Origin of the sequence: Streptomyces rhizosphaerihabitans (assembly GCF_025399795.1) — a bacterium.
In the GTDB taxonomy this organism is placed as follows: domain Bacteria; phylum Actinomycetota; class Actinomycetes; order Streptomycetales; family Streptomycetaceae; genus Streptomyces; species Streptomyces rhizosphaerihabitans.
In genome coordinates, this window is sequence record NZ_JAODTZ010000005.1 from 57392 (window position 1) to 170522 (window position 113131).

The following is a 113131-nucleotide window of genomic DNA, read 5'->3' on the forward strand; positions in this document are numbered from 1 at the left end:
TAGACCGTCTTCCAAGGCCCGAACCGTTCCGGCAGATCACGCCATTGAACACCGGTCCGCACCCGGTGCAGAATCCCGTCGATCACCTGCCGGTGATCCCGCCACCGGCCACAACGCCTGTTGCTGACCGGCAGGAACGGACGCAGACGTTCCCACTCGGCATCACTCAGATCACCCCGCCCCATGCCCGGAACAACGAGCAGCCCAGATGGGGAGTAGCGGCGTCTACGCTCGGGGAATGGACCGCTACGAGAAGACGGCGCATCTGGAGTGGTGGGCCAACCCATCCACCTGCCTGGCTCGAATCCCGATCAGAGCGACGGCCATCGCCAACACGGGTGAGTGGGACGCAGTGTTCTCGCCCCCTCTCGACCACGGCGTCCGCGAGAACCTGAAACAGCTCATCGACGCGGACCCTTGCTTCACCCTTCGCTTCGACACCTCAGCCGTCGAAGTCCAGGCAGAGGACTTCGACGGCGTCGATCACCTTCGGCTGACCGTCATCCCCGAGCCGTAAAGCCGAGTAGCCCGACATGATCGGCCGGACAAGTCCTAAGGCCGCAGCCCTCAGGATCTCGTTGGCCCGCTTCAGCTCGGCGGTCTCCTTCTTCAGCGTCTTCATCGCCGCGGACTCTTCCGTGGTCGTCCCCGGTCGCTGCCCGGAATCGATCTCGTCCCGCCTGAACCAGTTGCGCAGCGTCTCGGCGGAGCCGATGCCGAACTTCTGAGTCACCGCCCGCAACGCGGTAGCGGTGATCGGTGGCTTGTACGGCAGACGAACCTGCCTGCGTCTCTGCAGGTTGGCGTGGTCAGCGCTCTCGACTCCTACCGGAATGATAGGTGGCTGGTATCATTGAGTCATGCTGTATAAGACTCCCGCGCTCGACGCCGCGGACCTCAAGGTTCTGCACGAGGTGGACGGCCTGCGCGAGCGCCTGCGTGACGCGGTGCAGCAGGCGCCGATGAAGTGGGCTCAGGATCTGCGTAAGGCGCTGACCGCGAGCGCGATCGCGGCATCGAACACGATCGAGGGCTATCAGGTTGACGCGAAGGACGTCGCCGACCTGATGGACGGGGAGCGTGAGGTCGACGCCAGCGAGGAGAACAAGGCGGAGACCCTTGCCTACCAGCAGGCGATGACGTACATCCAGTCCCTCCACGACGTCGCCGACTTCCGGTACAGCAAGGAACTCCTCAACGCGTTGCACTGGATGCTCCAGGGCCACCACCACCCGCTGCGCACCGCCGGGCAATGGCGTAAGACCCCGATCCGGATCACCGCGCCCGGTGACGAGCTCGCCACCGACTACGACGGACCCGACCAGGATCTCGTGCCCGGCCTGATGGCCGAGCTGGTGGACTGGCTTAATGACGGCGATACCGAAGCGCACGTCCTGATCCGGGCGGCGATGGCGCACCTGAACCTGGTGAAGATCCATCCGTGGTCCGACGGGAACGGCCGTATGTCCCGTTCCCTGCAGACCCTGCTGATTGCCCGCGGCGGCGTTCTCGCACCTGAGTTCTCCTCGATCGAGGAATGGCTCGGGATGCCCGGCAACACCTGGGAGTACTACAAGGTGCTCCGCGAGGTCGGCGGCCCTGTGTACTCGCCCGAACGCGACACCCTGCCCTGGATCAAGTTCAACCTGCGCGCCTACCACGAGCAGGCGCAGCGGGTGCAGCACCGGGTCGACCGCTCGAACCAGGTCTGGATCGAGCTGATGGAGCACGCCGACACCAACGGGATCAGCGAGCGGCAAGTGACCGCCCTCCACGAGGTCGCGATGGTGGGCCGGGTACGCCGCTCGCGCTACGAGCGGCAGGAAGCGATCAACACCCAGCAGGCAACCCGGGACCTGCAGGCCCTCACGAAGGCCGACGTCCTCACCGCGATCGGGCAGACGAAGGGCCGCCACTACGTCGCCGGCCCCCGCTTCCCGCAGAACGTCATGGCGACCTCACGCCGACCGCACCGCATCATCAACCCCTACGCCACCGCATAACACCAAGGCAGCTGGACTCGGGCTGATCGAACTGCGGCGATGACGTCCACAAGACGGCCCTGACCGCCGTGGTCTCCTTCGATATCGTCCAGCAGCGGCCCGCCCGGATCAGCGAAGACCAACGCGACTGCCTGAACCCGCTCCTGGGTGCGTGCCCCCGTTATGTTTTCCGTGGTCCTGCAAGAGGGCCGCTGGCCTCCGGGCCCGGCATGACTGTGTCCCCCTGTCGAACGGATGACCTGGGGGGTGGTGTCACCGGGCCCGAGAGACGCCGTTGGAGACGCTGATGAGAGGTCTGACCACCGCCTGGTCTGGCGCAATGCCCGGCATCCCGCGGGCGGCAGGTCTGCATAACGTGGATGCGCGCATACGACGCCAACGCCCTGGCCAGCACCGCACGAACCCGGTTCAGGAGGATGGGTTGTACGACATCGACGACGTGGGCGTCTTCCTCGGCCTGGACGTCGGCAAGAGTGCCCACCACGGCCATGGGCTGACCCCGGCCGGCAAGAAGGTCTTCGACAAGCAGTTGCCCAACAGTGAGCCGAAGCTGCGGACCGTCTTCGACAAGCTGGCCGCGAAGTTCGGTACCGTGCTGGTGATCGTGGACCAGCCCGCCTCGATCGGAGCCCTGCCCCTGACGGTCGCCCGGGACGCTGGCTGCAAGGTCGCCTACCTGCCCGGACTCGCAATGCGGCGAATCGCCGACCTGTATCCCGGCGAGGCGAAGACCGACGCGAAGGACGCCGCAGTGATCGCGGACGCCGCCCGGACGATGCCGCACATCCTGCGCTCGCTGGAACTGACCGACGAGATCACCGCCGAGCTGACCGTGCTGGTGGGCTTCGATCAGGACCTGGCAGCCGAGGCCACCCGGACCTCCAACCGGATACGCGGCCTCCTCACTCAGTTCCACCCCTCGCTGGAACGCGTCCTTGGCCCACGCCTGGACCACTCCGCGGTGACCTGGCTGCTGGAACGCTACGGCTCCCCGGCCGCGCTTCGGAAAGCCGGACGCCGCAAGCTCGTCGAGGTCATCAGACCCAAAGCTCCACGCATGGCCGAGCGGCTGATCGACGAGGTCTTCGATGCCCTGGACGAACAGACCGTCATCGTTCCAGGCACGGGCACCCTCGACATCGTCATCCCATCCCTTGCTCGTTCGCTTGCCGCCGTCCATGAACAGCGACGAGCCCTTGAAGCACAGATCCGGCAGTTGCTGGAGGCTCACCCTCTTTCCCCGGTCCTGACCTCGATTCCGGGGGTCGCGGTCAGAACCGCCGCCACCTTGCTGGTCACCGTCGGCGACGGAACCAGCTTTCCCACCGCCGCTCATCTGGCCTCCTACGCCGGGCTCGCCCCGACGACGAAGTCCTCGGGAACCTCGATCCACGGCGAACACGCGCCCAGAGGCGGAAACCGGCAGCTCAAACGGGCGATGTTCCTGTCAGCGTTCGCCGCCCTGCATGATCCCGCCTCCCGCACCTACTACGACAAGTGCCGGGCCCGCGGAAAGACCCACACGCAGGCTCTTCTCCGTCTCGCCCGCCACCGCATCAGCGTCCTGTTCGCCATGCTCCGCGACGGCGCCATCTACGAATCCCGGCCTGCAGCGGCGGTCAGTTGAACTCCGAGGGGATCTGCCAGCAGCACCACGCGATCGGCCCTGGGGTCGAACCCGAGCACCGGCTTCCCCCGGTCGCCTTCTCCGGTCATCAGCACGGGCCTGCCCAGCCGGCGCCCGATCGTGCTGAGGAGGCCGCACAGGACGTCCACTCCTTCCTGGCCTTGCAACTCCCGGAGGTCGACATCAAAGTCGATCTCACCGGCCGACATCGGCCAGAAGTTCACCTGCACATCCGCGACAGGCCATACCTTCAGCAGGGCCATGTCCGCGTCCGTGGGCCGTGACAGCACCTCCTGCGCCGAGGGCAAAGGCATGCGAACGCAGCCTTCCGAGTACTCCCACGTCCACCCGCTCGACCCGACCAGGTCGAACACCGCCTGCCAGTCATCGACCGAGGTGTCGGTCACGGACACATCAGGCAGAGCACCCATCAGGTCAGGGTCGAAGAAGTTCCTGACGTCATCCCACAGCAGATCCGGCATGCCGCCATGCTGCCCGTCAGCCCGGCCAAACGCAGCTCGATTCCTTGACGAACCCCATAGAGGCACCCCCCTGACGGATGATCCGCACCCATACGGCGCGTTCCACGCCAGGGAGCGGGGCACGGTTCGCGAGCATCGGCGATCGACCGGAGCTGGCGGTCGCCCCTCTGGATGAGGCATGGGGCACGACGGTCCGGCTACAGCGGCCCGCCGGAGACAGGACCCGCTCGGCGAGCTGTCCGTGCAGCCTGCCGCCGGCTGTGTCGGCTTCGGTGAGCCAGTCGGCGGCAACCAGCAGCGCGGCGTGTTCGGCGACTTCCTCGGGTGTCAGGACGCAGAACATCGAGAGGGACTTGGACGCGCACTGATACGCGGTGGAAGGCATCCGCGATGCGCCCGACCGCCCGGGAAGAGAGCTCGTCTTCCTGGCGCGACGCCCATGACCTCCGGTGATCCATACGACTCAGCCTCTGAGGGCGCAGGACACCAGCCAGCCGACGACGGCCAGGACTGTCCACCGACCGCAGGCAGCTTCGCAAAAGACCCATTCGGCCGGCTTGCCATCGCATCCTCCAGGGCACCCGGCGTGCGACTGGGCGGCCTCGGCCACACCCTGGGGACATGATGGATCACAGCCCCCGACGGGCCCGCCGCAGGGACCTCAGCTGGGGCAAACCGCCCCGCGTCCTGCGAGTGGACGCCGCCGCCCCGTGCTAACTCACTCCTTCGCAGCCTTCGGTGGTTTCGTGGTGGGGGTGCTCATCGGCATCGTGGGTGCCGGCGGCAACGCCGACGGTTCCCCGTCAGCCGCCTCTCGGACGGCATCCACCGCGGAGGTTCCGTCCCAGACCCACACGCCGTCGAAGGCGACCGGGACGGCGCAAACGACCTTGTCACAGATTCCCGGTGACGGCACCTTCCTGGTCGGCCGGGAAGCCCGGCCGGGAACCTACCGAAGCGCTGGACCAGCCGAAGCCCTGACAGACTGCTACTGGGCCCGCCTCAAAGGCACCACAGGCGACCTCACCGAGATCATCGCCAACAGATCCGGCAAAGGCCCGGCCACCATCACCATTCTCGCCACCGACAAGGCGTTCCAGACATCCGGCTGCCAGACCTGGAAACGACTCGACTGAGCACACAACGAGGGCCAAGCCCTCGTGTTCCGAGGAGCCCGGCAGCACCCTTCCCGCCGGAGCGAGTGAACTCATCGTCCAAGGCCAGGACTGGGCATGTGGATCACCGGGCAGCGGGCCGGGTGGGACAAGCTCATGCCCGCACAGCAGTGGCTCCTGGAGAGCATCGGCATCGAGCACCAGGCCGAGGGCGGACCGGTGCCGGGCGCGGCCCGGTCGCAGGACGCCCGGTGGACCGCCAACCTCGCCGCCGCCCGCCAGTTCCACGCCCGCGAAGGACACCTGACCGTGCCCCGCAAAGCGGTGGAGACCGTCGACGGCATCGAGCACAAACTCGGAGCCTGGCTCGACAACACCCGCCGCCGGGCCGCCAAACTCAGCCCGCAATGCCGCGCCGAACTCGACCAGCTCGGCATGCGCTGGTAGGCCTAGAGAAGGGCAGCGTGCGGGCTCGCTCTGGTTGGTGGATCTGCTCAGTCAGCTGGATGCCACGTTGCTGGTGGGTCGGTCTCCGAGCGCGAACTGCTCTTGCGGGCCGCACCATCGGCAGTCGGGTTTGGTGCTGGAGTTCATGAGGTCCCGCGTGCGGGTGCGGGGGCGGTGCAGGATGTTGGCGTGGTCGAGGTCGTCGTCGTGGAGGCAGCTCACTGCATGCATGAAGTGGCTGACGGCTTCGGCGGCGGTCAGGGCGTTGAGGGGGAGAACGCTGGCGGCTGGCATGCCGGGGACGTATTGTGCGGCGGCTCGGTCAGCGGGGGTGTGCATGTCGATGGCGAGGTCGGTGGGGTTGATCAGTCCGTCACACCACAGGCAGCCGGTCCCGGGCAGAAGGAGACGGGTGACGGCGTGGATTTGTCCGACGGTTCCGTCTCGTACGGGGATCTTCACGCCCGCTTGAGTGGCGGGAACGAGGTGCTGGTGCACGGCGGCGTTGGTGAAATGACGGGCAGCCGCGCCGTCGGCTGCGAGGAAAAGCCAGTCGCACTGGCGCAGTTCGGTTTGGACGTGGGGCTGCTCGACGCGTTCGGTGAGAACAGTGAGGGCGATGTTTGGCTGTGCTTGCCGGGCCAGTCGGCTGGCCAGAGCGGTCTTGGGATGGCCGACGTCATCTGCGGTCGCACCGGAGAGGCGGGGCAGATTGGTCTCGTCGACGAGATCATCATCGATGAGGACCAGGTGGCCAACGCCGAGGCGTGCGAGGTACTCGGTGATCAGGTTGCCCACCCCGCCCAGACCGATGACGGCGACCTTCATCGCTTGGAAGGTCCGCTGCCCAAGGTCGCCGAAAATGCGCACCTGGCGGTCGTAGGAGGCGTGGCTTGTATCTGGGGTGCACGCTGTGGCCGGCTGGGGGCGTAGGCGCAGGAGGTTGTTGGCGGGGATGACGACTTCGGCGAGGTCGGTGCGGGTGCCATCAGGGTTCCAGAGATCGCCGGCTGCGGCCTGGGGGGTGAGGACGAGTCCGCAGACAGGGGTGTTGCTGATCTGAGTCAAGGCCGGGTAGCCGCGTTCGTGACTGGCCAGGTCGGTGGGCGAGAACTCCACGCGAGTGGAGCCGCCGTGGTTGTGAACCGCGATGTAGGCGAGGTGTTCGTCGCGGGCGCGCAGGATGTTGTCGCGGACAAAGGCTGCAGAGAGAGCGTGGTGTCCGAAGGTGCCGCGCCCGTAGTCGATGTGGTCGCGGGCAAGGATGAGTTCGCGGGCCAGGAGACGCAGACCGCGGGGGCCGTCGGTCCATCCGGCGAGGAGGACGGCGCTGTGGGCCGCCCGGTCGCCGGGGAACAGGTGAGCGGTCAGCTGTCGCCAGAGGCGGGCGGGGATGGTCAGGCTTGCTCCGGCGGCGGGTGGATTCACTGCGTGGTCAGCCATGCCAGGATCCTCACTGCCTTGTTGACAGGGGTGTCGACCGCGGGGTCGCGGTGGTTGGAGCGTCGGGAGATCTGCAGTGCCGACTCGGTGGGGCGTCCTTGCCAGGTGACGTGCTGGATGGCCGGGCCGTGGGGCTGGCCGTCGGTGCGGGTGAGCGTGCCGGTGTAGTGGGGGTAGACGTCGGCATCGGGGTGGGCTGCGGAGATCTGGAAGCCGAGCCAGGTCCGGGCCGGGGTGTAGGCGGGGCCGACGGGCTGGTCGCTGATGACGACGTAGACGCCGCCGGATCCGTCCGGGGTGATGGTGAGGGCGTCCGCCCCGAAGTGTCCACGGAGCTCTGTGAGAGCCGTGTCGATCGGGGCGGTCACCGCCGAGTACGTCGTCACGAGTTGTCGTCCGGAGCAACGGCGAGGAAGTCGAGATTGCGGTGGATGTGGACCGTGTCGGTGTCCCCGACGATGTCGTAGCGGTTTCCGCGCTTGACGGAGAGCTGGAAGCCGGGGTCGATCGGCAGGCCCTGCGCGGCAGCAGCCTGCTTGATCTCCAGACCGGTCATCTCCCGCTCCGGCAACTGCACGGTCTTGTTGTTGATGGTCACCGGGATCGTGCTCGGAGGACGGCGATCCTGATCGACGAGGCTGGCCTGGTCGGGCGTTGCACTCATGAGGTGCTCCTTTCTGCCCCGCCGTGCGGCAGGGCAATGCTGCAGTGAACGGCTGAGGACACGGCCTACTTCTTCTTGGTCTTCTTCGAGGCCGTCTCGTTGACGGTCGTCGCCGGGCTGCGGCGCACCGTCGACTGCTTCACGAACCGGCCCGTGATCGCACTGCGACCACGCTTGCCGCTGGATGCGCTGCTCTTGCCTGCCATGAGCCTCCCTTCGCAAGTCCGTGCGTGGTTCTGCACAGACCAGACCGCTTCAAAGTTTCATACACCCAATAGGTGCATAGAACTTATTGACCTTGCTCCGGAGGATAGCATGGAAGCGTCAGGTATACGGAAGAGGATTCTGAGGTTGCTGGTGGAGATCGCCTTTGAGGACGCCGGACTCGCGCATGCCTGCAACAACGGCTCCGCCAGAAGGGCCCGCTTCGGCGACGGAGGCTCAACCGCCCTCCTCAGGCGCCTCGGTCAGATGTCGGCCGCCTACCACCTGGCTGACCTGCGGCACGTTGCAGCAGCGCGGCTTCGCCCCGCATCCAACGGAGACTGCTTCACTCTGCTCGTGTCGCTGGGCCCTCACGGCGACCTCGTCCTCCGCCCTCGGGATGACCCGCCCCCCACTCACGACGACGGCACCTTGAACGAGCACGCCGTACGCGCAGTAATCGTCACCGCGATCTACCGCCCCTGAACCCGCCACAGGCCCGCCCCGCAGCCTCGCCGACCGAGAGGCACTCACGTGACCCCGCCCGCCGCCCCTCACCAGTTCTTCAGCCCAGATGACGTCCTGCCCCCGGGTGACACCCTCAAGGAACAACTCGAAGCCCTCGGCATCCCCCAGGCCGACCTCGCACGCCGCACGGGGCTGTCAACCAAGCACATCAACCAGATCGTCCAGGGCAGCGCCGTACTCACCCCGGAGACCGCCCTGCTCCTGGAACGCGCCGTCGGCATTCCGGCCTCTCTATGGAACCAAATGGAAGCCGCCTGGCGCACCCATGTCAGCCGCACGGAGAGCCGCGAGGCGCTCAGCAACCACCTCGACTGGCTCAAGCGCTTCTCACTGGGGGAACTCGTCAGGCGGGGCATCCTGCCGACCAAGGAATGCACCGTAGACAACCTCGAGCAGCTGCTGGCGTTCTTCGGCGTCGCAGACCCCGAAGTCGCGGAGAAGGTGTGGCGCAGCTACCGGACCGCCTTTAGGCGCTCCACCGTTCTCAAGCCGGACGACTATGCCACCGCAGTATGGATGCGCCAGGCCGAGCTCAAGGCACGCACCCTGGACTGCGCTCCGTACGACCGCACAGCGCTGCTCGAACTCCTCCCCCGCCTTCGCGCCCTAACCATCCAGGAACCAGCGCTCTGGCTCACCGAAGTTCCACGCCTGTGCGCCCAAGTTGGCGTCGCCGTCGTCTTCGTTCCCGCGCCCCCCAACAGCCGCGTCTCCGGCGTCACCCGCTGGCTCACCCCCGAAAAGGTCGGCGTAGCACTCAGCGACCGCTTCAAAAAGGACGACCACTTCTGGTTCACCCTCTTCCACGAACTCGGCCACGTCCTCCTGCACGGCAAACGCCTTACCTTCATCGATGACACTCACCGCGCCGACGACACGACACCCGAGGGGGACCGCAGTGAAGCCGAAGCAGACGCCTTCGCCGCCGACACCCTCATCCCACCCGAGCACACGGCCGCCTACCGGTGCCTCGCCCAACGCCCCATGCCGTTCAGCAACATCGAGTCCTTCGCACAGCAGGCAGGAATCGCACCCGGCATCGTCGTCGGACGCCTCCAATACGACCGCGCCCTGGAGTGGACCCACGGAAACAAACTCAAACGCACCATCGAGATCACTCTCTCCGGTGACCTAAAAACTACATAGCCACCCGAAACGGATCACGCTCGCCTGCATAGAAAAGAAGGAAGAGGAATCCGCTGTGTGTCGTCTGGACCCGGTGCTGTCTCGGCAGCGATCGGCTGCATGGTCAGGCGCCGGGCAAAGTGCGCAGAAGCCGGCGGACCGCGCGAGGGACAGCCAGGCGGCGGGCGATACCGGGTGCGGCGTAGGCGGTGACGACCAGGACAGCCACGGCGGCGAACATGGAAAGGGGCCGCTCCAGCAGGACAGCATCAGCACGCTGCCACTCAGGAGCAGAACGGCGAGAGCGAGCGTGAGCGCCTGGTCCTGGTCCTGCGCCTGGTCCCGCCGCGTCTGGCGCGTCTGGCCGGTCATGCGCGGCGCAGGCATCCAGAGGGCACCTGCCCTTCGGGCACGACGCGCCACAGGCTCCCGCCACCTCACTCGCGGTACTCCGAGCAAGAGCCGCGGCCGACCGCGACGATGCACGATGTCACCCGCTCGCCCCGGTGCAGATAGCGCACGATCGGCGAACGCGTCGTCGCCACCCACCCCTCGTTCCACGCCGGCATACGCACCGCCACCTTCTGCACGGCCCGCCACGTCGACGCGCACGATACGGAAGCGACGGCAGCGGCGGGGGGCGGCGAAGCAGCGGACAAGGCGGTCGCAAGGACGGCGACGGCGGCGGCCGCCGTGGTGGGCAGACGTCGGGTCAGGTCCATACACCGGTCAACCCCGCTCCCCACCCGCCCGGTCACGGCTCCTCCCAAGATCGCCCATCAGGGGCAGCCGGGCTTCCCGACTCGCGGTGCTGGCTGTCAGCGAACCAGCCTGGACAAGCGTCATCTCTGTCCGTCACAGACCAGCACGCCAATTCACTACGCACCGCAACCCGGAGTCTTTAGAGGTCCTACCGGTAGTTCGTTAAATCCGGCGGTAGAGGTCAATGCCGCGCCCGGTGGTGACGGCGCCGATCAGGGCCTGGAGTTCGGAGGGCGGGTCCGTGTCCGTCCAGGCCTGCCGCCATCGACTGAGGGTGATGGCGGGGGTGAGCCAGGAACGGATGGCTCGTAAGGTCCTGGGGCAGCAGGGTGGTTGGGGCTGGTTTGACGGGTTTGGTCCCCCTCTCTGACCCCTGGTTGGGGCAGGGGTCCGGCGCGGTGGCATCCAGCGGTCCAGGGGGAGCGAACCACTGGTCCCAGCAGAAGGAGAAAGCGCAGTTGACCAGGGTTTGGTGGCGGTGGATGGCGCGGGCGGAGCGGACCTGGAAGTCGGCCCGGCCGAGTTCGTCCTTGATCTGCTTGTAGCTCTGCTCGATCCACGACCACAGTCCGTAGAGACGAACGATCTCGACGAGGTCGGCCGACGGGTGCGGGCCTGTGCCGTTGTCCGTCTTGCCCAAGCGGCCCGGCCACTGCCGACCCACGTGTGCGGTCGCCGTGCCGTCCTTGCGGTCCCCGGAATCATCGATCACGATCACCCCGCCGTCATGCGGAGCGTCGCCGGCTCCTCGCACAGCAGCTCAAGCCGCCGGTCGTTGACCTGCTCGGCTTCCCACGGCGACTCCGGCAGGAAGAACTGCAGCCGCTGCACCTCCGGCATCCCCGCACCTGTCGCCGGTTCCGCCCCGGCCAGGCAGGTGATCGTCTTGTTCCGGTCCCACGGTGCCGGCAGACCGGTCAGGTACTCGCGAAACCCCCGCCGCTGGGCCAGGCTGAAGAACAGGTCGTCGAACCGGGCCGCGTACTCCTCCGATGGCCCCGGCGCAGGCGGACACGGACGACGTGGAGTCATACGCGGCCTCCAACAGGGAAGTTGCCTCCTACCACCGGCCTACGGCCCACTTGGCCTGCCGTCAACCCACACCACCGCCGGATTTAACGAACTACCGGTAGTAAGCGCCGTAGGGGCTCCAGTCTCGGAGGAACGGCTTCAGATCGTCAGCGCGGGGGGCGGGGATCTCGGGGAGCTGAAGCTGCTGAAACATCGGATGGACCCGCGCCACGTGATCGGTGGCCCACAGCATCCACTCTTCAGCCGCCGTTCGTTCCGGTCCAGGCGGAAGCGTCGCCACGTGCGCCTGGGCGGCTTCCAGGTAGGCGCCCAGGCGTGTCGCGCGGCGCCAAGCGGCCTCTTGCGAGTCCAACTGTCGGACGCGGTAGTCCTCGGCGTACTGGTCACAGGCCTCGGCCATCGCCGCTTCCCAGCGCAAGTGCTTCTGTTGTGCCTGCTCAAGGTCGGCTAGGCGCTTGCGCTCGGCCGCCTCACCGCGCAGTCCGATCTCGTGGACGATTTCTGAGAGCTGCTCCTCCAGGAGACGCTCCGAGTTGTCCGCCCATTCGGACCCATGATGGGGATGGCCGCCTCGAAGATCGAACCGCAGCCGATCGGAGGGTGTGTAGTCGTATCGGGGGATCCTGACCCAGGAGTACCTCTTGGCTTCTTCGAGTTCCCTGTCCATCGGAACGTGCTCGCTTCGGTCCTTCTCCTGAACCACTCGGAACTCGATCCTGTCCCCTTGGGCTTTGATCGTGAAGTGCGGATCATGCGGAAGGCGGCGGTTATGCCGCGGTCCCGCGCCCACGGTGCCGGCAGCACAGGTATGACCGTTGCGTTCGACGGCGGTAAGAAGCGCGTGCACGATGCGCAGAGCGCGTTGCTGGACTGGCCGTGTCAGCCCGAGCGGTTGCTTCGCCTTCTGCATCGCCTGGACGACGGCATGCGGACGGGTCAGCCGTGCTGGCACCACCACCGGTTCCAGAACGGCCAGGCGCCACGCGGGAATGTCCACGAGCTTGATCTCGACGCCCTCACGGCGCTTCCAGTACTGCAGCTCTTTAGTCTTCGGGATTCGTCCGGATCGGCTCGCCGAGGCGGCACGGCTCAACCAGGCGTCAGCGTCGGGGCCCGACTTCAGGATCCTGCCGCTGGCTGCTTCCAGCTCCTCCAGGAGCTGGTCGGTGTACGTCTTACGCGGCTGCTGCGGAACACCAGGCAACGAACCTGGGGCAGCGGTTTTGGGCAACCGGGGGATGGGAAGCGCTCGCAACGGGGCCTTCGGCACCGGGTAGGTGCCGTGGGCCAGGTAATGGCGCCCTGCGTCGGTCAGCACCGCATTCCACACGCCACCTCGTCTGGCCACCTTGACCAGCCCACGGTTTTGCAGAGCCTGGCAGCTGGTCTTGTAGGCGGCGGAAGCTCCCTCGGGGCATCCCTTTCCCACCCACTCCAGCACCGTCAGCTGCCGTTCGTTGAGTGTCTGCTTCATGCCGCGCGCCCTCTACCGATCGACAAGTTCGGCCTGGATGCTGCCAGGGATGGAACCAGTCAGTGTGCATTACCGGAGCTGATTAGCCCGAAAGGATGTGCTCGTGGGTGATCGGGCGGGACTCAGCTGACCTCATCAGAACTCACCCTGCAGCGTCCCTCAGGGCCTCGTCGAAGCGTGTCGACGGTCAAACAATCCGGCTCTGTCGAGGATCTTGTTTGCGCCGTGAGGCGCTGTTGGTTCGAGTGGAGGTGAAAGACCTGCACCAACGCCCTGTCGCAGCAGGGTCGTTGAAGCTGAGGGCAGTCTGATCCGGGTGGTGCCGGGGAGGGCGAGAGCGGCCCTGACAAAGCCGGGACGTGCCAGTACTGCCAGATGGTGCGGGTCCGGCGAGCATGATGGAGAGGAGTACGCAAGGAACCGGCGTGTTACGTCTCTTAAAGCGACACCGGCTCGAATCTGGTGGATCTGGGCCGGATGTGGCGCGTATCCGGGTCATTCCTTCGGGTGATCTGGAGAACTCCTGGGGCGGTATACAAGAGCTGCTCGGGAGGCCGTGGGGAAGGTCTGCGGCGTACTCGCGGCGATGCCACAGGGACACAGTCGGGCTCCTACTTCATCGAGCGAACCACAGTGAACACGGGAACCGTCCCGGTCCTTGCCCTTCGCGCCGCGTCCGGCGGCGGTGGCGGGGCTGAGTCCACCGACGACTGATCGGTCCGGGAGGGGGCGGAGCCGCCGTAGTACTCCGAGGCCGGGAAAGCCGGTCACACGGGGAAGGGCGGCAGCGGTATCGAGAAGGGAAGGATGCTGCAATGCCGGAAGATGCGCCGCCGAACGGCGACGCTCCGCCAACGGGCCCCGAAATGGGGCCCCGTCAGCGGGTATCGGAGATGCAGGCCAAGCTTCACCGTTGGGTGGCGGCCGACCCCGGCCGCGGGTTCGACGACCTGTTCAACTTCGTGCACGATCCGGCCACGCTGCGAATCGCGTGGGACCGGGTTGCGGGCAATCAGGGGGCGCGGACTCCCGGCGTGGACGGCCGCACGGTCGGCTGGATCGAGTCCGAGATCGGCGTCCCGGCCTTCCTGGCCGAGGTGCGTGAGCGGCTCAAGGCACGGGCCTGGAGCCCGATGCCGGCACGCGAACGCGCGATTCCCAAGCCCGGTGGCTCGGGGAAGGTCCGCAAGCTCGGGATTCCCCGGGTGGAGGACCGCTTGGTCCAGGCGGCACTGAAACTGGTGCTGGAGCCCATTTTCGAGGCCGACTTCGAGCCGGTTTCCTACGGGTTCCGGCCCGCGCGGCGGGCCCAGGACGCGATCGCCGAGATCCATTACTTCGGTACCCGAGGCTATCGGTGGGTGCTGGATGCGGATATCGAGGCAGCTTTCGACAACGTCTCGCACCGCGCCGCTATGGACGCGGTGCGGGTCAGAGTCAAGGACAAGCGCGTACTGGAGCTGGTCAAGGCGTTCTTGAAGGCTGGTGTCCTCACTGAGGACGGTCAGTACCAGGACACTCACACCGGCACCCCGCAAGGCGGGATCCTTTCACCGCTGATCTTCAACATCGTCCTGTCGGCGCTCGACGAGCACCTGCACGGGCCGTGGAAGAACGGCGGGGAGATGAGCACCGGCTCCCGGCGGGACCGACGTCGTTACCTGGGCCTGCCCAGGTGGCGGGTCGTCCGTTACGCGGACGACTTCGTCGTCCTCGTGCACGGCACTCGCGACGACGTCGAAACGCTGCATGAAGACATCGCTCATGTGCTGGAGCCTCTGGGTCTTCGTCTGTCACCGACCAAGACCCGAATCGTGCACATGACCGACGGTTTCGACTTCTTGGGGTTCCGCATCCAGTGGCGCCGCAAGCAGGGAACCAACGACAAGTGGTACGTCTACACCTTCATCGCCGACCGGCCCCTCCGGTCGTTGAAGGCGAAGATCCGTGCCCTGACCCACAGGACGTCGCAACACCCTCCCAGGGACGTGCTGATCCGTCTCAATCAGATCATGCGCGGCTGGGCCAACTACTTCAAGCACGCAGTGGCGAAACACACCTTCAGCATGTTGGAACACTTCGTCTGGTGGCGGGTGGTCCGGTGGCTGAGGGCTCTGCATCGCTGGAGGTGGAAGGACGTCCGCCGGTGGCTCGCCAACCCCCACGGGGGCTGGCGCCGCCCGCACGCGGATGGGATCGAACTGTTCGACCTCCAGACGGTAACGGTCACGCGTTACCGCTACCGGGCGTCGAGGATCCCCAATCCCTGGGCCGGTATCAACCACGCCTGACGGCAGAGACCGTGGAGAGCCCGTTGCGCTGAGAGGCGCACGGCGGGTTCGGCGAGAGGTCCGGAGAAACGGACCGGGAGTGATCCCGGCACCGCGCTCCGGGCCTACTCAGCGACGTCGCCTGCCTGGTGTGCGGTTCAGGGGGTTTGGGGCGGTTGCTGCCGCATTTGGCCGGTGTGGTGATCGAGTCGATCGAGCGTGAGGCCGGAACGGTCACGCTCTGTGCTCACTCCGCGGTACCGACGGCGAGGTGTCCAGGATGTGGGGTGGTGTCGGGGCGTGTGCACGGTCGGTACATGCGCCGGCTCGCTGATGCACCTGTCGGCGGAGCTGTTGCGGTGATCGAATTCCGTCTGCTGCAGTGGCCCAGGACAGCAGCCGTGACGGAGCATGATTCATCGGACCGTTTACGGCCAACCCGTTGAGCGTCAGCGTCACGGACGGACGATCGAAGCCGGAAGGCCAACGGCCCGCACCGTGTGGATGCTGTTGGTAAATCGGGTGTGGGTGTGACGACGGCCTGCATGACTCCGTTGGGGTTGTGTGGGCCGTCGTTGTGTTGAGGGGTGGGTTCGGTGTCGTTGCGTGGGGTGGATCTGGGGGAGATCCCGGAGGGGACCGCTCGGCTGGCACGTGCGGTGTTCCCGAAGGGCTGCCTGGTGATGCGGGTGCGGGATGCACTCGGGCCGGTTTTCTCGGATGCCGATTTCGAGGAGCTTTTCCCGATCAGGGGGCGGCCGACGGTGTCTCCGGCCCGGCTCGCGCTGGTGTCGGTGTTGCAGTTCGCCGAGGGGCTGACCGACCGGCAGGCCGCGCACGCGGTCCGCTCGCGTCTGGACTGGAAGTACGCCCTTTCGCTGGAGTTGGCCGACACCGGATTCGACTTCTCTGTGCTCAGCGAGTTCCGTGCCCGGCTGGTCGATGGCGAGGCCGGCCAGATGGTGTTCGATGCAGTACTCCGGGCGGCCGGCGAGGCAGGGCTGGTCAAGGCGGGCAAGCGGCAGCGCACGGATGCGACCCACGTGCTGGCCGCAACGAGAGACCTGAACCGGCTGGAGTTCGTGGCCGAGACACTGCGGGCGGCACTGAACCAGGTAGCGGAGGAGGCCGGGGACTGGTTGGTGACGGTGTCGCCGCCGGAGTGGTTCGACCGCTACTCGGCCAGGCCGGAGGACAGCCGCTTCGCGTCCCGGTGGGCGGCCCGCGTCGAACACGCCGACCAGTGCGGGACCGACGGCATGATGTTGCTGAAGGCCCTCTGGTCGGCCGTGTCACCGCCCACGTTGCGAAGCCTGCCCGCGGTGGAGTTCCTGCGGCAGACCTGGGTGCAGCAGTTCCACCACGTTGAGGGCACCGTGCACTGGCGCGGGACGAAGGACCTCCCACCGGGCCTGATCCGCTTACGGACCCCCTACGAGCCCGAGGCCCGCACTGGTTCGAAACGGGATCTGGGCTGGTCCGGATACAAGGTCCACCTCAGCGAGACCTGCGAGCCCGACGCCCCGCATCTGATCACCCACATGCGCACCACGCCGGCGCCCGTCAACGACGTCCTCGTCCTGGAGGACATCCACACCGCCCTGGCCGAACGCGGTCTCCTGCCGGACGAGCACCTGGTGGACGCCGGATACATCGACGCCGAACAGATCCACCACGCCCGCCGCGATCACGGCATCGAACTGGTCGGCCCGGTCAAGTCCACCACCGTGAAGGGACAGGCGACCGGAGACATCTTCGACAACACCCGCTTCACCATCGACTGGGACCAGCGCCGGGCCGTCTGCCCCGGCGGACAGACCAACGTCGTCTGGCGGGAAGACCAGAGCGAGTGGGGCGCTCCAGTCACCCGGGTCCGGTTCGCCGCCCGGCACTGCGACCCCTGCGAACTGCGGACCTCGTGCACCAACTCCAGGACCGGCCGCAATCTGACCCTGAGACCGAAGACCGAACACGACATCCTTCAACAGGCCCGTATCGAGCAGAACACAGACCACTGGCGCCGCCGCTACGGACACCGAGCCGGCGTCGAGGGCACCATCTCGCAGGGCGTCCACGCCTTCGGCCTACGCAGATCCCGCTACCGCGGCCTCGCCAAAACCCGGTTGCAGCACCACTTCACCGGCGCCTGTCGCCGTACGTGTGAACGCGGCCAGTCACGTACGAGTGAAAAGGGCCGCTTGTTGATGCGGTGAGTCCCGTTGCTCGGCACTCTGCTGCTGGTTGGTAAGGGGCGGCGGAGGGCGGCTGACGATGGTCTTGGACCCGCAACGCTGGTTGGAACTCCGGCGCTTCCGTGCCCTGTTCGAGTCCGGTGCGGTGACTCTGACGGAGGTCGCCAAGGAGACGGGCCTGAACAGGAAGACGGTCCGCAAGTATCTGTCCGGCCAGGCCCCGGCCGCGCCGCCGAGGAGGGTGTCGAACGGCCGGACACGCAAGAAGGCGGTGGACGAGGTCGCGCCGCTGATCGACGCGATGCTCAAGGCGGAGATCCTCATCAAGGGTGCGGTGGTGCACGAGCGCCTGGTGAAGGACTACGGCTCCACCATCAACTACCAGCGCGTCAAGCTCTATCTGCAGGAAGCCCGTCCACGAGTCGCCGAGGAACTGGGCATCGCGCCGCGGGAGTTGGCGGGCATGCACCGCCGCTTCGAGGTCGTGCCCGGGGCCCAGGCCCAGGTCGACTGGGGCGACGAAGGCAAGGTCCTCGCCCACCTGGGCATCCCCAAGGTCTATTCGTTCCACATGACCCTGTCGTACTCCCGCGACCCGTTCTGCTGCTTCACCACCAGCCAGGATCTGCAGACCTTCTTCGACTGCCACCGGCGGGCGTTTGCCCACTACGGCGGGGTGCCAATGTCGATCGTCTACGACCGGACCAAAACCGTCGTCCGCCGGCATGTCGCGCCGGGTGAAGCGGTCCCGCTGCATCCGGAGGCGGTGGGTTTCGCCGGCCATTACGACTTCGACATCGACGTGCTGGCCGCCTACCGGCCCACCGGCAAGGGCCGGGTCGAGCGCCAGGTCCTGATCGTCCGCGACCACGTGCTCGCAGGACGGGCCTTCTCCTCCACCGAGGAGATGGACGCCGCGTTCATGGCATGGGTGCCGCAGCGACGCGCCCGCACCCATGCAACCCACCACGAGGTCATCGGACATCGGGCCGCCCGCGACCACGCGGCCCTCAAGCCGTTGCCACCCACCCCTTATCTGGTGGCCGAACGGCAACTGCGGCATGTCGGCAAGGACTGCCTCGTCGCCTTCGACGGCAACCTCTACTCGGTCCCGGCACGCAAGGTCCGCCCCCGCCAGCTGGTGGAGATCCGGGCCACCAAGTCGCAGATCAGCCTGCACTCGGCCACTGCGACCGCCGACAGTGACAGTTTGCTGGCCGTCCATGCAAGGGCTGTCGGCCGTGGTGTCCGCGTCGTCGACGAGAGCCACTGGAGTGGACTGCCCGAGGGGAACAACCGGCGGACCACGACCGAAGTGTCCTTCTCCCCGCCGCAGCGGAACGCCACCTCCGGGCAGGGCGCCGGACCGCTCCAGGCACTGCTCAACAGGGCCGCGGCCACCCGGATCGAGGTTGGCCGCCGGCCGCTGTCGGTCTATGACGAACTCACCGGCACCCGGCCCTTCAACTCCCGTCCCCAGAGCAAGGAATCGTCTTGAGCGAGCTGACCGGCAACCGCATCCGCACCACGGCCACCAAGCTCGGCCTGCCCCATCTCGCCGACGGACTGGACCAATTGGCCCGCCGGGCCGAGGAGGGCAAGCTCGGCTATCTCGACTTCCTCGACCTGGTGCTGTCCGAGGAACTCGCGGTCCGCGACGACCGCCGCTTCCGCCGGTCTCTGCTGTTCTCGAAGCTGCCGCACCACAAGACGCTGGATGACTACGACTTCTCGTTCCAACCCGACCTCGACCCGCGCAAGATCAAGGACATGGCCACTCTCTCGTTCATCGAGGCCAAGGCCAACGCGGCCCTGCTGGGTCCGCCCGGGGTGGGCAAGACGCACATCGCGGTCGCCCTGGCGGTCGCTGCCTGCCGAGCCGGGTTCTCGGTCTACTTCACCACCCTCGACGACATGGTCCGCCATCTCAGGGCCGCCGAGGCAGCAGGCCGACTGACCAGCAAACTCGGCTCCTACCTGCGGCCCGGCGTTCTCGTGGTCGATGAGGTCGGCTACCAGCCCCTCGAACGCGCCGAGGCGAACCTGGTCTTCCAGGTCATCTCGAAGCGTTACGAGAAGGGCTCGATCATCCTGACCTCGAACAAGACCTTCAGCGAATGGGGACAGGTGTTCGGTGACGAGGTCCTCGCCACCGCGATCCTCGACCGGCTCCTGCACCACTGCGACGTCGTCGCGATCAACGGCCCCAGCTACCGACTCAAGAACCGTCTCAAGGCCATCGAACGGGACACCAACGTGGCCTGACCACTGGCCACGTTCAAACGTACCGACCCGGCCACATCGGAGAGTACGTGGACAGCGCCGCCATCAACCTCGCCCGCATCGATGCCTGGCTCACCGGCAGACCACTCGCCAAGACCCGCGTTCCGCCCTTCGCAGCACTCCGCCGGCGCTGGATGAGATCCAGCGGGGCGGAATTAACCAACAGCATCCGGTCGGGGCGGGCCGTTGGCACTGGATCTTCCTGCCCCGTGTTCCGGCTACGGCCGACACTCTGAGTCTGCTGCGGAAGCTCTGGAACTCGGGGCTCGAACGGAGGGCGTCCTCCTGGTCCCTGTCTACACAGCAAAGGTCATGGCCGGTCTCTAGGTGGCGGTCAAGGACGGCTCCATCGAGCCTGGTCAGACGACTGATTTCTGGCACACCGGCGGGCTGCCCGGACTCTTCGGTCATGCTGAATCCATCGACCGCTTCGACGGTCTCCTCTCGACGTTCCCTGCGTAGCCCAGCATTGGCGGGCTCACCAGGTGAGCGCCGATACGTCATCGTGGTGACCACTTCGGACTCACGGGTGTTCATCGGCCCGCACGACGGACAGGGACACCGACGTGTGATGCAGTGGGCATGAGGGTGATCGCGGCAGAGACCAAGATCTCGGAATGCGGGACGGGGCCTCTCCGTGCTCGCGAGGGTGGCGGCAGATGCGCCCGACCCAAGCCAGGGACTTCTCGAGCACCCACCGGCGTAGCTGCCTGCGTTCTTGAGGTCGGGCTAGGGGCCAAGAACGCGGTCAGCTGCTGATGGTCCTTCACCCGAACGACCGCCTTGCATCGCCGATCGCGCAGCACGACAGCACCATCAAGACGAGAGCGGCCCATCCCCACGCGCGGGGTCGCTCCCGTTCCCGTTCAGCGCCCTGCCGTGCTTGCAGCCCGGACACGCTGAACAGGCGCCGCGCATCGGTCGGTGCGCGCACGGTGAGGGGCCCGACCTCCGACTTCGGGCCCCTCACCAATGTCTCCCATCTACCGAGCGGTTGCCGTCGCCTCGGACATCGCGCGCAGTCCGGCGAGCGGGGTGCGCAGGTCGTGCGAGATCCAGGCGACGAGTTCGCGGCGCGAGGTCTCCAGCGCCCTTTCGCGGTCGCGGGACTCGGCCAGCTTGCGGCTGGTGTCCGCCAGTTCACGGCTGAGGGCGGAGAGTTCGGCGGTCGTCGGGCCCTCGGGGGCCGCGAAGTCGCCGCCGTCGCCGAAGGAGCGGGCCGCTCGATCGCGTCCTGGCTGCTGATGTCGACGGTATGTGGAGCACTGGTCTTTCGGTGGCGGTGTCCGGTGGCCGTGGGCTGGTTCACGGTGGCGGCCACGGGCGCCTACTACGTAGTAAGTGCCGTCGACGGGCCGTTGGTACTGGTTCCGATCGTGGTGTTGTACTTCATCGCGGCCCAGGGTGGTCTGCAGTCTGCCGTCGCGATGGCCGCGACAATGGCGATCGGCGTGGGTGCGGGCACCCTCACGACCAAGAGCGATGTCACCGGCAGGGCGGTGTTCATGCTCACGGGCTGGCTGGTCGCCGTAGTGGCCCTGGGTATCGTGCGGCGCGGTCGGGTCGCCTATGGGGAGGAGGAAACGCGGCTGCGGGCGGCCGAGGAGCGCCTGCGCATCGACCGGGAGCTGCACGATGTGGTCGGGCACAACATCTCGATGATCAACGTGCAGGCGGGTGCCGCGCTGTACCGGTTGAAGAAGGACCCGGCTCAGGCCGAGGAGGCGCTCGGCGCGATCAAGGCCGGCAGCCGGGAGGCCCTGCGTGAGCTGCGGGCCACCCTCGGTGTGCTCCGTCAGGTCGACGAGGAGGCGCCCAGCGCGCCCGAGCCGGGGCTGGCCCGGGCAGAGGAACTGGTGGCGTCCGCCAGGCCAGCGGGGCTCACGGTGCGGATCGAGCGGAGCGGGGCTGAGCGTCCGCTGTCCGCCCCGGTCGACTTGGCCGTCTACCGGATCATGCAGGAGTCGCTGACCAACGCCGCCAAACACAGCGGCGCCGGACGGTTCATGATCCAACTCGCCTACCGGGACGGGGAGCTGACCCTGACCGTCGAGGACGACGGCGGGGGCGCTCCAGCCTGCCCGGCCGGGTCCGTTGGCGGCAGCGGGATCGCCGGCATGACAGAGCGGGCGCGGGCACTGGGTGGCGAGCTGACCGCGGATCCTCGCCCAAAGGACGGATTCACGATGCGGGCCCGGCTGCCGTACGGGATCACAGGAGAGCCGACAGAACGGAGTGACCGATGATCAGGGTCCTGCTGGCGGGTGACCAGCGGCTCGTCCGGGCCGGGTTCCGGTCGATCCTGGCGGACCAGGACGACATCGAGGTAGTCGGAGAGGCCGCGGACGGGCAGGCCGCGGTCTCGGCCTGCCGCGAGCTGCGGCCGGACGTGGTCCTAATGGACATCCGGATGCCGGGGATGGACGGTCTGGAAGCCTCCCGGGTGATCGCCGGGGATGAGCGGTTGGGGTCGGTGAAGCTGGTCATCCTGACGACCTTCGATTTGGACGACTACGTGTACGGGGAGCTGCGCGGCGGGGCGACGGGCTTTCTGGTGAAGGACACGGGGCCGGAGGAACTGGTGCAGGCGGTACGGGTCGCCGCGCGGGGTGATGCCCTGATCAGCCCTTCGGTCACCCGGCGGCTGATCGCCGAGTTGGCAGGCCGGGTGCAGGGTCCGAGGCCGAATCCCCGGCTCGATGGTCTGACCGAACGGGAGCGCGAGGTCATGCGGTTGGTGGCCGCGGGGCACATGAACGACGAGATCGCCGCACGGCTGGTGCTGTCACCGTCGACGGCGAAGACGCACGTCAGAAGGCTCCTGACCAGAGCCGGCTGCGGGGAGGACCAGGCGGAAGGTACAACCGTGGCCGGGGGTCGTGTCGAGTTCGAGGCGGCCGCCGTGACCCTCGGCAATGGTCGCGGCGATGGCGAGACCCAGGCCGCTGCCGCCGTGGAGGCGGGAGCGGGCCGGGTCGGCGCGGTAGAAGCGCTCGAAGACGAGCTCTGCGTCGACGGGTTCGAGGCCCGGCCCTTGGTCCGCCACCTCGATCACGCTGATCGGCGTGCGCTCCGGCAGGGCCGGTGAAGCGGTGAAGCGTCCGGGTCGGTCCGTGCCGCCGGCTCCGGGACCCGCCTCGGTCGTGCCGACGCGGACGTGGACGCGGGTGCCCGTTGGGGTGTGGATGCGGGCGTTGGAGAGCAGGTTCTCGAGAATCTGCCGCAACCGGTGCGGGTCGCCGACGGTTTCCGCGACGTCGAGTTGCTCGGCTCCGGTGGGATCAGCCGGGGTGTGCAGCGGGCCGAGGTCGACGGGGTGGGACGCGCTGTGGGCGACGGTCGCGGTGACGGCGTCCGCCGCCAGGGACAGCAGATCGACCTGTTCCCTCCGGTACGAGGGTTCCTTGTCCAGGGTGGTCAGCAGCTGGAGGTCGTCGACGAGTAGGCTCATGCGTTGCGCGTTCTGCGCGATGAACCGGTTGGCCTCCCGCAGTTCCCGCGCCGGGCGTCGCTCCGGACGCAGTGCGAGTTGGGCGTAGCCCTGGATGACGGTGAGCGGGGTGCGCAGTTCGTGCCCCGCGTCGGCGACGAACCGACGCAGCCGGGCCTCGGACGCCTCACGGGCCAGCAGCGCCTTCTGGAGGCGGTCGAGCATGGAGTTCAGAACCCGGCCGAGGCGTCCGATCTCGGTGCGCGGATCGGTGTCGGGCAACCGCAGGTTGAGCCGGCCCGCGGTGATTTCCTGGGCGATGCCTTCCATCCTGGTCAGGGGCAACAGGCCCAGCCGGACCACCCACCGGCCCAGGGCGACCAGGGCGACGATCGTGACGGCGAGCAGGACCGCGTTCAGCCACAGGATCTTCGAGGCGGCGCCGTCGACGGTGTCTAGCGGCAGGGTGACCACCGCATTCATGCCCCCGGGGCCGGGGTTGAGCATCACTCGCCAGCGGCCGTCACCGCTGGTGGCAGGCAGGGTTTCCGGATGCCCGTCCCGCAGACCGAGGTCCTGCGCGTCGTCGGTCAACCGGGGCCCTGGCTTCGTTTCGGAGCCCAGCGAGCCGTTCAGGAGGCGCCCGGAGGCGTCGTAGAAGTAGACGTGGAAGTCCGAGGGCAGTATGTCCGGTTGTTCCCCCGGCGTCGGCAGGGTCCCGTCGAGAGCGTCGTGGAAGGCCGGCGCCGGCGGGTGGAACTCGACGAGTTGCTCGTCGACGCGGTCGAGCAGCCAGGAGCGCATCACCACGTAGCCGAGGGCCTGGGAGGCCAGGACGGCTGCGGTGGCGAGGACGGTGACGCCGAGGACGAGGCGTCGTCTCATTGATCCGGACGGCCGGGGCAGGAAGCGGGTCACTGCTCCGGCGTCCCTCCGTGGTCGCGGGAGAGTCGGAGGCTGTAGCCGACCCCCCGCACTGTCTGGATGAGCGGCGGATCGAAACGGTCGATCTTCTTGCGCAGGTAGCGGACGTACGTCTCGATGATCCGGACGTCGCCTGCGAAGTCGTAGCTCCAGACGTGGTCGAGGATCTGGATCTTGCTCACCACCTGTCCGGCGTTCGCCAGAAGGTAGGCCAGGAGCTTGAACTCGGTGGGTGACAGCGCGATGTACTCCCCCGAGCGGTGCACCTCGTGGGCGCCCTCGTCGAGTTCCAGGTCGGCGTAGCTCAGGACGCTCGGCATCACCCGCGCCGTGATGGCCGGAGCCGTTCGGCGCAGGATGGCTTCGATTCGCAGCAGGACCTCCTCGATGTTGAACGGTTTGGAGACGTAGTCGTCTCCGCCCGCGCGCAGGCCGTTGACGCGGTCGTGGGTGCCGGTGCGGGCGGTGAGGAACAGGATCGGACAGTCGTTCCCCGCCGCCCGCAGCCTGCGGGTCACCTCAAAGCCGTCCAGGTCGGGCAGCATCACGTCGAGCAGCACCAGGTGCGGTTCCAGGCGTTCGACCTCCAGGAGGGCCGACTGTCCGGTGTCGGTGCTGCTCACCTCGTATCCGGTCAGCCGAAGCGTCGCCTCCAGCAGGGTACGGATGCTGGGCTCGTCCTCGACCACGAGGAGCCGATGTCCCGGCCTCGCTGCTGGGGGCCTGTCGGTCATGACGTCTGCTGATCCGTTCTGCCGTCTGGCGGCGCTTGCTCCGGCCCGGGTTACTTGGCGGCGCAGTCGTAGAGCACGCTGGCTCCCCCGAATCCCATCACACCTCCGCTGTCCGACTCGGAGGACGTGCCGCCGTAGGACGACGCCGGCACCTTCGTGCAGTTGTCGGCGATCCAGTCGGAGCGCTGCTTGGCGTATCCGCCGGACATGCCGCCCGGCCCGCCGCCGTTGGTGCCGGAACCCAGGATGTAGCGCAGTTCGCCGTTCTTGGCCCACTCCTTCAGCTGGGCCACCGACGGCGCGTTGTCGCTGTTCGTGAAGCCGCCCATGCCGATGACGTTCTCGTCGCTGCCCAGGATGAAGGGGCTGGCGGACAGGGCGCCACCCTCGACGGCGAGCTTGATGCGTGCGTCGGGTGCGTGCTTGACGGCGTACTGGAGGATCTTGCGCTGGTCAGCGGTGAGTTCCCCCCTGCCGCCGGGACCGCCCGGGGCACCTCCCGAGCCGGCACCAGGCATGCCGCCCGCTCCCGCCGTGGGCATGCCGGAAGGCATCCCGGACGGCATGCCGCCGGACGAGGGTGCACCGGATCCGCTCGAGGACCCGCCGGCGCCGGGGAGGCCCGGCATGTTCGACGGCATCCCGGACGGCATGCCCGACGGCATGCCTCCGCCGTTCCGACCTTGCCGGGGCATGCCGCCGCCTCCGCCGAAGCCCATCGTCGTCGGACCGGCCGTCGGGTTGGAGCCGCCCATGCTGGTGGAACCGGGCACGCTCACCGCCCAGGCTCCGGGAGCCACCAGGACCGACGCCACCGCCGCGCCCACGGCAACCGTCAGCAACCGGGCGTTCCGTCGTGCCAGCACCAGCAGGACGACGGCGGCACAGCCCACGAGCAGCACCGGCCACACCAGCCAGCCGTTCCAGTCGGGTACACGACGGACCAGCACCACCGCCCAGACCACGCTCACCACGACCCCGGCCGCACCGGCCAGTGGAGCCCAGCGGAAGCCCGCACGGTGCACACGGACCAGGCCGGCCGTCAGCCCGCCGCACAAGGCGGCGATGGCCGGGGCGAGCTGGGTGGTGTAGTAGGGGTGGAAGATGCCCTTCTGAGTCGAGTACACGGCCGCGCAGACCACCAGCCAGGTTCCCCACAGCAGCCAGCCGGAGGCCGGCAGCAGGGCCGAGGCCGGCAGCTTCCCGCGGCGGTGCAGCACCGCCACGACGACCGCGACGGCCAGAGCCAGCCCGCAGAGGGGCAGCAGCCAGCTGATCTGACCGCCCACCTGCGTGTCGAACATCCGGGTCAGGCCGGACTCGCCGCCGAACCCGCCGGCGAACCCGCCGCCGCCTCCGCCACCCATTCCCTGGGGTGCTCCGTCACTGGAGCCGAAGACCCGCCCGAGTCCGTTGTAGCCGATCACGAGGTCCCAGGCCGAGCCGTCCGTGCTGCCTCCGATGTAGGGGCGGTCGCCCGGCCACAGGGCGACCATGGCGACCCACCACAGGGAGGACGCCGCCAGGATGGCTCCCGCGCCCAGCAGACGCCCCACTCGCGGAATCCAGGGGCCGCTTGCTCCCACGAGCCAGGCGAGAGCGAACGCGGGGATGACCATCCAGGCGGCGAGCATTTTGGTGAGGAATCCACACCCGATCAGGAAGCCGCTCGCGCACAGCCACCAGGTCGCGGACCTGCCCTCGGCCTGCAGCGCGCGGGTGAGCGCGTACGCCGCCGACACCAGCAGCAGGACCAGCAGCGTGTCCGGGTTGTTGTCCCGGTTGATGGCCACGGTGATGGGCGTGAGCGTGAGCACCAGGGCGGCGACCAGCGCCGCGCCCTCACCCGCCCAGCGGCGCACGGTGCGGTGCAGCACCAGCACCGCGGCCACTCCTTCGAGCATCTGCGGCAGGATCAGAGCCCACCCGTGCAGCCCGAAGATCTTGCTGCTGATCACCTGGGGCCACAGCGCGGCCGGCGGCTTGTCGACCGTGACCACGCCGACCGGGTCGAAGGAGCCGAAAAGGAAGTTCGTCCAGCTCTTCCCCATCGACTTCACGGCCGCCGAGTAGTAACTGTTGCCCCAGCCCAGGGAACCCAGTGCCCATCCGTACAGGATCGCCGCGAGCACCATGACGGCTCCGAGTGCCGCGGGTGCCGCCCAGGTGGGCAGCGAGCGGACGGACGTACGCCTCCCGGCGTGCTCCGAAGCCGCTGGTACAGACGTGATGTGCGCGTAGTTGCTCATGTCTCGTTTCGCTCTCGTCAACTGGTACGGCTGCGGGGGCCGGCGAAGACGGCCAGCCGCAGGGTGGCGAAGCGCACGCCGGTGACCGCGACGGACGCCGCGGCGAGGACCGCGGTCTCGGCGGCCGGTGAGGCGCCGGGATCGAGCCACTTGAACCACAGCACCGCCCCGGAGGTGACCAGGTAGCCGAGAACGAACAGCCCTCCAGCACCGAGGTGGGCGCGGGCGGGCGCGGTGGAGGAGTGCCGGAAGGTGAGGCGCCGGTTCGCCTCGGTGTTGAGGACGGTGAGGACGAACAGCGAGACCAGGTTGGCGACGGCGGGAGTCCACCAGCCGCGTGCCAGCCAGTACAGCAGCGCCTGCCCGACCGTGGAGACGACGCCGATCGCGATGAAGCAGCCGACCTCCCACGACAGCACGCCGCGTCCCGTGGCGGGTGCGAGGATGGCGTCGGGGTGCTCGGCGGATGGTGCGGGGCGCGGTCGGATGTCGACGCGGGCGCCGCCGGAAGCCTTGAGGCGCGCCATGCGCCACAGGCCCCGCAGGTCGTCCGTGGCGGTGCTCACCACGTCCACCCGGGTGTCGACGTCCTCGACCCAGTCGACCGGCACCTCGTGGACGCGCAGTCCGTTGTGCTCGGCGAGCAGGAGCAGCTCGGTGTCGAAGAACCACGCGTCGTCGCGGGTCACCTTCAGCAGGGGCCGGAGCACCTCCGTACGGGCCGCCTTGAATCCGCACTGGGCGTCGCTGAAGCGGACTCCGTGGGTGAGCCGGATGATGCCGTTGTAGCAGCGGGAGACGAACTCGCGGCGCGGCCCGCGCACTGTACGCGCGCCGGGTGCCAGCCGGGAGCCGATCGCGAGGTCGGAGTGGCCGCTGGCCAGCGGGGCGACCAGCGGGAGCAGCCCGTCGAGGCCGGTGGACAGGTCGACGTCCATGTACGCCACGATGTCCGCGTCACTGGCGCCCCAGACGGTGCGCAGGGCCAGCCCGCGCCCCTTCCGGTCCAGGTGGACGACGCCTACCCCGGGCAGTTCGTCGGCGAGGCGGCGGGCGGTGGCGAGGGTGTCGTCGGTGCTGGCGTTGTCGGCGACCGTGATCCGCCAGGGGAAGGGGAACCCCTCGGACAGCCGCGCGTGGAGGGTGCGCAGGCACCCGGGGAGGGCGCGTTCCTCGTTGTAGACCGGTACGACGATGTCCACCGTAGCGGTGCCGGCGTCCGGGAGAAGGACCCGGTCGACGGGCTGGAATGAGGCCGGCCGCTCCGTACGGGCTGCGATTTCGGCAAGGTGGGGGGTGGGAGTCATGGCTTCCTCAGGCATGAGGGGACGGCAGACTGCGGCTCACAGGCCCTGATCCAGGGCTGCGGCCTCACTGTCGCCGCCCCGCCTGTGGGAGCGGGGGGAGGACGCCGAGAACTGACAGAGAGTCAGATCAGTGGCCGAAACCCGCGCCGATCTCAAGCCGCTGCTCTTCGGTAGCTCGATCTCCGTCGGCGGTTCACTGACTACGACGACCGAGGTGGGGAACTTCCCCGGCCTCCCCGAGGGAGTGGACGGCCCCGTCCTCATGGACGACATGCGGGCCCAGGCGTAGAAGTTCGGCGCCGAGATGCTGGACGACGATGTCGTCGAGGTCGATCTGACCGGCCCCGTCAAGACCGTCACCGACAGCGCGGGCACGGTGCACCGGGCGAAGACCGTGATCATCGCGACCGGCTCCGGCTCCCGCAAGCTCGGCCTGCCCAAGGAGGACACCCTCTCCGGGCGCGGCGTGTCCTGGTGCGCGACCTGCGACGGCTTCTTCTCCGCGACCGCGACATCGTGGTCGTCGGCGGCGGCGACACCGCCATGGAAGAGGCCACCTGCCTCACCCTCCCCCAAGCTCTCGGCTTCACTCGAGCAGGGGGTGCCCCCTTGCCCGCTCGGTCACCGTCGTACACCGCCGCTCCACCCTGCGCGCCTCGCAGGTCAAGCAGAACCGGGCCTTCTCCGACGACAAGATCTCCTTCGCGTTCGACAGTGAGGTCGCCGAACTTCACGAGGAGAACGGCATGTTGAGCGGCATCACCCTGCGCGACACGTTCACCGGCGACCTCCGCACAGTGGAGGCGACCGGGCTGTTCATCGCGATCGGGCACGCCCCGCGCACCGAACTGTTCGCCAGACAGCTGGAGTTGGATGCGGAGGGCTGCCTGAAGGTGGACTCGCCCTCGACGCGTACGAACATTCCCGGCGTCTTCGGCGCGGGCGACATCGTCGACCACACCTACCGCCAGGCCATCACCGCCGCCGGCTCCGGATGCGCCGCAGCGCTGGACGCCGAGCGCTACCTCGCAACGCTCGCGGACACGGAGAAGCCCACCGATCGCGCCTCGGCCTGCGCGGCCGCCTGACCACACCAGTGACCTGCTACAAGACCACCAGCTGCAAGTTCAAGAAGGGCAGGGCCTGAGCTCGGGAGCGCCTGTGCCGATCAGCCATACGGAAATGGCGGGCCGCCTGCTGAGCGCCGACCCCCGCCGTGCCGCCGCCCACTTTAGAACCGTCTTCGCCGACGGCGAAACCGGCTCCCTGCTGTACGTCTCACGCGACCGATGGATCATCGACACCGACCACGGCGGCCGCACCGTACACACCCCACAGGAGACCCGGCACGAAGACACCGACGGAACCGAACACACGGTCCCGGCCCGAACTCCCCCAGCTTCACCTCCCCCATCGCCCTCCTGCTGCCCCGCTACCGCGCCATCCACGGCCGCCCGGGCGACGACTGGACCATCGACGACCGCGAACCCATCCGCACGGACCCGGACGGCGACCTGCTGCACGTCGGCTTCCGCGCATGGAGGACCCCGGGGTTCACCGCGACGCCCTGGTGCACCCGACCTCGTACTGCATCACGTCCTTCATCACCCCCGTCGGCACCGCGGAACTCCTCGGCCTCCGCTTCGAACTCAGCAAGCCGGAGACCGAACTGGCCCCCGCCCTGCTCGGCAGTTCGTGACCTGCCCGTCGCAGATGCACCCGCGACGAACCCCCACAGGAGCAGCCCACCCGCACTAAGATCCCGGTCCATGGCCGATCGCCCCTCAACTCCTACCGCTCTCTCCCCCGCACGGACGCTGGCCGCCCGCGTCCGCGCCCTTCGCGAGGAGCGCGGATGGACGCCCGAGCGCCTGGCGAAGGAGGCCGGCATCCAGTCCGCGACGCTGGCGCGCCTTGAGGGTGGGGGAGCAATTCAGCCAGGTTTCTTTACCGTTGGAGCTTTGGCCGAGGTGCTCGGGATCTCGCTCGACGAGCTGTTCCGGCAGGCACAGGGGCCAGAGGCCGGTCTGTGGTCCGCCGGATATGAGGGGCGGGACATCGATTCGTTCGTCACCTCCCTGCTGGAAGCGCAGATCAGCATGGTCGCCGACGTCCGCCTGACCCCCATCAGCCGCAAGCCCGGCTTCAGCAAGACCCGCCTCGGACACGCCCTCGGCGAGGCCGGCATCGCCTACACCCACCTGCGAGCCCTCGGGAACCCGAAGGATAACCGGGCCCCCTTCTGGGAAGGGCGCATCAGCGAGGGCCGAGCCCGCTTCCGCAGCCTGCTGCGATCCGACGCAGCCAGGGCTGACCTCGACGTACTCGCGGCACACGCAGGCCAGGCCCGAGTCGCGGTGCTGTGCTTCGAGAAGGACGAAGAGCGCTGCCACCGCCACGTCGTCCTGGAGACCCTGCGCAAGCGCACGTCACTACCCGTCAGTCCCTTGGCCTGAGTTCAACTCCCCTACGTGACGGCACCCTTGCACGTTCCCACCGTCTCACTTCCAATCTGGTCCAGACGAAACGGACCTGGGGTGGGGGATGACAGGAGCGTGGGAGCGCGCGCGAATACTGATCACAGTCAAGACGTATCCGGCACTGTCCACGAAGTACCGCGAGACCAGCTGCGTCGCCGGCATACGCCTCGACCGCGGCGCCCCCGAGCACGTCCGCCTCTTCCCAGTCCCGTTCCGGCTCCTGAAGCAGGAGAGCCAGTTCGCCAAGTACGCGATCATCGAAGTCGACGTACGCCGCCACCGCCAGGACCGCCAGCCCGAGAGCCTGCGCCCGAACCCGGACACCCTCAAGGTCTTCGACAGGATCGGCACGAGTGACGGCTGGCGCGAGCGCTACTCGATCCTCCGCCCGCTGATCGCCCCGTCCCTGTGCGCCATCAAACGGGACCAGGAAGAGCACGGCACGTCCCTCGGCCTCTTCCGCCCAGCGGCGGACACCGTCGGCTTCCGCCTCGAACCAGCTGAACCCTGGCCCGTCTCCAAGGCCGCTCTGGCCGACCAGATGGATCTCCTCGACCAGGACCTGAGCCAACTGGAGTGGGTGCCACTGGAGTTCCGCTACCGCTTCCGCTGCGACGACTCCGACTGCACCGGTCACGACATGGCGCTCCGGGACTGGGAGGCCGGCGAGTCCTACCGCAAGTACCTGCGCCAGTACGGGCAGCAGGGCGTGGAGGAGAAACTGCGCGAACGCTGGTTCACCCGAATGTTCGCGCCGGACCACGTCGTCCACTGCTTTGTCGGGAACCTGGCCAAGCGCCCCAGAACGTTCATGCTGCTCGGCCTGTTCTATCCGCGCCGGGACATCGTCGAGAACTACCAGGAAGAACTGTTCTCGCTGTAAACACGCCACGCACCACGTCGCATCCGAACGAAGGTCCTCTCAGCCCGCCCGGAATTCCGGGGGAAGCAGCGGGCATTGTCCCCGCGGCAGCACACCTTGGGGAACCGCGGGAGGACCACATGCACCAGGCCCTCAACGACCGGCAGCAGGCCGTGCTCGACTGGGTGGGCCAGGGATGCCCCGACGGAGTCTGGCCGGACAGCACGTACAAGGTCAGCGGACAAGCACTGCAAAGCCGCGGGCTTATCAAAATCACCAAGCGCCGCGGGCATTGGAGCGTCCAGCGCACCGGCAAAGGGCGGCAGTATCTCTCCGAACGCGGCATCCGCCCCGTGGAACAGAACCCTGAGCCACCTGAGCGGTCCGGCCGAAAGCCGACACCGCCACGGCCCAAGACAGTGCCGAAGGCCCGTACGAGCTACGCGGACCAACTCCTCGAAGAACTGGCCGCGACGATGGCTGCCTCATCAAGCCCCTCGAACCCGGCCCGCGCGCAGTCAATTGGGCATCACGGGTCAGCGCCGCCCGCAAGTCCGGCAAGATCCCCCACGCACAGGAGCTCTACGGATACCGCACGCACCGCGGCTACGAAATCAAGCTCGTCGACATCCCCGCCTGGAAGTTGGTCGCGCCGCTCGCGGACCTGCGCCAGGTGTTTGCGGCCCGCATGGGTCACGCAGAGTGTGACTTCGCGGCGGCTGTCGGGGCAGGGCCGGCGTTCGACGAAGCCGAGGGCCTGGAGGCGGTCGACCAGACGGGAGACCGAGGGCGCAGACGCGCCCAGGAGCCGGGTGAGCGCCCGCATACGGATCCCGTTGTCGCGGTCGACGAGATACATCACGCGCAGCTGGTACGCCGATATGTACGGAGGCGGGCCGTCGTTGCGGTCCTGTTCCCACATCACGTCGAGGAGCTCGGCGATGCCGCCGGCCTGACGGGCCGTGGCGCGGACGGGGTCGAAGCCGGGGCTGGTGCGCTCGGTCATGCGCTCTGTGTCCGCGGGGCCCGGATACTGATCCGGTTCCTGTATGCAAGGCCGGGCAGCACGCGAGTCCGACCCGGCCGGACGAGCCCCCTGGCCCTGGGTATGGTCACCAAGCATCCCGTTCTCTCACATATGACGACACGACAGCCCTTGGGGCCCGGCCCCGCCGTCAGCTCCTGATGTGTGCGCCTCCCCCGCGTACCACCGCAAGCCGGGAGACCGAGCGGCCGGTCCAAGCCGTCTCAGGCTGCGGCCGTCGGGCCAGCCGTTCCTGCGGCGCGCCGGTACTCGGCATTGATCCGCTGCGCTTCCTCGAGCTGGTCCTCAAGGATGACGATGCGGCAGGCAGCGTCAATGGGTGTGCCGTGGTCGACGAGTTCGCGGGCGCGGGCGGCGATGCGCAGCTGGTAGCGGGAGTAGCGGCGGTGTCCGCCCGCGGAGCGGAGCGGGGTGATCAGGCGGGCTTCGCCGATCGCGCGGAGGAAGCCCTGCGTGGTGCCGAGGAGTTCGGCGGCCCGGCCCATCGTGTAGGCAGGGTAGTCATCGTCGTCGATCCGGTCGAACGAGTCGTCTGCTGTCATTGCACCTCTCTCATGGAACGCGTGGAGGGGCCCTGGCGCTGTGCGCGCCAGGGCCCCGAAGGAACTGCTACACCATCTGCCGGCCCTGATACTGCGCCGGCCTTCTGTATCCGCACCAGCTCACGGTGAGTGTGAGCGTGTGCGGGGATCGCGGTTGCTCGACCGGAGACCACCTCACTATCGATGTCCTGCGGTACCCGGGCTCAGTCATTCCGCCCGGGCGATCCTGATGGCGCCTCGCTCCTCCGTTATTTCCTCTTGACCAACATTTACCGAAGGGGACTGCGTACTTCTGGCACTGCTCTACTGCGTGTCCTACTGCGACCTGAGGAAGCGTCACTCTTCGGCAGCCAGCCCCGTCACCCGTCCTGCGACTACTGCTGTGGCTTAGAACCCCACTGCCGAACCTCCCGATGCGCGCGCCCGCAGCCGACGCCTTCACCGAGGTACCACTCACCAACTTCACTGCTGGGTCCTGCGAACTGCACTTACCGGTACTGCAACTACAACTTCAACTGCGGTCCTGCTCACGGTGGCCCCTGATCACTGCAGGCCACCCGGTCCGGCCGTCAGTCCCGTCGCCGACCTGCAACAACCCTGGCTTCGAAACTCCACCACCGCACCGTCCTGCAACTGCCGCTACTACTCCCGGCAGTTCGTGTCTGCCGGGCCCTGCTGTCTTCCTGGCTACGAGAGAAACCATAGCCAGACGATCAGCCAATGTCTACTCCAGTCACCATAGATTTTCGCGTGGCCGGTGAGGAGGTAATCAGGCTCGAGGAGCGCGGCCACTCCCCGGGCGCAGCCGAGACGCAGCACAGGGTGCAGTGCAAGTCGCGCGGGTTGGGGTCTGTACGATCACCAGCCGCCGTACCCTCGCGGACGCGAGCCAGGACGGGCTGCCGCGCGGCTCCTGCGCCGGACCCCAGTCCGGCTCGGCGGGGTCTACAGCGACGTCACCGCCCGATTCCGACAGCGGAGAGAGTTCCGTGGCCTGCGAGACCAGTCCCCAGATGTCAGCTGAGCTCTCTAGGCGGGCGGGCCACTATGCCGCCGCTGTCGCCGAGCGCCTCCTGGACGCAGGTCTGCCGGTAACCGGGGTACAGAGCCGCGGTCCCTGGCACGACGCGGACGGTGGCGAGTACCTCGATGTCGAGGCAGGCATCTCGTTCACGCAGGCATTCCAGGATCAGCATGGCGGGGGCGACTGCGGGCTCCACTGGGCGGGCACGTCCGGCTGGTGTCTCTACACCGCCGACCAGGAGGACCGGTACCTCTCAGGTGTCCGCTGGCCAGGAGCCGGCCTGCTTCCCGAACCCCGCATCGTCGCGGCCTTCGTCGACGCCTTCCGTCGCGACCCGGCCGGAGCCGGAAGCAGCGAACAGCCCCTCTACCGGCAGGAGGGCCAAGACTTCGCCGTGCTGCTGGACAGCCTCGCCCCCTACCTTCCCGCCCAGCCCTGCCTGTTCGAAGAACCCCAGATCCGTTTCGCCGACCTGCACAGACGCGCCTACGAAGACCGTGTGCGTCGGGCACTGGTCTCCCGCGCCTCGCATCCACTGACCCACCTCTACCTCCGCCAGGGCGAACTCACAGCCCTCCTGCACCTGCTCGAGTACGCCGAAAGCAGCACCCCCAGCGCCCTCAACAGGCTGCTGGCAGCCGACCTCGGAGCCCGCGCAGGCCAGCCCCCCGAAGCCGCGGACACCCACAAGAGCGCCTTCCAGGAAGCCCACCACCGCCGACAAGCGTTTTGACGGAGACGGAGCGCGAAGGTACACCAGGCACGCTGTCCCCGAGCACAGACGAATCGTTTTGACGAACGTCACGGATGATCATTGGATGAACTCCAGCCACGGCGCACAGGCCGGCAGCGGCAAGCGCAGAGCCGAGGCCCGCGTTCCAGCACAAACACGCCGAACGCCTTCCAACCCCCGCGCACGCCCGTGGCCAGACCTCAGCGGAAACCCCGGACCCGAACACACCTCTCTACACACAGCTCGCCAGGGAATGGGCCGCCCGCGACGCCACCATCCCCTGCCACCCCGACCCGCTGTGGCAGCGCCTGGCCTCCCCCGAATACCTCAGGCACGACACAGAAAATACCCTGCGCCAGCTCCACCTCGCAGGAGGTAAACACTCCGCTGACCGCACAGCCCAGTCAGCTCAACCGGAGGCACCCCGGCGTGCGGGTCGATGAACTCCTGCCGGATTGTTCATCGGCATAAGCCCTTCGCACGCAGCCGCTGCTGTCGAGGCGGGGCACGCTCCCCTGCGCTAACCTCATCCGCGCGGTACGTCGGTCTCGACACGGATCAGGGCCGCGCAGCAACTGCGCGGCCCTGATCCGTGCATCTCAGATTCCGCCCCCGCCCCCGTCAAGCCCAGGCGCCCATTGTTTCGGGTCGGGCGGTGCGGCTGTATGAGGCAGCCGTGCCTGCCGACCGCGGCGCCCGCGGGCAGGAGGGGAGAGGTCAGGCCGGGTTGATGTTCTCGGCCTGCGGGCCCTTCTGGCCCTGGGTGACATCGAACGTCACGATCTGGCCCTCCTGCAGCTCACGAAAGCCCGCGGAGTTGATCGCGGAGTAGTGCGCGAAGACGTCCGGACCGCCCCCGTCCTGGGCAATGAAGCCGAAGCCCTTCTCCGCGTTGAACCACTTCACAGTTCCCGTAGCCATGTCTCATGCCTTCCAGTCGATGGACGCCTCCCACTTCATGCGGAAGGCGGAGGTGATCGCCCTGGTCCCTGCGGCACAGCACAGCAAAAAAGCCCACACCAAAGGCGTGGGCAAAGGGGAACTTCCGAACCACGACAGCTGACGCAGACGCTACACGCCCACGCACTCTGTCACCAGTAGAAACGATCACGCCCACACGCCGGGACTGGGTGCACGACGGCCGCCGACGCCAGCGAGCACGCTCATCTCAGACCGCGGCCATCGGGTTCGCGGCGTCGCCTCGATGAGAGGTCCCTTCGTCGACGGTTCGCGGGCGGGCGATGCACCGCAGGATCAGGGAATACGCTCGTCAGAGTAAGGTTCGCCGCTATGCGACGAAGGCGTAGAGCTCGCCGCACGCCTCCCCCAGGAAGCAGCCAGCTACCTCACCTCGCCGATGCCCACCGGCAGGCCACTGACCGGCTGGGGCTTCGTGAAGGACCTCGCCCAACGGCCCGGTGGCACTCTGGCGACACCCCGCAGGGACACCGGATCGGTCCCTAGCATCGTCGCCCGCCTCGCCGGAGACGACCTGACCGCCCGGATCATCGGACAACTCCCCGACGGCTACGCCCTGCTGTTCGGACGAGCCCAGCTCGCCCGGGCAGCCTGACAACAGGCCCGGAATCCAGCACCGTCAACGGACACGAACGGGCACACACGTCCCAGTGGCCGTCATGCCCGCCCGACCAGTGTGACGGCACCACGAAAGCCGCCCAAGGCGCCGCCACTCGGTACTCCAGCTGTACAGCGGCGACTTCCAGCACCAGTGCCTCTCCGTATTTGGATCGCTCTCAGCCCCTGGTTTCTAAGACACGAGACTGCCCGGAACGCCCGCGTTCCGGGCAGTCTGCATGGGAGTCAGCCGCCAAGTGCGTGGGGTGGCTGCAGGGTTCAACCGTCTCAGGCCGCGTCCGTTGGGTTCGGCGATCCGGTGACCCGCCGGTGTTCAGCGTTGATGCGCTGCGCTTCGTCGAGGAGCCCTGGGTGATGCCGCGTATCAGTCCGGCCCGTGGCGAGGCAGGGGGTAGTCATCGTCGAGACGGCCGTACGAGTCGGCCGCGGCCCTACCGCCTCCCTCACGGCGCGACGAGGGGTCCTGGCACCGTTGGTGTCAGGACCCCTCCGCACTGTCGTGCACCACCAGGCGTTGCGACGCGGGCCCGAACGTTGTCGCGGTCAGTAGGTGACCAGGGAGATGGCGATGTAGTGCGCCGTGAAGGCTGCCACGGTCAGGGCGTGGAACACCTCGTGAAAGCCGAACAACCGGGGTGAGGGGTCAGGGCGCTTGAGGGCGTAGACAACCGCGCCCGCGCTGTAGAGCAGGCCACCGACCACAATCAGGCTGAGTGCGGCCGCTCCCCCGGTATTCAGGAAGTCGGGCAGATAGCGGACCGGTGCCCAGCCCAGGGCCAGGTAGCACGGGGTGTACAGCCAGCGCGGAGCTCCGACCCACAGGACCCGGAACGCAATGCCGGCCAGTGCGCCCGCCCACACGATCCACAGCAGTATGGACCGCTGGCCCGGCGGGAGCAGGAGCACGGCCAGGGGGGTGCAGGTGCCGGCGATGATGAGGAAGATGTTGGCGTGGTCGAGACGCCGCAGCAGAGCTTCGCCGAGCGGCCCCCAGGTGCCACGGTGGTAGACGGCGCTCGTTGCGAACAGCATCCAGGCGGTGACCGAATACACGGCGCAGGCCACGGCTGCCTGCGGAGTGCGGGCCAGGCAGATGAGCACGATGCCGGCGATCAGCGAGGCGGGGACCATTCCCGCATGTAGCCAACCGCGCAACTGCGGCTTGATCGGTTCGACCAGGTCGGTTGCCCGCTCCACCAGCGCGGCCACCGGATGAGCGTTCCCTGTCGCTTGGTCGTCGCGTGATCCGGCGGGCGGCCCGTCTTCACGAGCCTCCCGCCGCCGTGAGGCGACGTAGATGCATTCGGCTTCAGCAGCGTCCTGGGACACGGCTTCTCGTCCTCCCTCGTGGGCATCACCGGTGATCATGGAGGCATGCTAGAAGACGACACTCGGACAGCATTCCGAGAGGTCGCTCGCGAACTCCGTGCTCACCGTCGCGGCCTGCTTTTCCGCAACGGTTGCGGTTGGTACTGCGACCTCGTTGATCCTGGCGTCGATTGGGTGTGCCGGAGCCGAATAAACCGGCTCGTCATGGGAACGATCAGGACTTCCGACCGGGCATTGGGCCCGCCTACGCGCAAGGACCGTCGATGCTTCCTGAGGTCCGTCCCCATGTATCCACCCCCCCTCACGAGCCAGTTGGAACACCAGTTGGGTCTGGCTCCGCATCTCGAGGCGGGCCGTCTTGATGTGGAGCGCGTCGCCGGCATCGCAGTCGTCGCAGCGGCTCACTCCGACGGATATGCCGCCACCGGCCATCTCCTCGGGCTGCTGGCCGCGCTGCCTGCCCCCACCAAGGCGGGAGAGCGCTTCTGGTCCGAGCTGTGGAGGTCATCGGGCACCGCCTATCTGCTGCCCGCCAACATCAAGACTCTGGTGTTGCGCTCGTTGACCGGAGAGGGAACCGCCCTGGCCCGGCAGATCCTATCCGCCGTCGACCAGATGACCCCGCCCCAGCGCGTCGCAGCAAGCGAGGTGATCGGACAGGCCCTCGTCGAGTCCGACGACTTCCCCGACCTCAAGACAGAGGTCATCGGCGAACTGTGGCTCCGGGATCTCGAACTCACCGCCTGGCGCGTCCTGCACGCAGACCGCAGGTCGGACGATCCCGTGGGGCGTAAAGCCTTCCTCGACGCCTGGATGAGCGTCTGAAGGGTTGTTCTCTGGAATGCGTTCACCACATGACGGAACCGCTCCATAGCCGTGTGCAGTGCTGACAGCGCGAGCTATCCCGCAGCACCGTCATCTGGGCCGACCGGGGAGCATCATCGGCAGGCCGCGAGTGCAGACGACGGGGTGGCCCTCGCGGTCGTTGACTTCTTGCGTGACGCGCGGGGGACCGGCTTCCCTTGACCATGGTTGAGCGCCTCACAAGCGCTACCCCGGTCACCCTCCGAAGCTTCCTCGTCAGACGGTCGGCACCCTCCGTGGCTGCTGTCACCACACGTCAAGGGCCGGGTGACCAGTCAATATAATCTCCCCCATGTCCAAGCCTGACGAGCTGCTCGTAGACATCGCCACCCTGGTGGAGTCCGGGCAGAGCAACCAGATGTCCCTGACCGTGGTCACCGGTGGTGCCGTCATCACCGGCCGACTGGCCCCCGAAGCGGTGTGGAGGCAGAGGGTGTCGGACGTGCTGACGGACTCCGCCCGCCTGGGCGAGTTCTCCGCCGTCTTCAACACTCCCGCGGAGAACGACGGACCTCCCACGCATCTGCACTTCCACGTCGCCCGCATCCTGCAGGGCACAGTCGGAATCCCCGAGACCGGCGGGATGTACCGCGTAGCGATCGACGACGTCAGCGCCTGGACCATGGGCGACTTCAGCTACTCCGACCACTGAGCAACCCCCGCGGAAAAACCCGTGGCGAGCGCTGTGGGCCCGGCTGGCGCGTGCCGGCCGGACCCACAGTGCCGTCCAGGTGCCGGCCTGCCCCTGTTTCCCGCGGTCGGTCAGACGGACACGGGAGTGCCGAGCATTGCGGAAGCGTGCTGCAGCGGGCTCAGGGCGCGTACGGGTGCGGCCTTGGGGAGGGCGCGGCAGGTGAAACCGAGCTGCGCCATGGCACGGAGGACTTCGGCGGCGCTGAAATCGCGGCGGTCCTGGCGGGTGATGACCTGGCCGACTTGCTTGACGGGGTAGTGGCGGCGGCCGATGATCACGGATTCGCCGGAGCCCGGCTCGGGTTTGATGCCCTTCATCGAGTCCAGCACGCTGGCTTTGGTGAGTTCGAAGGGGAAGCGGGCGATGACGCAACGCATGTGACCTCACAGGGAGAAGCAGGGGAGAACGGTACGGCCAGGGGTGGGCGGTTCAGCGGGAGAGGGCGAGGACGCCCAGAGCGCTGCCTTGCTCGTCGACCACCGGCAGGGCACCCAGCCGACGGGCGCGCATCGCAGCTTCGGCGTCGGCCATCGTGGTCACGGGTGAGGCGAACGACCCGTGGTCGCCGAGGAGGTCGCGAAGCCGGAAACGGTCCGTGTAGGCGGAACTGTCGCGGATCGTGGTGAGTTCGGCGTGGGTGACCAGGCCGGTGCACTGGCCGTCCTGGTCGCAGACGACCAGCCGGCCCGTGCCGGCGGCGGCCATGACCGGCAGCGCCACCTCGACGCTCATGTCGTCACAGACCTGCGGTCCGGCCGCTGCGTATCCCGCAGAAGGTCAAGGTCTGGTCCGACCAGCCCTAACCTCCCACCCACCGGCTGTCCGCTCCCCGCCGTCACACACCCTCGGATGGCCGCCCAAGCGGCATTGGCCCGGCGCAGTTGGCCGGATCGGGGCCCTCTGGGTGTCGGTGCCCGTGGCTACCGTCGCCCCATGGCGCTGGACGACGCGATCGGCAAGGCGAGACAGGAACGGGACCGCAAGGAAGAACAGGCGCGGCTCAAGGAGAAGTGGGAGGCAGAAGCGCAGCAGCGGGTGCGGAAGCTGGGTGCCGAAGCAGTCGCCCGGCTCGCGCCGTACGCCGGCCGGGAGTCCCTCCACCTCTTCTCTGGTCCGCAGGCCGCAGAACCTACCAGCGGGCCGGGTCGTGGTGGTGCTGGCGGATCAAGGACCTGGAGAGCGGTTCGGTCATCCATCCCCAGGTGATGCTGCTCGTCGTGGCCCCGGACAGGACCACGGGGTACCTCGCCGCGGTGAGCCTAGAGCAGCCGAGAACCGATAGGGGTCAGTACCTGACGACGCTGGCCCCGGAGCGGGTCGGGCCGGTCCCCTACTCCAAGCAGCACCCGATGGCGTTCTTCGGATCGGAGTGGGTCGGCTACCTGGAACAGGACGTGGCGGACGCCATCGTCGGCTACGAACGCGAGGGCTGACGGCCCGACAGACGACAGGCACCGGACGGTTCACCGCCCGGTGCCCTGCTCCGTCCGCTCGCACCCTTCGACGCGATCGGTCTCGTGCGGCCGTCCGCGCGGGGCCGGTCGGATACCGGGCATAGGCGGCGGACCTGTTCTCCCGAGCGACGGCGAAGTGACAAGTAGCTCAGTGTGACTTTAGGGCCTCCGCTTCAGTGCGGGACTCGTCACCGGACCCCGCGCGGAGGGCCTAGCGTTTGATCTCGCCGGCGCTGGAGGGGGAGCTGCCCAGCCTCCACCCGGACGACTGCCCGGAGCGGAACGTTCGCCCCGACTCGACGGCTTCCTTGTTCCGGGCGAACTCCCGCTCTGCGACGGTAGTGTTCCACTGCCGGGGTGCGGACGGCTGCGGCTTTCCGGTGCTGGCCTGCTGGGCCTGTTTCAGGCAGGAGGCGTGGCAGGTCTTGCCCGACTTCGCCACCGCGGTGGGGCGTTTACCGAGGGGCTTGTGGCAGATGGCGCAGGACCGGGTGCCAGCACGGGGTTTCTGCCCTGTCGCGGCCTTGGCCTTGCCGGTGGGGCTCTGTTGCGCCGGCACCCGGCTGGGGTTGGCTGCGCGGTAGGCGTCGGCGCGGGCCCAGTGTCCGCCTTGGAGGGTGCAGGGCGTGCCAGCGGGAGCGTTGCAGGCGGGGCAGTTCACCGATTGCATCTGCTTGGGGGTGGGCGGTTTCGGCGTCTGCTTCACGGGCGCGCTGCGGCCACTGCCGCCGTGTCGGCTGATGCGTCGGGACAAGAGGACCTCGGGATGGGAAGGGGGCGTGGGACCCGTTCATGTACCTGGCGGCACGCTATCGGAAGCGGTTCTGCCCCGAAGACCCTTGCCTGGGGCTTCACGCTCAGCTACTTGTCGGGTGGCGGCAGTACAAGGACAGGGCCCCTACGGCATGTGCGGAACGTGCCGGGCGGAGCAGATGTCCGGGCCCCTGGACGACTGACCGCCCAGCCCGGGCCGTGACGACCACTCTCGTGACACGTTGGGCCGGAGACAGATTAACGATCGGGAGGGGCAGACCGTGGGACGAGTGAAGTCGGGACGGACGAAGCGGCAGCGACAGTCACGCGATGAGCGGATGGCCGCGGGGGCCGACCAGGCCACGCAGGCATACTCCGAGGCGGTCGCGTTCGCGTTCACCGACTGCGACGCGACGTGGAAGCATCTGGAAAGGGAGCCCGAGGAACGTCTCTTCGCGCTGCTGGACCGGATGGCCCCCTGCGCCTGTGGCCGTATCGAGCTGGACGGCCGCGACGTGAGCCGGGCCGGGCTGACGTCCGTGGCGGCATCCTTGGGTCTGCCGTACGCCCGGGCCCTGCTGCTGGCGAGTGTGGACTACGCCCACCGCACCGGCGGTTGCGCCCAGCAGGGAGCGGTGTTGCACGAACTGGTGAGCGCGGCGCGTCCCGAGGGGGAGCCTGCGGAGCTGTCGGCACTGCTGGAGCGGCTGCGCCTGGTCCACCAGGCCGGGACCAAGTGCCAGGCCGTGGTGGATGCGTTCGCGTAGGTCCCGGCGGCGCTGACTGCCGAACAGCCAGGGTCGCCAGCCGGATCCCTGCGCTTCCTGGACCGTGCTGTGGCCCGGCTTGTGGCCAGTGCCCCCGCCGTCCTTCACAGCCGGACCGGGGCACCGGGGCCCGCCGGGTTGGGCGGCCGGTAAGAACGCCGTCATAAGCCGCCAACGGCCTGGGCTGTACTGCTGGCGCGAGTGAAAGCTGGGGAGGACGATCGACGGTCGTGGCCCGTACTCCGACTTGGGGAAGAGATGCGTAAGACGACGAGTGCCGCTGTTCTTCGCGAGCAGTTGGCTGCCATCAAGAATCTCCGTAACACCTACGCGGCTGACGATCCCCAACACCCAAGGCTCGCCGCGCTCGACCGGCAGATTGCTGACCTTGAAGCGCTGCCGGGTGTCGGCAGGAAGGTCGTGGCGACAGACGGGCCTTACCGCCGCACTCTTGAGCGGGAACATGCATCCACTCGGGGTGAATCACCCAGTTCGCGCGCCGCACGGGCCGCCTGGCTTGAGGGGCAGAGGATGCGGGGAGGCGGCACCGGCCTGTCCCAGTAGTCGGAGGGGTCTGATCCACGACCTTTCGGCTCCCCGGTTTGTTCCTGCCGGGTCCCCCCTGCCTCATCGAGGTCGTCCTCCCCGGGTGCGGGCGGGTGTGCCCGGTAGGTGCCGAACGGGCAGGGCCGGCCGGGTGCGACGCCGAGCTGTGGGGCGCCGCCCTTGGTTCGATGCTGTCCGGGGATCACGCGTCACCGGTCCCGTCGTCGGACCGTCCGGCGTCGCGGTCGCGGACGGGTGCACCGGCCCTCTCCTCGTCGTTGTCCACGGGGGGCTTCCTTCCGGTCGGGTCAGGCTGCCAGCCCGAGGGCGGCGGTCGGGTTCTCGTTCCAGGACAGTTTCTTCTTGCGGTAGGCGTCGAACGCGGTGGAGCGCGGCGAGTGCCGGGAGTGCACGGCGACCACCTCGGCCGGGGTCCCGGCGTCGAGCATGGCCTGGATGCAGCCGCGGCGCTGGAAGACGATCGCGAGGCAGCTCTTGATCTCGACCTTGTCAGCGGGCTTACCAGTCCCGAGGCCGTACGCGAGCGGTAGATCCCTGCTGGGCCCGGTGCTCCCGAAGCGGCTGCGCTCTCCGCTCCGTCGAAGATCGCTGGATCGAAACCCCAAGCGCACACTCCCGGTTGGGAACTACGCTGCCGGAATGGCACGAACATGGACCCGGCTGCACGAATTCCTCGGCCACCCGCCGGGACCGGTGACATACGCAATGGTCACCGAAGCCGTTCAGCGGAAGCTCGGCGAGAGCGACGACCTGGACTGGAAGGAGGACCTGCCAGCCACCTCGCCGGTCAAGGGCGAGTGGAACGAGTTCGCCAAAGATGTCGCCGCCATGGCCAACACCCGCGGTGGTCTGCTCGTCTACGGCGTCAGTGACGACATCTCGATGGCGGGTATCGATCTGGACGGGGTCAACGACAAGCAGTTGGGTCAGTGGCTGCGCGTCCATCTGCAACCCGCAGTGAGCGGAGTGAGCTACCTCAAGCTCCCAGCCACCGACGGCACCGGCAAGGACATCCTCGTCGTCGATGTCCCGGCCAGTGAGATGGCGCCGCACTTCCTCTACGGCTGGCAGCAGAAGGACAAGGACAAGACCACCTTCAACGCTCCCTTCCGATACCGCGATGACACCGGCTACATGGCCGAGCACCAGGTCGCTCTTGCGTACCGGGAACGCTTCGCCCGCCAGGCTGTCGCCGAAGCAGCTCTGGACCAACACGTCCAGCACGTCACCGACCTCGTCCTGGGAGAGTCACAAGGTCCCACGGCGTGGCTGATCGTCGCCGCACGGCCCACGCGCCCCATTCCCAGGATGGTGCCGGCGCTGTCCCGCTCGGCAGCGCAGTTGGTCATGCACGAGAGCACGAAGCGCGCGGAGGCCCTGCTTGCCGCTGTCGTCCCGATGCCTCGGCTACGGGTTCCGCAGGTCTTCCACGATCTCCTCGACAACGACCCGCGCAGGGGCCTGCGGCGCTGGGTGGACACCAACATGTTCGTGCCGTCCCGCGCTACGCGTCGACGCGGGGTGCTGGCGGAACTGCATCACGACGGCACGGTCGTCACTGCCGTCGATCTCTCGCACAGCGCCCTGCACGAGCCGAAGCCGGGCGTCGAACTGCCCGTGGCCACGCCGGTGCTCATCAGCGCTGTCTTCGAGACCGTCGCCCTCGCCCACGAGCACCGACTGGCGTTGCGCATGGACGCGGCGATCGAGCTTCGGGCCGTCCTCGGGACGCAGGCCGATGGCCCCTTCCGCTTCACTCCCGTCGTCCTCGGCTTCAGCCGTCCCGAGATAGCCGAGTGGGCCCGACAGCCCTCCGCCGTGCAGCCCGCCTACAGCGACCTGGCACCTTTTGCCGACGATCAGGCCCTCATCACCGGTGCCACAGAGCTTGCCGAAGGACTGTTGCACCAGTTCGGACTCGAAATCATGCCGCCGTGAGGCCGTTGGCACTCGCGGGTCAGGCCGTCAGGACCATGGCGAGGGTCGGATCGCGAAGCGATCAACGCCGGCGGAGCGGCCCTCAAGGCGGTGCTCGAAGGCCGCCGCCATCCCTGGCCCCGCTTCACATGCCCGGAGTGTGGCAGCACCTGGTACGCCGCGGAGACTCCGTTCGGGAAGACGAAGCGATCCGACAGCCATTACCGCTCACCGCGCCGCCGGACGCGAGCATGGCGCCGACGGTCGCGTTCAGGAGGCGTCACCCGGTGACGCCTCCGGGCGACGCAAACGGCAGCCTCGGGGGCTTGAAGCAGGCTTTCAGTCTTCGATCTTCTCCTTCCCCTCTTCCGACATGACAGCGAAGCCGGGCTGGGTCTCCCCCGCCGGACCCAACGCCGCACCACCAAAATTCGGGGCGCTGGAAAGGAAGTGCAGGATCTTCTCCCTAACCATGTCGACGGGACCATTGGTGTCGCGCTGGTCCTGATTGACGTCGTTCAGGATGACCTGCTGGCGCTCTCCGTCGTCTTCGTGGTCGACCACGGCGGGTCCTCCGTCAGCGTAGGCGGGGGCGGCAGTGGAGAGGGCACCGAGGGCGACGGCGAGGCCGACTGCTACGGCAGCGAGTTGCTTGTTCATACCCCGGCTAACGATCTTGCAGGTGCCTAGTCACCCGACGCAGACAAGCGCAGAGAAATGCACAGGCAAGCTGCGCGTCAGACCTCAGACCGAGGTTCAGGAACAGGCACTCATCTTGTCGTTTGACTTCAGGCGCTCGGTGGGGTCGTGGCAACGGTGACCTGAGCTGTCCAGGACCCGGGTTCCCGGGGCGGATCCCAGGTCACATCGACGTCAGCTTCGTGGAAGTCGTGTGCGAGTCCCACCACCATGGCAGCCATGGCGGCCTGTGCCTCGGCTGGGTCGGTGTTGGCCGCCACGTCGGCAAGGCGTCCGCAGAGCATCCCGCCTTCCTCGGTGAGAACACTGTGGCGCCAGCCTTCCGGCGTCGCCAGCAGGACGATGTTTCTCGGCATGCCGAAGGGAGGCCGTCTCTTCTTCACGCGCTCTCGTCGCACCATGGAGCTATCCAACCTCGTGGGCTTCCTGGAGGTTCGCGCGGGCGGAAGTCCAGGCGCCGCGGGCGGGGTTTGGTGCCGACCTTGTGGTGTGAACAACCCGTGAGTTCGTAGTCCGCTCAATGCCTCAATACGGGGTCTGATCAGGTAGTCCGCAGGTATCGGCCCGCACATCTGCATGTGGATCATGATGGATCTTCGGGCTTTCCGAGGATCCATCATGATCCACACGGGCTCGCCGGTCCTGCATGCCCGGTCGACCTGCTGCAACGGAGGAAAGAAGCCGACCGAACCCGCGGGATATTGCACATCCCAGTAGCGGCCGGGCCCGGCCCCCGATGTGTCCACGACCGATATCGTTCGCCGAGCACGAGAACAGGGCATCGACTTGGCCTCCGACACCGTCGGGCACCGGGATCGTGCAGCCGACCTTAGCGGCCGCTGGGCGAAGCCCCCCAGCGGCCGGCCACCACTGCGGACACCCGACGGTGTTACCAGGTCAGTTCCCGCTGTTCGCCTTGTCGAGGACCGCCTCGTAGGCGACCTCGCTGTACTCGGCCCCCTGGATCTCGAATGCGACACCCGCGAGCGAGCGCACGAGCCCGTTATTGGAGGCGCCGAAGAACATCTTCTGGCTGGCCTGGGCCGCGTGCGGTGCCCACCAGACGAAGGCGAGCTTCCGCTTCCCGGCGCCCTCCTTCTCGAACTCGAAGTCGTAGACGGCCCAGCGGCACTCCGTCTCTGGAAGGTCCGCGATGAAGTCTTCGTAGTCCGTGGAGCTGGAAACCTTCTCGACGACGATCTCCGTGTTGTCCTTGCCGAGATTGAAGAGGACGTACTTGTGCTTCTTGCCGTCCCTCAGGTCGTGGTATGCCCGCAGGCACGCTGAGCTGACTCTGGCACCCGTCGTCATGGCGTTCTCCATTTACGTAGTCGCATTGAGTAAGCAAATGGTAACTGTCCGTCAGGCGATGGTGCCCGTGGATCGAAGCCCATAGGTCCAACTTCGATGCCGGGCAGTTTTCACTTCGGTGTCGGCAGAAGGGTAGGAGAGGCCCGCAGCCTGCCCGCTCCGCGATCTTGCTCATCTATCGACCGATTGCTGAGCAAGATCGGTAAGTGGCGGCGCGCGACCGGATCGACGCCGGATCATGCCCATAAAACGGTGTCAGAAAGTCGATGTGCCCAAGAAGTTGAGGAGCACCCTTTTCTGTACGATCTGGCAGGTGCAGCCACCCCAGGACGACGACGCCGCTGATCTCCTCGCCCCCGTTCCGGCCGTAGTGCGAGTAAGAACCCTGTCACCGATCCTGCTGGCTTATTCCGTGCCCGGCGGGGCCGGCGGCTCGTTGGCCGGGGCAGCAGCGGCCGTCTTGGCATTTCCGGTCGAGGGTGGGGTGGGGAATGTCGATGTGGTCGAAACCGTGACTGACGGCACCTCGCCGCATGACTGAATAAGCCAGCAGGATCGTCACCAGCCGCAAATGGCGGTGATCAGCTCCTTCGGGGAGCGCTGGCATCCGGAGACGGTGTGCCGGATGCTGGCCAACTCGTCCCATTAGCGCCGACACTCGTCAACACGGCCCGGTACTCCCGAAGCCTCCGCCGACGACACGAGATGTCAGTGGCCAGCGACATGGGCTGTGTACCGTCCAGACGGACGATTCGACAGGTCAATGTTGCTCATGGCAGCTGGGCGGAGGTGTCCTTTTCTGCGGAAGAGCGTTGTCAGCTCATGATCACGATGAAGCGTCATCTTGCCGCCCTGGCCTTTGCCGGGGTTCTTGCTCTGGGTGTTGCCGCCGGACCGTCGGCAGCCGATGAACCCCCGGCAGCCGGTGGGCAACCCGTCCTGACCGAGCTGTCTAACACACTCCGCCATCTGAATTGCGAGGTCGGGGCGACCAGTACGCTCGGCGAACGCCTTCTTGAGTGCGAAGGCGGCAAATGGGCTGTGAAGGACTGCGGGAAGAGGAAGATCGCCACCCTCATCGGTGGAGTGGGCAAGTGCACGGCAAGGTACGCCAGCGCGTTCTAACCGCGGCTAGGTCGCTCAGGCCGTAGGCGCCGACGACGTACAGCGGCAAAGCGATCACGGAGCGTACAGGCGCACGATCTGGCCGACGAGGGGTCGGGCAGCGGCCACCCACCTGCCTTTGAAGACTCAGGCGACGGGCCGCTCCCGCTCAATCCACAATGCCGCAATCGACGATGCTGATCGTCGCCTTGGTCTTCCCCGATGGGCTTCCCAACCTCTCAATCTTCGTCACGAGGTCCATGCCCTCGACCACCTCGCCGAACACGACGTGTGCGCCGTCCAGCCAGGAGGTCACCACGGTCGTGATGAAGAACTGCGAGCCGTTGCTGTTCTTGCCCTTGTTGGCCATGTTGAGCCCCGTGTAGTTACTCAGCGTTACTCACCACTTGGCGGCAGCTATACGAGAACTGGGCCGGTACGGGTGGTGTGCTGGTAGTCGGTGGCGTTGGACGCGCACGTCCAGTAGATCTCGTCGCGGCCGCCGCCCTGGTCACCGGCCGCCTCATAGCAGTGGAACCCTCCCCACTCCAGACGGGCCCGGAACGGTGCGACCGCCTGATCGCTGGCCTCGTCGTCCCCCGCGCCGGTGAAGCCGGTGACGCCGTACCCGTACTCGGCCAGCGCCGCGGTGAACTCCGGCGTGTCGATGCCCTCGCCCGCGGCGAGCCTGTCCCGGTCCACCACCGCCATGTTCGGCATGGCCATGATCTGCGGCAGCAGCTCGGTCAGCGCGGCCCTGTACTCCTCAAGGCCGTACCCCTGCTGCAGGCTGCGGGAGGTCACCGCCTGCGGCACCAAGGCCACCGCCAGGCCCTCCTCGCCGCGCTGCTCACGGTAGAGGCGCCCGACCGCGGACACTTCGCCCTCACCCAGGACCCTTTGCAGCGGCTCCAGGATCGAGCGCTCCAGCCCGGTCAGCTCCAGCCCCTGCTCCGCCCGCGCCGCCGCGTGCAGCCACACCCCGGTCAGCAGGTTCACCGGCCCACTCCGGCGCAGCGCCGCCCCCCGGGCCCCCTTGCTGTCCTGCCCGGACAGCAGGCTCTTCCACCGGTCCATCCGTTCCTGGCTGGTGCTCGCATCCACGCCCAAGACGACCTCCGCCTGTCGTGCCGCCGTACGGCTGACGCCTACGGCCCGGCGCACGCAACCCTAGGGACGCCGGAGCACTCTCCCGCCTGCGGCACCGGTAATTCACCCGTGACAGTGAGTAGTGGACGGCGGAAGCTGACACGCGCGCCGGCCCGGACTCCTCAGCGTGCACCGTGGAGGACTGCCGACCGGCACCGGCCGCGCCGCCGCACACACCCTCCGGGCAGTGCTTCATCGCAGAGGCCGAGGCCGGGGCACACCACCGGCATGAGCCGAATACCAAGATCGTCCCTTGGCGCCAATGGCCGCCCGGCCCTTACAGGCCCGAGGCGAAGTGACAAGCACTATAAGAGGTCATCTCATTTGGCTTGTTCGATAGTCTGTGGGTGTGGGGATCGTTGAGCGGCTGGTGCCGGATGAGTTGTGGGAGTTGTTCCAGCGGGTGGTGCCGGAGGCACCGAGCCGGCCTCAGGGCGGTGGTCGGCGGCGGCACGGTGACCGGGAGGTGCTGGCTGCGATCGTGTTCGTGGCCACGTCGGGCTGCACGTGGCAGCAGCTTCCGTCCGCCTCGTTCGGGCCTTCGGGAGCCACTGCTCACCGGCGTTTCACGGAGTGGTCCAAGGCCCGGGTGTGGGCGAAGCTCAATCGCCTGGTCCTTGACGAGCTCGGCTCCCACGGGGAACTGGACTGGTCCCACCGCGTGATCGACTCGGTGAACATGCGAGCCCTGAAAAAGGGGATCTGACAGGTCCGAATCCTGTGGATCGCGGTAAGTACGGGTCGAAGATCCATTCGATCACCGAGCGGACCGGACTTCCTCTGGCAGTCGGCATCTCGGGTGCGAACATGCATGACAGCCAGGGTCTGGAGCCGCTCGTGCGGGGCATCCCGCCGATCCGCTCACTGCCGCGGTCCGCGCCGCCGCAGGCCCGGCAAGCTGCACGGCGATAAGGGCTACGACTACCGCCACCTGCGGCAATGGCTCCGCAGTCGGGGCATCACGCATCGCCTGGCCCGGCGCGGCATCGAGTCCTCCACCCATCTGGGCCGTCACCGCTGGGTCGTGGAGCGGTCCGTCGCCTGGCTCGCCGGCTGCCGCAGACTCCACCGCCGCTACGAACGCAAGGCCGAACACTTCCTCGCCTTCGCCGCCATCGCCTGCACCCTCATCTGCTACCGCCGACTCACCAAATGAGATGACTTCTTATCGGCCGTCTCAGCGTCGTGGACTCGGTATAGGATGCTGATGCGGTCGCCTGTGTCGGCAGTGGGCTCGGTGGTGATCTGCCGTAGATCGGCGCCGGTGATCGGTTCGCGGCTGGTGACGGCGTTGCGCGGGTCCTCGGCGAGGAGCGCCAGGACCTCATGCACGGCCTTACGTCCGGGACCGCTGAGCTGGGCGAATTCCTCGTAGAGCCGCGGTGGCACAAGGACGGTCCATCGGGTCACGCGGCCGTGCCTCGCCCATCGAGGTAGGCGAACAGTTCGTCGACCGGCCGGGCATCGGCGGTGCCGTCCAGTGAGGAGCGGACGGCGGCCGCTACCTCGGGGCGGGTCGCGAACGCCACCGTTCGACGGTAGCGGCTGATGACCTCGTCCTGAGCTGCGCCGAACCGCGCGGCGTCCAACTCGGCGTTGAACGCTGCAAGAGTCGTCGGGCTGATCACGGCGAGCGCGGCGCGGAGTTCCGCCAGGGTCTGGGGCCCTTCGTGGGCCTCCAGCCTGTGCGGGTCTGCGTAGGCGGCTCGCGGGCTCGGCTCGTGCGGCAGTGCGCTCATGGATTGACCTCCGTCGTGATGCGTCTCCCCCGGTACGCGGTCGGCCCGACCGTCGTGCAGGGTCCGGGAGAGATAGAGGAGAACCGCCCTTCGACACGGATAATGACGGTTCGGCGCGTCCAGCCGAGGGGCCCCAGTCGTCTTTTCTGGCCCGCCACCGCACACCGCACACCGCACTCAAGGACGGGCGTTCCACAACGCCCCTTGGCTCCGACGTGCGGTGTCCTTGCGCGGGGGGCACTCTGGAAGGGACCTTACCTGAGGCAGACGCCCGGCCTGCAGAGCTGATCTGTCCGCGCCGGAGGCGACGCATGGAGGATCTGGCCGTGGCATCGGACGACGCGCTGCTCGTCATCGACGCAGCGGGTGTCATCGTCGGGTGGCGCCAGGAGGCCAGGTCCCTGTTCGAGCTCGGTGCAGACTTCGCTGTCGGCCGTTCCGTCGTGGAGCTGCTGACCGCGGTATGGGACCCGGCCGGCGCCGGGGCGGAGCGCCGTTCGGACAGGGCAGCGGCGGTTCCCGGGCTCGCGGTGAAACCCGTGACGTTGCGCGATGGCCGGTCGGGCTGGGGCGTCTGGCTGCTGCGTCCGGATGAGGGGCGGGGTGCCGACGCACGGGGGCAGGCGGTGTTGACGGCACTGTTCACCCAGTCGCCCATCGGGATGCAGGTACTGGATCCCGATCTGCGCGTCCTGCAGGTGAACACAGCGGCAGCGGGGATGAGTGCAGTCGAGCCCGCAGACGTGCTCGGCCGCCGGCTCGGCGACGTGGTGCATCTGTCCGACCCTGAAGAGACCGTGGCGATGCTGCACGACGTGCTCGCCACCGGCGAACCTGCGCTGGACAGGCTCGTACGCGGCCGCCCGCCCCACGACCCCGCGCACGAGCACGTGTACTCCGTCTCCGTGTTCCGGCTCCAGGACGCGGACGGCCGGGTGCTGGGCCTGTCCACGGCGATGGTGGACGTCACCATCCGCGAGCGGGCCCTCGCTCACGCCCGAATCCTCAACGACGTGCGAGAGCGCCTGGGGCACACGCTCGAGCTGGACACCACCTGCGGGGAACTCGTCGAGATCCTGGTGCCCACGTTCGCCGACGCCGCAGAAGTCGACCTGCTGGACCCCGTCGTGCGGGGCGATGACCCCCCGCCCGGGCCCGTGGGACCCGCCATACCCCTGCGTCGGATGTCCCTCGCCACGGCGGCCCCTCAACGGGACTCACTTGGCACCGGTACGGGTCCCTTTAGATTTCCAGGGGCCTGGCTTCAGGCCCTGACCGACCTGCGCCCCCAGCTTGTCACGTACCAGCCGGACGAAACCCCCGACCACCATGCGCAGGCGTCTCACGCGCAGGGCTCGCACTCTGCCATGGTCATCCCGATGACGCTGAGGAACGGCGTACTGGGAATACTGAGTCTCTACCGTTCTCCCGGCCGCGACCCGTTCGTGGACCAGGATCTCGGCCTCGCGCTGGAGGTCGCTGGACGGGCCTCGCTGCACGTTGACAACGCGCGCCGCTACGCCCGAGAGCACACCATCGCCCTGACGCTGCAGCGCCGTCTCCTGGCCCAGCGCCCAGCGCCGCAGGCAGTCGTGGAGAGCGCCCACTTCCATCACTCGGTCGATGCCGGCGGCTGGTTCGACGTCTTTTCGCTGTCCGGTGCGCGGATCGCCTTCACCGTCGGTCGCGTCTCGGGTACAGGCATCCACGCCGCCATGGCGATGGGTCAGCTGCGCACCGCCATCCACACCCTGGCATCACTGGACCTGGAACCTGACGAACTACTCGCCCGCCTCAACGGGACCGTGTCCCGACTTGCCGCCGAACGCGCCCGCCTGCCGACCAGCGACCCTCTGCAAAACCAGACACTGACCGCCGACTGCCTCTACGGGATCTACGATCCCCTGGCCCTGAGCTGCACCCTCGCCCTCGCCGGTGGCCCGCAACCGGTACTCGCCCACCCCCATAGGGCCGTCGAGACCATCGATGTTCCCGTCGCTCCCCCGCTGGGCGGCGGCGAAGACACCTTCGCCAGCACCCGTCTGGACCTCCCCGAGGGAAGCATCATCGCTCTCTACACCGACGCGTTCCTTCCCTCGAGCGAGGCAGAAAGGAAGACCAGCCAGGACCGCCTGCGGCAGATCCTCGCCCAAAGCACCCGACCCCTGGGCGACCTGCGCGACGAGGTTATGCGCACCGTCCCCGCCCTTGCCCCCGGCACCGACGCGGTGCTGCTCCTCGTGCAAACCCAGGCACTCGAACCCGGCCTCGTCGCCACCTGGGACCTACCCGCCGAACCCGCGGCCATCGCCACTGCCCGCGCCCGCACACGGCGTCAACTGACCCAATGGAACCTCGACGAGCTCTCCCTCACCACGGAGCTCATCGTCAGCGAACTGGCCACCAACGCCATCCGCTACGGCACCCCTCCCATCACCCTCCGCCTGATCAACAGCGGCCGTACGCTCACCTTCGAGATCAGCGACTCCAGCCCCGTCTCACCACACCTTCGCCACGCCCAGACCACCGACGAGGGCGGACGCGGCCTTTTCATCTGCGCCGAACTCGCACAGAACTGGGGCGTCCGCTTCAGTGACAACAGCAAGACCATCTGGACGGAACAGGAAAGTCCCCACCTGGCATAGATCCCCCTCGTTCGCTGCCGCCCTCTCTGGCCGCGGTCTCCCCGTCTTCACAGTGCCCTCCGGGAGTTGGTCGGGATGGGAAGGAGTCCGACGGTTGAGGTTGCGCACTGATCAAGAAGCAGAAACAGCTCAGTCCTGCAGGCTGACGCCGGTCAGACACCCGACTCCGAGCACTCCGCTTACGCTCGCACCGGCAAGGCACATGGCCTCCTTCGCCGCGTCACCCGGAGGGAACCGGCCCTTCGCCCACAAACAGGACCAGCAAACGGCCCCGACGATCGAGGCCACTCCGGCCTGCAGGACGAATCCGCCGTTCCTCGCCATCGGGAAAGCGAAGCCGCGCCTCCCCACTCGACCGCAGTGCCACCGCCAAGCGCACCGGCACACCCCGCAGAACGCCACCCCACTCCGCAGGAACAGCAGGGGAAAGCTCCCCCAGCTCCACATCGACCGCTACACGCTCTTCCAACATAGTCACCGTTCCACCGTGCCCACTGCCAAGCTCCCCCGCGACCGCGCATCAGGTGGACATCACCTCCGCCACGGCCGCCGCCATGTCATGACCGGATCAGGAACCGGCACTGATCACCGAATCTTCGTCTCACAGCACAGGCACAAGGTGGCTTGCCGCGTCGATGTACATCTTGGCTGTTGTCGGGGCTGAGCGCCTGGGCCTGGAGGTGGTCATGCAGCACGCTTGGTAGATAGAGAACAAGCTTAGAAGGTAGGACAAGCTCAGCCGGTGTCGTCCGGTACGTCGACCGTGAGGCCGCCGTGCTGGCCGACCTTCCAGACCAGGCCCCAGGACTCGATCAGCTTCCCTGATCGTCTCGGGCCCGCCGTTCTCCAACGCGTGCAGGAGCGCGAGTTGCCTGCCTTTGAGCCGCTCGGGGGGTAGCTGGGAAGGGTCTCCGACGACTTCTTGGTACCAGGCTGCCATGGTGATTCTCACCTGTGAGCGGGCTTTTGACGTGCCATGCGTGCCTCCGGGGCGTGACGGTCAAGGCAACTTTGCCGGGTTAACGGCGAGGCGGGACAGATGGCATCGGGCTCGTGCCTCAACTTCTTCGCGGTCCTCGTCCTGGTCTGCTTCCTCTCGGCGCTGCTTAAGGCTCCCGGCTTCCTGACAACTGTCCGCACGCCCCGTCGCCCGCCGCGTATTCGGTCCTCCGGCCCTTGCCCCCGAGAAACGAGCGGGCAGCCGGGCCAGCGCGGCTAGCCTGGCCAATGATCTGGAGCTGACGCGAGCCGAGTTGGCGACCGCTCGCGAGAGCGGGGCCGCCTCAAAGAGGCCGTTCAGCGGCACCTGGGACAGCAACTGCACCAGATCGGAGCGAAGGACCTCGCAGCCCGCAACAACGAGCTCCGGGCGGCCGACAAGGACCTGGAGAAACGACTCGCCGCCACCGAGGCCTACAGAATGCCTTGCAGGAGGCTCAAGACGACCTGCCATGATGCGAGATCAAAATCGCCCAGGCTGATGTTCGGATGCCGACTTCGGATACCAGAACCATGCCGCAGTGAGCAGCAGGCTTTAGCGGCGTTTGGAGAGCTGCACTTGGAGGCGCTCGCAGTTTACCAGCATATCCATCAAATGAAGGAAAGGAAGGTAGCAGAGGTCTCCGGGAATCACCCCCTCGTGGACAAAGAGAAGACTGCGGTCGAGAGGATCCTCCTCGATCTTGCCGAATGAATGAGCGCTGTTCCGGTCCAGACGAATGTACATCTGAACGGCCTTATCCCAGGAGATGTTTTGCGGACCGCCCTTCCCCGGCATTTCAATCAGCCCGTCGGTGGAGTAGTGACGGCTTCTGGTGATGAATCCGTCCCGCACCTCTTCCAGGGCTCGCGCTGCACGCTCGCACAGGGGAAGCGTCGCTTCGGCGACTGGTGAAGACAGTGTCTCGCGTAGCCTCTCCAAGACTTTACGGACTTTGCTGGGATTGGTCGCGTTGTCGAACGCGTTCCATCCCATTCCCTCCAGGCAATCGAGTGCATCGTATGCCGCGCGCAGGGCACACTGTGACCGTTCGACCGCATGGCCTCGCCTGTGTCACGGTAGAGGCGCCCCAGGCTCGCGATGAAGGCGAGGTTGCGGGTCGGCGCATAGAAGCCCTGTTCATCTTTGAAGCCAGCAGGGTCAGTGGCAATGCGGAGGAGTTCGGCGGAGCGTTGCACCCACCAGCTGAGATACGGACCCGTACTGTCCACGCTGGGGGTGATCGCGCGCCCCTTTGAATTATCGAAGCATGCCGTTGGGAGGAGCGCATCAGTGAGGCGATTGCTTGGCCAATCCGCATCATTCAGCGCCTGACCAAACAGCCAGACACCACATGCGAGCAAGCGGGCAGCCGCTACACCAAGCACTTTCGGAGACGCCGCGGAGAGCGCTGGAAGTACGAACGTGAGTGCACCGATAGAAACATCCTGCGTGAGTCCTTGAGCGGCAGGGAAAAGCTTGCCGACTTCTCCGCCTATTGTCGACTTCCTCCGCACCGCCCGAACTGGAGCCCGCCGAACGCGCCGTGCTCGACCAGGGCGTGGCCGTCCGGGTGGTCGTACGCCCTCACCGCCCGCGTCACCCGTGCGGCGGGACCGCCCAGGGGGGTGGGTCACCCCGCGTGCGACCCCTGCGTCTTGGGAATTGCCGAGGCCGGACGGACGGCGGTGATCCGGCGCAGCATGTCCGGCCGCCGTATCAGGAGCGCACGGCGGCCCGTGACCACCATCTCCTTGTCGCGCAGCTCCCGCAGCAGGCGCTACACCATCTCGCGGCAGACGCCCGTCGCGGACTGGCGCGAGGGCGGCTGGAGCGTTCCTTCATGCCGCCTCGCCGTGCCGCCGGTACCGATTCACCCAGCGGGCGGCGGTGGCGTGGCCGACCTGGAAACGTTCTGCGGCCCGCCGTAACGGCCGGCCGCCCTCGACGACACAGCGTGCCAGACGCAACCTGCCGGTCGGCGCCAGCGGGGCATTACGGTGGGAGACGAGGGCCTCCTGCGGTCGGGTGTAGATGTCGCAATCCACACCGACCCCAGAAGGCCCTCACCTGTTCAAGCACCCAGCACGCGTGCCACCAACGTCCCGGGGGTGCGACACGAAGTCGCAGTAGAGAAGTAAGGACAGCCAATGAAGGAGAGATAGATGGCTGGACTTCGAGCCAGTATCCAGGCTCGTCCCCGCGCTCACATGCGTCGCTGGCAACGGCGGGGTGTGGAGCTGAGCGTTCAAGCCCAAGGGTGCCTCGGCCATCGAGGAACCACAGGCGAGGGGAAGGCTGGACGGGCGAACGCAAGTGAACCCTTGACGATGCCCCGTGAGGTTGAGGCTGTGCGATGGCATGCAGACGGCAGTCGCAGGACCTGACGCTGGGAAGCGTAAAGCGACTCCTGGGGATCTCGTTCCAGGAGGCGGATACCGCTGGTCCCGGGGTAGAGAGGGCGCCCACCCCAGCCGCATCTTCCTGGTGCGGAACGTGGAAACCCCGTCGGGGACCAGGCTTCGGCCTGGTGAGCCGACCGTAAGGAGAGCCGATCTCCCCGGCGGGACAGGATGATCCAAGAAGCGAAGGCCGGTCGGCCGAAAGGCCAGGGAAAACCGGGAGGCGGGCACTTCACCCGCACCCGCATAACCCGCCGGATACGGGTCCCAGTGACCCGGCCCGAAAGGGCGCCCACGTGGATCAGGTGAGCCTATGAAGCTCCGAAGCAAAGACGCCTGAACCGAAGGACAAGTTGGATGCCGAAGCCGCAGATGCAGGAGACGGCCCTGGCCGCGCCCCGCGCGGCCTCGGTGAACGGACCGGAGGACGACGCACTCGACTGGCACGACATCGACTGGGGCCAGACCGAGGAAAACGTACGGCGCTTGAGGCAGAGGATCTTCAAGGCGACGCAGGAAGAGGACTGGAAGAAGGTCCGCAACCTGCAGAAGCTCATGCTGCGAAGCCGAAGCAACACGCTGGTCAGCGTGCGGCGGGTGACGCAGCAGAGCCGTGGTCGCAAGACTGCCGGCATCGACGGGGAGCGAGCCCTCACCCCAGCGGAGAGAGGCAAGCTGGCGACCGAGATCCACCGGTCGTCCACGCCCTGGAAGGCCAGGCCGGTCAAGCGAGTGTTCATCCCCAAGAGCAATGGGAAACAACGACCGCTCGGTATCCCGGTCATCCGCGACCGGGTCCTTCAGGCCCGGGTGAAGAATGCCCTGGAACCCGAGTGGGAAGCGCGGTTCGAGCCGAAGTCCTACGGCTTCAGGCCCGGCCGCGGCTGCCACGACGCGATAGCCGCCATCTTCGCTACGGCGAAAGGAAAGGCTGCGAGACGCCTATGGGCGCTCGACGCAGATCTGGCAGCGGCGTTCGACCGCATCGACCACGAGCACCTGATGTCGTCCATCGGGCAGTTCCCTGCCAGGGAACAGGTCCACGGGTGGCTGAAGGCCGGAGTGATGGATCGCGGCCGATTCGCGCCAACCGAGGAGGGAACTCCTCAAGGCGGCGTGATCAGCCCTCTGCTGCTGAACATTGCCCTGCACGGATTGGAACAGGCTGCCGGATGCCGGTACTCGACCGAGAAAGGACGCGAGTCCTGGTCGATGCCGGACTCTCCGGTCCTGATCCGCTACGCCGACGACTTCGTCGTGCTCTGTCACGACGAAGACCAAGCGGACCTGGTCAGGACGCGGCTGGACGAATGGCTCAGGCCCCGGGGCCTTCGCTTCAATGAGGCGAAGACCCGAGTCGTGCACCTCCAGGAGGGGTTCGACTTCCTGGGCTTCACCGTGCGTCGCTTCGGGGAGAAGCTGCTCATCAAACCCAGCAAGGCAGCCGTCCTGAGGTTCCGGGAGCGGTTACGGACGGAGATGGGGTCCCTGCAAGGGGATAACGCCGAGGCCGTACTGCGCAGGGTCGTCCCCCTCGTGCGAGGGTGGGCGGCCTACTACCGGACAGTGGTGTCCACGGAGACCTTCGCGTCTCTCGACCACTACATGTGGCACCTCACCTTCAAGTGGGGAAGGCGACGCCACCCGAGGAAGTCGCGGTCATGGGTTAAGACCCGTTACTTCGACAAGTTCAACCCCTCCAGGAACGACAGTTGGGTGTTCGGCGACCGGAACACCGGCGCCTTTCTCCCCAAGCTGGCCTGGACGGGCATCGTCCGACACCGGATGGTCAAAGGGACGGCATCCCCGGATGATCCGTCCCTGATCGACTACTGGCGCACCCGCCGCCGAACGAAGGCGCCGCCGCCGATGGACAAGATCAGTCTCCATCTGGCGGCACGGCAGAGAGGACTTTGCCCCCTCTGCAAGCAGGCGCTGATCGCCGGGGCCGAATACGAGCCGGACAATCTGCGTGAGTGGATGGACTGGTTCGCGGCCACCAGGAAGATGCTCCACAAGCATCACTTCACCTACCGGCGAGACGGCGGCTCGGACGAGCGAACGAATCTTCGCCTCGTGCACTCCGAATGCCATCGTCAACACTACGCGAACGACGGCAAACGGACCACACCCTGCTGACCTGCGAAGCCCATGGGGCTTGCTTGAGCCGAGCTGCGGGGAAAGCCCGCACGGCCGGTTCTGAGGGGGCCGGGGCCCAGCAATGGGCTCCGGCTACCCGACCAGCACAGCCAGCGCCGGGGCTCGCTCCGTGCCTCCATGGGAGACGAATGGGAGAACGATCTTGCCCACCAAGGCTAAGTAAAGCTAACTGAAGCCAACTCAGGCTAGGTTCCTGGAGGGCGTTCCAGCAGGAAAGCAGCTGACCAGCGACTTTCCAGGTTGAACCGTTGATCCAGACGATCACGATTCCCCCTCTTCTGTTGGCCCCCTGAGGCTTGCCCGCTCCACCCTGCCATGGAAACCAGCCGCTGATGAGGGCGCCCGCAACGCGGCGCCGGTGCCCCCGTGGCGGGGGCACCGGCGCCGCGCGGCGATCCTTCAGCTCTTCCGGCCGTGCGGGGCAGCCTCGTCGACCGCGAGGTTGTCGCTGCCGATCGTGTGATCGACCGTGCTGAGCGTGTCGTTGACGTTCAGATCGCTCAGGGCGTCCCCGCTCAGGGCATGGGACGGGGTGATCGCCGCGACGACGAACCCGGTGGCGAGGGAGGCGATGGCGAGCATGCTGCGCTTCTTCATGCCCGGTTCAACTACGGAGGCAGGACGGAGTCACGGGTGGGTCAGGCACCTTCGTCCGGCCCGGCGCCGGGCGCGCCCGGCGCTCGGGGCCCCGAACGTTACCGGTGCACCCGGCACCGGGTGCGGGTGAGTCCGAGTCGGACGCGTCCGACTCGGACCACGCGGAACGATCGAACCCGAAAAACGGGCGAACCGGGCGATCCGGGAACCGTCCGGCCACGCAGCTTCACTGCTGAGGCGCACGCCCCGCGGCACTGCGGGCCGGGACCGCCTCGGCCAAAGGCCGGCCACTCCGCCGGCCGGGACCACCGAGTCACCGTGGACCGGAGGCCGGGGCGACCGGCCCGAGCGGGCCGAAGGCAGGGACCACCACGACCGCACACGGACCACGAGCCGGACCACCGGTCCGACGCGGGCCGCGAGCCGGCACCACCAAGTCGAAGTCAGACGCGAGCCGCAGGCGTGTGGGCCTTCCGGGTGAGTGCCGCCGCGGCCGCGCCGACCAGGCCGGCGTCCGTGCCCATCAGCGCGGGCGTCACTGTCAGCCGCCGGACGAAGGACAGTGTCGCGTAGTCGGCCAGTGCGCGGCGCAGCGGTGCGAAGAGCACGTCGCCCGCCTTGCCCACTCCCCCGCCGATCACGGCGATGTCGATCTCGACCAGGGTCGCGGTCGCCGCGATGCCCGCGGCGAGGGCCTGCGCGGCCCGCTCGAAGGAGGCCACGGCGACCGGATCACCGGCGCGGGCCGCCTCGGCGACCGCCGCGGCCGAGGTGTCGCCGTCGGGACCGGGCTGCCAGCCGCCCTCCAGTGCACGGCGGGCGATGTTCGGGCCGCTGGCGATGCGCTCGACACAGCCCCGGGAGCCGCAGGGGCAGGGATCGCCGTCGAGGTCGACGCTGATGTGTCCGATGTGGCCCGCGTTTCCGGTGGGACCCGCGTGCAACTGTCCGTTCAGGACCAGCCCGCCGCCCACTCCGGTGGACACCACCATGCAGAGCGCGTTGTCGTGGCCCCGGGCCGCGCCCTGCCAGTGCTCGGCCGCCGTGATGGCGACGCCGTCGCCGATCAGCTCGACGGGCAGTCCGCCCGTGGCCTTGGCGGCCCGCTCGACCAGCGGGTAGCCGCGCCAGCCGGGCACGTTCACCGGGCTCACCGTACCGGCGGAGGCGTCCACCGGGCCCGCGCTGCCGATACCCAGCGCTCCGGCCCTGCTCCACAGGGGGGAGACCGTCAGCTCGCCGATGACGTCCTCGACGGCGCGCATCACGGTGTCGCCGTCCTCCTGTGCGGGCGTCGCGCGCTGCGCGCGCAGGAGAATCCGGCCGTGGCCGTCCACCAGCGCTCCGGCGATCTTGGTGCCGCCGATGTCGAGCGCGGCCACGAGGTCGGTGTGCATCAGAGTCAGGTCTCCCATGGGGTGTCGTGACGGGCCCGCCGCGCCGCGGGCCCGGGTTCCCCGGCCGGAAACCGGGCAGGATCGGGCCCTGTCGGTTCGTCGCGCCGAGGGCGCCGACGGACCACGGGGACCGTGCGCCCTGGGGAAGGCGCAGGCCGGAGATTGCGGTGGACAGTGTCTCCCGCATCTGACAACGTTGTCCAGGCTCTATGCTCGTCGCCACATCCTCATACAACCCCATGGACCTACGCATCCCCGTGGACGACAGGACAGGACAGCACATCGTGGCCGAGACCGCCCGCCGATCCGAGAACCGCTACGGAAACCGTCCGACCATGAAGGACGTGGCGGCGCGTGCGGGAGTCGGCCTGAAGACGGTCTCCCGCGTGGTCAACGCCGAGCCCGGAGTCACCCCGGACACCGAGCGGCGCGTCCAGGAGGCCATCGACGCGCTGGGCTTCCGCCGCAACGACAGTGCCCGGGTGCTGCGCAAGGGCCGCACCGCGAGCATCGGGCTGGTCCTGGAGGACCTCGCGGACCCCTTCTACGGACCACTGAGCCGCGCGGTCGAGGAGGTGGCCCGCGCGCACGGAGCCCTGCTGATCAACGGTTCCAGCGCGGAGGACCCGGACCGCGAGCAGGAACTGGTTCTCGCGCTCTGTGCGCGCCGTGTGGACGGGCTGGTCGTGATCCCGGCCGGCGACGACCACCGCTATCTGGAGCCGGAGATAGAGGCGGGCATCGCCACGGTGTTCGTCGACCGCCCGGCCGGGAGGATCGACGCCGACGTGGTCCTGTCGGACAGCTTCGGCGGCGCCCGGGACGGTGTCGCCCACCTCATCGCCCACGGCCACCGCCGGATCGGCTTCATCGGCGACATGCCGCGCATCCACACCGCCGCCGAGCGGCTGCGTGGCTACCGGGCCGCCATGGAGGACGCCGGGATACCGGTCGAGGACGGCTGGATGTCGCTGGGGGTCACCGATCCGCAGCGGGTGCGCAAGGCGGCCGAGGACATGCTCTCCGGCCCCTCACCCGTCACCGCGGTCTTCGCGGGCAACAACCGGGTCACCGTGACCGTGGTCCGTGTCATCGCCGAGCGCGGCCGCCCGGTCGCCCTCGTCGGTTTCGACGACATCGAGCTCGCCGACCTCCTGGAGCCCGGCGTCACGGTCGTCGCCCAGGACGCCGCCGCGCTCGGCCGCACCGCCGCAGAACGCCTCTTCCGCCAGCTCGACGGCAACCTCATCGCTCCGGAGCGCATCGAACTCCCGACCCGGCTGATCACCCGCGGCTCCGGAGAGCTGCCGCCGGCGCACTGAGCAGTCGCCGCACCGGCGTACGCCCGCTCAGGGCGCCTGGCCTCGCCGAGGCTCCGCGCGCCCGTCCGCGGAGCCGTCCCGGCGCGCGACCCGACCCGTGCGTGGACCGCTCGGCGGCGGCCGGCCTCCGTCCCGCTCGCGCACCCGACGCGGGCGGGCGCCGCTACTGACCCGAAACCGTCAGATCCCCCCGCCGCGGCGCCGCGTAGGCCTCCAGTTCGGGCCGGGTCAGGCCCGTCGCGCGGGCCACTTCCGGGATGTCCAGGGCGCCGCAGTCCAGGCCGCGCAGGAGATAGCCGCTGAGGGCCTTCGCGGTGGCGGGCTCGTCCATCACGTCGCCCGACGCATGGCCGGCGTAGCGGGAGAGGCGGGCGGCGGCCTGTTCGAAGCCCTCGCGGTAGAAGGCGAAGACGGCCGCATAGCGGGTCGGGAGGTGGCCGGGGTGCATGTCCCAGCCCTGGTAGTAGGCGCGGGCCAGGGCACGGCGGGTGAGGCCGTAGTGCAGGCGCCAGGCGTCGTGGACGTTCTCGGTGGGGCCGACGGGCAGGACGTTGGTGGAGCCGTCCGAGAGGCGTACGCCGGTGCCCGCGGCGGCGACCTGCATGATCGCCTTGGCGTGGTCGGCAGCCGGGTGGTCGCTCGACTGGTAGGCCGCGGAGACGCCGAGGCAGGCGCTGTAGTCGAAGGTTCCGTAGTGCAGTCCGGTCGCGCGGCCCTCGGCGGCCTGGATCATGCGGGCGACGGTGGCGGTGCCGTCCGTGGCGAGGATCGACTGGCTGGTCTCGATCTGGATCTCGAAGCCGATCCGGCCCGGTTCCAGGCCGCGGGCCTTCTCGAACTCCTCCAGGAGCCGGACCATCGCGGTGACCTGTTCCGCGTACGTCACCTTGGGCAGGGTGAGGACGAGTCCGTCGGGCAGACCGCCCTCCTCCATCAGGCCCGTCAGGAAGATGTCGAGGGTGCGGATGCCCCGGTCGCGCACCGGTGCCTCCATGCACTTCATACGGATGCCCATGTACGGGGCCGCGGTGCCGTTCCGGTACGCCTCGGCGATCAGCCGGGCCGCGCGGGCCGCCGTCGCGTCCTCCTCGGCGTCCGGGCGCGGGCCGTAGCCGTCCTCGAAGTCGACGCGCAGGTCCTCGACGGGTTCGCGCTCCAGCTTGGCCCGCACGCGGCCGTACACGGGTTCGGCGAGTTCGTCGGTGAGGCCGAGGACCGCGGCGAAGGAGGCTGCGTCCGGGGCGTGTTCGTCGAGGGCGGCGAGGGCGCGGTCGCCCCAGGTGCGGATGGTGTCGGCGGCGAAGGCGTCTCCGGGGACGTACACGGTGTGGACGGGCTGCCGGGTGCCGGGGTCACCGGGGTAGCGGCGCTCCAGCTCGGCGTCGACGGGGGCGAGCGAGGCGCTGATCGCTTCGGTGACGGCGCCCGCGAGGCTCGTCGCCACCTTCTCCTGCTGACCCTGACCCATCCCACACCCTCCTGTTTTCCGCAGTACGGAATCAACAATCCGTAGAACGAAGTTATCCGGCGAGCTTCCTACGGGTCAACACCCTCTTGGGCCGCGGGACACTCCGTGGCCCCACCTTCTCGCCGTACGCCTCGCTGTACGGCGAGTTCCCGAGCGACCGCCCTGCCGTGCGGGCCTCACCGACCCCGGGACGAGCGAAGGCCCCCGTGACCGGTGTCCGGTCGCGGGGGCCTCGTGCGGTGCTGCGGGATCAGCCCTTGCGGGCCTTGATCTCCTCGGTGAGCTGCGGGACGACGTCGAAGAGGTCGCCGACGACGCCGTAGTCGACCAGGTCGAAGATCGGCGCTTCGGCGTCCTTGTTGATCGCCACGATCGTCTTCGAGGTCTGCATGCCGGCGCGGTGCTGGATGGCACCGGAGATGCCGGAGGCGATGTAGAGCTGCGGCGAGACGGACTTGCCGGTCTGGCCGACCTGGTTGGTGTGCGGGTACCAGCCGGCGTCGACCGCGGCACGCGAGGCGCCCACCGCCGCGCCGAGCGAGTCGGCGAGGTTCTCGATGATGGAGAAGTTCTCGGCGCCGTTGACGCCACGGCCACCGGAGACGACGATCGCGGCCTCGGTCAGCTCGGGGCGGCCGGTCGAGGCGCGCGGGGTGCGGGCGGTGACCTTGGTGCCGGTGGCCTTCTCCGAGAAGGTGACCGCGAGGGCCTCGACGGCGCCGGCGGCCGGGGCGGCCTCCACGGCGGCCGAGTTCGGCTTGACCGTGATGACCGGGACGCCCTTGGAGATGCGGGACTTGGTGGTGAAGGAGGCGGCGAACGCGGACTGCGTGGCCACCGGACCCTGGTCGCCGGCCTCCAGGTCGGTGGCGTCGGTGATGATGCCCGAGCCGATACGGACCGCGAGGCGGGCCGCGATCTCCTTGCCCTCGGCGGAGGACGGCACCAGCACGGCAGCCGGGGAGACGGCGTCGTACGCGGCCTGCAGCGCGTCCACCTTCGGCACGACGAGGTAGTCGGCGTACTCGGCGGCGTCGTGCGTGAGGACCTTCACCGCGCCGTGCTCGGCGAGCACGGCGGCGGTGTTCTCGGCACCGGAACCCAGCGCGACGGCGACGGGCTCGCCGATGCGGCGGGCCAGCGTCAAAAGTTCCAGGGTGGGCTTGCGGACGGCACCGTCCACGTGGTCGACGTAGACGAGAACTTCAGCCATGGGAATGCACTCCTGCGGATTGCGAAGTCTGAGGGGAGGTGAGCGGGTTGGGCCGTGGCCGCTGCAACGGTCCGGGAGCGAGTCACGGACCCTCGGCGGTTAGATGAACTTCTGGCCCGCGAGGAACTCGGCGAGCTGCTTGCCGCCCTCGCCCTCGTCCTTGACGATCGTTCCGGCGGTGCGCGCCGGACGCTCGGTGGCCGTCTCGACCTTGGTCCAGGCACCCTCGAGACCGACCTCGTCCGTCTCGATCTCCAGGTCTTCCAGGTCCCAGGACTGAACCGGCTTCTTCTTGGCGGCCATGATGCCCTTGAAGGAGGGGTAACGCGCCTCGCCCGACTGGTCGGTCACCGACACGACCGCGGGGAGGGAGGCCTCCAGCTGCTCGGAGGCACTGTCGCCGTCGCGACGGCCCCTGACCACACCGTCCTCGACCGAGACCTCGGAGAGCAGCGTGACCTGCGGGACACCCAGGCGCTCGGCCAGCAGCGCCGGAACGATGCCGGCGGTGCCGTCGGTGGACGCCATACCGGAGATGACCAGGTCGTAGCCGGCCTTCTCGATCGCCTTGGCGAGCACCAGCGAGGTGCCGATGGCGTCGGTGCCGTGCAGACCGTCGTCCTCGACGTGGATGGCCTTGTCGGCACCCATGGACAGCGCCTTGCGCAGCGCGTCCTTGGCGTCCTCGGGGCCGACGGTCAGCACGGTGATCTCCGCGTCGTCCGCGGCATCGGCGATCTGCAGCGCCTGCTCGACGGCGTACTCGTCGAGCTCGGACAGCAGACCGTCCACGTCGTCACGGTCGACGGTCAGGTCATCGGCGAAGTGCCGGTCGCCAGTGGCGTCGGGCACGTACTTCACAGTGACAACGATCCTCAAGCTCACGCCGGCTCTCCTACTGCATCGTCATTTCTGGGCTGCCTTCTTTCAGGCAGCATAGGCGCCTGAAGTGGCCGATCCCGGTCGGGGCGACCCGCGCCCCGACCGAAATATTACTCACCAGTACACCCATCGGACCCCCACTAAGCAAGCGCTTTGGACTGTGACCTTCGCAACTCTGTGTAACCGCCGGGTAGAACCGGTGAGTAACCCGGTGGACGGCCCGGCCCGCGGGCTCAGTCGCGCAGTCCGTTGAACCGGCCCTGGTGGTACAGGAGGGGGCCGCCCTCGCCCGAGTGATCGCCCAGCACGACCTCCGCCAGGACGATGCGGTGGTCCCCCGCCGGTACCCGCGCCACGACGCGGCACACGAGCCAGGCGAGGACGTCGTCGAGCACGGGAACTTCCTCGGGCCCCTTACGCCAACGGGTGGGCGAGCCGAACCGGTCGGCGCCGCTGCGGGCGAAGGTGGCGGCCAGCTCCCGCTGGTGTTCGCCGAGCACATGGACGCCCACATGGCCGGCCTCGGATATCGCGGGCCAGCTGGAGGCGCCGGTGCCGATGCCGAACGAGACGACCGGGGGCTCGGCCGAGACCGAGGTGAGCGAGGTGGCGGTGAAACCGACGGGACCTCGGGCGCCCGAGGCGGTGATCACGGCGACACCGGCCGCGTGCCGCCGGAAGACGGAGCGCAGCAGATCCGGGGAGGCGGGCCGCGGAGTGCCCAGGCCGGGGGTGGCCGTCATGGAGCTGTCCTTCTGCGAGAGCCGACGTGGGGTTCCCGCCGCTCGGCGGGAACCGAGAGCGGGGAGCGGTCCTTGGCTGCTCAACAGCCCGGACCGCGCGCACCCGCGGTGCGGGCCGGGTCCACGTCGACGAGCTCGGGGAGAAGGATTTCCGGTGACATACGGTCAGGCTGACGAGAGGCGACGGGCGCAGTCAAGGGCGTACCGGCATGTGGGAGATGCCTCACCATGATCGCCACCGCTCAGACGGCCTCTCCGAGCGCGGCGATGACGTCCGCCTTGCGCGGCTGTCCCGTCGCCCGCCGCACGATCCGCCCGTCGGCGTCGAGCACGAGCACGGTGGGCGTCTTGAGGATGCCGAGATCGCGTACGAGGTCGAGGTGGTCCTCGGCGTCGATCTCCACGTGGGACACCCCGGGGACCAGTCCGGCCACCTCGCCGAGCACCCGCCGGGTCGCCCGGCAGGGGGCGCAGAAGGCACTGGAGAACTGCACGAGCGTGGCCCGTTCCCCGAGCCCCTCCCCCAGCTCCGCCGCTCCGAGCCGTTTTCCGCCGTCGCGCCCGCGCACACGCACCCTCCCGCTCCGCCGCCGGTGCAGCACCCCGAAGGCGCTCGCCGCCGCGAGCACCACCACGCACACCACAAGTCCGTTCATCACATGCACAAGCATTCATGAGACCGCAAAGATTCCCGAGGCCGTCCGGCATCCTCCATACGGAATGCTGGATTCATGGACATCGATGCGAGAGGGCCGCGGTTCGGTGCGGCCGTGACGACCGTCGTGCTGGCGGTGACGCTGATCACCGGGAGCGTCTGGCTGCTGGCGTGGCAGACGCTGGCGTTCGCGCTGGGCGCGGCGGGTGGCGTGGCGCGCTCGCCGTACGGCTGGGTCTTCAGGAAGGCGGTACGGCCGCGACTCGGGCCGCCGACGGAGTTCGAGGCGCCGGAGCCCCCGCGGTTCGCGCAGGCGGTCGGGCTCGCCTTCGCGGTGGTGGGCCTGATCGGCTGGACCGCGGGCCCCCAGTGGCTGGGGTCGGCGGCAACCGGGTGCGCGCTCGCGGCGGCGTTTCTCAATGCCGCGTTCGGGTACTGCCTCGGGTGTGAGATGTACCTGATTGTGCGTCGGGTGACGGTACGCGCCAAGTAAAGACGGGTTAAAACTCCGAGGTGGATCAAGTGGACGACGTGACAAGGATCTCGCCGTTCCACGGCACCGGGGCTGGCCTCCCGTCCGTTCTTCGGGCACGATCTGCGCAATGCCGTAAACCTACGGCTGCGTAACTTTCCCGCCGGGAGAACCCCTTCCCAGGCAGAGAGAAGGGTCCACCCCGTCCATGGCAGAGCTTGTCTACCGTCCCGTCGTCGGCCTCGCCCAAACGCTCTTCAAGGCGTGGGACCTCAAGATCGACTGCAAGGGATCGGAGAACATTCCGCGCTCGGGCGGCGCCGTGCTGGTCAGCAACCACATCAGTTACCTGGACTTCATCTTCGACGGCCTGGCCGCTCTGCCGCAGAAGCGCCTGGTGCGTTTCATGGCGAAGGAGTCGGTCTTCCGGCACAAGATCTCCGGTCCGCTGATGCGGGGCATGAAGCACATCCCCGTGGACCGCCAGCAGGGCGAGACGGCGTACCAGCACGCGCTGGACTCGTTGCGTTCCGGTGAGATCGTCGGCGTCTTCCCCGAAGCGACCATCTCGCAGTCCTTCACGCTGAAGAGCTTCAAGTCCGGTGCCGCGCGCATGGCCCAGGAGGCCGGCGTCCCGCTCATCCCCATGGCCCTGTGGGGCACGCAGCGGCTGTGGACCAAGGGCCACCCGCGCAACTTCAAGCGCAGCCACACCCCGATCACCATCCGGGTCGGCGAGCCGGTGGAGGCCCCGCAGGACCAGTACGCGGGCGCCATCACCCGGCGGCTGCGCGAGCGGGTCCAGGAACTGCTCGAAGCGGCACAGCGCGCCTATCCCGTACACCCCAAGGGGCCGGACGACACCTGGTGGATGCCCGCCCATCTCGGCGGCAGCGCGCCGACCCCCGAAGAGGTGCGCGCGGCCGAGAAGCGCTGATCCGTCTCGTACGGCATGCCCGGCGCGCCGAGTCGTCATTCCGGGGCGTGGACGGTGATCCGCGCCCCGGGGCTGAACTTCTGGAGCAGCTCGGCGAGTTCGGTGCCCGCGGCCTCGACGTCGGCGACCGGCATCGGGGCCAGGCTCTCCAACAGGAAGAGCGCCGAGGCGGATTGCTCCGTGAGCCGGGTGCGCGGCCCCTGGCGCCAGTTCCAGCGGCGGCAGGTGACTCCGCTGTCGTCACGCCACACCACCTCGCCCGCGTCGGGGTGTTCGACGACCTCCGCACCGCCCGCGACGGTCACGAAGTCCTCGTCGCCCGTGGCGCGCACGAGGCGCATCGCACCCCGGATGTGGTCGGTGTCCTCGCCGCCTACGGGGATCAGGTGGGCCACGCTGATCGCGTTGTAGATGTCCACGAGGACGTTGATCCGCGGCAGGCCCGCGTCCGAGAGCGCCCGTTTGGCCAGCGCCTCAGCGGAGTTGCGGGTGCGCGAGGGCTTGGAGCCGAACGCCGTGTACACCTCCCGCCAGGCCGCCATGTGCGGGTCCTCGTGCGGAGCCCGCCCTTCCAGTCGTCCGGCCAGCCGCCGGGCCGCGTCGTCCAGGAGGGCCGAAGTCCCTTCGGTACTGGGTCCGTTGACCAGTCCGTCGGCCTCGACGGCGACATGGGTGAATCCGGGCGCGAGGGCGCGCACCTCGTCGGACACGGTGAGCGTGAGCGTCATCTTCTGCCTCGCCTCAGAGTGCGGTGGGGAGCGTCCGCGACAGGGACAGCCGGTCGGGGGCGGCCTTCAGGACGCCGACCACGAGCGGGTGAGGTTCAGCGTACAACTCCGGATAGTCCATCTCATTGCACTCCGGGTCGGGCGTGAAGGCCAGCCGCTCGCCGTCGAGGGAGAACCGGGCGTCCACACCGGGTTTGTTGCCGCGGGGGTCCTGCCGGTGCCAGGCGCCGTCGAGGCGTACCGCGACGAGTCCGTGCACCTCGTCGAACTTCTGGTAGCAGAACGCGGTCGGGATGTCCTCGGCCCGCAGCAGGGCGGCCAGCGCGTGGGCCTTGGCGTAACAGATGCCGGTGCGCCGCTCCAGTACGTCGGAGGCGCGCCAGGTGACCCGCGGATCACCGGAGTCGAACGAGTGCGGGATGGTGTCCCGCACGAACTCGAACGCCAGGCGCGCATAGGCATACGAGTCGGCGGCCCCCTCGGCGAGCCGTGCGGCCGTCTCACGGACGAGCGGATGATGATGGTCGACAACCTCGTCGGCGGCCAGGTACGCGGACAGGTCGCTGGTTTTCTGGATCAGCTCCATGCCCGGAGAGCATAGGAATGCGGCTACCCGAGAGTCAATGACTTTTCAGGCAGCCGCATATCTATGCATTGCTGCGCGGTGTGCGGGGGTGCGTACATGCCCACCCGGGGAACCGCGGGAGCGACCCCGCTAGCGCTGGGCCATCTCCTCCTTGAGCGCGGCCACGAACCCGTCGACGTCGTCCTCGGTCGTGTCGAAGGAGCACATCCAGCGGACGTCGCCGGCGGTCTCGTCCCAGAAGTAGAAGCGGTAGCGCTTCTGCAGCCGTTCGCTCACGTCGTGCGGGAGCCGGGCGAAGACCGCGTTGGCCTGGACCGGGTAGAGGATCTCCACTCCGTGCACGGCGCGGACGCCCTCGGCCAGCCGCTGCGCCATCTCGTTGGCGTGCCGGGCGTTGCGCAGCCACAGGTCCTTGGCGAGCAGCGCCTCCAACTGCACCGAGACGAAGCGCATCTTGGAGGCGAGCTGCATCGACAGCTTGCGCAGATGCTTCATGTGGCTGACGGCGTCCTGGTTGAGGACGACGACCGCCTCGCCGAACAGCGCGCCGTTCTTGGTACCGCCCAGCGACAGGATGTCGACGCCGACCGCGTTGGTGAACGTCCGCATCGGGACGTCCAGGGAGGCGGCCGCGTTGGATATCCGGGACCCGTCCAGGTGCACCTTCATGCCGTGCGCGTGGGCGTGGTCGCAGATCGCACGGATCTCGCCGGGCGTGTAGAGCGTGCCCAGTTCGGTGCTCTGGGTGATCGAGACGACCTGCGGCATCGCACGGTGCTCGTCGTCCCAGCCGTACGCCTGCCGGTCGATCAGCTCGGGCGTGAGCTTGCCGTCGGGCGTGGGCACCGTGAGCAGCTTGAGGCCGCCCATGCGCTCGGGAGCGCCGCCCTCGTCGACGTTGATGTGCGCGCTCTCCGCGCAGATCACCGCGCCCCAGCGGTCGGTGACCGCCTGGAGCGCGACCACGTTCGCGCCGGTGCCGTTGAAGACCGGGAAGGCCTCCGCCGCGGCACCGAAGTGACTGCGGATGATCCCCTGCAGGTTCTGCGTGTAGTCGTCCTCGCCGTACGCGACCTGGTGCCCGCCGTTGGCCAGGGCCAGGGCGGCGAGCACCTCGGGGTGGGTCCCCGCGTAGTTGTCACTGGCGAAACCGCGGACGGCCGGGTCGTGGTGACGCCGGGCGTCGGTCTTCGGAGGATTCACGGCTTCTCGGTCAGCCACAGACGCTTTCCGTTCACTTCACCGGCGGGCCGGTCCCAGACGCCGACGATGGACTCGGCGAGTTCCTTGACGTCCGTGAAGCCCGCGAACTTCGCGTTCGGGCGCTCGGCGCGCATCGCGTCGTGCACCAACGCCTTCACCACCAGGATGGCAGCGGCGGACGTCGGCCCCTCCGCGCCCTCGGCAATGCCGGCCTTGCGGAAGTAGTCCGCCATGGCCAGCGTCCACGCCTCGGCGGCGGCCTTGGCCGCGGAGTAGGCGGCGTTCCCCGCGGTGGGGTTGCTCGCGCCTGACGCGCTGATCAGGACGTACCGGCCGCGGTCGCTGCTCTGCAGCGCCTCGTGGAAGGCGAGCGTGGTGTGCTGGACGGTACGGATGAGCAGCAGTTCGAGCAGGTCCCAGTCGTCGAGAACCGTCTTGGTGAAGGTCTCGCTGCCGCGCCAGCCGCCGACGAGGTGGACGAGGCCGTCCACCTGGCCGAAGTCCTTCTGGATACGCGTGGCCCAGTCGCGGGTCGACTGCAGGTCCAGCAGGTCGACGGTGTCGCCGACGACGGTGGAACCGCCGTGGGCGTAGCGGGCCGCGTCCACGGCCTCCGCCAGCCGTTCCGCGTCGTTGTCCGCGCCGATGACGGTCGCGCCCGCCTCGGCGAGCCTGAGCAGTGCCGCCCGGCCGGCGGGTCCACCCGCACCCGCCACCGCGATCACCGCACCGCTGAGAGCCCCGTTCCCCATGGTCTTCGCCTCCTGAGCAATGTTCTCGGTACCGCGGTCGGTCACGCGGCGATCCGCTCGGAGTCGGCCGCGGTGATGCCCTTGGTGGAGGCGATCACGTTCTTCAGCTTTTTGGAGAGCGCCTCATAGAACATGCTCAGGGGAAACTCGTCCGGAAGCACGTCGTCGACGAGCTTGCGGGGCGGCTGGGACAGGTCGAGGGCGTCCGGACCCTTGGCCCAGCGGGAGCCCGGGTGCGGGGCGAGGTAGGTGGAGACGAGCTCGTACGCCTTGAACCAGTGGACGAGCTTGGGGCGGTCGATGCCCGCGCGGTACAGGTCCTCGATCTCGGAGCACAGCTGGTTGGTGACCTGCGGGGCGCGCTGCCAGTCGATGTGCAGCTTGTTGTCGGTCCAGCGGACGACGTCGTGCTTGTGCAGGTAGGCGAAGAGGAGCTGGCCGCCGAGACCGTCGTAGTTGCGGACGCGGTCGCCGGTGACGGGGAAGCGGAACATCCGGTCGAAGAGCACCGCGTACTGCACGTCGCGGCCGTGCGCGTTGCCCTCGGACTCCAGCTTCACGGCCTCCTTGAAGGCGGTGAGGTCGCAGCGCAGCTCCTCCAGGCCGTACATCCAGAACGGCTGGCGCTGCTTGATCATGAACGGGTCGAACGGCAGGTCACCGTGGCTGTGGGTGCGGTCGTGGACCATGTCCCAGAGCACGAAGGCCTGCTCGCAGCGCTCCTGGTCGTGGACCATGGCGGCGATGTCCTCGGGCAGCTCGAGGCCCAGGGTGTCCACGGCGGCGTCCGTGACGGCGCGGAAGCGGGCGGCCTCGCGGTCGCAGAAGATGCCGCCCCAGGAGAAGCGCTCGGGCGCCTCGCGCACCGCGATCGTCTCCGGGAAGAGAACGGCCGAGTTGGTGTCGTACCCGGCGGTGAAGTCCTCGAACGTGATGCCGCAGAACAGCGGGTTGTCGTAGCGGGTGCGCTCCAGCTCGGCCAGCCACTCGGGCCACACCATGCGCAGCACGACCGCTTCGAAGTTGCGGTCCAGGTTGCCGTTCTGGGTGTACATCGGGAAGACCACCAGGTGCTGGAGGCCGTCCTCGCGGTTCGCGGCGGGCTGGAAGGCCAGCAGCGAGTCGAGGAAGTCGGGCACCTGGAAGCCGCCGTCGGCCCAGCGGCGCAGATCCTTCACGAGCGCCTCGTGGTAAGCGACGTCGTGGGGCACCAGCGGGGAGAGCCGCTCGATCGCGTCTATCGTCCGGCGCACGGCCAGGTCGACGTCGGAGGCGTCGGGCGCGCCGTCGGCCTCGAAGTCGATGGAGCCGTCCTTGGACTGCCAGGGACGGATCTCTTCCACGGCATCCTTGAGCACGGGCCATGCCGGGTGCTCCACCACCCTGGCCACGGGAGGAACCCGCTCCTCCGTACCCACCTGCACAAGAACTTCCGTCATGTCCCACCCTCCACAGGAGAACCTCGCGTATGAACACCGTATGTTTTCGAGGTTCCTTTCCGCAAGCGGGAACTCGGGAGATTATCCTGCACACCCCCCGCCTTAACCGCTCTTTTTCCTGCTGGACACCGTAGAGGCAATGACATCCGCCACAGCCCCCTGGGCGGTGCGGGCATCCGCGAGAAGCTCGGGGCAGCCGAAGAACCCGTGGAACATGCCCGGGTAGTGGATCTCCGTGACGCGTACTCCGGCTTCCCCCGGCCTGGCGGCGTACGCGTGGCCCTCGTCACGCAGAGGATCGGAGCCCGCCGTCACGACGTGGGCGGGCGGCAGACCGCGCGGATCGGCCAGGAGCGGCGAGCCGTACGGGTGCGCGCGGTCGGCGTCGGGACCGAAGTACTGCTCGGCCGTGGCGTCCGGCCGCTCGCCTCGGGACACGCCCACCACGGAGCGACCGTCCGGCGAGGCTGCACAAATCTCCCGTATCGGCCCCGCCGGTGCGGCGCGCAGGCACGACACTCCCCCTCGCACCACGCGGGCGCGACACTCCCACGGCACCGTGTGAGCCCGACACTCCCATTGCACCGCGTAGGAACGGGTACATAGCACAGCCAGGCCATTAGGCTGCGGCCTTGCCGCGTGGACGCCCCCGTCGGAACCACGCGCGAGCCGAGCCGCCGTCGACGGAAGCGAGTCGAATCTTGAACTTCCTCACCATCGGTCACCGCGGAGTGATGGGTGTCGAACCCGAGAACACCCTCCGTTCCTTCATCGCCGCCCAGAACGCGGGCCTGGACCTGATCGAACTCGATCTGCATCTGAGCAAGGACGGCGCCCTCGTCGTCATGCACGACGCCGAAGTGGACCGTACGACCGACGGCTCGGGGCCGATCGCCGACAAGACGCTCGCGGAGCTGCGCACGCTGGACGCGGGGCGCGGTGAGCGCGTCCCCGTCTTCGAGGAGGTCCTGGAAGCCGTCAGGACGCCGTTGCAGGCCGAGATCAAGGATGTCGCGGCGGCCAGGTCGCTGGCGGAGGTGATGCACCGGCACGACCTGGTCGGGCGGGTCGAGGTGTCGTCGTTCCACGACGAGGCCATCGCCGAGATCGCCCGGCTGGTGCCGGGGGTCCGCACCGCGCTGATCGCCAGCCGCTACGGCACCGATGTGGTGGACCGCGCCGTCGAGGTCGGCGCCGCGACCGTCTGCCTCAACATCCGCCGGCTGAGTCTGGAGGTCGTCGAACAGGCCCGCAAGGCCGACCTGCGGATCATCGGCTGGGTGGTGAACACCCAGGACCAGCTCCGGCTGGTACGCGCGCTGGAACTGGACGGCGCCACGACCGACTACCCCGAGATCAAGCGCACGGGCCGCTTCACGGCATAGGGCGCACGGCCGCTTCACGGCATCGCCGGAACGAAGCAGGCAGCGACACCGACGGGCCGCTCGGCCGACACCGGTCCGAGCGGCCCGGCCGATGCCCGGGGTCCACTGCCGTGGTCCACGGGAGGAGAGTCGCCCGCAGCGGACGCCGAGCAGCTCGGCGGCTGCCCGACCTGCCCCGCCGACGCGGCCCGCCGCGTGGTGCGGTCGTCAGCCGCCGTCGATGCCCGGCCGCGGAGCAGGCGGCCTAGACGAGGGGCTTGACCAGCAGTTCGAAGCGCAGGTCGTCGCGCTGCGGGATGCCGAAGCGTTCGTCGCCGTACGGGAACGGCGTCATCTGTCCGGTACGGCTGTAGCCGCGTCGCTCGTACCAGGCGATGAGGTCCTCGCGTACGGAGATCACGGTCATGTGCATCTCCGTGGCGCCCCACACCTCGCGGACCGTCCGCTCCGCCTCGGCGATGATCACCTTTCCGAGCCCGCCGCCCTGGAGCGCGGGGCTGACCGCGAACATGCCGAAGTAGGCGTGGTCGCCGCGGTGCTCCAGCTGGCAGCAGGCGACGACCGTGCCGTCCCGCTCCACGGTCAGGAGCCGGCTGTCGGGCGCCTCGATGACGGCGAGCACCGCCTCGGCGTCGGTCCGCTGTCCCGCGAGGATGTCCGCCTCCGTGGTCCAGCCGGTCCGGCTGGAGTCCCCTCGGTACGCCGAATCGATCAGCGCGACCAGGGCGTCCACATCGCTGTCGGCGGCGTCGCGGAAGGTCAGTTCGGTGGCGGCGGCGGTTTCCATGGAGCGTTTCTCCGATCAGTGGCGCGGCTGGGCACGCCCGAGCGTAACCCTCCCCTAGGCTCCGGGTGCATGGTGCATGTACTGAGCAGCCGGACCCTTCTGCGCCCGACCGACCCGGAGCGCTCGCGCGCCTTCTACGGTGAGCGGCTCGGCCTGGCCGTCTACCGCGAGTTCGGTACGGGGCCCGAGCGCGGGACCGTCTACTTCCTCGGCGGCGGTTTCCTGGAGGTCGCCGGGCGGTCCGAGACCCCGCCCTCCCCCGCGCTGAAGCTGTGGCTCCAGGTCGCGGACATGGCGGCGGCCCACGAGGAGCTGACGGCCGCCGGTGTCGAGGTGGTGCGTGGGCCGGTGCGCGAGCCGTGGGGGCTGATCGAGATGTGGATCGCGGACCCCGACGGAACCGAAATCGTGATCGTCGAGATCCCGGCCGATCATCCGTTGCGTCACCGGCCCTGACGTCCGAGTGAGCCGAGCGTGGGGTCGGTCGCGGTAAGCGGTGCATACGGTGTCCGGCGCAGCATCGGGCGGGCACGGGCGGTCGGGTGCGGCGTCGGGTGGCCGCGCACGGCGTCGGCGGGCACGGCGTCGGCGCGGTCGGGCGGGCGCAGGCGGGCCGGCGTCGGCGCGGCGTCCAGAGGCTGCGTCCGGATGGCCGGTGCTCCGCGGCAGGCTTAGCGTGCTGAGGGGGCTCGCTGCGGAAGGAACCTCATGAAGCTCGACAGGCCGGTGACCGGCGGACCCTGCTGGACGGAGCTGGGCACCAACGATCTGGAGGGCGCCAAGGGCTTCTACGCCGATCTGTTCGGCTGGCGCCCGGAGACGGACCCGCGTCAGGAGGCGGGCGGCTACACGGTCGCGCATCTCGGGGACGCGGCCGTCGCGGGAATCGCCCCGATCTACCAGGAGTCGCAGCCCGTCGCCTGGAACGTGTCGTTCGCCGCCATCGACGTGGACGCGACCGCGGCAGCCGTGCAGGCCGCCGGCGGTACTCTCGCCCTCGCCCCGATGGACGTGCTCGACATGGGCCGTTTCGCGGTCGCCTTCGACCCGGGCGGCGCCGCCTTCCAGATATGGCAGGCGCGGGCCTTCAACGGTGCGGGGCTGTTCAACGCGCCGGGCGCGCTCGGCTGGGTGGAACTCCTGACCAGGGCCCCCGACCGGGTGACCGAGTTCTATACGACCGTGTTCGGCTGGACCGTGAAGGCTTCGGAGTACTACCCGCAGTGGGGCATCGACGGCGCCGACTTCGGCGGCATGGTCACGATGGACGAGAACTTCGCGCACGAGGTTCCCTCGCACTGGCTGCCCTACTTCGCTGTCGAGGACGTGGACGACACGGCGAACGCGGTCCTCATCGCGGACGGCCACCTGCTGATGGAACCCGTCTCGCAGCCCAACGGCCGACGCCTGGCGGTCGCGCGGGACCGCCAGGGCGCAGCCTTCGGGATCTACTCGGAGGGCGAGAAGGACTGATCCGCCAGGACGGCGGTCCGGGCGGCGTCAGGCGCGCGGCAGTCGCAGCCGGCCTTCCAGTTGTCCGAGCAACTCACCCAGGAGTCGGGCAAGTTCATGCTGCCGTTCGCGGTCGATGCCGGACAGGACCCTTGTCTCGTAGGCGAGTTGATCGGGGAGGACACCGTCGACCAGGTCGCGGCCTTCGTCGGTCAGCCGGACGTGCGCGACCCGGCGGTCACGGGTGTCACCTCGCCGCTCGACCAGGCCGCGCTCGGTCAGCTGCTTGAGCCGCTTGGTGACGGCGGCACCCGAGGAGAAGGTCTCGCGGGCGATCTCGCTCGGGGTCAGCTCGTGCCCGGTGCGGCGCAGCGTGCCGAGCACGTCGAACTCGGGGCGGGTGAGTCCGGCCCGGCGCAGCGGCGCGTCCTCGGCCTGCTGGAGGAGGGCGGCACAGCGGTTGACCCGCCCGATGACCTCCATGGGCCCGGTGTCGAGATCCGGCCGCACCATTTCCCACTGGCGCACGACGGCCGCCACGGTGTCGACGGGAGCCGTGTCAGCAGGCGCCGTGTCAGCAGGCGCCGCCCGGTCCGACGCCGGGTCACCGTCCGGCTTCGGGTCGCCGTCCGCCGCTCTTCGCCCGTCCGCTGTCGTCATGCCTGTGCGCCTTCCCAGCAGTGCAGTCCCTGGCGTCGTACCGTCGCCGCGAGCGTACGGTGTCCGGCCTGCTCGGCCCGTGTCACCCGCTCCTCCGGCAGGGCGCGCCGCCACCATTCGCCGGCCGCGGCGTCGGCGGCGGAGCGCAGGTCCACGACGGCCGCGGACAGACCCCGGCGGGCGGACTCCAGGGCGCCGGACTCCGGATGCTCCTCGGCGAGCAGTCCGGCCGCGTGTTCCCGGGCCCGCCCCACCGCAAAGAGCGCCGCTTCGATGCGGTCACCGGCCCGCCGGTTCGTCACGGCGACCGCGGCGGCAAAGCCGACCAGCGCGCCCACGAGGGTGTCCAGGACCCGGTCGGCGATCAGTTCCCCGGACTGCTGGGAGTGCGCGAACTCGGTGATCAGCAGGGCCATGGGGGTCACGCAGACGCTGCCGAGCCAGTAGTTGCGGCCGATCAGTGCCTCGGCGCCGAAGTTCAGGGCGAGGCAGCACAGGACGAGGGCCGCCTGACCGACGTGGGCGAGCGGGGCGAGGACGGCAAAGGCCAGCACGCCGACCAGGTTGCCGACCACGCGCTGAACACCCCGGCTCCAGGTCAGGGTGACGTTGGCCTGGTAGAGGGAGGCGGCGGTGACCAGTGCCCAGTACGGGCGGCCGACGCCGAGCGCGAGCGAGACGTATCCGGCGAGGGCGCAGCCGAGCGCGGTCCGCAGGGCGATGGGGGCGAGCGGGCCGAGGCGGTGGAGCAGCGGCCGTTCCCCGAAGGCGAGCGCGGCCTCGACACCGAGGAGTTCGTCCGCGGCGTCCCCGAGGCCGTCGGGGCGCGGGACTGGTCCGCTGCCGGAGAGATCGCGGGCCCAGCCGCGCAACCGCGCGGGGTCCGTGTCGGCGGGTGCCGCGAGCGCGACCTCGGCCCGTACGACGAGTCGTTCGAGGGCACGGCGGGGCGCGGAGCGGGCTCCCGTGGACAGCAGCGACTGCCAGGCGGTGTGTACGGCGGCCGCCGCGGCGGCGCGGGCACGGGTGTCGTCCGGCGCCCCGACGGACACCGCCGCGGCGTTCAGGGCGGACGCGGTGGCACGCCGCTCCGGGCCGTGCGGGCGTACGAGTCCGGGGGCCATGCCGACGATCCAGGCCCAGGCTCCCGCCACCGCGCCCAGCGCGAGGTGGCCCGGCACCTGGCCGAGGCTCTGCGGTACGAACAGGGACGCCGAACTGATGAAGGCGAGGACCACGTGTCCCGGCGGGCCGACGCGTGTGGCGTCGCACAGGGTCTTCTGAACCGCGGCCAGCAGCGCGCCGACCGTGACCAGCACGACGGCGTTCGTGGTGAGCGAGGCCGTGACGAGGGCGACGGCGAGTCCGCCGAGCATCCCGGCCACCACCCAGGCGAGGGCGCGGGCCCGGGCGGCGTACGGACGATTGTGGGCGTAGAGCGCGCAGAGCGACCCGGCCATGGTGTACATCGCCAGGTCCAGCCGGCCGAGCGCCAGCAGCGTCAGATTCGGTGGGGCGACCGCGACGACGACGCTCAGGGCGGGCTTGAACCAGATGTCGGAGGGCCTGCCGAGGCGCAGTGCACCGGCCAGCGGAAGCCGGCGTGCACGCGAGGGGACGGAAGGGGTCGCACTGCTCATGGCTACAACCTTAGCAGGTGTTTTACTTGTAAAAGATTATCTCGGCGCCGCTCCCACCTGCCGTGCACTCCCGCACGCTCCCCCTCGTACACCCTTGCGCTCGTATGCGCTCCAGCCACCCGGGGCATGTCCTGACCGACTGTCCGATGTCCGGCACCGCTGCCCGGCACCATCTGCCCGGCATCGCGTGTCCCGCATCGCGTGTCCGACATCGTCGAGCGGGGAGGTACGCGGTGCACGGACCGGCTTCACCCGGCTGGCTGCTCGTCGCGCTGTGCGCGGCGACCGGGGCCTACTGCCTGCTGCGGATGCGCAGCCCGGTCGAGGAACAGCGCCGCACCGCGGGCGGCGAGGCGCTCATGGGGTTCGGCATGGCCGCGATGGCCGTACCGGCGGCCGTGGTGACCCCGCCGCGCTGGGCCTGGATCGCCTGCGCGGTCGTTTTCGGCGTCACCGCGCTGCGCGCGCTCGGGACGGCCGGCAGCGGCCCGCACCATCTGCACCATCTGATGGGCACCTCCGCGATGGTCTACATGGCGGCGGTGATGACCGCCTCCCCGTCCCACCACGTCCACGGCGGCGCAGGCGTCCCGGTCATCACCGGAGTGCTCCTGCTCTACTTCGCCGGCTACGTACTCCGCTCGGGCATCCGCCTCCTGCCCCTGGCCGTCGCGTCGGGAGCGACCCCACGCACCGTCGGCTGGGGCGACCGCCCCGAACTCTCCCAGGCCTGCCGCCTGTCGATGGGAATCGCGATGCTGGCGATGCTGGTCACGCTCTGACGTACGGGCGTCGATGCCGCGCCCGGGAAACCCGGTCGGGCGCCGAAGCCGGGAGCGCCGGGAAAGGAACCTCGGGCGCGCCGCGAAACCGTGGTGTACGTCACTTGGGGTCGTTGCCCGTATCCAGCGGCGAGCCCCGCTCATAGGCTTCGGGCCATGATGGTCCCCGCGGCACTGTTGCTGCTCGGCGCCCTGGCCTCCGTGGTCGCTCCAGGACTGCTCGCACGGGCGGACTGGCCGGACCGGGAGCCGGTGGTCGCCCTGTGGGTGTGGCAATGCGTGGTGGCGGCCGTCCTGCTGTGCTGCGCCCTGTCGATGACGCTCAGCGCGTCCGCCGCCTGGGTGGCCGTCCGCGGCCATGTATTCGACGGCGCACCGGCATCGGTCGTGGACGCCTACACGCCGAGTGCGGGGAGCCCGTGGGCCGCCACCACGGCCGTGGTACTCGCGTGCGGTGGCGCCTGGACCGCGGCGATGCTGGCGCGCGAGATCGTGCGGGCGCGGCTGCGCCGTCGGCAGAGCAGGTCCGAACTCCTGGTGCGCGCACCGCTGTTGCCCGGCGAGGAGCCCGGAGCCGATCGTCTCGTCGTCCTGGAGGGGGAGCGCCCCGACGCCTGGTGGCTGCCCGGAGCCGCTCCCCGACTGGTCATCACCACCGCCGCGTTGCGCCGTCTCAAGGGGCGCCGATTGGATGCCGTACTCGCTCATGAGCAGGGGCATGCGCGGGCCCGGCACGACTGGTTGCTGCACTGTTCGGCCGCGCTGGCCAACGGGTTTCCGCAGGTACCCGTGTTCGCCGCGTTCCGCGACGAGATGCACCGGCTGGTCGAACTCGCCGCCGACGACGTGGCGTCACGTCGCTTCGGCCGGCTCACGATCGCTCTCGCGCTGGTCGAACTCAACGAGGACCGGGGCGTGTTCGGACCCTGCCCGACCCCGGGCGCGCACGTCCCGCAGCGCGTCGACCGACTCCTCACTCCCCGGGACCGGCTCACGGCCGCCCACCGGCTGCGGCTGACGGCGGCGGCCGCGCTGGTACCCGTGGTACCGGTCCTCGTGGCGTTCGTACCGGGGTTGCGGGCGCTGGGCTAGCCCGGGGCAAGCCACCAATGGTGCGGAGCCACCGGCCCGTTCGTCTGTGCCGGGGCATCCGTGCGGCTTCGCCGGAGCCGGGGCACCCGCGCTTCGGTGGGTCGTCGGTGCCGTACCACGGTCGGTTTCTCCGGGGACGGAGCGGACGGGCAAGATCGCCTTGACCGGTGAGGGTGCGCCACGAAGGATTCCCCTCATGACCGTCAAAGGTGTGCTCTTCGACTTTTCCGGGACCCTCTTCCGCGTGGAGGCAACGGAATCATGGCTGCGCGCAGTACTCGCGGAGACCGGTCACACGCTCCCGGAACCGGAGTTGGCCGAGAAGGCACAGGCCCTGGAGGAGGTGGGCGCGCTCGCGGGCGGTGCCCGGCCGGTGCTGCCGGTGCCGGCGCGTCTCGCCGACGTGTGGGAGGCCCGCGACCGGAGTGCCGAGCAGCACAGGGCCGCGTTCACCGGTCTCTCGCGGCAGGTGTCGCTGCCCGATCCAGGTCTCCACGACGCGCTCTACGACCGCCATATGACACCCGCCGCCTGGAAGCCCTATCCCGACGCCGCCGAGGTGCTCGGCGCGCTGCGCGGGAGAGGTCTCGCTGTCGGCGTGGTCAGCAATATCGGCTGGGACCCGCGGCCGGTCTTCCGCGAGCACGGTCTGGACCCGTATGTCGGAACGTACGTCCTGTCGTACGAACACGGGATCCAGAAACCGGATCCGCGGCTCTTCACGATCGCCTGCGCCGAACTCGGCGTCCCCCCGGAAGACACCCTGATGGTCGGCGACGACCGAAGGGCGGACGGTGGTGCGGCTGCCCTGGGCTGCGCGGTGCACTTCGTGGACCATCTGCCGGTGGCGGACCGCCCGGACGGACTGCGGCCGGTACTGGACCTGGCGGACTGACCGCCGGGACCGCGGACGTCAACCCTGGTAGCCCTCGACCTGCGAGGACGGACGCACCTGTGCGTCGTCCGGGTTCTCGCCGAACTCGGACTTCGCGCGCCGCTGTCGCAGCAGGTCCCAGCACTGGTCGAGTTCGCGCTCCAGTTGCCCGAGTCGCGCGTGCTCCGTGGCGCCGTCGATCTGCCCGGCCGCCAGCGCCTCGCGCAGCCGCCGCTCGTCGTCCACCATCGATGTGATCCTGGCCAGGATCTGCTCCTGCTCCATGTCCGTATGCCTCCTCTGGGCTCCAGGCCACTCTAAGGAGGACTCGGGACGTCTGCGAGCGATGGGAAACGGTCCCGGGCGACCGTGCGCCGATCCGCAGGACCACTGATCCGTACGTCCTTGAATCCATACGCCCTTGAATCAGTACGTCCTCGGATCCGCACGCCCTCGGATCCGCGCACCTTCGTATCCATACGCCCGGCCCTGGGCGATCCCCTCTGGCGCCCCGGCGCACACGGACAACGTACGAACATCCGGTCGACCCAGAAGTAACACGCAGCCCGAGGACGGCCACCGGTCGAACGACGCTCCCCCGGCGCCGGCTGCCGCGCGTCCGACCTGAGGCGATCCCCCGCGTCGCCCCAGGTCGGCGGCAGCCCGGAACCGACCCGCGAAGGGGCTGGGTCCGGACGCGTTGAGTATAGTTGGCTGACAGCCAGTCAACGCAGGAGTTACAGCATGTCCCCGCGAAGCGCCTCGGTCAATGAAGAGTTGCGGCGGCGTTCCCGGGAACGGTTGTTGCAGGCCGCGGTGGAGCTGGTGAGCGAGCGCGGTTACGACGCCACGACGCTCGGGGACATCGCGGATCGCGCTGGATCGGCGCGCGGACTGGTGTCGTACTACTTCCCCGGCAAACGGCAGCTCCTGCAGTCCGCGGTGCACCGGCTGATGCACCGCACGCTGGAGGAAGCACTCGAACGCGAGCCACGCAGCGAGGACGGCCGGGAGCGGATGGCGCGGGCCATCGACGCGATCCTCGGCCTCACCCAGGATCAGCCGGTACTGATGCGGCAGCACATGGCCGGACTGCTGCAGGCCGAAGGCTTCGTCCAGTGTCCCGAGCAGGTGCGGCTCTCGGAACTGCTCGGCGACACCGTCGAACGGTACGGATCGCAGCAGGTCAACGCCGACTACCCGATGCTGCGCGCCCTGCTCATGGGCGCGGTGTACGCGGCACTGGTGCCGGGGGTACCGATGAAGACTCCGGTGTTGCGGGCCGAACTCTTCAAGCGCTACCGGCTGGACTGGGAGATGGGGGTGCCCCCGGACACCGAGGCGTCCGGCGGCACCCGCGAGACCGACCTGTCCCGCTTCTTCGCGACCGGCCCCGAGCCGGAGGACGGCCGGCCCAAGTAGCCGGGCCGCGCCTGGACGTTGAACTCGTGCCACGGGGCACGAGCACTCCGTCATGGTCAACGGCGGGCGTGGCGCGGTGTCAGGAACCCGGCGTCGCGCGCCCCGGCGATCAGCCTCAGGGACTCGCGACGGCTGTGGCCGGTGGCGCCCATGACGGCGAGCACCGGATCCACACCCTCCTCCTGAGCTGCCCGGTACGCCTCCGCGACCAGCTGACGGCCCTCGACACCACGCGGCCAGGCGGGCCGGGCGCGCCGCGCCCGACCTTCACGGTCCTGGTCGCGACCGGCGCCGAGGCGGCTCCCGCACGCCTCGACCAGCGGTTCCTCGATCCATTCGGCGACCACCGCGAGGTCGTCCAGCGAGAGGGGCGGCTCGGCCCGGACGTCCTCGATCGACAGGGCCGCCTCCGACAGCACGGCGAGCAGGTCGACCCGGGCGCCGTCCGTGAATGCCAGCCGGACGTTGAACCAGGACGTGATCGTTGTCCCGGACTCCCGCACTTCCCAGGCGGGCCACACGGACACGTCGCCGTCCGCGCGGCAGCGGTCGGACAGATCAAGAAACGATGCGTCTGGCACATGCGGAACGTAACCGCATCATCACACTCCATACGAACAGACACGCGCGCAGCCAACACGCACCGCACCCTGTCAGCGGAGCACCACTGGTGCGATCCTGGAAGCACCAGCGATGTCCTGTCAGCGATCTCCCTGATCCCTCGGGTAAGGAGTTCCGCAGTGCTGCGTGTCGCCGTCATCGGCTCGGGGCCCAGTGGGGTCTACAGCGCACAGGGTCTTGTCCAGCGGAGCGGGCCGCCCGACGTCCGGGTCGACGTCCTGGACCGGTTGCCCTGCCCGTACGGCCTGGTGCGCTACGGCGTGGCACCCGACCACGAGAAGATCAAGTCCCTCCAGAACAACCTGCGGACAGTCCTGGAGGACGAACGGGTGCGCTTCCTCGGGGGCGTCCAGGTGGGACCCGGCGGAGTGCCGGTGGCGCGGCTGCTGGAGCTGTACCACGCGGTCGTGTACTGCGTCGGCGCCGCCACCGACCGGCATCTCGGCGTACCCGGCGAGGACCTGCCCGGCAGTTGGTCGGCGACCGAGTTCGTGTCCTGGTACAGCGCGCACCCCGACTCCGTGGCCGACGGCTTCGTGGCCGGCGCCCGCTCGGCCGTGGTCATCGGCATCGGAAACGTCGCCGTCGACGTGACCCGGATCCTGGCCCGCGGCGCGCCCGAGCTGAGCCCCACCGACATGCCGCAGGCGGCGCTCAGCGCGCTGGCCGCGAGCGAGGTCACCGAGATCAGCATGGTCGGACGGCGCGGACCGTCGCAGGCCCGCTTCACCACCAAGGAGCTGCGCGAGCTGGGCTCCCTGCCGCAGGCCGAGATCAGCGTGGACGAGACGGAGTTGGCGCTCGATCCGTCCTACCTCGACCCCTCCGGGCTGCCCGCCGCACAGCGCCGCAACGTGGAGGTCCTGCGGGGCTGGGCGGCGGCCGCGCCACTGGGCCGCCCACGTCTGATCCGCCCACGCTTCTTCCTGCGCCCCGTCGAACTCCTCGCCGACGGCGGGCGGGTGGGCGCTGTGCGTTTCGAGCGGACAGTGCCGGACGGAGCGGGCGGGGTGACGGGAACCGGTCGATTCGAGGAGATCGAGGCCCAGTTGGTGCTGCGCTCGGTGGGCTATCGCGGAGTACCGCTGGACGGACTGCCGTTCGACCCCGACCGTGGCACGGTGCCGCAACAGGCGGGACGGGTCCTGCGGGACGGCGTGGTCGCGCCGGGCGAGTACGTGGCGGGCTGGATCAAGCGCGGCCCCACCGGGGTCATCGGGACCAACCGCCCGTGCGCCAAGGAGACGGTGACCTCGCTGCTGGAGGACGCCCCCGCGCTCGTACGACGAGAGGTCGCCGAGGATCCGCTCACGGCGCTGCTCACCGAGGGGGTGCGGCCGGTCGAATGGGCCGGGTGGCAGGCGATCGAGCGGGCCGAGGCGGAACTCGGAGCCAGGCTGGGCCGCGGCGTGGTCAAGCTGCCCGACTGGGACGCACTGTGGGCCGCGGCACGGACGGCGAGGTCCTGACGGGGGGCCTGGCGAATTCCTGGCGGGGCAGCCGTCCGGCGCGGCGCTCGGGGTCGTGACGCAGTCCGCGACCGCGTGGGGTCGTGGGGAATCCGCGACCGCGTGGGGTCGTGGCCGAGTCCGCGACGGTTCCGTGGGCATGACACATACCGGCAACAGGGCGGACATCAACAAACTGTTCAAGCCCCCTACGGTCTCGTGCTGTCCGGGCGTGCTCGTGTCGTGCGGACCTTCCCTCTCCCCGCAGCTTCTGGAGTGCCCATGGCAACGATCGCTCCCGTGCATCCCGTCGACGAAGTTCCACCCGTACGCCAACTGACCGCCTTCGGTCTCCAGCACGTGCTCGCGATGTACGCGGGCGCGGTGGCGGTTCCGCTGATCGTGGGCGGCGCGATGAAGCTGTCGCCCGCCGACCTGGCGTACCTGATCACCGCGGATCTGCTGGTGTGCGGGATCGCGACGCTGATCCAGTGCGTGGGTTTCTGGCGCTTCGGGGTACGGCTGCCGATCATGCAGGGGTGCACCTTCGCCGCCGTCTCCCCCATGGTGCTCATCGGCACGACGGGCGGCGGACTGCCCGCGATCTACGGGTCGGTGATCGTCGCGGGCCTCGCGATCGTCCTGCTCGCGCCGGTCTTCGGAAGGCTGCTGCGCTTCTTCCCCCCGCTGGTCACGGGCACGGTCATCCTGATCATCGGCGTCTCGCTGCTGCCGGTGGCGGGCAACTGGGCCGCGGGAGGCGTCGGTTCGAAGGACTTCGGGGAGCCGAAGAACCTGGCGCTCGCCGGCTTCGTCCTGACCGTGGTGCTGGGTGTACAGCGGTTCGCACCGGCCTTCCTCGGGCGCATCGCGGTCCTCATCGGCATCGCCGTGGGTCTCGCGGTCGCGGTGCCGTTCGGGTTCACGGACTTCGACGGGGTGGGGGACGCCGACTGGGTCGGGATCAGCACCCCGTTCCACTTCGGGGCGCCCTCGTTCCACGCGTCAGCGATCGTCTCGATGCTGGTGGTGGCCCTGGTGACGATGACCGAGACGACGGGGGACTTCATCGCGGTCGGCGAGATGACCGGCCGGCCGATCGAACGGCGGACCCTCGCGGACGGATTGCGCGCGGACGGCCTGTCCACGGTCCTCGGCGGCGTCTTCAACACCTTCCCGTACACGGCGTTCGCGCAGAACGTGGGCCTCGTCGGCATGACCCGGGTGCGCAGCCGCTGGGTGGTCGCCGTCGCGGGCGGCATTCTCGTCGTGCTCGGTCTGCTGCCGAAGCTGGGTGCCGTGGTCGCGGCGATCCCCGCGCCCGTGCTCGGCGGCGCGGGCCTGGTGATGTTCGGGACCGTGGCCGCGAGTGGTCTGCGCACCCTCGCCGAGGTGGATTTCAGGGGCACCGACAACCTGACGGTGGTGGCCGTTTCGGTCGCGATCGGCATGCTGCCGGTCGGAGTGCCGACGGTCTACGAGAAGTTCCCGGACTGGTTCCAGACCGTGATGAACAGCGGGATCAGCGCGGGGTGCCTCACGGCGATCGTACTGAATCTGCTCTTCAACCACCTGCCCGGCAGGGCGGGTTCAGCGGAGACCAGCACTGAACCCGAGGGGGCCCCGGCCGGCGCGTAGACCCGCACCCGCGGGCGATCCGACGATCGGCCGCCGGTCCGTCGGCTGCTGCCCTGCGTGCGGCCGGTCCGCCTGGCCGCCCGGACGGGCAGCCGACGGACCGGCATGCGGGCAACCGCCCTTACAGCGGCACCCACTGATCATGCGTCAGGAACTCGTGAGGATGACGAGTTGCTGGGTCGCCCGGGTCATCGCGACATAGCGGTCGACCGCGCCTTCCACTCCCTCGCCGAACTCCTGCGGGTCGACGAGGACGACCAGGTCGAACTCGAGCCCCTTCGACAACTCCGGGGTCAGCGACCGGATCCGGGAGGTCGCCCGGAACGTGGGATCGCCGATGACGCAGGCGATGCCCTCGGTACGCGTGAGGAGCCACGTGTCGAGGATCGACCCCAGATCCGCGACGGATCCGTGGACGACGGGGACACCGGCGCTGCGGACGGAGGTCGGCACGTTGGCGTCCGGGAGCGCGGCGCGGATGACGGACTCCGCCTCGGCCATGACCTCTTCCGGCGTCCGGTAGTTGATGGTCAGGGAGGCCACGTCGATCCGGTCGAGCCCGATGCGCCCGAGCCGTTCCTGCCAGGACTCGGCGAAACCGTGTCTGGCCTGGGCACGGTCCCCGACGATGGTGAAACTCCTGGACGGACAGCGCAACAGCAGCATCTGCCACTCCGCGTCGGTCAGTTCCTGGGCCTCGTCCACGACGATGTGCGCGAACGGACCGGCGAGCAGGTCCGGTTCGACGGTGGGCAGTTCGGACTCGTCGACCAGGCTGACCTTGGCGTCCTCGCCGCGCAGCATCCTCACCAGGCCTTCGCCGTCGTCACCGTCGGCGCCGGAGTCGGCCGCGGCCTCGATCAGGTTGCCGACGACCTGCGCCATGCTCTCGCGCTGGGCGGCGAGAACGGCCTCGTGCCGGCGCTTGCGCCGGGCGGTCTCCGGGTCGCCGAGCCGCTGCCGTGCGGCGTCCAGGAGCGGCAGGTCGGACACCGTCCAGGCCTGGGGGGCGCTCTTGCGCTGCAACTTCCGTACGTCGTCGGGGCCGAGCCAGGGGGCGCACATCCGCAGGTAGGCGGGTACCGTCCACAGGTCTCCGACGAGGTCGGCCGCTTCGAGCAGCGGCCATGCGCGGTCGAGGGTCCCGGTCAGCTCCTCGTCCTGCATCATCGCCCGCCGGAACAGGTCGGGCGGGACATCGTCGTCGTGCCTGTCCAGCAGGATCGTGAGCAGTTCCTCCCAGATCACGTCGCGCGCCTCGTTGTGCGGCGTACCGGGGCCCGCCGCTTCGAACGCCTCGGCCCAGTCGTCGGGGCTCAGCCGGACCTCGGCCCAGGGGGTCATCACGGTCATCGCCCCGGTGGGCGGCTCCTCGTAGAACCTGACGGCCTTCTCGATCGCGTGCACCATGTCCGTGGACGACTTCAGGCGGGCCACCTCCGGGTCGGGCTCGATCGCCGCTCCGGCGCCCTCGGTGACGAGGTCCCGCAGGGTGCAGGTCTGTACGCCCTCCTCCCCGAGGCTGGGCAGGACATCGGCGACGTAGGCCAGATACGGCTGGTGCGGACCGACGAACAGCACGCCGCCCCGACGGTGGCCGAGGCGGGGGTCTGAGTAGAGGAGGTAGGCGGAGCGGTGCAGGGCGACGACCGTCTTGCCCGTGCCCGGACCGCCGTCGACGACGAGGGCGCCGCGGGATCCCGCCCGGATGATGGCGTCCTGGTCGGACTGGATGGTCGCGAGCACGTCCCGCATCCGGGCCGACCGGTTGCTGCCGAGGCTGGCGATGAAGGCGGACTGGTCGTCGAGCGCCGCGTGCCGTTCCAGCCCGTCGGCGGTGAACACTTCGTCCCAGTAGTCGCTGATCCGGCCACGGGTCCAGCGATACCTGCGGCGGCTCACCAGCCCCATCGGGTCGGCGTGGGTCGCGGCGAAGAACGGCTCGGCCGCGGGAGAGCGCCAGTCGGTGAGCAGCCGACGGCCTTCACTGTCGGTGAGGCCGAGGCGCCCGATGTACAGGGGCTCGGAGTTGTCCGCGCCGACGATGTGTCCGAGGCACAGGTCAAGACCGAAGCGGCGCAGGGCACGCAGTCGGCCGGTCAGCCGGTGGATCTCCATGTCCCGTTCCATGGCCTCGCGGCCGATGCCGCCGGGCGCCCTGCGCTCGGCGTCGAGACGGTCGGACAGTTCGGCGATCGCCTGCTCGAGGCTCTCCGCGACGGCCGCGAAGTGTCGCTCGTCTGCGGCGATCAGCGCCGGATCGGCCTTGGGAGAAAGGTGGTCGGGGAGGCGGAACGCACTGGTGGTCAAGGGGTTCATGTCACCAGCTCCTGTCCGGGGTCGCGCCCGCGAAGGCCGGTTGCGCGCCCACCCGCACGTCGCCGCCGGTCACCCGCGGCCTCGGCGCGATTCCCACCACCGGTGCGCCGTCGCCGCACGCCCTATTGATCGACACAAGCACACGCACTTCGTGAATCTCCCATTTCCGCAGGTTCTGGCCTCGGCCAGTGATTCTGCGGTACGACCGGGGCCTTGCCGCAAGCCCCCCGGTGCGCTATAAGTTGAGAGTGGCAAGGGATGGGCATTCTCCTTTGCCCTTCTTTTTTTGCCCATTTGCCTGTCTCTGCCGCCCGTTGTCTCTGCAGCCCGCCGTCGTCGGGCAGGACCCTCGCGGGGCGACAGCGCGCCGCGTACGGTGGTTTCGCCGGCCCGGCGGGTGTCCCACGGGCCCGCGCCCACCCCTCGACCCAACCGCCAGGGGGCGTCACCGGCGGCCGGCGTGACCTGTCACGGCACCGGGCGCCCGGCCTGTCGGGTGGCGGCCTCCAGAACACGGTCGAGGAGTCCGGGGAACAGCGCGTCGAGGTCGTCCGTGCGCAGTCCGTTCAGCTTCGCCGTGCCGCGGTAGACCTGGCGGATGACCCCGCTCTCACGGAGCACCCGGAAGTGGTGCGTGGTCGTGGACTTGGTGACCGGCAGGACGAAGTCCGAGCAGGAGAGTTCACGGCCGTCGGCGGCGAGCTCTCGCACGATCCGGAGCCGCATCGGGTCGGACAGCGCGTGCAGCACCGACTCCAGCCGGATCTCCTCGCGCGCGGGGTGCGGCAGATCACGGCCACTGGCGGCGGCGGTCGTCACGGCGGCTCCACTTCGTCCGGGGACCTCGGTCTTCGTCCGGATATCTTCGGCATCGTCCGGGGCTTCACCCGATGCCGCCATTGTACGAGACCTGTCGTAGTTTGACACTCGCCGTACTACGATGCTTATCGTACGAGGCATACACCGGTCCGCGACGAATGGAGTCGGCCGTGAGCGCGCTCTTCGAGCCCTGCGTCCTGCGCGAAGTCACCATCCCCAACCGGGTGTGGATGCCCCCGATGTGCCAGTACTCGGCCGCGCCCGAGGGCCCCTCGGCGGGCGCCCCGCACGACTGGCACTTCGCCCACTACGCGGCCCGCGCCACCGGCGGCACGGGACTGGTCATCGTCGAGGCGACCGCCGTCTCACCCGAGGGCCGGATCTCCCCGTACGACCTGGGCATCTGGAACGACACCCAGGTCGAGGCGTTCCGTCGCATCACGCGCTTCCTCACCGAGCAGGGCACGGTGCCGGCCGTCCAGCTCGGGCACGGTGGGCGCAAGTCCTCGACCGACCGCCCCTGGAAGGGCGGCGCACCCGTCGGCCCGGACGCGTACGGCTGGCGGGCACTCGCCCCGAGCGCGCTCCCGTTCGCCGAGGGTCACCCGGTGCCCGACGAGCTGACGGTCGCCGGAGTCCAGGAGATCGTGGGCCAGTTCGCGGACGCGGCCCGCCGCGCCCTGGCCGCCGGTTTCGAGATCGTCGAGATCCACGGCGCCCACGGCTACCTCGTCAACGAGTTCCTCTCCCCGCACTCCAACCACCGCACCGACGCGTACGGCGGCTCGTACGAGAACCGCACCCGGTTCGCCCTCGAAGTCGTCGACGCCGTACGGGAGATCTGGCCGGACGACAAGCCGCTCTTCTTCCGCATCTCGGCCACCGACTGGCTGGAGGACGCGGGCTGGAGCACGGACGACACCGTCCGCTTCGCCGCCGAACTGCATGAGCACGGCGTGGATCTGCTCGATGTCTCCACGGGCGGGAACGCATCGGGCGTACGCGTTCCCGTCGGACCGGGCTATCAAGTCCCGTTCGCCACGCGGGTGAAGAGGGAGACCCCGCTGGCCGTCGCCGCCGTCGGTCTCATCACCGAGGCCGAGCAGGCCGAGAAGATCATCGCCAACGGGGAGGCCGACGCGGTGCTGCTGGGCCGCGAGTTGCTGCGCAACCCGTCCTTCGCCCGGCTCGCGGCGCGCGAACTCGGTGCCGAGGTGCATGTACCGGAGCAGTACCACCGGTCCGTGTAGGCGTCGGACCGCGGACGTGCCGAAGTGGGGCCCCGCAGGGGGTCGTTGAAGCGGATCTCCGCCACCCGTGCCGGGAGTCGGAACCGTTTCCCCCTTCGAGCCCCTTGCGAACCCCCCTCGCGTTCTCGCCTGCCGGGATGCCGTGCGGGTCGGGATCGCCCGGAATCGGTGGACCCCGACCCGCCCGGTCAGGCGGCGGTCGGCGCGGCCCGCACGGCCGGCACCTCGGCCTCCGCTTCGGCGAGCAGCGCGATCAGGGTCGCGCGGGCCCGCGCCACACGGGAGCGGACCGTTCCGACGGGGCAGCCGCTGACCAGGGCGGCCTCCGCGTAGGGCAGACCCACCATCTGGGTGAGGACGAACGCCTCACGCCGATCGTCGGGGAGCGCGGCCAGCAGGTCGAGCAGCGCGATGCCGTCGTCGAAGCCGGGCAGACCGCGCGGCTGTGCGCGTTCCACGGAGGTCCGCCAGTCCGGGGAGTCGTGCGACCGTGGCCGGGCAGCGGCGTGCCGCAGGCTGTCGATCACCGCGCGGCGGGCGATGGACAGCAGCCAGGCCCGCGCCGAGGAGCGCCCCTCGAACCGGTGGAGACTGCCGAGGGCCCGCAGGAACGTCTCCTGGGCGAGGTCGTCGGCGGCCTGCGGATCGGCGGACAGGTGGGCGACATAGCGCACGACATCGCGGTGCAGCGCCCGGACGAAATGCTCGACGGCCGCCGGGTCACCGGCACGGGCGGCGAGTGCCCAGGCGGTCGTCGACTCGTCGGCCGATACCGCTCGGGCGCCTTCGTTCCGCTTCTCGCTTCCGTGGCTTGAAACAGGCAGGGCAGGAGTGATCACCAGGTGTCCTTCTCGGGTCATCCGTGATCCGGACCGGGGCGAGGGCGCACGGGTCCGGTGGCGGGGGTACGGCCGTACAGGAGGTACGGCTGTTGCCCGAAGCGCGGGAGGCGCTTCGGGGAGCCGGCTGTCTCAGACGACAGCGGTCCCCACCGGAGGACCCCGGGAAGTGATCGCGTGAACGAGAAGGAGGCGGCGCGGAGCACGGTCCGAGTAACCTCGGCGCACCCGGACTCTCGGCCGGTGCGGCGGCGTCGGCAGCGCGAGCAGCAGCCGCAGAGGGGCTGCCAGCCGGCCGGCCAGCGCCCGCAGTGTGCGGAACACGGCCCGCTCGCCGTGCGCGAGCCAGAGGCCGCACAGCAGCGCCGCGAGCACATGGGCAGCGAGCATGCCGAACGAGGAAGGGGAGGAGCCCGCCTCGCGTCCCCCGGTGAACAGATGTGCCAGGGTGCCGAAACCGATATGCCCCATGCCCATGGCGCCCATCGAGTCCATGGTTGCGGAGCCCATGTCCGCGGAGCCCATGTCCAGGGAAGCCGTGTGGGCAGAACCCATACGCAGGAAGCCCTGGGCATACCCGTGATCTACGCCGCCCATCGGCATGCCGCTCATACCGGCCATGCCCTCCATGCCGGGTTGCCCCGTTCCGGAACCCGGGCCCATGCCGGCATCCGTGGTGGGCGTGAGCGACTGAGCGACCGAGAACGCCGTATGGAGCACGCCCTGGGCGAGCACCACGACGGACACGACGAGCGGAAGTCCACGCTCACGGCCGGCCAGGCACCAGCCCGCTCCGGCCGTACCCGCCCCCGCGCCGGCCAGCGCCCACCAGGCCACCGGCGAGCCGGACATCATCACATGGCCGAGGGCGGCGAGCACCACACAGACGGCCGCGAACATCGCGGCTCGCAGCGTGCGAGTGCACCACCCAGCAGTCATGAGGGCCCTCATCCTCGCATCCGGGGTCCTGGCGTCATGGGTGGGTACGGAAACCGCCCGGGTGCCCGGCCGGTGGCACAACGGTGATCCGGATCACGGCGAGCCCGGACTTCCCGGCCCCGCATGGCGGACATCGCCCGGGGTACCCGGCGGAACACGGGTGCAGCACGGGTGCAGCACGGGTGCAGCACGGGTGCAGCACGGGTGCAGCACAACCAGGACAGGGTGACCCTACGTACTGTAGGGTCCCGGCGGTGAGCGTCTCATGTCAGGGGGAACCTGTGAAGGAACGTGACGCCGGGCGCACGGCACGCCGGCCGGCGTCCGTGCTGGCACTGCTCGTGCCGAGCCTCGGGATCGCCGCACTGGGCGTGTACCACCTGTGCGGGTTCGACCTGCACGCCCTGCACGGACGCCCGCACTTCGGCGACGCGGTGACCATGGCCGGGGTGATCACAGCCCTGGTTTCTGCGGGCGCCGCACTGGGCGACCTCCTATGGATGGCTACCACCCGCGACCGCCCGCTCGGCGACAGCGGGGAGCCGTGTCCGGGCAGACATTTCGAGAACTCGCGTCACGACCGGGGAGCCCCGGGCCGCCGTTGAGGAATCCGGGGCGGGCGCCGTTGAGAAATCCGGCTCACCCCTGACAGAATCCGGCTCGGCCGTCGCGAGGTCCGTGCCGCAGCCGGTCGGCACGGTGCCGCGTCCACGGCCGGGCTCCGCACCCCTGGCAGTGCGAAGCCGACACGCCCGGGCGGACGACGTGGACCGACGTGCAGGCGTACCGAGGAGAGACGGACAAGCGGGTGGACGCGGCACGGACCGAGCGGACCAGCAGGTAGGCGTGACGCGGACCGACGGCCCGTATTCTCAACACCTCCTTACCTCTTCACGCCGACTCTGCCTGGCCATAACCTCACTCTTCCCTACAAGATGTAGTGTTCCGGCCTCTGTCCCCACCGGTTTTTTCCCGGCCTCTCCCCAAGGTGATGCTCCACGGTGTCCGTACAACAGTCAGCGCTCATCCCGGAACAGCGGAACGCCAGCTCGCGCCGGGGGGCTCGGGCCGGACGAGCAGGCGTCGGAATCCGGCCACGAGCGGCCGCGCTCACCGTCTGGTATCTGCGACTGCTCGCCGTCCTCAACGTCGTCGCGGTGATCTCGCTGCCGTTCCGCGAAGAGGTGCACGAGCACAACGGGGGCGAGTTCTTCACCCCGTATCTGGCCACCGCCGGGCTGATCTCGGCGGCGCTGGCCCTGTTTCTCGCGCTGGTGATGCGGCGCCGCAAACGAGCAGCGTGGATCTTCAACCTGTTGCTGGCGGGGCCGCTCCTCGCGCTCTACACGGTGGCGCTGACCCAGGACCGCTACCAGCGGCACGTCTTCAACTGGATCTCGGCGCTGCTCACCGCCCTCTTCGTCGTCGCCCTCCTGCTGGGGCGCAAGGAGTTCCACGCCGTCGGGGACCGCTCGAATCCCCGGCTCGCGCTGGCCGTCGGCGCGGGCGGCCTCCTCGTCAGCGCCACCCTCGGCACCCTGCTCGTCAGCGCCACCAACCGCGTGTCGGGAACGCCGCTGAGCGACCGGATCGCGTACACCCTGCTGCGGGGAATCAGTGTCGGTCCGCTCGCCGACCGCTTCGACAGCGTCGTCGCACCACGCTGGGTCGACATCCTGGTCAACGCCCTCGTGGCCGCCACCTTCCTGCTGGTGCTCTACGCGTGCTTCCGTTCCCCGCGCGGCCTGGAACTCCTCGGCGAGGAGGACGAGACGCGACTGCGAGCCCTGCTGGCCCGGCACGGGGAGCGCGACTCGCTCGGCTACTTCGCACTGCGCCGCGACAAGGCGGTCATCTGGTCCCCGAGCGGCAAGGCTGCCATCGCGTACGGCGTCGGCGGAGGCGTGACCCTCGCCTCCGGTGACCCGATCGGCGACCCGGAGGCCTGGCCCGGCGCGATCGAGGCATGGCTGCGGGAGGCACGGCGCCACGCGTGGACGCCCGCGGTGATGGGTGCGAGCGAGGAGGCCGGGACCGTCTACGCCCGGCACGGCCTGGACGCCCTGGAGCTCGGCGACGAGGCCATCGTCGACCGGTCCGACTTCACCCTGGAGGGACGGGCCATGCGGGGCGTCCGGCAGGCGCACAACCGCGTCCGGCGCGCCGGTTACACGGTCCGCGTACGACGGCACGAGGACATCCCCGACGCCGAGATGGCCGCCCTGACCGACAAGGCGGACCGGTGGCGCGACGGTGAGACCGAACGTGGTTTCTCGATGGCGCTCGGCCGGCTGGGCGACCCGTCCGACGGCCGGTGCGTGATGCTGGAGTGCCATGACAGCGAAGGGGAGCCGCGGGCCGTACTGAGCTTCGTGCCGTGGGGCGAGCGGGGGCTTTCCCTGGACCTGATGCGCCGGGACCGGAACTCCGAGAACGGGCTCATGGAGTTCATGGTGATCGAGCTGTTGCTGCGCGCCGAGGAGATCGGCGTCGAGCGGGTGTCCCTGAACTTCGCGATGTTCCGGTCCGTCTTCGAGCGTGGCACCCGGCTGGGCGCGGGACCCGTGCTGCGCCTGTGGTGCTCGGTTCTGACGTTCCTCTCGCGCTGGTGGCAACTCGAATCCCTCTACCGGGCCAACGCCAAGTACCGGCCGGTCTGGGAGCCCCGCTACCTCCTCTTCGAGAAGAGTGCCGACCTTCCCCGTATCGGCATCGCCGCGGCCCGCGCGGAAGGCTTCCTCGCCCCGCCGGCCCTCCCCCGGTTCGCCTCCCGCCGCCCGGCACACCCGGATCCGCGACCCCCTGCACCGCCGCTCGCGGCGCCCGCGGCACAGCCCCCTCACCCCGTCTCGTCCGCGCCGCGCCCTTAGGTTCGCGACGTACCCGGCGGTCACATCGCCGTGGGCATGCACGCCGGGCACCCAGGAGGGTGTCCGGCGGCACTGTCCGGGGGCTCTTCCCTCGCCTGTCCTGGCCGTCCGGCAGGCGTCGCTCCGGTCGGCGCCCCTCGGCCGACCGTCGTAAAGCGGCCGTTCGCTGCGTAGTTGGCTGGGTTGACGCCGTCGACGGGGAGGCTCTCGGGCGTCACTGTCAGTGCCGTGGTGCACACTCACGATCAATGGCCGTACGCCTGGGGAGGACACCGTGTTGAGGGGGATCGACGAGGTCGACTGGGCCTCGATGGAGCATGCCTACGGAAGCGCCGCGGACGTGCCGGAGCTGCTGCGAGGACTCGCCTCGCAGCTCCCCCAGGAGCGGGAGACCGCGCTCGACGGGATGTACGGGGCCGTGCACCACCAGGGCGACGTGTACGACTCGACGCTGGCGTGCATCCCCTTCCTCCTCACGCTCGCCGGACACGTGGGGCTCCCTGGCCGGGGCGAGATCGTGGAACTGCTCGCCAGCATCGGAGGATCGGGCGACGAGGACGACTTCGAGGACGGCGAGGCCGAGCTCGTACCCGGCCGACACGCGGAGGACCCCGAGGACGACAACTACGCGATGGCGCGCACGGCGATCCGGGCGGGTGCCGCGGTCTTCCTCGGCCTCGTCGCGGACGGGGACCCGCAGGTGCGCCGCGCCGCAGCGTTGGCGCTCGTGCGCTTCCACGACGAACCGCCGCGCGTACTGGCCCTGTTGACGGAGCGGCTGCGGGACGAGCAGGAGGACGCCGTCCGGCTCGCGCTGGTCGAGGGTCTCGGGCTCTTCGCCCGGCTGTACGCCGGTTCCGCGGCCCCTGCGGTGGACTGTCTGGAGTCGCTGTGCGCCGCACCGAACGACCCGGGGCTGCGGCTCGCGGCGCTCGGACAGCTCGCCTCGTGCGCCCCCGGCCGACTCCCCGCGGACCTCGTACCCACGGTCGTCTCACTGCTCCACACCAGGTCACAGCGGATCCGGCCGTCCGGCGAGCCCATCCGGACGTCCTCCGACACCCTCATCGGCAGTCTGCGCCGCATGCGACCCGCGGACGAGGAGGGCGCCCAGTTGCTCCGGACGCTCCACCAGGCGCTGGGGGCCCGCACCGCGGACCGGATCGCCCTGCTCAAGGGGCAGTTGAGCAGCCAGGACACGGCCGACCGGTGCAATGCCGTGTGGATGTCGGCGGGGCTGTTCCGTGAATGGCGTGCCGCGTACGAGGAGCCGGTCGCGCTGATCGGTGAGCAACTCGGCTCGGACGAGGAGCGGTTGCGCTGCGCCGCGGAGTCCGTCCTGGAGTTCCTCTTCACTCTGGCGGCTCCGGCGGCCGACCGGCTCGCCACCCTCGTGGAGTCAGGCCCGGACTCCTGGGCGCGCGGGAAGGCGACGCTGGGCCGCCCCCTGAAGGCGCTGGCCAGGTGCGGGGACGCGCGGGCCGTACCGGCCCTCGCGGAAGTGCTGCGCCACCCGGTGGTGCCGAACGAAACCGGGTACACGATCGGACATCTGGGCCCGGCCGCGGCCCCCCTGGCACCGCTGCTGCGGGAGCGCCTGGCCGAGGTCCCCCTCGACGACCCGGAGACCTACGGCCGGGCCGCACCCCTGCTCGCCGGCCTCGGCGGACTCCGGTACGCCGCCGCCGTGCCGGAGGTGCTGCGCCTGCTGCACGGCACGCCGCGCGGACTGCGGCTGCGGGACGCCCTGGTGACGGCGCTGACCAGGGCGCTCGGCGCGTTCGGGGCACCGGCGCACGAGGCGATACCGGCGCTGCGGGGACTGCTGGCCGGCGAGAACGCCGTGGCGGCGGCCGACGCGCTCTGGTCCGTGGAGGGGGACGCGGAGGCGGTCCTTCCGCCGCTGCTCCGGGCACTGGCCCCGGAGCGGGACACCGGCGCTTCCCGGACGGCGGCCGAGGCCCTCGGCCGGATGGGGGCGGCGGCCACGCCCGCGCTCCCCGGGCTGCGTGTCCTGACGGACTCCGCCGAAGTGTGGGAGCGGACGGCCGCCGCCTGCGCCCTGTGGGACATCGCCGGAGATCCGGTACCCGTCCTGCCGGTGTTCCGCGGCGCCTGGCGGCAGAACCCCTACACCCGGGGGACCATCACCGCGTGCCTCGTCCGGATGGGCGGCGCCGGCTCACCCGTCCACGACCTGGTCCGGGCGGAACTGGCCTCGCCCCGGCGACACCGGGCACGCTCCGGTGGCCACGGCAGCCACGACGTCCTCGATGACGAACTGCTGCTGCGGGACTGCCGTGCGGCCCTGGATGCCGCGTAGCGAAGCCGGGACACCGCACGGCCGCCACGCAGGCCCGTTCCTCCGGCGACCCGGACGAGCGCCCTGAACGGCCGCTCAGCTCGTCATACGGCCCCACAGTGGTCCGATCCGCTCCCACTCCTCGTCCCACCGCTCCATGCGCCGCCGTTCCAGGCGGCCGCGGAGAAGGCGCCCGACGATGAAGGGGACACACGCCACGCCCACGCCCGCGAAGGTGCCCATCAGACAGGCCCGCAGCCGGGCCACGGCGACGGTGACGGGTCTGGTGACGAGGCGCCCGTGGGGGTCGGTCCACACCAGGACCGGGGTGTCCGCCGTAGTACCCGCGTAGACCCGTACCTGGCCGGAGCGAGGGGTGCCGTCCGGCGCCGCCCAGCGGACCTTCGTCCACACGACGCGACCGGCGGGGTCCGTCCCCCTCGCCTCCGGCGCGTCCTCGATCAGGTGAGCGGGGACGGCGTGCCACTCCGCGCGCTGCTGGGCGAGACCGTGCTCCACGGCGCGGATGGTCGCGAGGCCCGTGACCGCCCCGAGGAGCACCGTGAAGGCCCAGGCCGCGAGCATGATCCAGGCCTCCAGGACGTCGCTCCGCCGCCGGAGCGGATTGCGCCGCCACCGCCACAGCCAGACCCTCGGACCACGGAATGCCGCCATCAAGGGCATCCTCCTCACCACCGCACGGACACGCCACATCTCCCTCCCTTACGCGCCTGCCCCGCGTGATGCTCACGCCCCGTGCCCGTCGGCTCGTCCGCCGCGGGAGCCGGGTGCGCGCGGCCCGCCCGGCGACCCGCACCCCGATCGGCACAACGACCAGTGCCGCGCCCCCTCCCGCCCGCCGACACGACCCGTCCGAGCTGCGCAAACGCGAGGCCGGGAGGTGACTGTCGGTGCCGGGGTGCAGACTGGCCCGTATCGCAGACAACGACGTCGCGGAGGTGGCCGACCATGGCCGACGTACTGCTCACCGTGGGCACCCGCAAGGGTCTCTTCATCGGGCGACGGCGCGGCGGCGCCTGGGAGTTCGACGAGAATCCGTACTTCAACGCGCAGGCCGTGTACTCGGTCGCGATCGACTCCCGGGGCGAACGGCCGCGGCTGCTGGTCGGCGGGGACAGCGCGCACTGGGGCCCGTCCGTGTTCCACTCCGACGATCTGGGTCTGACGTGGACCGAACCGGCACGGCCCGCGGTCAAGTTCCCCAAGGAGACGGGCGCCTCGCTGGAGCGGGTGTGGCAGCTGCACCCGGCGGCCGCCGAACCGGACGTGGTGTACGCGGGGACGGAGCCGGCCGCGTTGTACCGCTCGGAGGACCGGGGCGAGTCCTTCGAACTCGTCCGTCCCCTGTGGGAGCACCCCACCCGCTCGAAGTGGGTTCCTGGCGGAGGCGGTGAGGGGCTGCACACCATCCTCACCGACGAGCGCGACCCGCGGGCCGTGACGGTCGCCGTCTCCACGGCGGGCGTCTTCCGCACCGCCGACGGGGGCGCGAGCTGGGAGCCCGCCAACTCCGGTGTCTCGGCGGTGTTCCTGCCGGATCCGAACCCGGAGTTCGGGCAGTGCGTGCACAAGGTCGCGCGCGACGCCGCGGACCCGGACCGGCTCTACCTCCAGAACCACTGGGGGGTGTACCGCAGCGACGACGCGGGTGGACAGTGGACCGACATCGGCGCGGGCCTGCCGTCCACGTTCGGGTTCGCGGCGGCGACGCATCCGCACCGCGGCGACACCGCGTACGTCTTCCCGATCAACGCGGATTCGGACCGGGTCCCGGCCGACCGGCGGTGCCGTGTCTTCCGTACGGAGGACGCCGGCGTGAACTGGGAGCCGCTGACGGCGGGACTGCCCTCCGAGGACCACTACGGCACGGTGCTGCGCGACGCGCTGTGCACGGACGGCGCGGACCCGGCGGGCGTGTACTTCGGCAACCGCAACGGCGAGGTGTACGCGTCGGCGGACGACGGCGACAGCTGGCAACAGCTCGCCTCGCACCTCCCGGACGTCCTGTGCGTCCGCGCGGCGGTCACGGTCTGAGCGTGTTCGCGGCTGGAGCAGCGTGGCTTGGACAGCGGCCGGCCGCGCCGGATCCAGGGCGACTCCAAGCTCACCCCCGCGATGACGATGCTTACGCACGCGAGCCCGGCACCTGATCCGGTGAACCCGTCATCCGGCGAGCACGGCCGCCGCCAGCTCCACCCGGGCACGGATCGCCTTTTTGATCTTGACCAGAGCCGCACTGTTCTTCTCGATCGCCTGCTGCTGCAAGGCGGCGTCGACCGCATACCAGACGCCGACGACGTTGTTCTGCTTCTTGCAGTCCGCGTCGGCGCGGGCTGCCGCTTTCTCTTTCGCCGACGCGGTCCTTGTGCGCCAGGCACTGTCGCTGGTGGCCGCAAGCGGGTCGGGGTAGGAGAAGCCGCGGGCTTCCATGCACTGCGACCACTTGGCGAATACGGCTTTGACCAGGGGATGCTTCCGCGAGGACTCAAAGCTGTCGATGTTGATGTCATTGGAGAGTTCCGCGTCGCCTCCGGCTTGTGGCCCTTCGGAGAGCAGTCGCGCCCTGGCCTCACCGACACATCCGCCGACAGGGATCTTCCGGCCCTGGTAGACCTGCCCGCCGGCGGCAGTGGAGCCGGGTTTGATGTGCGGGTCGTCAGTTCCCGTCAGTACGAGAGTCATCTCTGCGGACAGCGACGCGGACTCGACGGCCGTCGGGGCGTTCCTGCTGCCGGCCGGAGCGAATCCGTCGACCGCCGCCTCGTCGGGGTCGGTTACGCCGTACCGGAACTGGGTGGGGGTCCTCGGCCTGAACACCGGGGTCGAGGCAGGAGACGTGTAGCGGAACCCGAACCGGGTCATGCACTGTTCGGTCAGCTTGGCCTGGGCCGCGGTCAGCTCGTCCGACTGCTTGTCGCTCAGGAGGTAGGGGGCGATCGGCAGCGATCGGTCGGCCGCCGTGATCAGCCGCGGCACGGAGGAGACCTCCGGCATGGCGACTGCCGCGCCCTTCGGCCGGGGAGGCCCGGGAGACGACGGCGAGGACGAGGAGCAGCCCCCGGCCATCAGCACGGCGGCCGTCGCCAGGACGACGGCGGCTTTCGGGTGGCCGGTGGTAGGGGACGAAGTCATGAGCCGGTGTGTCCTCGATGCGGTGGGTGGGTACACAAGGACGGCCGAGCATGCGGCCGGGGCGCAGGGGATGCCCCGCCCGGTGTCTTCGGAGCGGGGCACCCCCTGCGTGAGGGCTGCGGTGAACAGACCTCGGTCGGTCAGGGCGTTCCGCCGGGTCAGCCGAACTTTCCCGAAGCGTTCTCGTTGCGCAGCGTGGTGTTGAAGTTGCCGCCGCCGCCCGCGGCGAAGCGCTGACTCGCTCCGGTGTAGTTGATGTGGTAGTACACGGTGAAGGCGTTGTTGAAGTCCCAGTTGTCGACCGAAGCGGCATTGTTCCGGACGCCCTGGCCCGCGCCGTCGCTGCCGTTGGCACTGGTCGTGAAGGTGTAGCCGGAGTAGTTGGGGATGTTGGGGAACTGCTTGAAGAAGGCCCCCTGGTAGTTGGGGTGGTAGTAAATGCAGGCGTAGCCGCTGGAGCAGGTCGTGTCGGCCGCGGCTGCGGGGCTGATGGTGAGGGCGGTGGCGCCGGCGGCCAGGACGGCTGCGACGGCTGCGACGGCTGCGACGGCTGCCGAGCGACGTATGTTCTTCACGGTGTGTCGTATCCCTTCCGGTACGGATGCGGGCTGCCCGCCATACTCGCCAGCGTGTTCGGTTGAGGGACACCCCTTTCCACCGTGGTCTAAATGCGCAGGTGACCAGAGCCCTGGTCACGGTTCCGAGGTCAAGTGCCCGAGGTGTGAGCCGCGTTGACCAGGGCGGATCCGGTGGAAGTACGGGTGTGCAGGATGAGCTCGCCCTGATGCAGGGTGCTCAGAAGTCCCGCCGCGCGCAGCGCCGACAGGTGATGACTCACCGTGGCAGCGGACACACCCACCCGGCGCGCGAGTTCCCCGGACGTGGTCGCGGTCTCGGTGGCGATCAGGATGTTGGCACGGGTGCCGCCCATGAGCCGGCCCAGAGCCCGGACCGTCACCGGCGCCGCCGCCCTGTCGTACCCGGCGGGATAGACGAGGACGGGCGGCAGAGCGTGATCGGCGAGCGAGTTCGCGGGTCCCTGGCCGAAGTGCGACGGGGCCAGGAGCAGTCCTCGTCCGTTCAGATGGAGCGTCTGATCAACGAAATACCGGACGTGCAGGACAGGAGGCGCCCACCGCATCAGCGGCCGGTAGCTGTGCAGCAACCCATGGACTCCGCCGTCGAGAAGGGCCCGGGTACGAATGGCCCGATCCGTCTCGACGCTGTTGCGGATCGCATTCCAGTGAGGGACGAGGGCGATACGCCGGTAGTCCCTCAAGAGTTTTCGCAAGTCTTCTCGGGCCGCGGAATCCGCTTCGTACAACCGCTCCAGCCAAGCGGACCCCCGACCTCGATCGAGGAGGTCGAGTTGACTGCGCAGGACGCTTTTCGGACATCCGGCCACCGACTCGATGATCGATTCGATTCCCCCGTGCTGTCGGTTTTCCGGAGTCAGAAAATCCGGAAAATATCCCGAGGCCGGGATCATGGGCATCAGCATGAGCCGAATGCGCTGCAGCAGATCACTGCGGGCCACTTCGGCCTTGACCTGCCGATACCACGGTTCATACCGGGCCACGGCCAGCCGTCTGCGTAATCGGAAGACACTCAGCACCAGTTCCCACATGGGATCCGGCGACGAGACCACCCTGGTTTTCAAGAGATCTTCGGTCGTAAAATGAATCCGTAGCATCCCCCACCCCCACGAGCCCCCACACCTCGTAGGTCATTGTCTATAACAGGAATGCCTGGCTCGCAAGAAACTTTCTCGGATTTCCGCGTACGCCAATCCCTCCAGCCCGACCCGTCGACTCCGGTCTCCGTCGGCCCGTATAACCATCGCCACCGGCGGGTGGCTGAATTTCTACCACCGTTTCAAACGAGCGAGTCGGCCGCTTCTTGCGGCGTATCTACGCCTACTTGGAATGCTGTATCCATCAGAGGCGCAAACGGCCCATGCCGTTGAGACGCCATTCACCTTTCGATCACGAGCCGGCCTGGTCGATCCGGCGTCACCGTTGCCTGATCGCGCAGCCCACCGATTCGGAACGCAGCCGTCACAGGGAACGCGTTCGGCGGGACCGGTCCATGCGTTCTCCGCCGTCGGCCCGCAGCGGGCCCGGTCGGCGAGTTCCACGACCGGCTGCGCCGACAGGGCCGCGAAACGTCCGGACACGCTCGGGACCGAGAGCGGTCGCGCGCCTGAACGTGGTGGCGGCCTGAGCAAGGCCGCGGCTCGAACACGGGCGCGGTCCTGGATCCAGAGAACTCCAACGACCCTCTGTGGCAGGCGCCTTGTGCCCGAAGACGTCCGAATCGGCAACGAATCGGTCATCCCCGGTCGCGGGATGGCCACCGGTTTGATCTCCGCCATGTTTACGGCAGTAGGGTGACGCCCGTGGCACCACGACCGTTGCATGAGATCGTCGAACCGGGCTGGGCGAAAGCCCTCGACCCCGTGGCCGGACGGATCGCCGAGATGGGCGACTTCCTGCGCGCGGAGATCGCCGCGGGACGCACCTACCTACCGGCCGGGGCGAATGTCCTGCGAGCCTTCCAGCAGCCCTTCGACGAGGTGCGCGTCCTCATCGTCGGGCAGGACCCCTATCCGACACCGGGACACGCTGTGGGCCTGTCGTTCTCGGTGGCCCCGGAGGTACGTCCGCTGCCGCCCAGCCTCATCAACATCTTCCGCGAGCTGAACACCGACCTCGGGGCGCCCCAGCCGTCCACCGGTGACCTCACCCCCTGGACGAAACAGGGCGTGCTGTTGCTCAACAGAGCGCTCACCACGGCCCCCCGCAGCCCCGCCGCACACCGAGGCAAGGGCTGGGAGGAAGTCACCGAACAGGCGATACGGGCGCTGGCCGCCCGCGGTCGGCCGCTGGTGTCGATCCTGTGGGGCCGCGACGCCCGCAATCTGCGCCCCCTGCTCGGCGATCTCCCCTCGGTGGAGTCCTCGCACCCCTCGCCCATGTCGGCCGACCGCGGCTTCTTCGGTTCCCGCCCCTTCAGCCGCGCCAACGACCTGCTGTCCAGGCAGGGAGCGGAGCCGGTGGACTGGCGCCTGCCGTGACGTCCGGCGGTGTACGCGGCGGGCGGGCGCGCGGTCCGGGGCCGTCCGTGGCGCTGGCCGTGGACTCCGGCGGTTCGGGACTGCGCGTGGCACTCGCCGCGTACGAGGTGACGGGCGATGCCGGCTCCCCCGTACACCAAGGGGTGGCGCCGCCGTCTTCTCCGGTCCCGCTCTGTGACCCTCTGACCTCCAAGGAGCCGGTCCGTACCGGCCCGCGCGGGATCTCGGCCGGGCACCTGCTGGATCAACTGCTGCCGATGACAAGACGGTTGATGGCCGAAGCAGGGGCCGAACGACTCGGGGCGGTCGCCATCGGCGCGGCGGGCCTCGCCACGCTCGGTGACGAACTTCGGGACGAGCTGCCGATGGCACTGGAGCGTGAACTGGGAGTACGGCGGCTCGCCCTGGCGGCCGACGCGGTGACCGCGTACACGGGCGCGCTCGGCCCGAGGGCGGGTGCCGTGATCGCGGCCGGCACCGGCATGATCGCGATCGGCACCGACCTCACGTCGTGGCGCAGGGCCGACGGGTGGGGCCATCTGCTCGGCGACTGCGGCGGCGGGGCGTGGATCGGCCGCGCGGGCCTGGAGGCGGCCCTGCGCGCGTTCGACGGCCGCCCGGGCGGCTCGGCCGCACTGCTGGCGCGGGCGGAGGAGATGTTCGGGCCGATGGCGGGGCTGCCCGGGCTGCTCTACCCGCGCACCGACCGTCCCGCCGTACTCGCCTCCTTCGCCCCGGAAGTCGCTTCCCACGCCGGGAGCGATCCCGTGGCGGCGGACATCCTGCGGGCTGCCGCACGGCACATGGCCGAGTCGGCCGCGGCGGCCTGCCCGGTCGACGGCGAGCCCCATCTCGCGCTCACCGGGGGCCTGTTCAAGATGGGCGCCCCGCTCCTCGACCCCCTGCGCGAGGAGTTGGCCGGGCGGCTGCCCCACGCGCGGCAGGTGCCGGCCGCGGGCGACCCGCTCGACGGCACGCTCCGGATCGCCGCCGACCTGGCGAACGGCCTGCTCACACTGCCCCCGGACGAAGGGATGTTGTACGTGGTGGCCGAAAAGCCGTATCCGGAAATCGATGGCCGAAATTCATCACAGGACCGACAAGTCCGTGATTACTGATCACTTCTGATCCGTACGTAACTCATCAGACAAAAGCGGACGGATACCGCTCACCTGCACCCTCCCCGAACAGGGGAACCCGGGAAACCAGTAACATGCGGCGCCATGAGCTCCCCCACTGGGCCCGCGTCCGGCCTGCCAGTACGAATGCCGCGACCCCGCCAAGCCGGGCGGCACCGCCGTCCGGAACCCCTGGCGGCTCCCGAGGGCGCGCCCGCGCTCGTCCTCGCGGTGCCGGGCACCCCCAGCGCGGCCACGCGCAGCCTCGCCGAGGAGGTCGTGAGCATCGCGCGCTCCGAGCTCCCCGGCCTCGATGCCCGCATCGGTTACCTGGACGGGGACGACGAGTTCCCCACGCTGCAGTCCGTGCTGGCCCACGCCGCCGAGGAGCGCACCGCGCGCTTCGAGCAGGCCCGCGCCGCCGGTTCCGACGCCGCCGCGCCCGACGGCCCGGTCGGCATCGTCGTACCGCTGCTCGCCGGTCCGGACAACGCCCTGCTGCGCCGGATCCGCCAGGCGGTCATGGACAGCCGCGTCGCGGCCGAACTGACCGATGTCCTCGGTCCGCACCCGCTGCTCGCCGAGGCGCTGCACGTACGCCTGTCCGAGGCCGGTCTGGCCCGCGCCGACCGTGCCCGGCTGTTCACCGTGGCGACCGCCGCGGACGGCATCGTCCTCGCCACCGTCGGCGGCGAGGACGCCGTACAGGCGGCCGGGATCACCGGCATGCTGCTCGCCGCGCGGCTCGCCGTGCCGGTGATGGCAGCGGCGCTCGACGAGGAAGGGTCCATCGCGGCCATCGCCGAGCAGCTGCGCGGCTCGGGTTCGCAGCAGCTCGCGCTCGCCCCGTACCTGATCGGTCCGGAGCTCGACGCGGGTCTGCTCGACGCGGCCGCCAAGGAGGCCGGCTGCAGCGCCGCCGAGGCCCTCGGCCCGTACCCGGCGATCGGCAAGCTCGCGCTGTCGCAGTACACGTCGGCGCTGGGCATCGCGCCGCCGCAGAGTCAGGGAGCCCCGGCCTTCTAGTCGGCCGGCACACCCGTACTACCCGCACTACGCGTACTACCCGCACATCGAAAGGGCCCGCTCCTGTCACGGAGGGGCCCTTTCCCATGGGCGCGAGCCGTACCCGGCCGCGCGCGGGCGCATCCGGCGCGAATCCCCGCGGCAGCCGGATCGGTCAGGTCAGCCGAAGACCACGCAGGACGCCGCCGGTGCCTCGACCGAGCCGGCGCGGCACGGCACGCCCGTGTCCGGGTCGATGGTGAACCAGGTCACGTCGCCGGAGCGCTCGTTGGCCGCGTACAGGAAGCGGCCCGAGGGGTCGAGGGCCAGCGCGCGGGGCCAGACGCCGCCACAGGGCACCGTGGCGACCAGCCCGAGCCCCTCGCCCACCGGGTCGGGCGTGAGCACGGAGACGACGTCCTGGCCCCGGGTGGCGGTCCACACGAAGCGGCCGTCGGGCGAGACGACGATGCCCGAGGGGTACGCGTCGCCGTCCGGGACACCGGAGAGCACCGGTGTCTCGCCGACGGGCCGCAGCGAGCCCTCGGCGGCGTCCCAGCGGCAGACGGTGACGGTCGGGGCGAGTTCGTTGAGGACGTACGCGTGCTCGCCCCGCGGGTGGAAGACGAGATGGCGGGGCCCGGAACCGGGGCGCAGGGCGATCTCACGGTGCAGGGTGAGCGTCCCGCCGTCCAGGGCGCACACCCGGAGGGAGTCCGTGCCGAGGTCGACGCTGACCGCCCAGCGGCCGGTGGGATCGGGCTGCACCTGGTGGGCGTGCGGGCCCTGCTGCCGCTTCGTGTGCGGACCGGAACCGGTGTGCTGGAGCACACTGGAGGCGGCGACGGCGAGTCCGCCGCCTGGCCGGATGGGCACGGCGGTGACGCTGCCGGAGCCGTAGTCGGCGGTCAGGACGTGTCCGTCGAAGACACTGATGTGGGTGGGGCTGCTGCCGCCCGTCCGGATCGGCGGACCGGTCAGTTCCGGCTTGTCGCCGTGCACGCGGTAGGCGGCCACCGCGCCGTCCGCCGTCTCGCTGACCGCGTAGAGGACATCGTGCGCGGGCGACAGGGCGAGGTACGAGGGGTCGGGTACGCCGTCGACCGCGCTCAGGACGGTCAGTGCGCCGCTGTCCGGATCCACGGCCGCCGTGAGGACACCGAGGCCTCCCGCCGCCGTGAACGAGCCGATGAACGCCCGCTGTTGCCGCCTGCCGCCGTCTGCCACTGCTGTCCCCTCTCGGTCCCGCGTCATCGGGGGCGACGGTAGCAGTCGGCGCGCCGCGGTCTAGACCAGAGCTGGTGCGCCGGTCGGCCCGCTGGACAGCGGGCCGGAGAGGCGGGCTGGAGCAGCAGGGCGGAGAGGCGGGCTGGAGCGGCGGGCTAGAGCGGGATCACGCCTCGCGCGCGTTCCAGCGCCTCCGGGTGGTGGACGTAGGCCGGAGTCCGTTCGACGGTGTCGAACGTGCGGTGGAAGACCGGCGTGGCGCTGCCGGAGATCGGGGGCACGATCCACGACCAGTCGGCACCCACCGGGCGGCCCTTGCGCTCCTCGCGTCCCAGATGGGTGAGGAAGCGCCGGGACTCGGTGTGATGGTCGGTGACGGTGACGCCCGCGCGGTCGAAGGAGTGCAGGACCGAACGGTTGAGTTCGACGAGGGCTCGGTCCTTCCACAGGGAGCGGTCGGTGCGGGTGTCGAGGCCGAGACGGTCGGCTATGAACGGCAGGAGGTCGTAGCGGTCGGTGTCGGCGAGGTTGCGGGCGCCGATCTCCGTGCCCATGTACCAGCCGTTGAAGGGAGCTGCCGGGTAGCAGACGCCGCCGATCTCCAGGCACATGTTGGAAATGGCGGGCACCGCGTGCCAGCGCAGTCCCAGCGCGCGCCACCAGGTGTACTCGGGGTGGCCGAGCTCCACTTCGAGCACCGCGTCCTCGGGCAGCGCGAACCAGCGCGGCTCGCCGCCGGTGTCCTGGATCACCAGCGGCAGGACGTCGAAGGGCGTGCCGGGGCCGCCGGGCCAGCCGAGCCGGCGGGCCGCCGCGGTGAGGCCGGCGTTGCGCGGATCGCCGGTCACGCCGCCGTCGGGGCGCGCGTATCCCGCGTACCGGATGAGCTGTTCGTTCCAGATCCTGGGGCCGGGACGCTCCGGGGTGTCGGGCGCGAAGACCGTGATGAGCGACCGGATCCGGCCGTCGCGCGTGGCCTCCCGGAGGTGGTCGGCCGACGCCTCGGCGACCTCCCCGGCGCCCCGCACGTCGCGGCGGTCGCGCACACTCAGCGAGTTCCAGTACAGCCGCCCGATGCAGCGGTTCGCGTTGCGCCAGGCGACCCGCGCGCCGAAGACGAGTTCCCGTGTGGTGTGCCGGTAGGTCCCCGTGTCCGCGATCTCCGCGCGGACGGCGGTGATCCGCCGGGCCGGATCGCCCAGGCGCTCCTCGGTGCGGTGGAGCGTGATGAACTCGGCGGCGGCGCGGAGCAGGTCGTGGGGCGCTTGCGGGACGCGTCGGTGCGGGGCCGGGCCCGGTTCGTTCCGGTCGGAACCGGCCCCGCACCCGACGCCGGTCCGCGTGTCCGGTCCGGTCCGCATGTCCGGCCCTGTCCGGCCGGGACCCTGGGCTGGCCGGGTCAGCGCCTCGGCTGCGGCCTCCCCGGCCATCAGCCGCCCGCGAAGCCCGGGGATCGGGGTGGCGCCCCGGTCCGGCCAGAGCGTTGCCAGTGCGTCCACCTGCGCGGACAAGGCGCGGGACGCCGCGGCAATCTCCACGGCGTGGGCATCGGCCGGAACGGCGGACGAGAACACGTCGTCCGCCCGGCGAGTGTTCCGGGCCTCGTGCGCGTGCGGTCCGCGCGACGGGGCGGAGTCTCCGCAACGGTCGGCCGAGGCACCGGGCGCATACAGGTCACGAGGCCGCACCAGGCCCCCGGAACCGTCGGCCGGCACACCGGGTGCGTTCGGGGCAGGAGGCCGTGTGAAGTCCGTACGACAATCGGCCGGAGCGCCTGGCGCGTTCGGGGCAGGAGGCCGTGTGAAGTCCGTACCGCGGCCGCCACGAGCTTCCGGGGCGCGCGTCGGGCCGATGGCGGCAGGGGTCGCTCCGAGGCCGTCCAGCGGGCGTCCGCGCCCTCGTTCCGGATCTTCGCCGCCGTGCTCGTCGTCGTGCCGGATCCGGTCCAGCCAACCGGCCGGGCCGTCGTCCTGGGGGCCCGGGTGCCCGGCGTCCGATCTGTCGGCCGTGGGCTCTTCATGTGTGGTGCCGCGCGGGAAGTCGCGCATGGTGCCGCCCCCAAGAGTTCCGCCCGCGGGCCGCTCCCGCCCGGTCCGCGGCGCCCGCGTGTCCGAAGGCCGCGGAGTCACCCGGCGGGTGCGGCGATCCGCCCTGTGGATGGCCGGTAAATCTGCCTCATTCCGGGCGTCCGTGTCCACAGAGGGAGGGCGGCCTCCTGGGACCACGGGTGACGGCCGGACACCGGGGGAAGAGCCCCGCAGACGTCAGGCGCCGAGGAGCAGCGAGCCGCGCAGCGGTGTCGCCAGTTCGACGAGCGCCCGTTCCAGGCCGTGCAGATGGACGAGCGCCTGCTCGGCACCGGGGTGGTGGCCGGGGGCGCCGTGGTGGGCCGCCGGAGTGCCTCCCGGTACGGCGCCGACCAGGGACTCCATCGCCGACTCGACCCGTCGGCAGGCCGCTGTGAGGCGGGCGTCGTGCGAGGCCTCCGGGTCGGCGGCGACAGCGGCGAGACCCCGCACCTCGCGCGCGCAGTCGTCGAGCAGGGCGAGGATCGCGCGGGCTCGCTCCTTGCGCTGCCGCATCGGGTTGAGCGGATGCACCAGGGGCGCGAGAGCCATCCGTACGCGCCCCAGAAGTGCTTCGAGCTCCCCTGCGCGCGGCGCGGGGTCGGCCTGGGCGTCGCCCGCGAGCCGCCGGGCCGCCGCCGAGGTACAGCCGTGCACGGCGTGCAGGGCGCGCTCGATCCACCGGTCGGTGACCGTGTGGGTGGTGATGGGCAGGACGAGCGCGACCGCGAGCGCCGCGCCGAGCGCGCCGACACCGGTCTCGGCGAGCCGGAGGCCCAGCAGACCCGGGTGCAGGACGCCGAGCAGCCCGTAGAGGAGGCCCGCCATGACGGTGACGAAGAACATCATCCAGCTGTACGAGGGCGCGGCCGTGTAGAAGATCCCGAAGACGCTCACCGCGACGAGGACGGCGGTGGGCGCCGGCGCGCCGTGCAGCGGTACGGCGATGAGGAGCCCGGCCACGATCCCGGTGAGCGTGCCGACCACGCGCCGGAAGCCGCGCACCAGCGTCTCGCCGCGCGAGGCCGTGTTGACGAAGATCCACCACGCGGTGCCGACGGCCCAGTACCAGCGATCGTGCGAGAGCAGCTGGCCCGCGGTGAGTGCGAAGGCGCAGGCCGCGGTCGCCTGGAAGGCCTGGCGGGTGGCGGGGCGCGCCAGGCCGCGTCCCTCCAGCGGCAGCGGCGCGGCGGGCAGGGGGCTGCGCCGCTCGACGCACCAGGCGCCGAACCGCACGGCCGAGGAAGCCGCCAGCGAGAGGGCGACGGCGGCGTACAGCTGCGGGAGCTGGCCGGGCACCGCGTGCAGGAACTGGGTGGTGAAGAACATCATGAACGCGAAGATGCCGAGTGCGTGCCCGCGCGGGCCGTAGCGGCGCGCGTACACCCCGATGAAGACCACGGCGAGCCAGGTGGCGTCCCGCAGAGCCGGCACCCCGTGCAGGGCGGTCGCGACCGTGAGGACCGGGAGACCGGCCACCGGGAGCAGCGCGGTGGTGCCTGCCTGGCCGCGCACCGTCGGATCGCCGACCGTGAACAGCGCGAGGAGCGCCGCGAGCCCGCCGGTGATCGACGCGGGGAGCGAGAGCCCGGCCAGTTGGCACAGGGTGACCGCGAGTCCGATGCCGAGGACCGCCCGGAGCGAGACCCGCAGCCGGAACAGTCCCGGATCCGGAGCCATGAACATCTTCTTCACCGTCGGCGGCCCGCCCCCACTTCGCACTTCAGCTCTGGTTCGGCATGCGCAGCGCACATGCGAAAGGCGCCGCGGGTCCGGTACGGCGTCCTTGCCGTCCGGCGCTGCGCAGCGCCATCAATAGGGACAAGGTAAGCGGCAGTCCGGAACTGGCTCAACCCGCACGGTTCAGACTGGGCCATTGGTACAGTTGAAAGTGATCATTGTCGGCCACAGGGAGGCCAACGGACCATGGCCGTGGACGAGCTCGACACCCGCATCCTGCGGCTGCTTCTGGAGCAGCCGCGCACCAGCGTCCGCGAATACGCCCGCGTCCTCGGTGTCGCCCGCGGCACGCTTCAGGCCCGCCTCGACCGGCTGGAGCGCGACGGGGTGATCACCGGGACGGCCCCGTCGCTGTCCCCCGCGGCGCTCGGCCACCCCGTGCTCGCCTTCGTGCACATCGAGGTCACGCAGGGCCATCTCGACGACGTCGGCGACGCGCTCGCCGCCGTGCCCGAGATCATCGAGGCGTTCTCGATCACCGGCGGCGGTGATCTGATCACCCGGGTCGCCGCGCGCGACAACGCCCACCTGGAGGATGTGATCCAGGCGTTGATCAGCCTGCCCGGCGTGGTCCGCACCCGGACCGAGGTGGCCCTGCGCGAGCGCGTCCCGCACCGGTTGCTGCCGCTGGTGGAGTCGATCGGGCGGGCGGCGCGGAGCTGAGCACCCGCCCCCGGAACGGGCGGCACGCGCGGGCAGCCGAGCGGTGCCAGGGCGGCATCCCCGCACGGCTGCACGGCTGCACGGCTGCACGGCTGCACGGCTGCACGGCTGCACGGCTGTCCAGGATCACTCCCGGGCATCCTTGACCGCATGAGCACCCTCGGCAGAACTTCGGTCATCTTCGATCTTGACGGAACGCTCGTGGACAGCGAACCGAACTCTTCGAAGCCGGACGCCGGACACTCGCCGGGCAGGGTGTCACCGACTTCACCTGGGCCGAACATGAGCGATACGTCGGCATCAGCACCCAGGAGACGCTCGCGCTCTGGCAGGAGCGTTACGGTCTGACGGCCCCGCTGGACACCCTGCTCGCCGAGACGAACCGCCGCTAGCTGGAATTGGCCCGCGCCTCGACGCAGGTGTACCCCGAGATGCGGACG

103 protein-coding genes and 9 pseudogenes (2 of these 112 cut by a window edge) are annotated in these 113131 nt (G+C 69.4%); 52 read left to right on the forward strand and 60 right to left on the reverse strand.

The window, feature by feature from the left end; genetic code table 11:
• Positions 1-185 (reverse strand): IS5 family transposase gene (locus N4G66_RS06630; RefSeq protein ID WP_391858764.1) (it extends 747 nt beyond the left edge of the window). Within the gene, positions 1-185 belong to an annotated coding region that runs on past the window's edge; the region does not span the whole gene.
• Between the two features lie 257 nt (positions 186-442).
• On the reverse strand, positions 443-733 hold the full coding sequence (locus N4G66_RS06635) for a hypothetical protein (protein ID WP_261703019.1): 291 nt from the start codon (positions 731-733) through the stop codon (positions 443-445).
• A 127-nt stretch (positions 734-860) separates the two neighbouring features.
• Here N4G66_RS06635 and N4G66_RS06640 point away from each other — a divergent pair, with 127 nt between their 5' ends.
• Positions 861-2003: a Fic family protein gene (locus tag N4G66_RS06640; protein WP_261703020.1), complete on the forward strand. Its 1143-nt coding sequence runs from the start codon at positions 861-863 to the stop codon at positions 2001-2003.
• Positions 2004-2424: 421 nt separating this feature from the next.
• Positions 2425-3630, forward strand: a complete 1206-nt coding sequence (locus tag N4G66_RS06645) for an IS110 family transposase (RefSeq protein ID WP_261703021.1) — start codon at positions 2425-2427, stop codon at positions 3628-3630.
• Here N4G66_RS06645 and N4G66_RS06650 read toward each other — a convergent pair.
• Positions 3597-4112 (reverse strand): hypothetical protein, encoded by a 516-nt coding sequence (locus N4G66_RS06650; protein WP_261703022.1) that lies wholly within the window; start codon positions 4110-4112, stop codon positions 3597-3599. The genes N4G66_RS06645 and N4G66_RS06650 overlap by 34 nt on opposite strands.
• A gap of 710 nt (positions 4113-4822) precedes the next feature.
• On the opposite strand from N4G66_RS06650, the gene N4G66_RS06660 reads away from it, so the two are divergent.
• Positions 4823-5248: a hypothetical protein gene (locus tag N4G66_RS06660; RefSeq protein WP_261703023.1), complete on the forward strand. Its 426-nt coding sequence runs from the start codon at positions 4823-4825 to the stop codon at positions 5246-5248.
• A 96-nt stretch (positions 5249-5344) separates the two neighbouring features.
• Positions 5345-5674 (forward strand): helicase associated domain-containing protein, encoded by a 330-nt coding sequence (locus tag N4G66_RS06665; RefSeq protein ID WP_261703024.1) that lies wholly within the window; start codon positions 5345-5347, stop codon positions 5672-5674.
• A 51-nt stretch (positions 5675-5725) separates the two neighbouring features.
• Here N4G66_RS06665 and N4G66_RS06670 read toward each other — a convergent pair whose 3' ends face one another.
• The 4 genes from N4G66_RS06670 to N4G66_RS06685 form a co-directional block, all read right to left on the reverse strand.
• The gene (locus tag N4G66_RS06670) at positions 5726-7117 is read right to left on the reverse strand and encodes a ThiF family adenylyltransferase (protein WP_261703025.1); all 1392 of its coding nucleotides are present in this window, start codon (positions 7115-7117) and stop codon (positions 5726-5728) included.
• Entirely contained in the window at positions 7099-7503 is a 405-nt protein-coding gene (locus N4G66_RS06675) for a hypothetical protein (protein WP_261703026.1), read from the reverse strand. The genes N4G66_RS06670 and N4G66_RS06675 overlap by 19 nt, the downstream gene beginning before the upstream one ends.
• Positions 7500-7781, reverse strand: a complete 282-nt coding sequence (locus N4G66_RS06680; protein WP_261703027.1) for a multiubiquitin domain-containing protein — start codon at positions 7779-7781, stop codon at positions 7500-7502. Before N4G66_RS06680 ends, N4G66_RS06675 begins: the two co-directional genes overlap by 4 nt.
• Positions 7782-7846: 65 nt before the next feature.
• Positions 7847-7987, reverse strand: coding sequence for a hypothetical protein (locus N4G66_RS06685; protein WP_261703028.1), 141 nt, complete (start codon positions 7985-7987; stop codon positions 7847-7849).
• Positions 7988-8519: 532 nt separating this feature from the next.
• Between N4G66_RS06685 and N4G66_RS06690 the strand changes: the two genes are divergently transcribed.
• Entirely contained in the window at positions 8520-9659 is a 1140-nt protein-coding gene (locus N4G66_RS06690; protein ID WP_261703029.1) for an ImmA/IrrE family metallo-endopeptidase, read from the forward strand.
• A gap of 416 nt (positions 9660-10075) precedes the next feature.
• Here N4G66_RS06690 and N4G66_RS06695 read toward each other — a convergent pair whose 3' ends face one another.
• The 3 genes and pseudogenes from N4G66_RS06695 to N4G66_RS06710 all read right to left on the reverse strand — a co-directional run bounded on the left by N4G66_RS06695 (position 10076) and on the right by N4G66_RS06710 (position 12906).
• On the reverse strand, positions 10076-10207 hold the full coding sequence (locus N4G66_RS06695; protein ID WP_261703030.1) for a hypothetical protein: 132 nt from the start codon (positions 10205-10207) through the stop codon (positions 10076-10078).
• A 374-nt stretch (positions 10208-10581) separates the two neighbouring features.
• Positions 10582-11432, reverse strand: a pseudogene (locus tag N4G66_RS46200) (transposase).
• Positions 11433-11523: 91 nt separating this feature from the next.
• On the reverse strand, positions 11524-12906 hold the full coding sequence (locus N4G66_RS06710) for a hypothetical protein (RefSeq protein WP_261703033.1): 1383 nt from the start codon (positions 12904-12906) through the stop codon (positions 11524-11526).
• A gap of 815 nt (positions 12907-13721) precedes the next feature.
• Between N4G66_RS06710 and ltrA (N4G66_RS06715) the strand changes: the two genes are divergently transcribed.
• From ltrA (N4G66_RS06715) to istB, 5 genes are all read left to right on the forward strand, one after another.
• Positions 13722-15197: a group II intron reverse transcriptase/maturase gene (gene ltrA / locus N4G66_RS06715; RefSeq protein ID WP_261703034.1), complete on the forward strand. Its 1476-nt coding sequence runs from the start codon at positions 13722-13724 to the stop codon at positions 15195-15197.
• Positions 15198-15376: 179 nt separating this feature from the next.
• The gene (locus N4G66_RS45840) at positions 15377-15622 is read left to right on the forward strand and encodes a transposase family protein (RefSeq protein ID WP_391858765.1); all 246 of its coding nucleotides are present in this window, start codon (positions 15377-15379) and stop codon (positions 15620-15622) included.
• Positions 15623-15772: 150 nt separating this feature from the next.
• Positions 15773-17389, forward strand: coding sequence for an IS1182 family transposase (locus N4G66_RS06720; protein ID WP_261703035.1), 1617 nt, complete (start codon positions 15773-15775; stop codon positions 17387-17389).
• 58 nt (positions 17390-17447) lie between these two features.
• Positions 17448-18866 (forward strand): IS21 family transposase, encoded by a 1419-nt coding sequence (gene istA, locus N4G66_RS06725; RefSeq protein WP_261703036.1) that lies wholly within the window; start codon positions 17448-17450, stop codon positions 18864-18866.
• Complete coding sequence (istB, locus tag N4G66_RS06730) at positions 18863-19633, forward strand: IS21-like element helper ATPase IstB (protein ID WP_261703037.1); 771 nt, start codon at positions 18863-18865, stop codon at positions 19631-19633. The genes istA and istB overlap by 4 nt, the downstream gene beginning before the upstream one ends.
• A 1019-nt stretch (positions 19634-20652) precedes the next feature.
• On the opposite strand, the pseudogene N4G66_RS06735 reads toward istB, so the two are convergent.
• A pseudogene (locus tag N4G66_RS06735) lies at positions 20653-20874 on the reverse strand (histidine kinase dimerization/phospho-acceptor domain-containing protein); the annotation flags it as partial.
• 282 nt (positions 20875-21156) lie between these two features.
• Between N4G66_RS06735 and N4G66_RS06740 the strand changes: the two are divergent.
• Positions 21157-21897, forward strand: a complete 741-nt coding sequence (locus N4G66_RS06740) for a sensor histidine kinase (protein WP_261703038.1) — start codon at positions 21157-21159, stop codon at positions 21895-21897.
• Positions 21894-22487 (forward strand): annotated as a pseudogene (locus tag N4G66_RS06745) (response regulator transcription factor); the annotation flags it as partial. The gene N4G66_RS06740 and the pseudogene N4G66_RS06745, both read left to right, overlap by 4 nt.
• Here N4G66_RS06745 and N4G66_RS06750 read toward each other — a convergent pair.
• Genes N4G66_RS06750 through N4G66_RS06765 form a run of 4 tightly spaced genes read right to left on the reverse strand, consistent with a single transcriptional unit; the run spans position 22437 to position 28295 of the window.
• Positions 22437-23966, reverse strand: coding sequence for a sensor histidine kinase (locus N4G66_RS06750; protein WP_261703039.1), 1530 nt, complete (start codon positions 23964-23966; stop codon positions 22437-22439). The pseudogene N4G66_RS06745 and the gene N4G66_RS06750 overlap by 51 nt on opposite strands.
• Before the next feature lie 29 nt (positions 23967-23995).
• Positions 23996-24739: a response regulator transcription factor gene (locus N4G66_RS06755; RefSeq protein ID WP_261703040.1), complete on the reverse strand. Its 744-nt coding sequence runs from the start codon at positions 24737-24739 to the stop codon at positions 23996-23998.
• Between the two features lie 50 nt (positions 24740-24789).
• Positions 24790-26988, reverse strand: coding sequence for an ArnT family glycosyltransferase (locus N4G66_RS06760; RefSeq protein ID WP_261703041.1), 2199 nt, complete (start codon positions 26986-26988; stop codon positions 24790-24792).
• 17 nt (positions 26989-27005) lie between these two features.
• Positions 27006-28295: a bifunctional glycosyltransferase family 2/GtrA family protein gene (locus tag N4G66_RS06765; RefSeq protein WP_261703042.1), complete on the reverse strand. Its 1290-nt coding sequence runs from the start codon at positions 28293-28295 to the stop codon at positions 27006-27008.
• 142 nt (positions 28296-28437) lie between these two features.
• Here N4G66_RS06765 and N4G66_RS06770 point away from each other — a divergent pair.
• The 4 genes and pseudogenes from N4G66_RS06770 to N4G66_RS06785 form a co-directional block, all read left to right on the forward strand.
• Positions 28438-29383 (forward strand): annotated as a pseudogene (locus N4G66_RS06770) (NAD(P)/FAD-dependent oxidoreductase); the annotation flags it as partial.
• A gap of 449 nt (positions 29384-29832) precedes the next feature.
• Positions 29833-29994, forward strand: a complete 162-nt coding sequence (locus tag N4G66_RS06775) for a hypothetical protein (RefSeq protein WP_261703043.1) — start codon at positions 29833-29835, stop codon at positions 29992-29994.
• 70 nt (positions 29995-30064) lie between these two features.
• The gene (locus N4G66_RS06780) at positions 30065-30751 is read left to right on the forward strand and encodes a DUF488 family protein, N3 subclade (RefSeq protein WP_261703044.1); all 687 of its coding nucleotides are present in this window, start codon (positions 30065-30067) and stop codon (positions 30749-30751) included.
• Positions 30752-30839: 88 nt separating this feature from the next.
• Positions 30840-31658, forward strand: coding sequence for a hypothetical protein (locus tag N4G66_RS06785; RefSeq protein WP_261703045.1), 819 nt, complete (start codon positions 30840-30842; stop codon positions 31656-31658).
• A 508-nt stretch (positions 31659-32166) separates the two neighbouring features.
• Here the strand turns inward: N4G66_RS06785 and N4G66_RS06790 are convergent.
• Together N4G66_RS06790 and N4G66_RS06795 are read right to left on the reverse strand one after the other, a co-directional pair.
• A complete protein-coding gene (locus N4G66_RS06790) occupies positions 32167-32643 on the reverse strand; it encodes a MarR family winged helix-turn-helix transcriptional regulator (protein ID WP_261703046.1) in 477 nt (158 codons plus the stop codon).
• 242 nt (positions 32644-32885) lie between these two features.
• Positions 32886-33224 carry a helix-turn-helix domain-containing protein gene (locus tag N4G66_RS06795; protein WP_261703047.1) on the reverse strand — a complete coding sequence of 113 codons (339 nt, stop codon included), beginning with the start codon at positions 33222-33224 and terminating at the stop codon, positions 32886-32888.
• 1013 nt (positions 33225-34237) lie between these two features.
• Between N4G66_RS06795 and N4G66_RS06800 the strand changes: the two genes are divergently transcribed.
• A complete protein-coding gene (locus tag N4G66_RS06800; protein ID WP_261703048.1) occupies positions 34238-34981 on the forward strand; it encodes a DUF6292 family protein in 744 nt (247 codons plus the stop codon).
• 717 nt (positions 34982-35698) lie between these two features.
• Here N4G66_RS06800 and N4G66_RS06805 read toward each other — a convergent pair.
• Complete coding sequence (locus N4G66_RS06805) at positions 35699-35902, reverse strand: cold-shock protein (protein ID WP_261703049.1); 204 nt, start codon at positions 35900-35902, stop codon at positions 35699-35701.
• On the opposite strand from N4G66_RS06805, the gene N4G66_RS06810 reads away from it, so the two are divergent.
• Together N4G66_RS06810 and N4G66_RS06815 are read left to right on the forward strand one after the other, a co-directional pair.
• Positions 35901-36044, forward strand: coding sequence for a hypothetical protein (locus tag N4G66_RS06810; RefSeq protein WP_261703050.1), 144 nt, complete (start codon positions 35901-35903; stop codon positions 36042-36044). The genes N4G66_RS06805 and N4G66_RS06810 overlap by 2 nt on opposite strands.
• A 294-nt stretch (positions 36045-36338) precedes the next feature.
• Positions 36339-36554 (forward strand): hypothetical protein, encoded by a 216-nt coding sequence (locus N4G66_RS06815; protein ID WP_391858766.1) that lies wholly within the window; start codon positions 36339-36341, stop codon positions 36552-36554.
• Positions 36555-37120: 566 nt separating this feature from the next.
• Here the strand turns inward: N4G66_RS06815 and trhA are convergent.
• Complete coding sequence (gene trhA / locus N4G66_RS06820; protein WP_391858771.1) at positions 37121-37774, reverse strand: PAQR family membrane homeostasis protein TrhA; 654 nt, start codon at positions 37772-37774, stop codon at positions 37121-37123.
• A 417-nt stretch (positions 37775-38191) separates the two neighbouring features.
• Between trhA and N4G66_RS06825 the strand changes: the two genes are divergently transcribed.
• A complete protein-coding gene (locus tag N4G66_RS06825; RefSeq protein WP_261703051.1) occupies positions 38192-38731 on the forward strand; it encodes a hypothetical protein in 540 nt (179 codons plus the stop codon).
• Positions 38732-39062: 331 nt separating this feature from the next.
• Positions 39063-39422, forward strand: coding sequence for a hypothetical protein (locus N4G66_RS06830; protein WP_261703052.1), 360 nt, complete (start codon positions 39063-39065; stop codon positions 39420-39422).
• Between the two features lie 110 nt (positions 39423-39532).
• Here the strand turns inward: N4G66_RS06830 and N4G66_RS06835 are convergent, their stop codons facing one another.
• Positions 39533-39841, reverse strand: a complete 309-nt coding sequence (locus tag N4G66_RS06835; protein ID WP_261703053.1) for an SCO5918 family protein — start codon at positions 39839-39841, stop codon at positions 39533-39535.
• 52 nt (positions 39842-39893) lie between these two features.
• A complete protein-coding gene (locus tag N4G66_RS06840) occupies positions 39894-40196 on the reverse strand; it encodes a CBS domain-containing protein (protein ID WP_261703054.1) in 303 nt (100 codons plus the stop codon).
• A 201-nt stretch (positions 40197-40397) separates the two neighbouring features.
• Between N4G66_RS06840 and N4G66_RS06845 the strand changes: the two genes are divergently transcribed.
• The gene (locus tag N4G66_RS06845) at positions 40398-40670 is read left to right on the forward strand and encodes a hypothetical protein (protein WP_261703055.1); all 273 of its coding nucleotides are present in this window, start codon (positions 40398-40400) and stop codon (positions 40668-40670) included.
• The gene (locus tag N4G66_RS06850) at positions 40670-40897 is read left to right on the forward strand and encodes a hypothetical protein (protein ID WP_261703056.1); all 228 of its coding nucleotides are present in this window, start codon (positions 40670-40672) and stop codon (positions 40895-40897) included. Before N4G66_RS06845 ends, N4G66_RS06850 begins: the two co-directional genes overlap by 1 nt.
• A gap of 232 nt (positions 40898-41129) precedes the next feature.
• Here N4G66_RS06850 and N4G66_RS06855 read toward each other — a convergent pair whose 3' ends face one another.
• Positions 41130-41588: a hypothetical protein gene (locus N4G66_RS06855; protein ID WP_261703057.1), complete on the reverse strand. Its 459-nt coding sequence runs from the start codon at positions 41586-41588 to the stop codon at positions 41130-41132.
• Between the two features lie 364 nt (positions 41589-41952).
• Between N4G66_RS06855 and N4G66_RS06860 the strand changes: the two genes are divergently transcribed.
• Positions 41953-42438, forward strand: a complete 486-nt coding sequence (locus N4G66_RS06860; protein WP_261703058.1) for a hypothetical protein — start codon at positions 41953-41955, stop codon at positions 42436-42438.
• Between the two features lie 854 nt (positions 42439-43292).
• Here the strand turns inward: N4G66_RS06860 and N4G66_RS06865 are convergent.
• Positions 43293-43610 carry a hypothetical protein gene (locus N4G66_RS06865; RefSeq protein WP_261703059.1) on the reverse strand — a complete coding sequence of 106 codons (318 nt, stop codon included), beginning with the start codon at positions 43608-43610 and terminating at the stop codon, positions 43293-43295.
• Positions 43611-43710: 100 nt separating this feature from the next.
• Here N4G66_RS06865 and N4G66_RS45845 point away from each other — a divergent pair.
• A pseudogene (locus N4G66_RS45845) lies at positions 43711-44064 on the forward strand (AlbA family DNA-binding domain-containing protein); the annotation flags it as partial.
• A gap of 1197 nt (positions 44065-45261) precedes the next feature.
• Here N4G66_RS45845 and N4G66_RS06875 read toward each other — a convergent pair.
• The 3 genes from N4G66_RS06875 to N4G66_RS06885 all read right to left on the reverse strand — a co-directional run bounded on the left by N4G66_RS06875 (position 45262) and on the right by N4G66_RS06885 (position 46932).
• Positions 45262-45582 carry a hypothetical protein gene (locus N4G66_RS06875; protein WP_261703061.1) on the reverse strand — a complete coding sequence of 107 codons (321 nt, stop codon included), beginning with the start codon at positions 45580-45582 and terminating at the stop codon, positions 45262-45264.
• Positions 45583-45710: 128 nt separating this feature from the next.
• A complete protein-coding gene (locus N4G66_RS06880) occupies positions 45711-46004 on the reverse strand; it encodes a hypothetical protein (RefSeq protein ID WP_261703062.1) in 294 nt (97 codons plus the stop codon).
• A gap of 514 nt (positions 46005-46518) precedes the next feature.
• A complete protein-coding gene (locus N4G66_RS06885; RefSeq protein ID WP_261703063.1) occupies positions 46519-46932 on the reverse strand; it encodes an actin-binding ADF family protein in 414 nt (137 codons plus the stop codon).
• A gap of 313 nt (positions 46933-47245) precedes the next feature.
• On the opposite strand from N4G66_RS06885, the gene N4G66_RS06890 reads away from it, so the two are divergent.
• Together N4G66_RS06890 and N4G66_RS06895 are read left to right on the forward strand one after the other, a co-directional pair.
• Positions 47246-47473, forward strand: a complete 228-nt coding sequence (locus N4G66_RS06890; protein ID WP_261703064.1) for a hypothetical protein — start codon at positions 47246-47248, stop codon at positions 47471-47473.
• A 281-nt stretch (positions 47474-47754) separates the two neighbouring features.
• Positions 47755-48057 carry a hypothetical protein gene (locus N4G66_RS06895; protein WP_261703065.1) on the forward strand — a complete coding sequence of 101 codons (303 nt, stop codon included), beginning with the start codon at positions 47755-47757 and terminating at the stop codon, positions 48055-48057.
• A gap of 148 nt (positions 48058-48205) precedes the next feature.
• Here the strand turns inward: N4G66_RS06895 and N4G66_RS06900 are convergent.
• Positions 48206-48412: pseudogene (locus N4G66_RS06900) on the reverse strand (peptidylprolyl isomerase); the annotation flags it as partial.
• Between the two features lie 41 nt (positions 48413-48453).
• Positions 48454-49140, reverse strand: coding sequence for a hypothetical protein (locus N4G66_RS06905; RefSeq protein ID WP_261703066.1), 687 nt, complete (start codon positions 49138-49140; stop codon positions 48454-48456).
• A gap of 400 nt (positions 49141-49540) precedes the next feature.
• Here N4G66_RS06905 and N4G66_RS06910 point away from each other — a divergent pair.
• Positions 49541-50341: pseudogene (locus N4G66_RS06910) on the forward strand (IS5 family transposase).
• Positions 50342-50591: 250 nt separating this feature from the next.
• Here the strand turns inward: N4G66_RS06910 and N4G66_RS06915 are convergent.
• Positions 50592-50924, reverse strand: a complete 333-nt coding sequence (locus tag N4G66_RS06915; protein ID WP_261703067.1) for a hypothetical protein — start codon at positions 50922-50924, stop codon at positions 50592-50594.
• Between the two features lie 326 nt (positions 50925-51250).
• Here N4G66_RS06915 and N4G66_RS06920 point away from each other — a divergent pair, with 326 nt between their 5' ends.
• Entirely contained in the window at positions 51251-53569 is a 2319-nt protein-coding gene (locus tag N4G66_RS06920; RefSeq protein WP_261703068.1) for a SpoIIE family protein phosphatase, read from the forward strand.
• A 1534-nt stretch (positions 53570-55103) separates the two neighbouring features.
• On the opposite strand, the gene N4G66_RS06925 is transcribed toward N4G66_RS06920, so the two are convergent.
• Both N4G66_RS06925 and N4G66_RS06930 read right to left on the reverse strand, forming a co-directional pair.
• The gene (locus N4G66_RS06925; protein ID WP_261703069.1) at positions 55104-55544 is read right to left on the reverse strand and encodes a hypothetical protein; all 441 of its coding nucleotides are present in this window, start codon (positions 55542-55544) and stop codon (positions 55104-55106) included.
• A gap of 807 nt (positions 55545-56351) precedes the next feature.
• A pseudogene (locus tag N4G66_RS06930) lies at positions 56352-56584 on the reverse strand (helix-turn-helix domain-containing protein); the annotation flags it as partial.
• 723 nt (positions 56585-57307) lie between these two features.
• Between N4G66_RS06930 and ltrA (N4G66_RS06935) the strand changes: the two are divergent.
• On the forward strand, positions 57308-59089 hold the full coding sequence (gene ltrA / locus N4G66_RS06935) for a group II intron reverse transcriptase/maturase (protein WP_261703070.1): 1782 nt from the start codon (positions 57308-57310) through the stop codon (positions 59087-59089).
• A 420-nt stretch (positions 59090-59509) separates the two neighbouring features.
• On the opposite strand, the gene N4G66_RS06940 is transcribed toward ltrA (N4G66_RS06935), so the two are convergent.
• Both N4G66_RS06940 and N4G66_RS06945 read right to left on the reverse strand, forming a co-directional pair.
• Positions 59510-59707: a hypothetical protein gene (locus tag N4G66_RS06940; protein WP_261703071.1), complete on the reverse strand. Its 198-nt coding sequence runs from the start codon at positions 59705-59707 to the stop codon at positions 59510-59512.
• Positions 59708-60150: 443 nt separating this feature from the next.
• Positions 60151-61104, reverse strand: a complete 954-nt coding sequence (locus N4G66_RS06945) for an ROK family protein (protein WP_261703204.1) — start codon at positions 61102-61104, stop codon at positions 60151-60153.
• A gap of 239 nt (positions 61105-61343) precedes the next feature.
• On the opposite strand from N4G66_RS06945, the gene N4G66_RS06950 reads away from it, so the two are divergent.
• Positions 61344-62426, forward strand: a complete 1083-nt coding sequence (locus tag N4G66_RS06950) for a LacI family DNA-binding transcriptional regulator (RefSeq protein ID WP_261703072.1) — start codon at positions 61344-61346, stop codon at positions 62424-62426.
• A gap of 163 nt (positions 62427-62589) precedes the next feature.
• On the opposite strand, the gene N4G66_RS06955 is transcribed toward N4G66_RS06950, so the two are convergent.
• From N4G66_RS06955 to N4G66_RS06975, 5 genes are all read right to left on the reverse strand, one after another.
• Positions 62590-63894, reverse strand: a complete 1305-nt coding sequence (locus tag N4G66_RS06955) for an HpcH/HpaI aldolase/citrate lyase family protein (protein ID WP_261703073.1) — start codon at positions 63892-63894, stop codon at positions 62590-62592.
• Between the two features lie 250 nt (positions 63895-64144).
• Positions 64145-65107, reverse strand: a complete 963-nt coding sequence (locus N4G66_RS06960; protein ID WP_261703074.1) for an electron transfer flavoprotein subunit alpha/FixB family protein — start codon at positions 65105-65107, stop codon at positions 64145-64147.
• A gap of 99 nt (positions 65108-65206) precedes the next feature.
• Entirely contained in the window at positions 65207-65992 is a 786-nt protein-coding gene (locus N4G66_RS06965; RefSeq protein ID WP_261703075.1) for an electron transfer flavoprotein subunit beta/FixA family protein, read from the reverse strand.
• Positions 65993-66222: 230 nt separating this feature from the next.
• Positions 66223-66732: a flavin reductase family protein gene (locus N4G66_RS06970; RefSeq protein WP_261703076.1), complete on the reverse strand. Its 510-nt coding sequence runs from the start codon at positions 66730-66732 to the stop codon at positions 66223-66225.
• Positions 66733-66974: 242 nt separating this feature from the next.
• The gene (locus N4G66_RS06975; RefSeq protein WP_261703077.1) at positions 66975-67388 is read right to left on the reverse strand and encodes a TlpA family protein disulfide reductase; all 414 of its coding nucleotides are present in this window, start codon (positions 67386-67388) and stop codon (positions 66975-66977) included.
• Positions 67389-67463: 75 nt separating this feature from the next.
• On the opposite strand from N4G66_RS06975, the gene N4G66_RS06980 reads away from it, so the two are divergent.
• Positions 67464-67880 carry a DUF4395 domain-containing protein gene (locus N4G66_RS06980; RefSeq protein WP_261703078.1) on the forward strand — a complete coding sequence of 139 codons (417 nt, stop codon included), beginning with the start codon at positions 67464-67466 and terminating at the stop codon, positions 67878-67880.
• A gap of 187 nt (positions 67881-68067) precedes the next feature.
• Positions 68068-68796: a lysophospholipid acyltransferase family protein gene (locus N4G66_RS06985; RefSeq protein WP_261703079.1), complete on the forward strand. Its 729-nt coding sequence runs from the start codon at positions 68068-68070 to the stop codon at positions 68794-68796.
• 35 nt (positions 68797-68831) lie between these two features.
• On the opposite strand, the gene N4G66_RS06990 is transcribed toward N4G66_RS06985, so the two are convergent.
• From N4G66_RS06990 to N4G66_RS07015, 6 genes are all read right to left on the reverse strand, one after another.
• A complete protein-coding gene (locus tag N4G66_RS06990) occupies positions 68832-69524 on the reverse strand; it encodes a B3/B4 domain-containing protein (RefSeq protein WP_261703080.1) in 693 nt (230 codons plus the stop codon).
• A 13-nt stretch (positions 69525-69537) separates the two neighbouring features.
• Positions 69538-70110, reverse strand: coding sequence for a transglutaminase-like domain-containing protein (locus N4G66_RS06995; protein ID WP_261703081.1), 573 nt, complete (start codon positions 70108-70110; stop codon positions 69538-69540).
• Between the two features lie 129 nt (positions 70111-70239).
• Positions 70240-71313 carry a threonine aldolase family protein gene (locus N4G66_RS07000; protein WP_261703082.1) on the reverse strand — a complete coding sequence of 358 codons (1074 nt, stop codon included), beginning with the start codon at positions 71311-71313 and terminating at the stop codon, positions 70240-70242.
• Positions 71310-72065, reverse strand: coding sequence for an SDR family NAD(P)-dependent oxidoreductase (locus N4G66_RS07005; RefSeq protein WP_261703205.1), 756 nt, complete (start codon positions 72063-72065; stop codon positions 71310-71312). Before N4G66_RS07005 ends, N4G66_RS07000 begins: the two co-directional genes overlap by 4 nt.
• Before the next feature lie 41 nt (positions 72066-72106).
• Positions 72107-73504, reverse strand: a complete 1398-nt coding sequence (locus N4G66_RS07010) for a DUF6421 family protein (protein ID WP_261703083.1) — start codon at positions 73502-73504, stop codon at positions 72107-72109.
• A 102-nt stretch (positions 73505-73606) separates the two neighbouring features.
• The gene (locus N4G66_RS07015; protein WP_261703084.1) at positions 73607-73951 is read right to left on the reverse strand and encodes an alpha/beta hydrolase; all 345 of its coding nucleotides are present in this window, start codon (positions 73949-73951) and stop codon (positions 73607-73609) included.
• A gap of 254 nt (positions 73952-74205) precedes the next feature.
• Between N4G66_RS07015 and N4G66_RS07020 the strand changes: the two genes are divergently transcribed.
• Positions 74206-74889 (forward strand): glycerophosphodiester phosphodiesterase, encoded by a 684-nt coding sequence (locus N4G66_RS07020; RefSeq protein ID WP_261703085.1) that lies wholly within the window; start codon positions 74206-74208, stop codon positions 74887-74889.
• 244 nt (positions 74890-75133) lie between these two features.
• On the opposite strand, the gene N4G66_RS07025 is transcribed toward N4G66_RS07020, so the two are convergent.
• A complete protein-coding gene (locus tag N4G66_RS07025; RefSeq protein ID WP_261703086.1) occupies positions 75134-75676 on the reverse strand; it encodes a GNAT family N-acetyltransferase in 543 nt (180 codons plus the stop codon).
• A 69-nt stretch (positions 75677-75745) separates the two neighbouring features.
• Between N4G66_RS07025 and N4G66_RS07030 the strand changes: the two genes are divergently transcribed.
• Positions 75746-76132 (forward strand): VOC family protein, encoded by a 387-nt coding sequence (locus tag N4G66_RS07030; RefSeq protein ID WP_261703087.1) that lies wholly within the window; start codon positions 75746-75748, stop codon positions 76130-76132.
• A gap of 252 nt (positions 76133-76384) precedes the next feature.
• Positions 76385-77149: a VOC family protein gene (locus tag N4G66_RS07035; protein WP_261703088.1), complete on the forward strand. Its 765-nt coding sequence runs from the start codon at positions 76385-76387 to the stop codon at positions 77147-77149.
• Positions 77150-77176: 27 nt separating this feature from the next.
• Here N4G66_RS07035 and N4G66_RS07040 read toward each other — a convergent pair whose 3' ends face one another.
• Together N4G66_RS07040 and N4G66_RS07045 are read right to left on the reverse strand one after the other, a co-directional pair.
• A complete protein-coding gene (locus N4G66_RS07040) occupies positions 77177-77788 on the reverse strand; it encodes a MarR family winged helix-turn-helix transcriptional regulator (RefSeq protein WP_261703089.1) in 612 nt (203 codons plus the stop codon).
• On the reverse strand, positions 77785-79428 hold the full coding sequence (locus N4G66_RS07045; protein ID WP_261703090.1) for an FUSC family protein: 1644 nt from the start codon (positions 79426-79428) through the stop codon (positions 77785-77787). Before N4G66_RS07045 ends, N4G66_RS07040 begins: the two co-directional genes overlap by 4 nt.
• Positions 79429-79661: 233 nt before the next feature.
• On the opposite strand from N4G66_RS07045, the gene N4G66_RS07050 reads away from it, so the two are divergent.
• The 3 genes from N4G66_RS07050 (at position 79662) to N4G66_RS07060 (ending at position 82197) form a co-directional block, all read left to right on the forward strand.
• Entirely contained in the window at positions 79662-80210 is a 549-nt protein-coding gene (locus N4G66_RS07050) for a DUF5134 domain-containing protein (RefSeq protein WP_261703091.1), read from the forward strand.
• 156 nt (positions 80211-80366) lie between these two features.
• Positions 80367-81302: a M56 family metallopeptidase gene (locus N4G66_RS07055; RefSeq protein WP_261703092.1), complete on the forward strand. Its 936-nt coding sequence runs from the start codon at positions 80367-80369 to the stop codon at positions 81300-81302.
• A 196-nt stretch (positions 81303-81498) separates the two neighbouring features.
• Positions 81499-82197 (forward strand): HAD family hydrolase, encoded by a 699-nt coding sequence (locus N4G66_RS07060; protein ID WP_261703093.1) that lies wholly within the window; start codon positions 81499-81501, stop codon positions 82195-82197.
• Positions 82198-82215: 18 nt separating this feature from the next.
• On the opposite strand, the gene N4G66_RS07065 is transcribed toward N4G66_RS07060, so the two are convergent.
• Positions 82216-82461, reverse strand: coding sequence for a DUF2630 family protein (locus N4G66_RS07065; RefSeq protein WP_261703094.1), 246 nt, complete (start codon positions 82459-82461; stop codon positions 82216-82218).
• Positions 82462-82920: 459 nt separating this feature from the next.
• Here N4G66_RS07065 and N4G66_RS07070 point away from each other — a divergent pair, with 459 nt between their 5' ends.
• The gene (locus N4G66_RS07070) at positions 82921-83598 is read left to right on the forward strand and encodes a TetR/AcrR family transcriptional regulator (protein ID WP_261703095.1); all 678 of its coding nucleotides are present in this window, start codon (positions 82921-82923) and stop codon (positions 83596-83598) included.
• A gap of 56 nt (positions 83599-83654) precedes the next feature.
• Here the strand turns inward: N4G66_RS07070 and N4G66_RS07075 are convergent, their stop codons facing one another.
• Positions 83655-84125, reverse strand: a complete 471-nt coding sequence (locus N4G66_RS07075; RefSeq protein WP_261703206.1) for a DUF6214 family protein — start codon at positions 84123-84125, stop codon at positions 83655-83657.
• A gap of 213 nt (positions 84126-84338) precedes the next feature.
• Here N4G66_RS07075 and N4G66_RS07080 point away from each other — a divergent pair, with 213 nt between their 5' ends.
• The gene (locus N4G66_RS07080) at positions 84339-85688 is read left to right on the forward strand and encodes an FAD-dependent oxidoreductase (RefSeq protein WP_261703096.1); all 1350 of its coding nucleotides are present in this window, start codon (positions 84339-84341) and stop codon (positions 85686-85688) included.
• Between the two features lie 261 nt (positions 85689-85949).
• The gene (locus tag N4G66_RS07085; protein ID WP_261703097.1) at positions 85950-87305 is read left to right on the forward strand and encodes a nucleobase:cation symporter-2 family protein; all 1356 of its coding nucleotides are present in this window, start codon (positions 85950-85952) and stop codon (positions 87303-87305) included.
• A 147-nt stretch (positions 87306-87452) separates the two neighbouring features.
• Here N4G66_RS07085 and helR read toward each other — a convergent pair whose 3' ends face one another.
• Both helR and N4G66_RS07095 read right to left on the reverse strand, forming a co-directional pair.
• Entirely contained in the window at positions 87453-89624 is a 2172-nt protein-coding gene (helR, locus tag N4G66_RS07090; protein WP_261703098.1) for an RNA polymerase recycling motor ATPase HelR, read from the reverse strand.
• Between the two features lie 468 nt (positions 89625-90092).
• Positions 90093-90443: an ArsR/SmtB family transcription factor gene (locus tag N4G66_RS07095; RefSeq protein WP_261703099.1), complete on the reverse strand. Its 351-nt coding sequence runs from the start codon at positions 90441-90443 to the stop codon at positions 90093-90095.
• 170 nt (positions 90444-90613) lie between these two features.
• Between N4G66_RS07095 and N4G66_RS07100 the strand changes: the two genes are divergently transcribed.
• Positions 90614-91693 carry an NADH:flavin oxidoreductase/NADH oxidase gene (locus N4G66_RS07100; RefSeq protein WP_261703100.1) on the forward strand — a complete coding sequence of 360 codons (1080 nt, stop codon included), beginning with the start codon at positions 90614-90616 and terminating at the stop codon, positions 91691-91693.
• Between the two features lie 188 nt (positions 91694-91881).
• On the opposite strand, the gene N4G66_RS07105 is transcribed toward N4G66_RS07100, so the two are convergent.
• Both N4G66_RS07105 and N4G66_RS07110 read right to left on the reverse strand, forming a co-directional pair.
• Complete coding sequence (locus tag N4G66_RS07105; protein ID WP_261703101.1) at positions 91882-92532, reverse strand: sigma-70 family RNA polymerase sigma factor; 651 nt, start codon at positions 92530-92532, stop codon at positions 91882-91884.
• Positions 92533-92664: 132 nt separating this feature from the next.
• The gene (locus N4G66_RS07110; RefSeq protein WP_261703102.1) at positions 92665-93471 is read right to left on the reverse strand and encodes a hypothetical protein; all 807 of its coding nucleotides are present in this window, start codon (positions 93469-93471) and stop codon (positions 92665-92667) included.
• A gap of 281 nt (positions 93472-93752) precedes the next feature.
• Here N4G66_RS07110 and N4G66_RS07115 point away from each other — a divergent pair, with 281 nt between their 5' ends.
• From N4G66_RS07115 to N4G66_RS07125, 3 genes are all read left to right on the forward strand, one after another.
• Positions 93753-94076 (forward strand): hypothetical protein, encoded by a 324-nt coding sequence (locus tag N4G66_RS07115; protein WP_261703103.1) that lies wholly within the window; start codon positions 93753-93755, stop codon positions 94074-94076.
• A 396-nt stretch (positions 94077-94472) separates the two neighbouring features.
• Positions 94473-96341, forward strand: a complete 1869-nt coding sequence (locus N4G66_RS07120; RefSeq protein WP_391858767.1) for a phosphatidylglycerol lysyltransferase domain-containing protein — start codon at positions 94473-94475, stop codon at positions 96339-96341.
• Between the two features lie 274 nt (positions 96342-96615).
• A complete protein-coding gene (locus tag N4G66_RS07125; RefSeq protein WP_261703104.1) occupies positions 96616-98664 on the forward strand; it encodes a HEAT repeat domain-containing protein in 2049 nt (682 codons plus the stop codon).
• 75 nt (positions 98665-98739) lie between these two features.
• Here the strand turns inward: N4G66_RS07125 and N4G66_RS07130 are convergent, their stop codons facing one another.
• Positions 98740-99318 (reverse strand): Rv1733c family protein, encoded by a 579-nt coding sequence (locus N4G66_RS07130; protein ID WP_261703105.1) that lies wholly within the window; start codon positions 99316-99318, stop codon positions 98740-98742.
• A 294-nt stretch (positions 99319-99612) separates the two neighbouring features.
• Between N4G66_RS07130 and N4G66_RS07135 the strand changes: the two genes are divergently transcribed.
• Complete coding sequence (locus N4G66_RS07135; RefSeq protein WP_261703106.1) at positions 99613-100698, forward strand: WD40/YVTN/BNR-like repeat-containing protein; 1086 nt, start codon at positions 99613-99615, stop codon at positions 100696-100698.
• 129 nt (positions 100699-100827) lie between these two features.
• On the opposite strand, the gene N4G66_RS07140 is transcribed toward N4G66_RS07135, so the two are convergent.
• The 3 genes from N4G66_RS07140 to N4G66_RS07150 all read right to left on the reverse strand — a co-directional run bounded on the left by N4G66_RS07140 (position 100828) and on the right by N4G66_RS07150 (position 103423).
• Entirely contained in the window at positions 100828-101796 is a 969-nt protein-coding gene (locus N4G66_RS07140; protein ID WP_261703107.1) for a hypothetical protein, read from the reverse strand.
• 158 nt (positions 101797-101954) lie between these two features.
• Positions 101955-102371 carry a peptidase inhibitor family I36 protein gene (locus N4G66_RS07145; protein WP_261703108.1) on the reverse strand — a complete coding sequence of 139 codons (417 nt, stop codon included), beginning with the start codon at positions 102369-102371 and terminating at the stop codon, positions 101955-101957.
• Positions 102372-102502: 131 nt separating this feature from the next.
• Positions 102503-103423 (reverse strand): ArsR/SmtB family transcription factor, encoded by a 921-nt coding sequence (locus N4G66_RS07150; protein ID WP_261703109.1) that lies wholly within the window; start codon positions 103421-103423, stop codon positions 102503-102505.
• A gap of 771 nt (positions 103424-104194) precedes the next feature.
• On the opposite strand from N4G66_RS07150, the gene N4G66_RS07155 reads away from it, so the two are divergent.
• The 3 genes from N4G66_RS07155 to N4G66_RS07165 all read left to right on the forward strand — a co-directional run bounded on the left by N4G66_RS07155 (position 104195) and on the right by N4G66_RS07165 (position 107016).
• A complete protein-coding gene (locus N4G66_RS07155; RefSeq protein WP_261703110.1) occupies positions 104195-104872 on the forward strand; it encodes a uracil-DNA glycosylase in 678 nt (225 codons plus the stop codon).
• The gene (locus tag N4G66_RS07160; protein WP_261703111.1) at positions 104869-105990 is read left to right on the forward strand and encodes an N-acetylglucosamine kinase; all 1122 of its coding nucleotides are present in this window, start codon (positions 104869-104871) and stop codon (positions 105988-105990) included. Before N4G66_RS07155 ends, N4G66_RS07160 begins: the two co-directional genes overlap by 4 nt.
• 105 nt (positions 105991-106095) lie before the next feature.
• Positions 106096-107016: a sirohydrochlorin chelatase gene (locus N4G66_RS07165; protein WP_261703112.1), complete on the forward strand. Its 921-nt coding sequence runs from the start codon at positions 106096-106098 to the stop codon at positions 107014-107016.
• A 159-nt stretch (positions 107017-107175) separates the two neighbouring features.
• Here N4G66_RS07165 and N4G66_RS07170 read toward each other — a convergent pair whose 3' ends face one another.
• The 3 genes from N4G66_RS07170 to N4G66_RS07180 form a co-directional block, all read right to left on the reverse strand.
• Positions 107176-108222 carry a lactonase family protein gene (locus tag N4G66_RS07170; RefSeq protein ID WP_261703208.1) on the reverse strand — a complete coding sequence of 349 codons (1047 nt, stop codon included), beginning with the start codon at positions 108220-108222 and terminating at the stop codon, positions 107176-107178.
• Between the two features lie 155 nt (positions 108223-108377).
• Positions 108378-109760, reverse strand: a complete 1383-nt coding sequence (locus N4G66_RS07175; RefSeq protein WP_261703113.1) for a nitric oxide synthase oxygenase — start codon at positions 109758-109760, stop codon at positions 108378-108380.
• Between the two features lie 726 nt (positions 109761-110486).
• Positions 110487-111974 (reverse strand): FUSC family protein, encoded by a 1488-nt coding sequence (locus N4G66_RS07180; RefSeq protein WP_261703114.1) that lies wholly within the window; start codon positions 111972-111974, stop codon positions 110487-110489.
• 240 nt (positions 111975-112214) lie between these two features.
• Here N4G66_RS07180 and N4G66_RS07185 point away from each other — a divergent pair, with 240 nt between their 5' ends.
• Together N4G66_RS07185 and N4G66_RS07190 are read left to right on the forward strand one after the other, a co-directional pair.
• Complete coding sequence (locus N4G66_RS07185; protein ID WP_261703115.1) at positions 112215-112691, forward strand: Lrp/AsnC family transcriptional regulator; 477 nt, start codon at positions 112215-112217, stop codon at positions 112689-112691.
• 150 nt (positions 112692-112841) lie between these two features.
• Positions 112842-113131: pseudogene (locus N4G66_RS07190) on the forward strand (HAD family hydrolase); it runs 405 nt beyond the window's last position.

What these genes read in the sequence shown, in the direction of transcription:
- N4G66_RS06640 (WP_261703020.1), top strand. Translation starts at nt 861, where the DNA reads ATGCTGTATAAGACTCCCGCGCTCGACGCCGCGGACCTCAAGGTTCTG.
- N4G66_RS06650 (WP_261703022.1), bottom strand. Translation starts at nt 4,112, where the DNA reads ATGCCGGATCTGCTGTGGGATGACGTCAGGAACTTCTTCGACCCTGAC.
- N4G66_RS06665 (WP_261703024.1), top strand. Translation starts at nt 5,345, where the DNA reads ATGTGGATCACCGGGCAGCGGGCCGGGTGGGACAAGCTCATGCCCGCA.
- N4G66_RS06670 (WP_261703025.1), bottom strand. Translation starts at nt 7,117, where the DNA reads ATGGCTGACCACGCAGTGAATCCACCCGCCGCCGGAGCAAGCCTGACC.
- N4G66_RS06680 (WP_261703027.1), bottom strand. Translation starts at nt 7,781, where the DNA reads ATGAGTGCAACGCCCGACCAGGCCAGCCTCGTCGATCAGGATCGCCGT.
- N4G66_RS06685 (WP_261703028.1), bottom strand. Translation starts at nt 7,987, where the DNA reads ATGGCAGGCAAGAGCAGCGCATCCAGCGGCAAGCGTGGTCGCAGTGCG.
- N4G66_RS06695 (WP_261703030.1), bottom strand. Translation starts at nt 10,207, where the DNA reads ATGCCGGCGTGGAACGAGGGGTGGGTGGCGACGACGCGTTCGCCGATC.
- N4G66_RS06710 (WP_261703033.1), bottom strand. Translation starts at nt 12,906, where the DNA reads ATGAAGCAGACACTCAACGAACGGCAGCTGACGGTGCTGGAGTGGGTG.
- ltrA (WP_261703034.1), top strand. Translation starts at nt 13,722, where the DNA reads ATGCCGGAAGATGCGCCGCCGAACGGCGACGCTCCGCCAACGGGCCCC.
- istA (WP_261703036.1), top strand. Translation starts at nt 17,448, where the DNA reads ATGGTCTTGGACCCGCAACGCTGGTTGGAACTCCGGCGCTTCCGTGCC.
- N4G66_RS06740 (WP_261703038.1), top strand. Translation starts at nt 21,157, where the DNA reads ATGCTCACGGGCTGGCTGGTCGCCGTAGTGGCCCTGGGTATCGTGCGG.
- N4G66_RS06750 (WP_261703039.1), bottom strand. Translation starts at nt 23,966, where the DNA reads ATGAGACGACGCCTCGTCCTCGGCGTCACCGTCCTCGCCACCGCAGCC.
- N4G66_RS06755 (WP_261703040.1), bottom strand. Translation starts at nt 24,739, where the DNA reads ATGACCGACAGGCCCCCAGCAGCGAGGCCGGGACATCGGCTCCTCGTG.
- N4G66_RS06760 (WP_261703041.1), bottom strand. Translation starts at nt 26,988, where the DNA reads ATGAGCAACTACGCGCACATCACGTCTGTACCAGCGGCTTCGGAGCAC.
- N4G66_RS06765 (WP_261703042.1), bottom strand. Translation starts at nt 28,295, where the DNA reads ATGACTCCCACCCCCCACCTTGCCGAAATCGCAGCCCGTACGGAGCGG.
- N4G66_RS06775 (WP_261703043.1), top strand. Translation starts at nt 29,833, where the DNA reads ATGGAGGACCCCGGGGTTCACCGCGACGCCCTGGTGCACCCGACCTCG.
- N4G66_RS06780 (WP_261703044.1), top strand. Translation starts at nt 30,065, where the DNA reads ATGGCCGATCGCCCCTCAACTCCTACCGCTCTCTCCCCCGCACGGACG.
- N4G66_RS06785 (WP_261703045.1), top strand. Translation starts at nt 30,840, where the DNA reads ATGACAGGAGCGTGGGAGCGCGCGCGAATACTGATCACAGTCAAGACG.
- N4G66_RS06790 (WP_261703046.1), bottom strand. Translation starts at nt 32,643, where the DNA reads ATGACCGAGCGCACCAGCCCCGGCTTCGACCCCGTCCGCGCCACGGCC.
- N4G66_RS06795 (WP_261703047.1), bottom strand. Translation starts at nt 33,224, where the DNA reads ATGACAGCAGACGACTCGTTCGACCGGATCGACGACGATGACTACCCT.
- N4G66_RS06800 (WP_261703048.1), top strand. Translation starts at nt 34,238, where the DNA reads ATGTCAGCTGAGCTCTCTAGGCGGGCGGGCCACTATGCCGCCGCTGTC.
- N4G66_RS06810 (WP_261703050.1), top strand. Translation starts at nt 35,901, where the DNA reads ATGTCTCATGCCTTCCAGTCGATGGACGCCTCCCACTTCATGCGGAAG.
- N4G66_RS06805 (WP_261703049.1), bottom strand. Translation starts at nt 35,902, where the DNA reads ATGGCTACGGGAACTGTGAAGTGGTTCAACGCGGAGAAGGGCTTCGGC.
- N4G66_RS06815 (WP_391858766.1), top strand. Translation starts at nt 36,339, where the DNA reads ATGCCCACCGGCAGGCCACTGACCGGCTGGGGCTTCGTGAAGGACCTC.
- N4G66_RS06825 (WP_261703051.1), top strand. Translation starts at nt 38,192, where the DNA reads ATGTATCCACCCCCCCTCACGAGCCAGTTGGAACACCAGTTGGGTCTG.
- N4G66_RS06830 (WP_261703052.1), top strand. Translation starts at nt 39,063, where the DNA reads ATGTCCAAGCCTGACGAGCTGCTCGTAGACATCGCCACCCTGGTGGAG.
- N4G66_RS06835 (WP_261703053.1), bottom strand. Translation starts at nt 39,841, where the DNA reads ATGCGTTGCGTCATCGCCCGCTTCCCCTTCGAACTCACCAAAGCCAGC.
- N4G66_RS06840 (WP_261703054.1), bottom strand. Translation starts at nt 40,196, where the DNA reads ATGAGCGTCGAGGTGGCGCTGCCGGTCATGGCCGCCGCCGGCACGGGC.
- N4G66_RS06845 (WP_261703055.1), top strand. Translation starts at nt 40,398, where the DNA reads ATGGCGCTGGACGACGCGATCGGCAAGGCGAGACAGGAACGGGACCGC.
- N4G66_RS06850 (WP_261703056.1), top strand. Translation starts at nt 40,670, where the DNA reads ATGCTGCTCGTCGTGGCCCCGGACAGGACCACGGGGTACCTCGCCGCG.
- N4G66_RS06855 (WP_261703057.1), bottom strand. Translation starts at nt 41,588, where the DNA reads ATGCAATCGGTGAACTGCCCCGCCTGCAACGCTCCCGCTGGCACGCCC.
- N4G66_RS06875 (WP_261703061.1), bottom strand. Translation starts at nt 45,582, where the DNA reads ATGAACAAGCAACTCGCTGCCGTAGCAGTCGGCCTCGCCGTCGCCCTC.
- N4G66_RS06885 (WP_261703063.1), bottom strand. Translation starts at nt 46,932, where the DNA reads ATGACGACGGGTGCCAGAGTCAGCTCAGCGTGCCTGCGGGCATACCAC.
- N4G66_RS06895 (WP_261703065.1), top strand. Translation starts at nt 47,755, where the DNA reads ATGATCACGATGAAGCGTCATCTTGCCGCCCTGGCCTTTGCCGGGGTT.
- N4G66_RS06915 (WP_261703067.1), bottom strand. Translation starts at nt 50,924, where the DNA reads ATGAGCGCACTGCCGCACGAGCCGAGCCCGCGAGCCGCCTACGCAGAC.
- N4G66_RS06925 (WP_261703069.1), bottom strand. Translation starts at nt 55,544, where the DNA reads ATGGGATGGAACGCGTTCGACAACGCGACCAATCCCAGCAAAGTCCGT.
- ltrA (WP_261703070.1), top strand. Translation starts at nt 57,308, where the DNA reads ATGCCGAAGCCGCAGATGCAGGAGACGGCCCTGGCCGCGCCCCGCGCG.
- N4G66_RS06940 (WP_261703071.1), bottom strand. Translation starts at nt 59,707, where the DNA reads ATGAAGAAGCGCAGCATGCTCGCCATCGCCTCCCTCGCCACCGGGTTC.
- N4G66_RS06945 (WP_261703204.1), bottom strand. Translation starts at nt 61,104, where the DNA reads ATGCACACCGACCTCGTGGCCGCGCTCGACATCGGCGGCACCAAGATC.
- N4G66_RS06950 (WP_261703072.1), top strand. Translation starts at nt 61,344, where the DNA reads ATGGACCTACGCATCCCCGTGGACGACAGGACAGGACAGCACATCGTG.
- N4G66_RS06955 (WP_261703073.1), bottom strand. Translation starts at nt 63,894, where the DNA reads ATGGGTCAGGGTCAGCAGGAGAAGGTGGCGACGAGCCTCGCGGGCGCC.
- N4G66_RS06960 (WP_261703074.1), bottom strand. Translation starts at nt 65,107, where the DNA reads ATGGCTGAAGTTCTCGTCTACGTCGACCACGTGGACGGTGCCGTCCGC.
- N4G66_RS06970 (WP_261703076.1), bottom strand. Translation starts at nt 66,732, where the DNA reads ATGACGGCCACCCCCGGCCTGGGCACTCCGCGGCCCGCCTCCCCGGAT.
- N4G66_RS06975 (WP_261703077.1), bottom strand. Translation starts at nt 67,388, where the DNA reads ATGAACGGACTTGTGGTGTGCGTGGTGGTGCTCGCGGCGGCGAGCGCC.
- N4G66_RS06980 (WP_261703078.1), top strand. Translation starts at nt 67,464, where the DNA reads ATGGACATCGATGCGAGAGGGCCGCGGTTCGGTGCGGCCGTGACGACC.
- N4G66_RS06985 (WP_261703079.1), top strand. Translation starts at nt 68,068, where the DNA reads ATGGCAGAGCTTGTCTACCGTCCCGTCGTCGGCCTCGCCCAAACGCTC.
- N4G66_RS06990 (WP_261703080.1), bottom strand. Translation starts at nt 69,524, where the DNA reads ATGACGCTCACGCTCACCGTGTCCGACGAGGTGCGCGCCCTCGCGCCC.
- N4G66_RS06995 (WP_261703081.1), bottom strand. Translation starts at nt 70,110, where the DNA reads ATGGAGCTGATCCAGAAAACCAGCGACCTGTCCGCGTACCTGGCCGCC.
- N4G66_RS07005 (WP_261703205.1), bottom strand. Translation starts at nt 72,065, where the DNA reads ATGGGGAACGGGGCTCTCAGCGGTGCGGTGATCGCGGTGGCGGGTGCG.
- N4G66_RS07010 (WP_261703083.1), bottom strand. Translation starts at nt 73,504, where the DNA reads ATGACGGAAGTTCTTGTGCAGGTGGGTACGGAGGAGCGGGTTCCTCCC.
- N4G66_RS07025 (WP_261703086.1), bottom strand. Translation starts at nt 75,676, where the DNA reads ATGGAAACCGCCGCCGCCACCGAACTGACCTTCCGCGACGCCGCCGAC.
- N4G66_RS07030 (WP_261703087.1), top strand. Translation starts at nt 75,746, where the DNA reads ATGGTGCATGTACTGAGCAGCCGGACCCTTCTGCGCCCGACCGACCCG.
- N4G66_RS07035 (WP_261703088.1), top strand. Translation starts at nt 76,385, where the DNA reads ATGAAGCTCGACAGGCCGGTGACCGGCGGACCCTGCTGGACGGAGCTG.
- N4G66_RS07040 (WP_261703089.1), bottom strand. Translation starts at nt 77,788, where the DNA reads ATGACGACAGCGGACGGGCGAAGAGCGGCGGACGGCGACCCGAAGCCG.
- N4G66_RS07045 (WP_261703090.1), bottom strand. Translation starts at nt 79,428, where the DNA reads ATGAGCAGTGCGACCCCTTCCGTCCCCTCGCGTGCACGCCGGCTTCCG.
- N4G66_RS07055 (WP_261703092.1), top strand. Translation starts at nt 80,367, where the DNA reads ATGATGGTCCCCGCGGCACTGTTGCTGCTCGGCGCCCTGGCCTCCGTG.
- N4G66_RS07060 (WP_261703093.1), top strand. Translation starts at nt 81,499, where the DNA reads ATGACCGTCAAAGGTGTGCTCTTCGACTTTTCCGGGACCCTCTTCCGC.
- N4G66_RS07065 (WP_261703094.1), bottom strand. Translation starts at nt 82,461, where the DNA reads ATGGAGCAGGAGCAGATCCTGGCCAGGATCACATCGATGGTGGACGAC.
- N4G66_RS07070 (WP_261703095.1), top strand. Translation starts at nt 82,921, where the DNA reads ATGTCCCCGCGAAGCGCCTCGGTCAATGAAGAGTTGCGGCGGCGTTCC.
- N4G66_RS07085 (WP_261703097.1), top strand. Translation starts at nt 85,950, where the DNA reads ATGGCAACGATCGCTCCCGTGCATCCCGTCGACGAAGTTCCACCCGTA.
- helR (WP_261703098.1), bottom strand. Translation starts at nt 89,624, where the DNA reads ATGAACCCCTTGACCACCAGTGCGTTCCGCCTCCCCGACCACCTTTCT.
- N4G66_RS07110 (WP_261703102.1), bottom strand. Translation starts at nt 93,471, where the DNA reads ATGACTGCTGGGTGGTGCACTCGCACGCTGCGAGCCGCGATGTTCGCG.
- N4G66_RS07130 (WP_261703105.1), bottom strand. Translation starts at nt 99,318, where the DNA reads ATGGCGGCATTCCGTGGTCCGAGGGTCTGGCTGTGGCGGTGGCGGCGC.
- N4G66_RS07135 (WP_261703106.1), top strand. Translation starts at nt 99,613, where the DNA reads ATGGCCGACGTACTGCTCACCGTGGGCACCCGCAAGGGTCTCTTCATC.
- N4G66_RS07140 (WP_261703107.1), bottom strand. Translation starts at nt 101,796, where the DNA reads ATGACTTCGTCCCCTACCACCGGCCACCCGAAAGCCGCCGTCGTCCTG.
- N4G66_RS07150 (WP_261703109.1), bottom strand. Translation starts at nt 103,423, where the DNA reads ATGTGGGAACTGGTGCTGAGTGTCTTCCGATTACGCAGACGGCTGGCC.
- N4G66_RS07165 (WP_261703112.1), top strand. Translation starts at nt 106,096, where the DNA reads ATGAGCTCCCCCACTGGGCCCGCGTCCGGCCTGCCAGTACGAATGCCG.
- N4G66_RS07180 (WP_261703114.1), bottom strand. Translation starts at nt 111,974, where the DNA reads ATGTTCATGGCTCCGGATCCGGGACTGTTCCGGCTGCGGGTCTCGCTC.
- N4G66_RS07185 (WP_261703115.1), top strand. Translation starts at nt 112,215, where the DNA reads ATGGCCGTGGACGAGCTCGACACCCGCATCCTGCGGCTGCTTCTGGAG.